The organism is Bradyrhizobium zhengyangense (genome assembly GCF_022012555.1).
GTDB classification, from domain to species: Bacteria; Pseudomonadota; Alphaproteobacteria; order Rhizobiales; family Xanthobacteraceae; genus Bradyrhizobium; species Bradyrhizobium zhengyangense.
On the sequence record NZ_JAKLTZ010000008.1, the window covers coordinates 1 to 112,701 of the forward strand.

Sequence of the window (112,701 nt, forward strand, 5' to 3'; positions counted from 1 at the left end):
CTCCAGCGTCGACAGCGCCTCGTTCACAATCGTCCGGATCGCTCGCAGCGGATGATCACGCCGGACCCGCGCCTCCAGGTCAACGTAGCTGAACAGCTCACCCGTTCGAATGTCCCCGCCGCGCACGTCCCATCTCCGAATCTTCTCTTCGGAGCCAATGAATCACGGTCGCCGGTCGGCGGCGAGCGCCTTTTTTCAACAGCCTGCTAGAGGCACCCGAAGGCGGGGCCGCAAAGGGCTTAAGTTTACCAACGGAGGACGACTGCAATATTTTCGCCGGCCTCCGTGCAAACGATACCAAGCCTGATGGAAGAGCTCAAGATCGAACCGGACCAACAGGATATTTCAGGGCTGCAGCAGGGAAAGCAGCCTTTGACGGTCCTGATCGCGGAGGCGCTGAGCTTCACGCAGCCGTTCCAGCTCCCTTTCGGCGCTCGAAGTATTCTGACCTTCCCGTTTCAAGTCGAGAACCAGCCGCTCCTGCTCTGCAAGCTGACGCTCTCCTGAAACCACGTCGCGCTCGACACGGCTCAACTCATCGTAGATCGAGGTTCTGTCCATCGAAGTGCTCCTCGGCCCTCGATCAACCCGATCGGGATTTCACCGTTCCTTCTCCCGTTGCCAAATTTTCCCGATGCTTGGGCGACGTCGGAAGACGATGAGAGAGTGTTTGGAACGCTGCTTCATGGTAATGATTGAACAGATGGGACGAACCCTCGCAGGAAGACGACGATGCGTTCGATTTTGGCCTTGAGCGTTCTGATCAGCCTGTGCGGAGTCGCGAACGCGACAAGCGCTCATCATGGGCACCACCGCCACGCGGTGATCCGTCCCCATCATCACATGTATCCGTCAGGCCGGGCTGACGGTTTTGCCTATGCGCCGCGACACTATTATCGCTCCACCAGCCCCTGTGACAGGCCAGAACCATATTACGGCGCCTGTCAGGGCTACGCGCCTGGCGAAAAGGAGCAATTTCTCGAAAGCGTGCTCAACCCCTACTAGTTGAGGCCGCAAGCGGGAGCCCGGTAGGGCCGCGTTCTCCGAGGAAGACCTGGTCTCTCAGGATCAGATCGAACTTTAATCGAATGCACCGCTGCGGATTCGGCGAGATGAAATCTCTTCGCGCCAAGCTGGCACATGTCCATTCTCGCGTGAGGGAGCCATGTACTACGTCGCTGGCCTATTGCTTGGGCTGTCGGGGCTGTTCTATTCGGCAGGCCACCACGAACTCGGCTCGTTCGGCGCCGATGTGTGCAGCTACGGCGGCATATTCTGCGACAGCCCGGGCGTCGTCTTCACGGGCGCGGCGCTCTCCGCCGCCTGGGGCATGTTCGTCAGCATCAAGTAGCGACACACGAGGTGCCCCTCTGATGCCGGGCCCGAACGTCCGCGGGTCACACCGCGAGCTCCTTGCGAACTGCGGCCGCTGAATTCCCCACCTTATCGACGGCCTGTTGCAGCTCCTGCCTGGAGACGCCGAGCGCGTGGCTCCAGTACTTGACCTCCCAGGCCTCGTCCATGTTGATCTTGCTGCGATCCGGCTGCTCACGCTTCGTCAGACGGTCCATTGCGACGTCCTCCTCAGAAAAGAAGAACCCCGCCACGCCCGCCCCGTTCCGAAGCAAAGCCGCGTGAATCTTGTACAGCACGCGCGATTCGGAAAATCGCATAGACCTCGGTCCACCGCATGGCGCCGCGAACGATGCGGCAGCCCGACTTGATAAATGTTAAGTGGCGCGCCCGGCCGCCCCTCGCCCTTCTTAACATTTGTTGCGTTTGCCCATTTCGCTAACGCATCGTCCACAATGTTGAGAGGCGGGAGCGGCTTCATTTAACCTTTGTTGTCAACAGCAAGCCGGGGTCTATGCTTTTTGGCCCTTACGCGCTCAGTCGCGTGGGGGGCCGACTGCCGTGACAAGCGAGATGATCTGGGCGCCGCTGTTTCAGCGCCTGAAAACGACGACCGGCGCGGACGACAGGGATTTGGAAGCTCTCGCGGCGCTGCCGTTCACGCTCCGCAATTTTCGCGAAAGCCAGACCGTGCTGCGCGACGGCGAACAGCCGACCGAATGCTGCCTGATCGCCGACGGCTTCTGCGTCCGCTCCAAGACGGTCGTGGACGGCAGGCGCCAGATCCTCTCGATCCACATTCCCGGCGACCTGCCAAACCTACAAAACCTCCACTTCCCCTCCGTGGACCACGACCTGATCGCGCTGTCAGATTGCACGCTGGCCTTCATCGCCCACAAGGCCCTGAACGACCTGATCGGTGAGCGATCCGGTGTCGGCGACATGTTCTGGCGTGACACGCTGGTCGACGCCGCCGTGTCGCGGGAATGGATCGTCAATGTCGGCCAGCGCTCCACCTACGTCAGGCTTGCACATCTGATCGTCGAGCTGCGCGAACGGCTGCGCCTGATCGGCCGCGTGATCGACAATACCTTCGAAATCCCGCTGACGCAGGAGCAGTTCGGCGAAGCCATGGGCGTGACGAGCGTTCACACCAACCGCATCCTGCGCGAATTGCGGATCGACGGCGTGCTGGAGCTGCAGCGCGGCACGGTGCGGATTCTCAACGAGCACAAGCTGCAGGAGCTCGCCCAGTTCGACGGCCGCTATCTGCAGATGTCGCCGTCGTCCTAGGGCACACTCAAAGCAACCAAACCAAACGCGCGGGGTTCAGGGGACAAACACCTCGGAGGTATCCATGCGCACGCTACGGATCGCGCGGCAGGACTCCTGTGTCTCCCGCATGCGCTCCGGCATGAAGCTCAGTAGCAGCGAACGCCGCCGTGCGCCGGAATCATTGCGGGTCGCACCGTGCGGCAGATCGGCGTCGAACACCAGGATGTCTCCCGCCTCGCCCGACGTGATCAGGGACGCGGCTTCATCCGGCTCGCCCTCGTCGAGGTGACGCGGAACGAGGCGCGTGGCGCCGTTGTCCGGCCCGTAAGCGTCCAGGAAAACCAACGCGGCAACGGCCCTGCTGCCCACTCCGTCACGGTGGAGGGGCTGGTGGCCGCCGCCCTGCAGCGGCTCACGGCCCTCGACCTGCGACAGAAAGAACGGACCTGCCAGCATCTGCGCGCCCGCCGCCAGCAGCGGCGCCAGTCGGCAGGTTCGCTGCACGATCGGATCGAGATCGACCAGCGCGTGGCGCCAGCCGGCGCCGCGCGGCACCGCCCATTGGTCGCCGGTCCCGACACCGGCATCGAACGCGGCACGCAGCGCTTCGCGCCAGGCTTCGGGCACGGCGCCGCGCAGCAGGAGATAGCCGTCGCGCGCCAGCGCCGCCGCTTGATCCGGCGCGAGCGGGGTGACCTTGGTGGGCGCCGGGCGATGGCTCATGACGCTGCGTACAATCTCAACGTGTTTTTCGCAAGAGCGGTGCGCGTCGGGCGGGAGTCACGCCATTGTCTTGAAGCGAAGCTAGATCGCCGCGAGAGCAAGTGCGCGGGTCCGCTGACGGGCCCGGGTTGCGATGCTCCGAACGCGACCGGCGCTTGGCCTGGCCGGCGCGATGCGTCGCATCGCTTGCCTTCCATGGAACTTTCCGCCTATGCCCGCGCTTAGCCCTTGAATTCGCAATTTCCGGAAGGTCTGCCTTGTCGAACCGATCCAAACTTCAAGCCTCCGGGCGCGGCAGCACCGTCGCTCCGGCAAAAGCGGAGCCGACGCTCCTGAAGCGACTCGGGCCAGGCTTGATCACGGGAGCGGCCGACGACGATCCGTCGGGCATCGCCACCTATTCCCAGGCCGGCGCGCAGTTCGGCTACGGGCTGCTCTGGACGGTATTCCTGACCACACCGTTCATGATCGCCATTCAGCTGGTCAGCGCGCAGATCGGCCGGGTCACCGGCAAAGGGCTGGCAGCCAATGTCAAGGAGCTCGCTCCGCGCTGGATTGTGATGGCGCTTGTGGGGCTGCTCGTTGCCGCGAACACCTTCAACATCGCCGCCGACATCGCCGCGATGGCGGAGGCGCTCTCGCTGGTCATCGGCGGGCTCAATCACGAACATGCACTGATCTTCGCAGCCGGCTCGACCTTGCTCCAGGTCTTCCTGCCCTATCGCCGCTACGCGCCAGTGCTGAAATTCCTGACATTGACGCTGTTTGCCTATGTCGCGACCGCCTTCACGGTGGAGATCCCATGGAGCACCGCGCTACTCGCCGCGGTGTGGCCGAAGGCGAATGTCAGCGCCGATTATTTCATGATGGTGGTCGCAGTGCTCGGCACCACCATCAGCCCCTATCTCTTTTTCTGGCAGGCCTCGCAGGAGGTCGAGGAAATGAACCTTGGCAGGCGCGACCGACCGCTCCGCGAGGAGACACGACGCGGCGGCGATCCCGAGCTCACGCGCATCCGGGTCGATACGACACTCGGCATGCTGCTGTCGAACGGCATCGCCTTCTTTATCATCCTGACCACGGCCTCGGTGCTGAACGCCAACGGCGTCACAAACATCAACTCGGCGACGCAAGCGGCCGAAGCGCTGCGGCCGCTCGCCGGCGACTTCACCTTCGCGCTGTTCGCGCTCGGCATCATCGGCACGGGCCTGTTGGCAATCCCGGTGCTGGCCGGTTCGGCGGCTTATGGCGTGGCGGAAATCTTCGGCTGGCGCGCGACGCTGGAGGCAAGGCCGGAGAAGGCGGTCGGCTTCTACACCATCATCGCGGCCGCAACCATCATCGGCTTCGGACTCGGCTTCACCGGGATCGACTCGATCCACATGCTGGTGTGGAGCGCCGTGCTCAACGGCATCGTCGCGGTCCCGATCATGGCGATGATGATGCTGATCGTCTCAAGCAGGGCCATCATGGGCCGCTTCAAGGCGAGACGCTGGCTGGTCGCACTGGGCTGGCTCGGCACCGCACTGATGGCGCTGGCCGTCCTCGCCCTGCTCGGCTCGTCCGCGATCGGCTGATCAGACCGGCGACAGCGCCGCCGAGACCTGCGAGGCGATGATGAAGGCCGCAATCACGGCCGGCACGCTGATGAACCGCAAGAACTGGTCGACTGAAAGCATCGTTGTCTCCCCAAAGACAATGCACCCTCGCTCGTGCGCGCTACTCCACCCCTTGCGCGACGTGCTGATCGGCTGTGAGCAACCGATCGGAAACGGCAGCCCCACTCATCGTGAGGAGCGCCAAAACCGAAATCATGGCTAGAAACTGCATGCGTCCTTGATCGGGTCCGATTGTGGCCAAAAAAGTCTGGGCTTGGCGCTTTTTCGGGACGATCCCAAGAAACATGATGCCCCCGGATTCTACGGGCTTTCTGCCGGCACGGCCAAACTCGATACCTGGCCAAGCGTTTGCAGACTTCACGGCACTCGGTCGTTAGCTTAACAATTGTGGCTGGACCGGAGCTTGCGACCGGGTCCACAAAAACCAATAACCCCCGGCCGGGCAAAGGGAGCGACATGGCAAAATCATCAACAGCAACAAGTCTCGAGATCCTTGCCTGCGATGCCGGCTGGAGAAACTATCACTTCGTCAAGGTGACGACGGAAGACGGCGTCGTCGGCTGGAGCGAGTTCGACGAGGGCTTTGGCTCACCCGGCGTCGGTGCTGCGATCCAGCGCCTGTCGGCGCGCGTGATCGGCCAGAACGTCTTCCAGCATGAGCGCATCCATGCCGAGTTGTTCGCCGCCACCCGACCTGCCGCCGGCGGCGTCGTGGCGCAGGCGCTCGGCGCGATCGAGAACGCGCTGCTCGATGCCAAGGCAAAATGCCTGGGCGTGCCCTGCTACGAGCTTCTCGGCGGAAAAATCCGCGACCGCGTCAGGGTCTATTGGTCCCATTGCGCGACATGGCGGATCAATCACCCCTCCTGGTACAAGCCGCCGATCGAAAATCTTGACGGCGTCAAGGCAATGGGGCGTGAGGTGCGCGAGAAGAAATTCACCGCGCTGAAGACCAACATCTTCTCCTATGATGACGGCAAACCCACGGGTTGGCGGCCTGGCTTCGGCTCGCCCTTTGCGCCCGAGATCAATGTCGACCGCAAGATCCTGCGCGACCTGCACATGCATCTCGAGGCAATCCGCGACGGCGCGGGCCCTGATGTCGACATCTTGCTCGACTGCAATTTCAACGCCAAGACCGAAGGCTATTTGAAAATCCTGCGCGAGATCGCCGACCTCGACATGTTCTGGATCGAGATCGACAGCTTCAATCCAGAGGCCCTCGGCTATATCCGCCGCCAGAGCCCGCATCCGATCTCATCTTGCGAGACGCTGCTCGGCTTGCGCGAATTCCTGCCCTATTTCCGCGAGCAGGCAATGGATGTCGCCATCATCGACACGCCATGGAACGGTGTGTGGCAGTCGATGAAGATCGCCTCAGCCGCCGAATCCTTCGAGGTCAACGTCGCGCCGCATAATTTCTACGGCCACCTCTGCTCGATGATGAACGCGCATTTCTGCGCGGCGGTGCCGAACCTGCGCATCATGGAGATCGACATCGATCGCCTCGCCTGGGATCGCGAGCTCTTCACGCATGAACCGGACATCCAGAACGGGCACCTGATCATTCCGGACAGGCCCGGCTGGGGCACCGAGCCGAACGAGGAGGCGCTTCGCGCGCATCCGCCAAAGACGACAGGCGGGCTCCTCAGCTACGGCCGCAAGAGCTGACGTTTATGGCTGCACCGGATTGATGGTCGGGGACGTCTTGGGCCCCGGCCGTTCCGGTTCGACCGGCGATTTCGGTTCGGTCGGAAGCACCTTGGCGCCGGCCGCGCGGGCGGCTTCGCCTGTGGTCGCATACATCGCGACATGAGCCGGCTGGGTCTTGGCGCGGCTCCACGGCCCGTGGTCGACGATCAGCATCGCAGCAATCGTCACAGTGGCGACGATCATCGCGATCACGCCGGGGTGCCGAAGCGCTATTGAGATCGAGTTTGCGAAGCGACCTGTTGCCATCGAAGAATCCGCACCTTTCCTCTCGTGGACCAACGCAAAGCTGGCCCGACGAGTTCCGCTTTCGAATAAGCAGTTCCGAGCCATCCGAGGGGAACTAACGGCGCCTCTGCTCAGCGCTTGACGTCGGGCCGCGCGTCGCCGACGAATTTGTCGCGGTTCGGCATTTTGATCGCTGCGAGCGACTTGGCATCGAGCGTGGCATCGTCTCGCACCAATCCGTTCAGGTTCAGGATGTAGGCCGACACTGCGTACACGTCTTCATTGCTGAGCGATTGCGGCGCGTTCTGCGGCATCGCGCGGCGAATGTAGTCAAACAGCGTCGGCGCATAAGGCCAGTAGCTCCCGACCGTGCGGATCGGCTTCGGTGTCCCGATCGTGCCTTGTCCGCCGACGAGTCGATCGCCGACACCGCCCTCGCCGCTGTCGCCATGGCATGACGCGCATTGTTGAGCAAAAACCTCGCGCCCATGACTGACCGAGCCGCTTCCTTTCGGCAGATTGCTGCCGTCGCGCCCGATATCAATATCCCAACCGGCGATCTCGTCGGCGGTCGCCGGCCGCCCGATGCCGTAGTTGCTCTGTGCGCACGCACCGTTTGCAGCGGCGCACAGGACGATCGCGAAAGCGACGCCGCAGATCTCACGCCAGCGCATTGGCCACCTCCCCGTCAGCGCTGACGCGCCAGGGCCAGATTGCATTGTTGTGGTAGAAATAATTCTCGCCGCGCACTGCGAGCAGCTCGGCGAGCGTCGGCTGCACATAGCCGGTCTCGTCAATCGCACGGCTCTGGATCACCGCAGGCTTGCCATCCCATTGCCAGGGCAAGCGGAAGCGCGTGAGCGCGCGCGTCAACACCGGCTCCTGCAATCGCGCATCCTGCCAGCTCTTGCCGTCATCGACCGACACCTCGACCCGCTTGATCTTTCCGTGGCCGCTCCAGGCGATGCCGGTGATTTCGTGGAAGCCGGGCGCGTCGAGGCGCTGACCGCCGGAGGGGCGGGTAATGATCGATTTCGCCTCCATGTAGAAAGAGAACTCGCGTGCGGTGCCATCAGGCAAAAGATCGGTGTATTTCGAGGTCTCTTCGCGCGAGTACGCGGGCTCCGCCGTCACGTGCAGACGCCGCAACCATTTCACATTCATATTGCCTTCGAAGCCCGGCAACAGCAGCCGCAACGGATAACCCTGCTGCGGGCGGAGCCGCTCGCCGTTCTGGCTATAGACGAGCATGGCATCCTCAAGGCACTTCTCGATGGGGATGCTGCGGGTCAGCGCGGCTGCGTCGGCGCCTTCAGCAATGATCCATTTGGCCTCCGGCTTCAGCCCGGCCTCCTGAAGCACCAGCTTCAGGCTCACGCCCGTCCATTCCCCACAGCTTAACAGACCCACCAGGTCCGATGCCGTCTTGCCGTAAGGCTTGGTGTAACCGGGATTTCCGGAGCATTCGAGAAAGTGGATGCGCGATTCCGAAGGAAAGCGCCTGAGATCGTCCATCGTGAAGATCAGAGGGCGCTCGACGAGGCCATGAAGCATCAAGCGGTGCTGCGCCGGATCGATAGTCGGCACACCGCCGTGGTGGCGCTCGTAGAACAGCCCGTTCGGCGTGATGATGCCGTCAAGTTCCTGCAACGGCGTGCGGCCGGACGCGGAGATGTATTGTTTGAGGTTCTTCGAGATGTTCTTGACGACGCCCTTCTCGAACGGCGACGGCGCACCATAGGGCTGGCTTCCCATGGGATCACCAGGGGCCTTCATCCAATCGGGGACGTTGGGCGGAAGGTTTTCCGTCTCCGCTGCAGCCGACGCACTGGTTCCCAGGACAACGCCTGCCACGACACCGCTACTTTGCAGGAAACGGCGGCGCGTGGTCCTATTGGGTTTGTCGCTTGTGTCGATCTTGTTGCTCATGGCGGACCCTCGGCTGAAGCTGAGCCCGCATAAGACCTTCCGCGAAGCGCATTTGCAATTCGCGCACGTTTCAAAAGCAGGCGATTTCGATCAGGACTGATCTAAATCCGCCGGCCGTGGCAGCAGTTCCGTTCCTTGCAATGCACAAACGGACCGTAGGTCACTCACCCGGCGCGATCGCATTGCTGGGCGTCGGCCGATCGGTGATCTGCTGGCCGAACAGGCTGCCGATCAGTTCGACCGCGGTGCGCGCGGTGCGCCCGCGCTCATCCAGGAACGGGTTGAGCTCGACGATGTCGACCGATCCCACCACCCCGGAATCATGCAGCAGCTCCATGATCAGATGCGCTTCACGATAGGTCGCACCTCCCGGCACCGTGGTCCCCACGCCAGGCGCCACACAGGGATCGAGAAAATCGACATCGAAGCTGACATGCAGCACGCCGTTATTCGCCTTGACGCGCTCGATTACGCGTCGGATCAGCACCGCCACGCCAAACTCGTCGATCTGGCGCATGTCGACGACCCTGATCCGGCGCGCGCGCATCAGCTCCTTTTCGAGCTTGTCGATGGAACGCGCGCCGAACAGATCGAGCCTGTCAGGATCAATCGAGGCGCGAGGATCATCGCCCAGGAGGCCGTCGAGGCCCGCCTCGCCGCAAAGGAAGGCGGCCGACATGCCGTGCATGTTGGCCGTAATCGTCGTCCCCGGCGTGTTGTAGTCGGCATGCGCGTCGAGCCAAAGCACGAACAGCTCGCGCCCGTGCTCCCGCCAATGGCGCGCCATGGCGTTGACCGATCCCATCGACAAGGTGTGATCACCTCCCAGGAAGATCGGCAACGCACCGGTTTGCGCGATTTCATAGCCGCGACGACTGAGGATACGCGTCCAGCGCTGGATTTCACGGTAATGATTGGCGTTTGCCGGCGGCCTGTCGACGAGATCCCTGATCTCGGCCACCGAGAGATCGCCGTAATCGACGACTTCGAAATCCAGGCTTTCAAGCAGTGTTGCAAGACCAGCGGTCCGCAGCGCCGCGGGGCCCATCAAGGTGCCGCGCTGCGAGGCGCCCATGTCGATGGGCGCGCCCAGCAACGCGATGCGCCGGGCTCGATCCGTGATGGCTCGATCGGTCACGGCAATCTCCTGAGGTCAGCAAGGCTGCACCAGCGTAACAGAGATTCGCACCCGTCGTTTCACGGGGGAGCCGGAACAAATTCCCGCGCGCGGCATTTTCACTGCAAGGCCGGTACCCGCCGTTCAAAACGGCGCCTGTCGCGGATAGCCAAAGGCCCTCGGGCCCGCTGTTCAAAACGAGCGCACGCGCGGATAGCCAAAGGTGCCGGCCTCAGTTCTTCCGTCAGGTCTGGAGGTCGCGAGCTTGAGCACGGACATACCGCAGCCCAATCCCCAGCCCGGCATGGCCGAGCGCGCCATCGATGCAGCCGCCGACATATCTCATACCATCGGCGAGGTCGCTGGAGGCTTGCGTACCGCCGTCGATCGCCTCACTTACGCAATCGACGAAGCGCGAAAGCCGGGCCGGCCGCTCTCGACAGTGGCGGCGATCACGCGCGAGGCCCCCCTCGCCAGCCTGTTCGTCGCGTTCCTCTTTGGCGTGGCGATCGCGCGCCGGCGCTGACGATCAGTTCAGGCGGCGCTGACGGCTTCGAGCTCGGCCGCCAAGAATGTCTTTTCAAACGCGTCGGCAGGCATCGGGCGACCGAAGAAATAGCCCTGCCCTTCTTCGCATCCCATGCTGACCAGGAAGTCGGCGGTGGCGCGGTTCTCGATTCCTTCGGCAACAACCGTCAGGCCGAGCTGCTTGCTGAGGCCGATGGTCGAGCCGACGATGGCGGCATCGTCGGAATCGGCGAGCAGATCGGTCACAAACGAGCGGTCGATCTTGAGCCCGTCGAGTGGAAATTTCTTCAAATAGCTCAGGCTGGCATAGCCCGTCCCGAAATCGTCGAACAGAATGCGCACGCCGAGTTGCTGGATGCGCTTGAATATGTCGAGCACCCGGACCTCGTCGTGCAGCAGGATGTCCTCGGTGACCTCTATCTCGAGCAGCGAAGGAGTAAGTCCTGTCGTCCTCAGCAGCCCCGCAACGGAATGCGCGAGGTCGCCGGAGTGGAGCTGCGATGGCGAGAGGTTGATTGCGACGCGGACCGCATTGCCTGACAATTCCCACGCACGCGCCTGCCGGCCGGCGGTCTCCATCACCCAGCTCGCGATCCGCTCGGACAGCGCCGAGGTGTTGACCACCGGCATGAACTCTCCGGGCGAGACGTAGCCGCGCACCGGGTGGCGCCAGCGGATCAGCGCTTCGGCTCCGACCAGGCTGCCGTCGATCAGGCGCACCTGGGGCTGATAGAACAGCTCGAACTCGCCCCGATCCGCGGCAAGCGCCAGCTCGCTCTCCAGCGTCAGCCGGCTTTCCAGCTCCTGCCGGATCGCGCTTTCGAAGATCACGTGACCTCCGCGCCGCGTCAGCTTCGCCTTGGTGAGCGCAAGATGGCCGTTGCCGAGGAGATCGTCCGCGTTCTGTCCACCGTCGGGGTAGACGGCGACACCCATGCTGATCCTGACGCGGTGCTGGCGCGCACCCGTTGCGAGCGGCGCATCGAACGCGCGCCCAATCCGCTCGGCGAACCCGGCAACAGGCTCGCCGATACCGGCGCAATCCAGCGCAATCGCAAACTCGTCACCGCTGAGCCTGGCGACAAGCGCCTTGCCGTGGACTTCGGTTCGCAGGCGCTCGGCAACCGCCCGCAGCACGAGGTCGCCAGCTGTGTGTCCGAGCATGTCGTTGATCTGCTGGAAGCCATCGAGCCCGAGCACGAGCAACGCGACCTCGGAGGATCGCCGCTCCGCAGCGGCAATCAGACCGACGAGGCCGGCGTGCAGCGTGTTTCGGTTGGCAAGTGCGGTCAGCGCATCGTATTCGGCGAGATATCTGACACGTTCGGCCTCGCGCTTACGCACCGAGATGTCGCGCAAGATCGCGCCATACTGGAAGCCGTCCGTTCCCTGCCAACCCGAAAAGCTCGCCTCGACCGGGAAGCTTTCGCCGTTCTTGCGTCGTCCTTCGAACTCGACGACCACGGCGCCGCCGGGAACCAGCAGCGCCTGCCGCGCGGCGTCTCGGATGGCGAAGGCCTTCGCGCCGGCTTCCGCCGGAAGCGCGCAAAGCGTTTCGAACGGGTGACCGATGATCTCGGTCGGCATATAGCCGAAGATTGCGCTTGCACCGGGATTCCAGACCGTGATCCGGTGATGCTCATCGGTGCAGACCAGACCGTCACCGAGCGACATCGCGATACGATGAAACCGGCTTTCGGCGATGCGTCCCAGAAGGCTGCGGAAGTCGATCTCATCCAGCGCGATGGCTGCCAGATAGGCGATGATCGCGATGTGGAAGAGCGAGGTGTCGATGATGAGCGGCCAACGCTGCTGCACCAGGACCGCAGTCAGTTCGATCCCGGCTCCGGCTGCAACCAGGATGGCGACGCGGGCACCCGGCGCAACACGGCGCCACGAATACATCATCAGCAGACAGATCACGGCAAGGCCGACAATCATGCCGACATCGGAGGTCCAGCGCAGCATACGGTTCTGAAGGACCGATTCTGCGGCCAACGCCTGGAGCACGGGCCCCGCAACGATGCGGCCATTCGGGACACTGAAGCGGTCGCCCAGTTCGAGTGCCGTGGCACCGACGATGACCTTCTTGTCCCGCAGCTTGTCGAGTGCCGCGGCGTCACCCCGCAGCACGTCGACATAAGAAACAACCGGAATAGATCCTGCCCGAATGCTGAAGTCGATCAGGAACGGCGAACGCCGATCGACGTTCTGCCCGGCCAAGACGACCGCCATCGACGGTATCTGCGCATCGCCGAGCTTCTCCCCGACCGGATAGCGGCGAACCAGCCCGTCGGATTCAACCGCGACGTTGACGACGGCCGGCCATGACTGATTGCTGAACCGCTTGAGGGGACGATTGATGTGAGCCGCGCCGCCATTTGGCGTGGGCTGCTTGAAGGACGGCAGGATCGTCGACCCGCCGACCTTCCGAAGCGCGGTGAAGAAAGCCTCGTCGGAGGCTGGATCCGATGGCGTGCTGAAATCGATGTCGAAAGCTATATCCTGCGCGCCGGCGGCCTCGAGCCTGTGCAGGAGGTCGGCGTGCAGGCTGCGCGGCCAGGGCCATACGCCAATCTGATCGATGGAGGGAGCATCGATCGCCACCACGACGATGCGGCCGGTGGCGGAACGCGACTGCCAGGCAAAGCGTAGGTCGGTGAGCGCGTTACGCAGCGCGCCGTGCCATCTCGTGGACAGCACGACCGCCAGCGCGATCACGACAAGAATATGCGGCCGATAGCGTTTCACCCGATCCTCCCGCGCACCCGCTCAGACAGGTGCGCCCCCATTCCGCTAGAATATCGCCCTATTTTTTGTGGCCATTCGCGTTGCCATTCCCATTGCCGTTTCCATTCCCATTATCATTGCCGTTGCTGCCGTTACCGCCGCCGTTTCCGTTGCCGTTACCGTTGTTGCCCTTACCGTTGCCGGTGGCAGCACTGTTGCTGGCGGCATTGTCACCGTTGCCTTTGCCAGGATTGCTGTTGCCGTTGTTGCCCGACGCCGCATCGTTGGTCGACCCGGCACTCGTCGCAACATTGGTTGTTGCACCTGACGACGTCGACGAGGCGCTGGCCGCGGATCCGCTGCCGCTGACCGTGACCGCCGTGACGCTCGTGCTATTGCCGTTCGTGGTCGTCGTGCTCGACTTGCCATCGCTCCACACCGTGTCTGTGCTGGCGTTCGCATTGCGCACCTGTGCTGGTGCGACGGCGCTATGGGCGAGCCCGTGCGTAACCTTGTGGAAGTTCAGCTTGACCTCGCCGAGCGAGCTCGAGATGCGCACGACGCCAGGCTTGGGCGCGTGACTTCCACTTGCCTGATGCGAACGGGTCAGCGCGCCGGCGACCTTGATCCCCTTCTCGATCTTGCCGAGCGCATGGATGGCATGGCCATTGGCCGCATTGCGGGGCGCGGACAAGCCCGACTTCGGCACCGGGATCCGGTCGATCGTCGAAGCGCGCGGCTTGCCTTGCTCGATCGGATTGAGCGCGCCGGAACCACTCAAGCTGAGACCGGGCTTGCCGTGTTCGAAGGCGGTGGCCACCTGGCCGGGCATCACCTGGGCGATCTGGCCGGTCTTGAAATCGGACACTTCAACCTGCCCGCGGAGCACGCCGACCTTGGTGCTGCCGGCGCCCACCGTGACGCTGAAATGCGTTCCCTTGACCACGGCGGCGAGATACGGCGTCTCGACCTCGAAATGCTTGACGTTGCGCTTCTCGACCTCGAGCAAGATCGAGCCCGCCTGCTGGATGATGGTGGTCGAAAGACCGTCCTTCTTCTCGGCCGGCACGCCGACCACCGAGTTGGGGGAGATCAGAATCGTCTCTTCGCCTCGGACGAGCAGGACGCGCCCGTTCCGGCCGGTGCGGATGGTATCGCCCGGCTTGAGTGTCTCTTCCTGGTTCAGCGAGACCTGCTGCGCGCCGTCCGTCGCAAGCCAAACCTCACCCGTTGACTTGCTGACCGACCAGACGCCGTCGTCAGCAGCGGAAGCACCGGACACCGTTGCCAGGACCAGCGCTGCCAGGATGGCGCACCGCATTCCAATTCGGATGAGCATGATGACCCTCAGCCTCAGTTGCTGCGAGCCTTCTGCGTATCCGAGATCACTCAAGATTAGCTTAGCGGGAACCCCGGAGTCGGGCGGCCGCATTAACGGATCATTGACCATAAAAAACTATGAAAAATCATGCGGCTACTGAATCCTTACCGGAACCAGGGGACATCTCCGTCAAACTACGGAGAGCGATCCGTGCGTGGCGCCGCCGGGCGGTATCTTGCTGCCGCATTGGTATTGTTAGGGCCGACATTTACGGGCATTCCCCAAGCATTCGCGCAGCAGGCGAACCAACCGGGGTTTAATCCGCTTCAGCCGGAGAAATACTTTGAAAACCAAACCAAGCAGGAATCCCTCGGCCGCCCGCCTGTGAAGCTGCCTTCGGTCGGCCAGCCCAATACTGGCGGGGATAGCAAGCCTCAATTCGTGCTGCGCGACGTCAACGTCACCGGCGCCCGCGCCATTCCCCACGATCGCATCGCCGCAGTCTACCAGTCCTATCTCGGCAAGCAGGTCTCACAGGCCGACCTCGCGACGATCGCCGGCGCGATCAGCGATCTCTACCGGGCCCAGGGTTACCATCTGAGCCGGGCGATCGTGCCAGCGCAGGACATCGCCGACGGGCGCGTCCGGATCCAGGTGATCGAAGGCTCGATCGTCGAGGCCGAGCTGAAGGGTGATGGTGCCGAACAGTTCGGCGTGAGGCCGATGCTTGGACCGATCCTGGCCGAGCAACCATCGCGCCTGGCAACGCTCGAACGCCAACTCTACCTCGTCAACGGCTGGCCGGGCGTGCGCATCGCCGACACCGCGCTGGAAGAGATCGGCGGCGCGACCGGCCGCTTCCGCATCACCGTCTATCTGAAGACCTGGCATGTCTTCACCTCGTTCGGCTTGGATAATCTTGGCTCGTCGTCGGTCGGTCCGTGGCAGACCTACGCGACAGGCGCGTTCAACTCCTACCTCACGCCCGGTGACACGCTCGCCGTCAACCTGTCGACGATTGCCAACGACCCGCGCGAACTCGGCTTCTCGCGGCTGTCCTATGACGCCCCGGTCGGCGTCGACGGCGTTCGGCTCGGTGGATCGGTGCTGTATAGCGCAGTCAGGCCTGGGGATGCGCGGCGCCTTGCCAGCGACATCACCACGACCGAGGCGTTCGAGCTGCGTGCCAGCATCATCCCGCTCCAATCCCAATCGTCCACGCTGACCCTGACTGCGGCGACGACGTTCAGCAATGTGTCGGAGCACGATCTCTACGGCCCCTGGTACAACGACCACATCAGAACCGCGAGCCTCACGGCCGACTACCGGCTGCAAGATGGCTTCGGCGGCACCAACTACGCGACGATGACGTTTCGCCAGGGCCTCGATGTCTTCGGGGCATCGCATGTCAACGACGATCTGTTGTCGCGCGACGGTGCGTCCTCGAATTTCTCGGTGCTGAACTTCTGGTTCACGCGCTACCAGACGCTCAACGACGCATGGTCGCTCAAGCTATCTGCGGCGAGCCAGACCGCGTCACGGCCGCTGTTCACCTCGCAGCAATTCTATCTCGGCGGCGCAGCCTTCGGCCGCGGCTACGGCGCGGCCGAGATCAGCGGCGACAACGGTCTTGCCGGCTCGCTCGAGCTGCGCTTCGACCAGAAGCTCAATTTCCCGTACTGGAGCGGCTACCAGCTCTACGCGTTTGGTGACGCCGGCGCCGTCTGGAACGACGGCTACCGGCTGAGCGACGGCCTGTCGCTGACATCGGCGGGTGCAGGCGTACGCTTCTTCCTGCCTCAGGATCTCCAGGCCGATTTCGGCGTGGCGGTGCCCTTGAGCTACCGCGCGCCGGACAATGAGCGGCGCAGCCCGCGCTTCCTGTTCACCCTGTCAAGTGCGTTCCGGCTCTGCCCCGAACGCGGCCGAAACGGCTGCCTTTAGCCGCGCGGCCCTTGCCTTGAGGCGGCCCTTTTGCGGCTGTCCTCAAAGACTTGCCTAAATTTAATCCCGCAATCTGGTCACGATCGCTCGATCCGGGCGTTTTCAATAGCCATGTTCAGCCAAAAGTGATTGAGACGGAACCCATGAAAAGGGTGTTTGCAATTCTGGCTTTTCTCTGCGTCCTCGCGGTGGGTCAGTACATTATCGTCAGTAAATTCGCGATCCGCCACGAGATGCTGTCCTTGTTTGACGCCTCGCGTCAGCGGCCGATCTCGGTCGAGATCGCGGTGCGGCGCGACTACGAGACCAAGGCCAATCTCGGTCTTTGGAAGCTTCCGGTTGCCATCATCAGCAATGGCAACACGGTCAAGGCCACCGAATATTCCTTCCTTGCCAACGTCCTTGCGGCGCGCGGCTATCTCGTCGCCAGCATCCAGCAGGACCTGCCGAGCGATCCGCCCCTGATGACCCGTGTCGGCCAGAAATATGTCGGCCGACGCGAGGTCTATATGCGCTGCGAGGCCAACATCCTCTTCGTGCTGAACACGTTGAAGGCGCGGCAGGAGAATGCCGACTACGACCACATCACGCTCGTCGGTCATTCCAACGGCGGCGACGTCTCCATGTATGTCGCGCAGCAGCATCCCGAACTGGTGTCGAAGGTGATTACGCTCGACAATCTCAGGGTGCCGTTCGTCCTCAACGACCATATGAAGATTCTGTCGTTCCGCTCCAAGGATCCGCATTTCCTGACCGACCCCGGCGTGCTGCCGACGCCGGAAGAGGCAAAGGCGCGCGGCATCGACATCATCCATACCGGTGCGCAACACACCGAGATGAGCGATCGAGGGCCCGACTCGGTCAAGGAGAAGATCCAGGCGACACTTGACCGCTTCCTGCGGGACAGCGCCAGCAGCGCGCTCGCGCCGGCCGATACCACCACCCCGATGATCATGAATCCCGGCGACTATTAGCCGGGACCCTTTGCGGCAGATCAACGCAGCTCCATGCCGGCCGGGATAAATGGCCATACAGCACCGGAGAGGCACGTGTTACACTATACCGAAAGGCTTGATGCGACGAGGCTTGACATGGAGAGCCTTGGCCTTCCCCCGGCGAGGGTGCCTGCACCCATGCGCCATTTCTATCGCTCGGCCCGCAAGCTGCTCCGCGCGATCATCGCACGTATCGACCTCTCGCAATTTCCGGGATCATGCTGCGGCTGACTAGACGGTCCGCAAGCGAATGTAGGCAGGTGATGAGATGCGCGCAGCTGCGAGACGAATTTGGCTTCTGCTAGCGACAGTCGCGGGTTTGGGTATATCGCCCGTTCTGGCGGCCGATGCCAATCATGGCGCCGATCTGGCCCGGCGCTGGTGCGCAAGCTGCCATCTCGTGACGAGCAGCCAGGCTCAGGCCAACGCCGATGTGCCCTCCTTCGCATCGGTTGCGCGGAAGCCCGATTTCAGCGCAGAGAAGCTCGCGTTCTTCCTGCTTGACCCGCATCCGAAGATGCCGAACTTTCCGTTGAGTCGCACTGAAGCCGCCGACATCGCGGCCTATATCGGATCGCTGCGCCATTAGCTGGCTGGTCGCTCCAAACCCTCAACAAACGCAAATCCCTGCCGGATGAACCGACAGGGATCAGCAGAAACCACGATGGGCCACCGGATGAGGTTCATCCGGTGGCCCATCATGGACCTGCATGGGAATTGAAATGCGCATCACACCGCTGCGCGAGATCAATTTATGAGCAGTCAATCCAGATCAGGACTTGCCCTTGCCCGGCTGCATGAAGTTGCCGGTCATCTGGCGCATGTGATCGCCGGCGTTCGTGAACTGGCTCCGCAGGAACTCGGACTGGATTCTCATCGCCTCCTGAACGTCGGTCGCGTGAACCAGCTTGCGGGCATGCTCGAATGCCGCCTTCATGTTCTGCTCGGTGAAGGCGAGCGCCTGCTTGGACACGTCCGCGCCTGCGCCAGGAACGGACGACATCGATTTGGTGGCGGCATCGAAAAACATGCCGAATGCCTTCTCCGCCTGGTCGATTGTCTTCTCCGCCAGGTCGCGCAGTTCAGCTGGAACTTCGAGCTTCGGTTCGATCATGGTCGTACTCCTCCCTCTTTTTCCTGACTGATTATCACATTTGTCGCACCGCCTTCCAGCGGCCATGCTTCGGCCGGGACCGCCATCTGGCGGTCTGTCGCCGGCCGGGAGGGCGGCCAGAGCGTATTGCCGGCGCTCGGCCAAGCTTAGGACAAGGGATGGTCGGGGAGTGTTTCGTCGGTGACGAGATCTTCGACAAGCTTGATGACTTCAAAGCGCTGGCGGGGGGCGAGCTTGAGAAAGGCGCGCAGCAGGCGGAGGCTCTCGACAGTGCCGGTCGCGGGTGCACCGAGTTTTAGATGCAGTTCAGCCGCGAAATTGAGGTTCTTCATCTCGCACCTATGACAGGATCGGCCCTTCGGGTCGAGCGTCGGGAAGCCCGATCGAGGACCGGTTGTCGTCACCGAACGCCACGGCGACGACGAACTCTAGGTCGGAGCACCCCAGCAACCTGGCGCGCTGAGCTGCAAATCTGAACAGACGCGGCCCGACCCGAGAAGTTGCAATTATGTCAAGGAACAACCCGTCCGGCAAGCCAAACCGTGACACTTAGCGATGCTTCGTCGGCATTCGTGCCACGGCAATTCCGGATAACAGGAATACGCGCCGCCGTCACCCACCTGCGTCAAGAAGCAGCATCAGTCACCACAAGGCCCCGATCGCTGTCAATTCGACCAACGTTTCGCGATGTTTCTGACATGCTCGGAAACTGGCAAAACGCGGATTAGCGCTTCTTCAGCGTATACACGTAATCGTTGAGCCCGATCTCGGCGGTTGTATCGTCCACGAAATGAACGTCGATCTCGCAGCCCGTCTCCAGAGTCCTGATACGGGACCCGGCGAAGCCGAGCGAAGCGGCAAGCGCCTTCGGATCGACTTTCTTGTCGGCGCTGCGCATCTCGTCGAATGCGCCCCGGAAAAGCATGTCAGGACCATAATCCGTCAACTTGTAGTGCGGTTTGGTACAGGCAAATGGACGCGGACCGGAGATTTCCCCGGTCTTGAGAGCCACTGTCTTACCCATCAGCCGCGCGCGCTCGGCATCGTCAGGCTTGCGGTGCGGATCGGCCCAAGGCGCAACCACGGCCGTCGTGAAGGTCCAGTTTCCGACAAAAAACGGATCGGCGGCCACGGCGGAGCCTACCGTGCCAAGCGATGCGAACAGACAAGCAATACGGGCGAATTTCATGCGGCAAGTCCCCCTTCACGGCTTGGACTCGTCGCCCTGCATTACGGTTCATCATGATCCGATATTTCTCGCTCCGTGAACCGTCGTTCAAGATCGTGCGACCAAGCGGTTGCGGAACGGCCACGCAGATTAAGGGCGCCATGGCTGACGAACGATTTTGATTCGGGCGCACTCAGGACCAAAGGACGACGGCATGCTTTCTCGCTGCGATCTCGTCAAGGGCGCCGCGGTTGCGCTTCTTACACTCTCGATTCAAGGCGCGTGGGCGCAGGAGACCAAAATGAACCTGTTCAAGATCGTCACCGTCAAGGACGAGATCATCATCGGGCTGTCGCCCGACGAGTTGCAGGCGCTCGGTGGCAGTGACGCAAGCGCGGTCGCGCACGCTCTGGCGCAGAAGGGCGATCTCACCGTCTGGCAGTACAACGTGCATCGCGGACAGAACGGTGAAATGCAGCAGGCGCCCACGGCAAAAATCGGACTTCTGGCCAACGCCTCGCTCCGCGTCGAGCCCTACACCACGCCCTACCAGATCATGCCGCATCCGTGACGCGAGATCGCGGATGGGCCGGCGACAAAGGCCGCCGGCCCATCCTTCAGCGGTGCCGCGCTGACACATCTGTCGCAAAGCCGTAGACCAGGGCCAGCCGGTCGAGGCATTCGCGAAAACGCCGGGCGAAATAGTCGTTCCAGCGCTGGGTGCGGACGGCACGTCGCTGCCCGATCTGGTCCATGGTCAGGCCGAGCACCAGCACGTCATGCACCAGCGCGGCGCCATCGGTGCCAAGCTCGCGTTCGACCCGGTTCAGCCGCAGCACAGCCTGGCGCTGACGCTCCGTCAGCAGCTCGCGAGAGCGCGTGCCGTCGACATATTCGCGGGTCGGATCCATGGCCTGCGGGCCCCGTTCTGCCCTCTCCCAGTCGTTCTGGTAGGCGCGCCCCCCTCGATATTGTGCCTCATCGATCTGGCGATGCGAGTGGAGCCGGCCGAGCGGATCATTGCGGACCGATCGCATGGCCATGATCTTCTCGTCGGAATCAAGCGCGAGGGGATTATCGACCTCTGCCTCCGTGACCTCGGCATTGAACGGCAGGACGCGCGAGCGCCGGTCGTGAAGTTCGGTCAATCTGTAGGACTTGTTACGTCTGGCACGAGCCACTCGGAAACTCCTTGAGAATTGACATGAAAAGGGACAGTCACGCGCGAGTCAGGCGGCGGAGACGAGCCTCAGTACGACGGCGGCAGCCGTACGGGCCGCACCGGGACCGCGAGTAAGGCGCGCATGCGGCGCGCAATAGCTTGAGCCGGGTTGACGTGGGTGGCCGCAGAAGCCGATCTCCTCCCCCTCCTTGTCGCCGCCATACGGGTAGCGGCAATCGGCTCGTTCAAGCTCGTCCAGCGTGACCAGGCGCGGCCGCACGCCGACGCAGCGCAGTTTGACCGGAGTGGCCGGCTTCAGGGCCGATGGCGGCGGCAGGTTCAGGCCCGGTGGCGTGACACGAGGCGGTGTGAGCGGAGCAGACCCGCCCGGCAAGGACGGCACGATCGACGGACTTATAATTCGTTCGGGCGTGCTGAGCCCGAGCCCGATCCGCTTGGCGCGACCGATCACTGCGTTGCGCGTGTAAGCCGTTCCAAACCTTGCGTTAATCTGTCTTCCGATCTCCGCATATGACAGTCCTTTGAAGAAATAGTCGCGAAGCGCGTCGGAATGCTCCGACGACCAATGGCCCGGTTCCATGCTGCTATCCTGTGATGCACTTCCGACCTCATGATCCGGAAGCGAAACACACTTTCCGTTATTCCGAAGGCCAAGTCAAGCCGTAATTCTGATATTCATAATTGCATGAATTCCGAATTTCGGACTACAAGGGGCAGAGCCATGGGCAATCGAGGGAATCACCATGTTGGACGTTGCGATGATCGAGCGGGGCCTGGAGAAGACGGGCAAGAGCAAGGGCGGCCTGGCCGCGGCGATGGGCGTCCGCCCGGGTGCGGTGTCGGAAATCCTCGGCGGCGAACGCCTGGTGAAAGCTTCGGAAATCATTCCGATCATGCAATATCTTGAGCTGAACCTCGCGCCGATCATGGGCCGCGTCGGTGCCGGCGCCGTGATCGAGCCCGACGTCGAGCAGGTCCCGCCGGAGGGGCTGGGCGACATCGCGCTGCCCTTCCCGATCATGGAAGAGACCGTCGCGTTCGAGATCGTCGGCGATTCGATGCTGCCCAAGTATGAAAGCGGCGACGTGATCGTGGTCTACAAGGACCAGCGTCATCCGCTGTCGAGCTTCTATGGCGAAGAGGCCGTGGTCCGGCTCAAGACCGGCGAGCGTTATCTGAAGACCATCGAACGGGGCAAATCTCCCTCCCTCGTCAACCTCGTCAGCTTCAACGCCAAGCCGATCGTCGGCGTCAAGCTCGACTGGGTCGGAGAAATCTGCCTCTCGATGCCCAAAGGCCAGCTCGAGCGGCTGCGCGCCAAGTCGGCCCGCCCGCGCAAGAAGAGCCGGTAAGCGGTCGATTTCCGATTTACGGAAATAGATCTTGACTTAATTCCGTTTTCCAGAAATACTCTGCTGCGCACCCGGCATTTAGGGGCGCGGCAGGATCGTTTGATGCAGTATTTCGTCGTGATGATCGATTACGGGCGACGCGGTCGCGAGGCAGTCGTCGATCCCGAGATCACCAGGCGCGGGATCATCTCCCGCGTCAGCTCCGGCGAATATCAGAACATTCTGTTCATCCACGAAATCGCGGAGAATTCCGTCGACGATGTGACCGAAGCCATTTTGGCCGAGGCCGCCCTCCCCGAAATCCCGCCTGAAGACGTTGACCTCCAGGCGATCCGTCATGATCACGCTCGCGACCTGCGCAAGCACGAGAAAGCGTGACGCCGGCTGAACCAGCCTGCGTCACAGCTCAATCCGAACTCACACCGTCAGGACGGTCGATCCCGTGGTCTTGCGCGCGGCAAGATCGGCATGCGCCTTGGCGGCGTCCTTCAGCGCATAGGTCTGGTGCACCTCGATCTTGACCGCATCGGACTTGACGACGTCGAACAGCTCGTTCGCCATGGCAACCAGGTTTTCGCGCTTGGCCGCGTAGGTGAACAATGTCGGCCGGGTCACATACAGCGAACCCTTCTGCGCGAGCAGACCAAGATTGAGCGGTTCGACCGCGCCGGAGGACGCACCGAACAGCGCGGCGACGCCAAGTGGCGCAAGGCAGTCCAGCGACTTCAGAAATGTGTCCTTGCCGACGGAATCGTAGACCACCGGCACCTTCTTGCCGCCGGTAATCTCGTCGACGCGCTTCACGAAATCCTCGCGCGTATAGATGATGACGTGGTCGCAGCCATGGGCCTTGGCGAGTTTCGCCTTCTGGTCGCTGCTGACGGTACCGATCACGGTCGCGCCAAGATGTTTCGCCCATTGACTCAGGATCAGGCCAACGCCGCCCGCTGCGGCATGCAGCAGAATGGTGTCGCCGGCCTTCACACGATAGGTCTGCCGGATCAAATATTGCGTGGTCAGCCCCTTCAGCATCATCGCGGCCGCGGTCTTGTCGTCGACGCCGTCAGGCAGCTTCAACAGCCGGTCGGCAGGGATCAGTCGCGCCTCGGAGTAGGCGCCAAGCGGTGATGCACCATAAGCGACGCGGTCACCGGGCTTCAGATCGGTGACGCCCTGTCCGACTTCCTCGACGACGCCGGCCCCTTCGCTGCCGAGCCCACTCGGCAATTGCACCGGATAGACGCCGGAGCGATTGTAGATGTCGACGAAGTTGAGGCCCACGGCGGTATGGCGGATGCGCGCCTCGCCCGGCCCGGGCTTGCCGACACTGACCTCCTCCCAAACCAGGACTTCCGGACCACCGGTCTTGTGAAAACGAATGGCGTGAGTCATGGGCGTTGCTCCCTTATCGTTGCGTTGACGGTCCGAAAAAAAGCGGATCGGCCGGAGAAATAGGCATTTGGTCCGCCCGTTACAGTATAGAAGCCGTAACAAGAATGTCACAGCGAACGACAAACCCTCGCTGTTCCGCCTCTGTTCGAAAGAGTTGATGAGGGTCTCCGAGCCACCGGCAGTAGCTTCTGCGCGGGGTTTGGTGGTCGCCTGCGAAGGAGAGCCGAGATGCCAGCTTATGTACAGCATCATCAGGAACTCGAAATCGCGCCTGTGATTTGCCCGACATGCATGGGGTTCCTGCCGATGTATGTGCGCGAGGTCGAGCCGCACTGGAGCCTTGCCAAGATCGACTTCGTGTATGAATGCGCCGATTGCGGCGCCGAGGTCAGACAGACCATCCGCAAGCCGGAGCTGCTGCGCCACTGATCGCACGATCAGTTGCCCTTAAGTATTTGCGCTGAACGGAAAAAGCTGATGTCAGCGCGGGTCTGGCCGTCCCAAACGAGGCTTGTTCTTTGCCGGGAACGCAGGCAGAACAAGCTTCAAGCAAGACATTTGGGAGCGCCATTTCGTGGCTGATCAGAAGGCCTCTTCCGCGATCGAGGCAGTGGAGAGCGGCCTCGCCGCGCAGGGCTATATCGCGAGCCGGCAGATCGCGACCGCCGTCTATTTGTCGCAGCAGATCGAGAAGCCGATCCTGGTCGAGGGCCCCGCGGGTGTCGGTAAGACCGAGCTCGCCAAGGCAATCGCTGCCTGGCGCGGCAAGAAGATGATCCGTCTGCAATGCTACGAAGGCCTCGACGAGGCCAAGGCGCTCTATGAGTGGAAATACGCCAAGCAGCTGCTCTACACCCAGATCCTCAAGGACAAGCTCGGCGAAGTCCTTGGCGGCGCGCAGACGCTGCATGCCGCCCTCGATCAGCTGCATGATTTCGGCGACGTGTTCTTCTCCAAGGAATTCGTCGAGCCGCGCCCCCTGCTCCAGGCGCTGGAGCAGCCGGGCGGCTGCGTGCTGCTGATCGACGAGATCGACAAATCAGACGCCGAATTCGAATCGCTGCTGCTGGAGATCCTCTCGGACTTCCAGGTCACGATCCCCGAGCTCGGCACAGTCTCGGCGATCACACCGCCGACCGTGATCCTCACCTCGAACAGCGAGCGCGATCTCGGCGACGCCTTGAAGCGCCGCTGCCTGCATCTGCACATCGGCTTCCCCGAGCAGCGGCTGGAGGAGCGTATCGTCGAGAGCCGCGTGCCCGGCATCTCCCAGACGCTGCGCCGGCAGATGGTTGGCTTCATCCACGAGATTCGCTCGCTCGACCTGAAGAAGCTGCCCTCGGTTAGCGAGACCATCGACTGGGCGCGCGTGCTGGTGCTGCTCCAGGCGAGCGAGCTCGACACCGAGATCGTCAAGGACACGCTCAACGTGCTCTTGAAATACGAGGCCGACATCGAGGCGGCTGCGCCGCAAGTGACCACCTTTATTGCCAAGGCGGCCCGGTCCAACGTCTTCGGTTGACGCCCGATGCGCGAGAATCTCCATCGTTTCTTTCGGGCGGCGCGGGGCGCCGGTGTCCACGTCTCGCCCGCCGAAAGCATCGATGCAATGCGCGCGGTCGCGCAGGTCGGCCTCACCGACCGCGCCATCCTCCGTGACGCGCTGCTGCTGACGCTCGCCAAATCGCAGGACGAGAAGCTCGCGCTCGGCGATTGCTTTGATCTCTTCTTCAGCCAGCCCGAGCCGCGGCAGGATCAACCCGAGGCCAACGACAATGACGAGGCCTCGCAAGGCTCGGATCAGTCGCCCTCGTCAGGCTCGAACAGCGAAGCGGGCGGAGGCCAACCTCAGGAAGGATTGGGCCCGCTCGCACAGATGCTGCTGTCGCAGGATCGTAGCGCGATCCAGGCCGCCATCGCCAGTGCTTCCGGCGCAGCGTCACTCTCCGATATCCGCTACTCTACCCAGCGCGGCATCTTCTCCAGCCGCATCCTCGACGCGATGGGGCTCCAACGCCTGCGCGACGATCTCGACGAGCTGACCGCGACGAACCCGGCACTCGCCGAACGCCTGCGCGCCGCGCTCGATGCCTTGCGCGAGGCTGTGCGTGATACCGTCTCGCAGGGGCTTGCGCTCTACGCCCGCGAAGAAGCTGAAAACCTCCGCAACGACATCCTGCGCAATGCACCTCTTGCCCGCATCGAGCGGCGGCAGGTCGCCGAGATGCGCGCCCTGATCCGCCAGATCGCGCGACGCCTGCGCGAGCGCTATTCGAAGCCGCGCAAGCGCCAGCGCCGCGGTCATCTCGACGTTCGCCGTACGCTTCGCCGCAACGCCGCCTGGGGCGGCGTGCCCTTTCTCACCGCATGGAAGCGCAAGCATCGCGACCGGCCGAAGATTGTCGCACTGTGCGACGTCTCCGGCTCCGTCGCACAGGTCTCCGATTTCTTCCTGCTCCTGATCCATTCACTGCATGAAGTCGTGGACGACGTCCGTTCCTTCGCATTCTCGTCGCATCTGATCGAGGTTAGCGACATCCTGGAGAAAAAATCGCCCGAAGAGGCGATGGCCGAGATCATGTCCAAGGTCGGCTTCGGCTCGTCCGACTACGGCTCATCGCTGGTCGATTTCGAAAAAGACTTCATGAGCGCGCTGACGCCGCAGACAACGGTAATCGTGCTCGGCGATGCCCGGAGCAACAATCTCCATCCGCGCGCGGACATCCTGCGCCGCGTCTCCGAACGCTCGAAGCGGCTGGTCTGGCTCAACCCCGAAGGTCGGCTCGCCTGGGGCTTTGGCGATTCCGAGATGCCGCGTTATGCGACTTTTTGCAGCGTGGTGCGGCAATGCGCCACCGCGCAGCAGCTCGAGCGCGCAGTCTCCGATATCGTTGCCACTTATCAGTAAGTCTCGTCACTAAGTCTTGGGCTCGCGGCGAACGTCAGTTTCGTGCAAGCTCTGCGTAGACGACATTGCACTCGCGAAAGTGATAGGCAATTTCGTCGAGCGCGCGCTGTTCCCATTCCTGGGCTTGCGCCAGCCAGAAAACCCGACGCTCGAAATCGAGCGCGGCGCGCTCACGGCACAGGGATTCCTGACTGCGAATTTCGACCAGCCTGTTCATGCACTCACACTCCTTGTCGTGTGAAGCCATTCCCCGCAAATCAGCCTAGCAGAGTCACGAACCCAGCGTCTCACCATTTCTGTGCATATCGCGACGCAGAATGAGACAGCAACGCTTCCCGTGCACTGCGGCCGTCGCAGCGCAGCATCAAATGAAGATCATCAATTAGTGATCGGCGATCGGGACGATAGTCGCGTCTAGTCGATCTTAACTATTGTGGCGCAACAGACTGCGGCAATTCGTGAAGAGAAGTTCTAAACAGCTCACCGAATTCCCGACTCATTGTCGTCGCATGGTCTTCATGCAGCGCCGCTAACAGAGGCGCGCGAACGTGACTATCGCTTGAGGCAACATGAGCAACGACGTCGACTTTGATCTTTCATCGGACCAGTGGGAAGCGCTGAAAGCGCTTCGCAACCCGGTGCCGAGCGGTCGCCTCGCGAAGGCTTATCTCCTCGAAGGCCTCGCCAGGCTTGGCCTCGTCGATGTCAATGACGGAGTGCCCGCAATGACACCAGCTGGACGCAAGGTGCTGGTGCGCGGATCATGCCGATTGCTGGATCTGGCGGCGTAGCACGCGCATCAAAAAATCTGGGCTGTCACGATTGCGTAAGCAATGAACACAACGCCAAGTCCCCACACCATCGCAGGAATCCGCGATCGCCGGCCGATCGTCACTTCCAGCGCGATATAGCTCAGAGTCCCCAGAGCCATACCGTTGATGAGGTTGTTGGTCAGCACGGTGACCAACAGCGTCAGAACGATCGGAATCGCATTGCCGAGATCGGTCATGTCGATCCGGGCGAGGCCCTGCATCATCAGCACACCAACGAGCACCAGCGCAGGCGCGGTTGCTTGCGATGGGATAATGACAAAGATCGGCCAGAAGAACAGCGCGAGGAAGAAGAACCCCGCGACGGTCAGCGACGTCAGACCGGTCCGGCCGCCGGCCTGCACCCCGGTGATCGATTCGATATAGGCCGTCACCACCGACGTGCCGAACAGTGGGCCGACGATGGACGCCGTCGCATCGGTCGCAAAGGCCGCGGTGGCATTCGGGATCGATCCGTCCGGCTTGCGCAAATTGGCGGCGCCCGTCACACCAATCAGCGTGCCCAGCGTCGAAAAGAACTCGGCGCACAGGAAATAGAACAGCAGCGGCAGTGCCACGACGAAATGGCTGAAGAGATAGCCGACGTCGAGCGCCATGAAAGTGCTGGTCGGCCAGCGTGGCCACGACATGATCGCCGATGGCATCGAGGTCACCATCTTGCCGTTGGCACCGGGAACGAAGAAGCCGATCACGGTCAACAGCACGATCGACAGGATCAACGCCGCCGGGACCCGCCTCACCACCAGCACCGGCGTGAGCAGGAGGCCGAACAGCGTCAGCAGCACTGGCGGACTGCGGAGCGATCCCATGGCGATATAGGTTGACGGTTTCTGGACGACGAATCCGGCCCCTCGCAGTGCAATAAAGACGATGAGGGTGCCGACAGCCGCCTGGATGCCGATCTTCAGCGCTTCCGGCACGTCCTTCGCGACCTTCTCGCGCAGCTTCGACAGGCTGAGGATCAGGAACAGCACGCCGGTGAAGGCGACCATGGCGAGCGCGCCCTGCCAGGGCATGCCCATCTGCTTGACGATGACATAGGTGAAGATGACATTCGAACCCATTGCGGGTGCAACCGCGAGCGGCAGGTTTGCCCACAACCCCATCATCACCGAGCCGAAGATCGCGGCCAACGCCGTGGCACTGACGAGATCGGCACGATCCATTCCGGCGTTGGACATGATCGCGGGATTCACGGCAATAATATAAGCCATCGCTGCGAACGTAGTCGCTCCGGCCATCATCTCGCGGCCGACACTCGTGCCACGCTCGGTGAGGCGAAAGGCCCGATCGAGCAGCCCGGTCGCTGCGCGCGGTTCCGGCTCTGCGGAAGCGGCTTGTGGCTTCGTCATCTCGTTCATCGCAGTCCTCCCCCTACCAGACCACCGGGTGCGCTTCGCCCGTCTGCACGTTGATAAAACCGAGCGGCGCCTGCTCGCACGGCGCCACCAGCACCCAGCTCCACGGCGCGCAGGTGAGCGTGGCAAACATGAGTCTCTCAGGAAATCCCGGATACCAGCGCGGCCGAAACGTCGGTTCGTACATCCAGTCGACCTTACGGCCTTCCGCGTAGAGCGCCTGCATCTCGGCATCAAGCGCTTGCGCCGAACGACAGCTCATCAGGCCGCCGACCTCGAAGCGCACGGTGGCAACGAGCTCGCCCGCGCGCACCAGCGCCCATCCGCCCTGAAGCTCGATCAGCGCGTTCACCGCCTTTGCCATCGCGGCGTCGGACGAACCGACCACCCAGATATTGTGCTTGTCGTGCGCCACCGAACAGGCGAGCGCCGTTTCCGGCGTGCGCGGTCCACAACCGCGCCAGAACATCTTTGCGACCCGTCCATCGCCGGAGAAGCGGTCGACGATGGCGAATTTGGTGATGGTTTCGCTCTCGTCGCGCTGCACGGCACCGTCACGCACGGGCAGATCAAGCGTGTAGAACTCAGGATGCCAATGGAAGGGGCGGATCACCGCCGCTTTCATCGTGGGACGTCCTGGCTCGGCCCGCAGCTCGAAATCCTCGGGCTTGATCGTGCGCTTGATGTTGACCGTTTTCGTGGCCCACTCCGGCCATTCGATCTTGGGCACCTGGCCGAGATAGCGCTTGCCCTCGGACACCTGCGCGCCATCGGCCCACACTTCGGCGATCTCGAGCTTGGTAACATCAGACAGCAGCACGGCGTCGCCGAAGCGCCCCGGGGCCAGGCTCCCGACGAATGGCGTGAGGCGCATGTGCCGCGCCGGATTGATGGTGAGGCACTGGATTGCGATCTCGGGCGGAAGGCCTGCTTCGATCGCGACCCGCGCATTGTGATCGCTGGCGCCGAGCTCGAGCGTATGGCTGGCACTGCGGTCATCCGTGGTGAACGCGATCTGCGACCAGTCCTGCAAACCCTTGGCAAGCAACCATTTCACGATCTCGTCCATGGCATAGACGCGCAGCTCGACAAAGAGACCGCGCGTAAGCTTGTCCCAGGTCTCTTCCGGCGTCTGCACTTCGTGATCGGATGCAAGCCCGGCTGCGGCAAAGGCGTTGATGGAGGGCAGATCCCGCAGGCCGGACGCGTGGCCTTCGACGACACCGCGCGCCGCGAACGTCGCCTCGATCATGCCCCACAGCCGCTTGTAGGACGGGTTGTCCGGGTTCCACACTGCGGGCCAGTCCATGACCTCATCGAGGCCGGTGACCATCAGGCTTTCGGCCATGAAGCGCGCCTGCTCGTCGCGGCCATACCAGCCGCCACCCCATTCATACGCGGTCGGCGGCACTGCCGAGCCCGGCTGCGGAAAGATCTTGAGCGGCGAGCCGCGACGACGCGCTTCGAACCAGAATTCGAGATTACGCGCACCATTGACGTTGGAGAATTCGTGGCTTGCCTCGCACGTCCAGGTATTGCCGTGCGGCAGCACCAGCGCCGCTTCCCATTCCGGCGTCAGGTGCGAGCTTTCGATATGCTTGTGCACCTCGCCAAAGCCGGGCACAGCCGCGAGATCCGGCCGGTGCACACGTTCGCGGACCTCGCCAGGATAGCTTCCGGCCGGCCCCACCCAGGCGATACGCCGGCCTTTGAAGACGATCTCCTGGTCCTCGCTCCAGGTGCGGCTGTGCACGTCCAGTAACTTGCCGACCCGCAAGGCGCGATCGGCAGGACGGCGACCGAGCGCCGTCAGCACCAGGTCCTGGCGAATGCGAACCTCGTCGGGCGCATTGATCAAGAGGTCGTCGGGTATCGCGTTCATGGCCTGCCTCACTTTATTCCGGTACTTTATTCCGGTACTTTCGCAGCCGCGGCCCGCTTCCGCTGCGGTTTCTCCATCTTGCCGGCGCGCGCAGCGGCGGCATCGCGCTGCCGAACATCCTTCAGGAGCGTCGTGAGCGCCCACTCGATCGCGTCAGCGATCTCGCCGCTTGTCATGCCAAAATCCTCGCGCATCGCATTCCAGGCCAGCACGTTGTTGAGGTAGGACGCGAGCGCCTCTGCCTGGCGGACCTCCTTTGCTGGAAGGTGCCGCACCAGCGGCGCCATTGCCTTGCGATGCTGATCGATCAGGTGCCGCCTGAAGCCGGCGCGCACACGGCGGCCCGCCCTGGTCATCGCGATGGCGCGCGCCAGATGCGGATGACGGTCGAACCGCTTGCACAGCTTGCGGAAAATCTCGGGCAGTTCGTCGGGCGAGGTGAAGGGGATGTAGCTGAAGACGTTGTCCTCGATCCATTCGCCGGCCGCCGCAAACAGCTCCGCGCGAGTCCTGAAGTGCCGATAGATGGTTCGTTCAGCCACCTTCGCACGCTTGGCCACCGCGGCCATCGAGATGTCGTCGGCCTCCTCATCCTCCAGGGTCTCGACAAACGCCGCAACGATGCGCTGCCGCGTCATCTCGGCATATTCGTCGCGAAGGCTTGCGCCATGTCTTTCTGCTGTACTCATGTCATAAGTCTGACACCAGCCGAATTGGACGGTCAAGCCGAGACTTGAGGCACGCCACGCTGCAACAATGGGCGCCAAGGCGTTCCGGGCTCGGCGGCCCCGCGAGCACGACCATCGCCCGCCGCCTGAAAAATGGACTTTTGCCCACCACCAAAATCGGATTTGCTCTGCCGAGAAACGATCGCGCGCAACGACGACGCGCCAGATGCGCAAGGGAGCTGGTCATGAACGGGCTTGGCGGACTGAACAAATCTCCCAACGGCGTGGTCATCGGGCTCGTGCAATTGCAGCTGCCGAACGTCGTGACCCGTGCCGATCTCGCCAGGCAGACCGAGCGTATCGTCTGGATGGTCGGCAAGGCCCGCCGCAACCTCTCCACCATGGACCTGGTGGTGTTCCCCGAATACTCGCTGCATGGCCTCTCGATGGACACCAATCCCGAGATCATGTGCCGCCTCGACGGGCCGGAGGTCGCGGCTTTCAAGCAGGCCTGCATCGACAACAGGATCTGGGGCTGCTTCTCCATCATGGAGTTCAATCCGCACGGCAATCCCTACAATTCCGGCCTGATCATCGACGACCACGGCGAGATCAAGCTGTATTACCGCAAGCTTCATCCCTGGATTCCAGTCGAACCGTGGGAGCCCGGCGACATCGGCATTCCCGTGATCGAAGGCCCGAACGGCGCGAAGATCGCGCTGATCATCTGCCATGACGGCATGTTTCCGGAGATGGCGCGGGAGTGCGCCTACAAGGGCGCCGAGATCATGATCCGCACCGCCGGCTATACCGCGCCGATCCGCGACGCCTGGCGCTTCACCAATCAGGCCAATTCGTTCCAGAACCTGATGGTCACCGCAAACGTCTGCATGTGCGGCTCGGACGGCTCTTTCGATTCCATGGGCGAAGGCATGATCGTCAATTTCGACGGCAGCGTGTTGGCGCACGGCACCACAGGTCGCGCCGACGAGATCATCACGGCCGAGGTGCGGCCCGATCTCGTGCGCGAGGCCCGCATCAATTGGGGCGTCGAGAACAACATCTATCAGCTCTGGCACCGCGGCTATGTCGCGGTGAAGGGCGGCGCGATGGACTGCCCCTACACCTTCATGCAGGACATGGTTGCAGGCACCTATCGGCTGCCCTGGGAAGACCAGGTCAAGGTCACCGACGGCACCTCGTGCGGCTTCCCGGCGCCGGTACGGATGTTCGGGAAGACGGCAAAAGCCGCGGAATAGACGGTTTCCCGGCCGAAACCGCGACATTCTGGCACGGTTGTTGCTCCTTTTGGCGTCCAAGTCGCGTCAAACTGGGGGAATCCACCATGTCGACCATCACCGCGGCACCCACCGCCGAGCCCAAGCCACTCTACACCTCCCTGTTCGTCCAGGTCCTGGCCGCACTGGTTCTGGGCATCGTCCTCGGCGTGGCCGCCCCGGACTTTGCGATCGGTCTGAAGATCGTCAGCGACGCCTTCCTGAAGCTGATCTCGATGATCGTGGCGCCGATCGTGTTCTGCGTCGTGGTACACGGCATTGCCGGTGCCGGCGATCTCAAGAAGGTTGGTCGGGTCGGTGTCAAGGCGCTGCTGTATTTCGAAGCGATGACGACGGTGGCGCTCGTGGTCGGGCTCATTTTGGCCTACGTCTTCGGTCCCGGCCATGGCATGAACATCGATCCCTCGACGCTCGATGCCAAGGCGCTCAGTAGCTATGCCGACAATGCGCACAAGCTACAGGGCGCGGGCGTCGGCGCCTTCCTGATGAACGTGATTCCGACCACCTCGTTCGACGCGCTGTCGCGCAATGACGTGCTCCAGGTGCTGTTCTTCGCCGTGCTGTTCGGCGTCGGGCTCGCGCTGGTCGGCGGCGAGAAGGGCGCGCTCGTCACCTCGGTAATCGACGCGGCCTCCACGGTGCTGTTCCGCGTCATGGGGCTAATCGTTCGCGTTGCACCGCTCGGTGTGCTTGGCGCGGTCGCCTATACGGTCGGAAAATATGGCGTCGGCTCGCTGAAGCAGCTGGTCTCGCTGGTGATGCTGTTCTACATCTCGGTCGGCATCTTCGTCCTTGGCGTGCTCGGCAGCGTGATGGCGCTCGCCGGCATCAACATCCTGAAATTCCTGTCCTACCTGCGCGAGGAACTGATGATCGTGCTAGCAACCGCGTCGTCCGACGCGGTGCTGCCGCAGATCATGAAGAAGCTCGAGCGCATGGGCGTAAAGGATTCCGTAGTCGGCCTCGTCATCCCGACCGGCTACTCCTTCAACCTCGACGCCTTCTCGATCTATCTCACACTCGCCGTCGTCTTCATCGCGCAGGCCACCAACACGCCGCTGTCCTTCGGCGATCTCCTGCTGGTGCTGGGCGTCTCCCTGATCACATCGAAGGGCGCGCACGGCGTCCCGGGCTCGGCGATCGTGATCCTGGCCGCGACGCTGAACGCGGTGCCGAGCATTCCGGCGATCGGCCTCGTGCTCGTGCTGTCGGTCGACTGGTTCATCGGCATGGCCCGCGCAGTCGGCAACCTCATCGGCAATTGCGTCGCGACCGTGGTCGTCGCCGCCTGGGAAGGCGATCTCGACCGTGCCAAGGCGGCCAAGGTGCTCGAAGGCGGCGAGCTGGTGGACGTGACGGCGGGCTGAGGCCGGCTCGTGCTAGCGCAGGTGCCCGCTGTCGTAATGCCTACGCTCGGCCGCCGTGAGCGGCGGCCGGGCGGCGCTTGCGGGCGTCACCGCAGCGACGACGGTCGCGCTTGACCTCTGCGATGTCAGCACCAGGACGTCGACACCGTCTGCAGTGACCTGCATCGCATAATCATGGCCGCTGAGGAGCCGGGCGACCACACGACGCAGCGGTCCATCGAAGACGCCCGTCATCTGGGCCTCGAGCGCGTCGACCGTGCGATAACGCAGATTGAACCGCTCTTGCAGCGCGGCCAACACGTCATGGAGCGAGGCGTCATGCACCTCGAGGTGAACCGCGTCCGGTCGCCCCTCGACCTTCACCTCGGCCGACGCAGTTCGGCTAAAGGCCAGAACGATGGAACACACGATCACGGGGACCAAAAGTAACTGAGACGTCGTCATATCAGCTCCGCCTCCGGAATCTCGCGCGCCAGGCGCTCACTGAGCGGCCCTAATCGTTCGGCATGGTGCCGCCATTTCCCGACCGAGGATGCGTAGATCGGACGGCGCACCTGAACGGCACTGGCGGTCGCCGATGGCGCCGGGCTTTCGTGAAAACGCATCACCCCATCTTCCCAGGAAAGCCCCAGAAACCGGATGATGTCCCGGCTCGCCGCAGCCTGGTCCCGAACGACGTCCTCGTAGTTGACCTCCATGAGCACATCAGGCGGCAGCACGTCGCGCCAGTGCCGCGTCAGACGGCGATAGGCGAGATAGTAATCCGCAAGCTGGGTTTGATCATAGGAGAACGCGAACTTGTTGCGGAAGTGCGCCTTGTAGATCGCCCAGCACGCATCCATCGGATGCCGCTGCACGAGGATGATCTTTGCCGAGGGGAGCGCCGCGTGAATGAGGCCACAATAAAGGTAGTTCTCGAGCGTCTTGTCGACGAAGCGAACGTTGTTCGGCACGCGGAGCGCCGTGGCCTGATCCAGGTAGCGCCTGCCGATACCTTCGAGGTCGCTTCCCCTTGGACGTTCCGCCATGGTGCGGCGCATCTCCGCAGCAAACGCGCTGGTCTCGCCTACGGAATGCATCGCGGAATGGCTGGCGATAATCCGTTCCACCAGCGTGGTACCGGTACGTGGCAGGCCGCTGACGAAGACAGGCGCCGCATCGGCGTAGCCGCGCGGCGCAGCATCAATCCAGCGTCGCGTGTGCGCCCGGATGATCGCATCGACCTCACCAATTTCAGCGGCGGGATCACGCGGGAGCGACCGCCGCTGCAAGTTATTGCCTGCCTCGACGTGTGCGAAAGCGCGGTCCCAGCGCTCCAGATCCTCGCACTCCTTGCCAAGCGCAAAGCGCAGCATGATTTCGCTCGGCGCCGACAAACGCCCTGCGGCAATCACGGCCTCCATCTCGTCGACATGGTTGCGGTCGCGGCTCTGGATTCGCAGGTCCGAACGAAGGTAGTGAGCCAATCCGTAGCGGCGATCGCACGCAATCGCCGCATTGCAATGCGCTTCGGCGTCTCCGAGTGCGCCGATCATCCGCTCGGCGGCGGCCAGGTTGAACAGATATTGCGGTACGCCGGGCTTCCGGGCGACAGCGCGGCGGAAAAGCTCCCTCGCCTGCTGTTGAAGCCCCAGCAAGCCAAACATGGCACCAACTGAATCAAGCGCGTCCGCCTCCTCGCCAGCATGCATGGCCGCAACGTCCGTCACTGCACTGGCCTGACGCGCCTCTCCCTTCATGAAGAGGCATTTCGCACGCAACACCAGCGTGATCGGATTGGTCGGAGCGAGAGCGACGGCGCGTTCCGCGCTGACCGTTGCCGCATCGAGACGATCACGCATCAGCGCAGTCTCGGTCAGGAGCGCCCAGGCGCGCCAATCCAACGAATTGCCCGCGAGCACCTTTGCACAGATCGTTTCGGTGGAGCTCAGATCGCCGCTTGCAAAGGCACGGCGCGCCGCCTCGATCGAAGCCGCGCTGGCGGCATGCTGTCCTGTGGCGTCCACGCGTATTGCTCCATGCGATTCAGACGAGATCGACCGGCGGCTGGGCAGCCGCCGGGTCATGCTGATGAAGGCTGCTCCGATCAGTCCTGGTCGTTGTCGTGATCGTCGTCGTGACGATCGGCGAAGTTGAAGTTGCCGAAGAGATCGCCGATCGAGGGCCGGTTGACGGGAACGTAGGGATTGTCGTCCGACGCAATCGGATTCGGCAAGGTGTCGCGCGTCTTGGGTCCGAGCGGCTTGAGATGCCAATTGCGTTCGATGAACTTGGTGATCGAGACGTGGTCACCATATTCATGCGACACATGGCCGCCGCGCGAGTATTTCGAAACGACGAGAAGCGGGATGCGCGTGCCGTCGCCGAAGAAGTCGACCGGCTGGATATAGCCGGAGTCGTAGTAACCGCCGCCCTCGTCCATGGTGATGACGATCGCGGTCGACTTCCAAAGCTCCTTGTTGGACTTCACCTGATCGACGATCTTCTTGGTGAAGGCCTCGAAGAGGTCGACACGGGACGAGGCTGGATGACCGTCGTTGAAGGTGCTCGGCTTGACGAACGACACGGCGGGCAGATTGCCATTGGCAATGGCGTCGTAGAGATCGAGCGTGTCCTTCATGTGCGCATCGCGCTGCTCCGCATGGGTCATGACCGAAGCGGAGAACAGGAAGGGGTTGCAGATGTTGCAATAGAGGTAGGCGACCGGGTCCAGCGCACCGAAATTGGTGCCCTCTCCAGGGGCCGTCTTGAAGTCGTTCCAGCGCTCGCCGAAATAGGCCCAGGAGACATTGGCCTGGGTCAGCGCATCGCCGATATGCCGCTGCTTGATAACAGGCGGCAGGGTGAACGGCCCGTTGTTGATCGGATCGGTGGCACCACTGCCGATAAAGGCGGGAACGTAGTTGTTCAGCAGATAAAAGGCGTTGGGCGCACAGCGCGGCGACACGTGGATGGCATTGAGGTAGGTGATGACAGGGCCCACGCCCGGCTGGCTGGGTTCCGAGCAGTTCGAATAGCTCCCGCCGCCATAGCCGTCGTTGAGATACCAGTTGTTGGTGCCCGGCGCCGGATTCGGGTTCTCGATCTCGTTGACATATTGCGGCGGGTTGGAGCCGGGTACGAGCACGTGGTCGGGCTTGGCAGGGTCGCCCTTGTCGTCGGCATAATAGAGCGCGTCGGCATAGCCGATCATCATGTGATTGGCGAAAGTGCCCCCCATCACGCTCTGATGGAAGTTGTCATTGAGCGTGTACTTGCGCGCAAGCTCGGTCAGATAGGGCGCATCGCCTTTGGCGACGTTATAAAAGCCGAGTGCGATGCCGCCTTCCTTCAGCGCATGCGGGGTCGGATTGCCATTGCTGCCCGAAGAGACGCTCTGTTCCACAAAGGTGAAGAGATCGGCCTGGCAGCCGCTCGGATTGTGATGGGTCGCCTTGGCAACGTCGCAGTCGAGCTGCTGCCACATCTGGTAGAAGCGGTGCACCGGGCTGCCGCCATAGGTCTTGTAGAGGCTGGTCGGGGCTTCGCCGCCCTGCGCCAGGGTCACGAGCGGATAGGGACCGTTCGGCAGATTGTCGGAGTCCAGGATGCGCGTGTCGGGCGAATTGCCCGGCAGGCCGGTCGCACCGGTCGTCAACAGCGGCAGGTCCTGCTGGCTCAAGCCGTAATCCCCTTGCTGCGCGATTTGGATCGTGGCGAGACATCCCGGACCATTGAGCGCTGCCTGATCGACGGAAGTGTAGCAGGATTGCGGCGCATAGGATGTGCCGGGCGTCTGCACCTTGTTGGTCGTGTGATTATACGGCGTCTTCGGGGTCGGATTGATCGAGTAAGTATTGTTGACGACGGTGGAGGACTGCGCGGCCCTGGCGTAATTCGGCCCGGGTTGACCGTCCCTGGTAATGATGCCCCTGGAGAGCAGATTGTCGACGCGTTCGCCCGGATGACGCGACTCATAGGTCGCAAAGATGTGGTCGAAGGTGCGGTTTTCGCCGAGAATGACGATCACATGCTTGATCGGGCTCTCGGTGCGGTCGCCGTTCTTGTTGCTGCCGTCGAGCATGTCCATCGCATAAACGTCATGTCCCATCAGTGACAGGATAGCGGCTGTCACCACCGTACGGTCACGCAGACGTCGTGTCGTCTTCGAAAGCATTGCACACCCCTCCGTTCGTTTCCTGAATGCAGAGAAATTGTCTCAACGCATGTCAGGTTAAGGGGCGCGCTTGTCAGACGTGCTGCTCGGCCGTGTCACTTCCGTTACGAGATTATGACGACGAGCAGAGACCTATCGTCGCAACCAGTGGGCGCTTCTGGATTGCCATCAATGGCTTGCTGACGATTTGGCCTGTCATTCCAACGCGGCCGGCCGCAGGAAGATCGCGGCTCAGTCGTTGCAGCGGAGCAAGGGCGTCCCGTAGGCCCGGCTCCAGACGGAGAGGAAGCGCGGGAACCAGGAATGCGCCACCGCGCCTTTATAGGCCCAGGTGCGATACTTCAATCCCTGCTCCGAGATCAGCTCCTGGTAACCCCCGTGGACCTCGGTCGCGGTGCGGATGTCCTTCAATATCCCTTGTGCGCAGGCGCGATAGGTATCGCTCCCCGAGAGCTCGTCAAAGTCCAGCATGCGATCGGCGAATTCGACGTTGAACGTCGGCCACGACGAGCGCCCCTGATAGGCCGGCGCCGCGATCTTGTGGATCATCTTGTTCCGCGGGTTATCCGCCGAGACCAGGAAGTGGAACGTGCTGGGGATGCGGAAGCGGGGCTCGGCCAGGATCAGATCCGTTGTGGCCGAGAACAACGCGCGCTCGCTCGCATCGTTCATGTCCCAGAAGCCGCGATGCACGCTGACGAAATCCAGCGCGACCATGGAGACCGGCGTACCCGCCGGGCCATCCAGCGAATGCCTGATGTAGCCGTCCTTGCCAAACAGGCGGAGCAGACCCTTCTTGTATTCTGCGAGGTCGCGCCCGAGTAGCCGCTTCAGCTCGACCTCGTCGACGATGCCGAGTTGCGCGGCCCACGCGAATGTCGTGTAGACGCAGGCATTGGTGACGAAACGCCGGCGCTCGGCGCGGGTGTCGGTTGCCGCCGAACGAGGTCCGCTGGCGTCGCAGAGCAAATATCTGACACTGTCAGCGTCGAACGGCTCGAGCTCGCTCGCGAGCTTCAGGATCGCGCGCTTTAAATCGGCGCCATATTCGGCCAGCAGCAGGCGACCCGCATGCGCGCATTGCGACATCGCCAGATGGGACGACGCCCGCACCTCGGCCGAGAGCATCTGCTGCAGACCAGCCAAAATGCCGAGCAACGTATCCGAGGGACGCGAGAAATAGTTCACACCGAGATATCGGCCGCGTCCCGCGGGGACGATGGTCGTGGTGACGACGTCGGCGCGAACAGCTTCCAGCAACAGACGCACGCTCTTTTCGAGCAAACGTGCCCGACGCACTGCGTCTTGCGCGTCCATGATGGTGTCGGGGTCGAGGACGTCGGGATAGAACCAGGCAAAGTCGCGCGGATAATAGGCGGAGGCGTGCGGAGCGCCTGTGACGAGGAACGCCTCGGCCACCGAAAAGGCGCTGTCCATCGAGTGCCGATAGAGGTCCTCGATCGCCGACAGCGAGTGATGCGACTTTCTCATGAACCGGTCGCCGAGAAAATTGACCGCCTGAAGGGCGTTGGCGATCAAGGTCGCAGCCGCACCCTGGTAAAACCGGTTCTCTTGATGGCTCGAAAAGGAGATGTCGCTGTTCATTTGTCCGAGTCGGCTGACGTCTGGTGAAGTTGCACCATTTTACACTTCTCTGATTCGTGTCTCTACCCGGTGACTTCCGGGCCTAGGCCACTCGCGGCCTGAAATGCTCGATCACCCGCAGCAAGACCCGCGCGCCCGCATCGGCGTCAGCCAGCTCGACATGCTCGTCGGGATGATGGCTGATGCCGCCGCGGCAGCGAACGAAAATCATGCCGACATCGGCAATGTCGATCATCGCCATGCCGTCATGCCCCGCCCCGCTCGGCAGCTCGAAGGCGACAAAACCTTCGGCTGCGATCGCCTGCGCGATCTGGTCCTTCAGCCAGGGCGCGCAGGGAACAGTGCGGTTCTCATGGGTGACGTCAAGCTGAAGCGCCAGATGCCTGCGCTTGGCGATCGCCTCGATCTGGCGGACGACGTCGGCGACCGCGCGCTTACGATGCATGTCGGTCGGCGCACGCATGTCGATGGTGAAGGATACTTCACCCGGAATGACATTGGTCGCGCCGGGCCTTGCCTGGATGTAGCCGACGGTGCCGACCAGCCCGCCCTCGTCGGTACGGCAGAACTGCTCGATCGCGCCGATGCATTCGGCAGCACCTGTAAGCGCGTCACGGCGCAGCGCCATCGGGACGGTGCCGGCGTGACCGGCCGTGCCGGTCAGCCGCGCCGCCAGCCGTGTCGCGCCCGCAATCGCGGTCACGACGCCGACAGGGAGATTCCGTGCTTCCAGCACCGGCCCCTGCTCGATATGCAATTCGAGATAGGCCAACAACTCGCGCCGGGCGCGCGCTGCCGCACCGATATGATCAGGGTCGAGGCCAAATTGGATGAGCGCATCACGCATCGACACACCGTCCCGGTCGCGCGTGTTCAAAGCGCTTGCGTCAAATGTGCCGGCCATGGCGCGACTGCCGAGCAGCGTCGAGGAGAAGCGCACGCCTTCCTCGTCGGCAAAGCCGACCACCTCGATCGCGAACGGCAGACGCTTGCCGCGGCGGTTGAGGTCGGTGACACAGGCGATCGCCGTGATCACGCCGAGCGGCCCATCCCATTTGCCGGCATCGCGCACCGTGTCGTAGTGCGAGCCAAGCATCAGGCAGGGCGCTCCCGGCCGCTCGCCTTCGTAACGGCCGCAGACGTTGCCGATCGCGTCGAGATGCGCGCTCATGCCGGCCTCACGCATCCAGCCGAGAATGACATCGGAGGCTGCGCGCAGCTCTTTGGTAAGAAAGACGCGGGTGAGCTTGTCGCCATCTTCCGAGATCGCCGCAAGCTCGTTGACCCGGCGCACGATCTCTTCGCCGAGCGCTGCATTCTGAACGGCGTTACCAGCACCCATCTCGGTCAAGCTTTCCATCCTGGAGACCGCGGAGCGGTCGCAGCCTCAATCGATACAAGTTCGGTGCCAGCGATTCAGACCAGCGCCGTCGCGGGGTCAGCGCGTGGTTAGCACGTCCATGGGCGGTCAGCCGAACGGCCTGCGGTCGTCCACGCACGCGCGAGAGCCGCTAAGACTTGCTTAACTCAATTGCATACAATCAGAAAATACTGCCTAAAAATTAGCCTGACGAACTCCTGACCAAAATTTGCACATTCCATATATCTAATATTTTTCAATTACTTGAATTCGCCTGCATGCCCCTTAGCCTCTGGCACGAAGCTTGCGACATCCTATCGTGGGCTCCGCCAAACCGGCGCAGCCGCGAGATTGAGGCGGTCAATCCGCCAAGGGGAGCAAGCAATGGATTTTGGCAGGATTTCACGACGTCATTTGTTGCAGGGCGGTGCCGCCCTCACCCTGGGCGCAGCGGCCGGCGCACGCCCGGCCTTCGCGGCCGAGACCACAATCGGCTTCATCTATGTCGGCTCGCGCGACGACTACGGCTACAACCAGGCCCACGCGCAGGGCGCGGCGGCGTTGAAGAAGATTCCGGGTCTCAAGGTCGTCGAGGAAGAGAAGGTGCCGGAGACCGACGCGGTCGAGAAGACGATCGAGTCCATGATCAATCTCGACGGCGCCACCCTGCTCTTCCCGACCTCGTTCGGTTACTACAATCCGCACATGATCAAGATGGCCACCAAGTACCCGAAGCTGCGCTTCGAGCACTGCGGCGGTCTCTGGACCGACAAGGATCCGAAGAACGCCGGCAGCTATTTCGGCTATATCGACGAAGCCCAGTATATCTCCGGAATCGTCGCGGGCCTGACGTCGAAGAGGGGCAAGCTCGGCTTCGTCGCGGCCAAGCCGATCCCCCAGGTGCTGCGCAACATCAACGCCTTCACGCTCGGTGCGAAGTCCGTCAATCCAAAGGCCACGACGCAAGTGATCTTCACCGGCGACTGGTCGATGCCGGTCAAGGAGGCTGAAGCCACCAACAGCCTGATCGACCAGGGTGTGGACGTGCTGACCTGCCACGTCGACGGCCCCAAGACCATGGTCGAGAACGCCGCACGGCGCGGCGCCTTCGTCTGTGGCTATCACACCAACCAGTCGGCGCTGGCGCCCAAGGCCTATCTCACCGGCGCCGAGTGGAACTGGGAAGCGCTCTATCCGAAGTTAGTCAAGATGATCGCCGCCGGCGAGAGCATCCCGAACTTCTATCGCGGCGGCCTGAAGGAAGAGATCGTCAAGGTCTCTGCCTATGGCGAGGCCGTCTCGCCGGAAGCGCGCAAGGCGGCAGACGAGGCCAAGGCCAAATTCCTGTCCGCGGACGGGTTTGCCATCTTCAAGGGCGGGCTGGTCGACAACAAGGGCAAGACCGTGATCGCGGCCGGCACCGATCGCGGCCAGAAGGATCCCGAGCTCGAAAAGATGGACTACCTCGTCGAAGGCGTGATCGGAGCGACTTCGTGACATCGGAAGCAGCGGATTCTGCCGAGGCGGTCGGGACAATTGCCCCGACCGCCGACCTCGGCTTTCTGCGACGCCACGGCGGCACGATCGAGTATATCCTGATCCCGTGCGCGGCGCTGGCCGGCGCGCTCGTGGTGTTCGGCATCTTCGTCATGCTGTTCGGCAAGAACCCGCTCGACCTCTATTTCTATATGTACTACGGCGCCTTCGGCACCTGGTTCTCCTGGCAGAACACGCTGACGCGTGCCGCGCCCCTCATCCTCACCGCGCTTTGCACGGCACTGCCGGCGCAACTCGGCATGGTCATCATCGGCGGCGAGGGCGCGCTGCTGATCGGCGCGTTGTCGGCGACGAGCGCCGCATTGTTGCTTCAGGGCATGCCGCCGCTCGTCGTGCAGATCGCCATGGTTGTTGCCGGCGTCATCGGCGGCGGTCTGTGGATCATGCTGGCGGGCGCCTTGCGGCAATATCGCGGCGTCAACGAAACGATCTCGAGCTTGCTGCTCGTCTACATCGCACTCGCGATCCTCAATCATCTCGTCGAAGGCATGATGCGGGATCCCGCTAGCCTCAACAAGCCATCGACGCGCGAGATCGGCGCCGTCAATATGATCGGCTCCATTCCCGGCACGGACGTGCATTGGGGCTTGGTCTTCGGCTTGATCGCCGCGGTTGCCGCCTACATCCTGATCTATCACACCGTCTTCGGCTTCGCCGCGCGCGTTGCCGGCGGCAACATCCGCGCTGCAAAAATCGTCGGCCTCGGCGTCAGCAAGCTGATCCTCACCATCTGCTTCCTCGCCGGCGGCGCCGCGGGTCTTGCCGGTATGGTCGAGGTCGCCGCTGTCCAGGGCCGCACCAATGCCAACCTCGCTGCAGGTTACGGCTTCACCGGCATCCTGGTTGCCTTCCTGGCGCGGCAGAATCCGCTCGCCATCATCCCTGTCGCAATCCTGCTCGGCGGCATCAGCGCCAGCGGCGGCCTGTTGCAGCGCCGCCTGGGATTGCCTGATGCATCGGTGTTGGTGCTCCAAGGCATCATCTTCGTCTTCGTGCTGGCCAGCGATGCGCTCTACGGCCGCATCGGATTCCTGAAAGGCAAATCCTGATGGCAGACGGATCAATCGGACTCTGGACCGTCCCGCTCGCCGTGCTCGGCGGCGCCATTCGCGTCTCGACGCCGTTCCTGTTCGTAAGCCTCGGTGAATGCATCACCGAGCGTTCGGGCCGCATCAATCTCGGCCTCGAGGGCACGCTGGTGATGGGCGCGATGAGCGCTTATGGCATCTCCTACCTCACGGGATCTCCTTGGCTGGGCGTGCTCGCCGCCGGTATCACGGGTGCTCTTCTCGGCGCTCTGCATGCGGGCATCTGCTCGCTGCCGCGCGTCAACGACGTCGCGGTCGGCATCGCCTTGATGCTATTCGGCACCGGCCTAGCCTTCTATCTCGGCAAGCCCCTGATCGAGCCGACCGCGCCGCGCCTGCCCGCGATCGATTTCGGCTGGTGGAGCGACATCCCGCAGGTGCGCGCCGCGCTACGGGTCAACGTCCTGTTCCTGATTGGCGTCGCGCTCGCACCAATACTCTACTGGGCCTTCCGCACCACGCGTTGGGGCCTCCTCATCCGCACCGCCGGCGAGAGTTCGGATGCGGCACGCGCGATGGGCCACTCGGTGCTGCTGATCCGCCTGCGCGCCACCATGGTCGGCGGCTTCCTCGCCGGCATCGGCGGCTCGTTTCTATCGTTGTTCTATCCCGGAAGCTGGAACGAGGGCCTCTCCTCGGGCCAGGGTATCACTGCGGTCGCGCTCGTGATCTTCGCGCGCTGGGATCCCCTGCTGTGCCTGTGGGCCTCGCTCGCCTTCGGCGGCGCTGCTGCGCTGGGACCGGCACTGCAGTCGGTCGGCGTTACCTCCGGCTATCACCTCTTCAACGCCGCGCCCTACATCCTGACGCTGGCGATCATGATCATCACCTGCTCGCCGAAACGCACCCTGACCGGAGCCCCGGCCGAATTGTCGATCACCCGCTAGAGAGCGAAATCATGCCCGAGCGCACCATCAAGTCCGAGCCCTATGCCTGGCCCTACAACGGCGATCTGCGTCCGCAAAACACCGCGCTCATCATTATCGACATGCAGACCGATTTCTGCGGCGTCGGCGGCTATGTCGACAAGATGGGCTATGACCTCTCGCTGACGCGGGCGCCGATCGAGCCGATCAAGAAGCTGCTCGCGGTGATGCGCAGCCAAGGCTTCCACATCATCCACACCCGCGAAGGCCATCGCCCCGATCTCTCCGACCTGCCAGCCAACAAGCGCTGGCGCTCGCGGCAGATCGGCGCCGGCATCGGCGATCCCGGCCCATGCGGCCGCATCCTGGTGCGCGGCGAGCCCGGCTGGGACATCATCGAAGAGCTGGCACCGCTGCCGGGCGAGCCGATCATCGACAAGCCCGGCAAGGGCTCGTTTTGCGCCACCGATCTGGAGCTGATCCTGCGCGTGCGCGGCATTGAAAACATCGTCCTGACTGGTATCACCACTGACGTCTGCGTCCACACCACCATGCGCGAGGCCAACGACCGCGGCTTCGAATGTGTGTTGCTGCACGATTGCTGCGGCGCGACCGACAAGAGCAACCACGATCACGCGCTGAAAATGATCAAGATGCAGGGCGGAGTGTTCGGCGCGGTCTCGACCTCGGACGCCTTCATCGGAGCGATCTCGTGATCATTGGTGAGCCGCCACCGCTCGTCGGCGCCTTCGGCGTCGACGCCATCGCGATGACCATGCGCTTCGGCGACTTTCTCGCGCTTGACAATGTCGAGCTGAAGGTACGGCCCGGCTCGTTCCATGCACTGCTTGGCGAGAATGGCGCGGGCAAATCGACCCTCGTCAAATGCATCATGGGCTACTATCACGCGACCGAGGGCGACATTCTCGTCGGCGGCCGCGAGCAGGCGATCGCCAATCCTAAGGACGCCCACGCGCTCGGCCTCGGCATGGTCTACCAGCACTTTACGCTGGTGCCCGCCATGACGGTTGCCGAAAACCTCGTGCTGGCCCGCGACGACGTGCCGGCCGTGGTGAATTGGCCGAAGGAGATGAAGGAGCTCGAGGCCTTCCTGGCGCGGATGCCCTTCAAGGTGCCTCTCTCAGCAAAGGTCTCCGACATCTCCGCCGGCGAGCGGCAGAAATGCGAGATCCTGAAGCAGCTCTATCTGAAGCGCCGCTTCCTGATCCTGGACGAACCGACCTCGGTGCTGACGCCGGCTGAAGCCGACGAGGTGCTCGGCATGCTGCGGGACATGGTCGTCAAGGGCGAGCTGACCATCCTGATGATCACGCATAAGTTCCGCGAGGTCATGGCCTTTGCCGACGAGGTTACGATCCTGCGCCGCGGCAAGCTCGCCGGCGCCGGCAAGGTGTCCGAGCTGACGCCGGACGCGATGGCGCGCACCATGATCGGCGCCGAGGAGCTAACCGTGCAGCCGCCGCGCACCGGAGAAACCGGCAAGGCGCGCCTGGAGCTGGAAAGGCTCCGCGCACTCGATGATGCCGGCGCCATGGCCGTGCATGACGTCTCCCTCACCGTGCGCGCCGGCGAGATTGTCGGCATTGCCGGCGTCTCCGGCAACGGCCAGCGTCAGCTGGTCGAGGTCCTGGCCGGTCAGCGCGAGGCCGAAGGCGGCGAAATCCGCGTCGCCGGCGATCCCTATCGCGCCAGCCGCGAGGAGATGCGGCGCCACAAGATGTCGCTCCTTCCGGAGGAGCCGCTGAAGAACGCCTGCGTCGGCGGCATGAGCGTCGCCGACAATATCGCCTTTCGCGAATTCGACCGCGCCCCCTTCGCCAGCGGCGGCTGGTGGCTCAACCGCGGCGCCTTTCGCGATGACGCGAAGAAGAAGATCGGACAATACAAGATCAAGACGCGCACGCCGGAGACGCCGATCTCGGCGCTGTCAGGCGGCAACGTCCAACGCGCCGTGCTCGCCCGCGAGCTAGCCGGCGATGTCGAGGTGCTGATCGCGGCCAATCCCTGCTTCGGGCTCGACTTCGCCGCCGTGGCGCAGATCCACGCCGAGATCATGGCCGCACGCAACCGCGGCGCGGCGGTGTTGCTGGTGAGCGAGGACCTCGATGAATTGCTCGAACTCTCAGACCGGCTGGTGGTAATGTTCCACGGCGAGTTCGTGTATGAAGCACGGACCAGCGAGGCCGATCTCACCGAGGTCGGCCGGCACATGGCGGGGCACTAGGCGCGGAGCATCGATGGACAGCGCAGACGAGCGCGACAAGCACTTTTTGCGTCTATCCTTCGCGGTCGCCCGCCTGTCCCTCACGCACGGCAACCATCCCTTCGGCTGCATCGTCGTCGACGCCGATGGCAAGGTGCTGATCGAAGCCGAGAACGGCTACATGCCGGACCACGACGGCACGGCGCATGCTGAACGCCTCGCAGCCACGCAAGCCTGCCGTACGCTCGGCGGCGAGGTGCTGGCGTCAGCGACACTCTATTCCTCCGCCGAACCCTGCGCGATGTGTTCGGGCGCGATCTACTGGGCCGGCATCGGCCGCGTCGTCTACGGCCTCAGCGAGCACCGTCTGCGTGGCATCACCGGCAACCACCCGGAGAACCCGACGCTCGACCTGCCCTGCCGCGACGTCTTTGCCAGCGGCCAGCGGCCGACCGAGGTGGTGGGGCCGTTGCTCGAAGACGAGGCCGAAGCGCTGCACGACGGCGCGTGGACGAAGTAGGCAAAAGAATCGAAAACAACCCCATGCACAGTAGAAGCGCGATTGCTCGCCGGCACGGGTGCCAATCGGCAATCCAATCGGCAAGTCATTGCAGCATCGAGCAAATCCGCAGCGAGCCGGCGAGGATCGTCATGGACGCGGCGCGGGTTCGTTTTCGCAACCAGCCGCGCTGTCAGGTCGGCAGCACTTCAGGTGGAGGAAATTTCGTTTTTTACGAATATCGTTTGACCCGTCGGGCAAAACAATGGCACTATGCCATGCTGGCCGTTTTCGGGGCGGCACGAGCTGGACGCCAAGGCAGTCCGATGATGACCGCGACTATCGAGAGCGGTGATGGAGGAGCGATGGGTTTCGCAAAAGCTCAGCCATCCTACCAAGTGACACCGAAATGATCGTGTCTCACTTCAGGGGTGCAGTCCATGGGTGTCACCGTAATTGCCGTAACCACAGTTCTGAGATTTTAGCATTTACCGTACTCAATTCGCCTAGTCCCGGCCTTCCCAAAATCCAGAGGGCGCGCGATCATCATACCCGTTTGGGCCAAATACTTTGCCACTATGTCTGCGAGGCCGTCCAAGCTGTGACGATCGATCGTGGCCCAATCGGCCTCGGGACGGAAACCGAGAAGAAAATCATACTCAGGGAAATCGGAATCGTCCGCCTCAGTGAAAACAACTCTCAAGCCCAGCACAGTCCCATAAACATACCGCCCACTTGGCGCATTTTCACTGTGTCGCGTCTCGCTCGTACTCACTTTCAAGAGCGCGAAGATCTGCTTCGAGAACGTCTCGAAATCCTGTTCACGCTCGCTACGAATAAAGAGATTTCCTAACATGCTTGCCCAACTTTATGGGCCAATAATGCCCCGGGGTGCAGTCCAGCACTGTCACGTAACTCTGGGAAATCCTACGAACTGGGTCGCTATTCAGCGTCACCGAAGGCAGCCAGCAACGCCGGTCCAACTTCTGCGACCGTCGGAGCACTCGATCGCTCCCTTTCCGGCAGAGGAGCGAAACCATCCCTCGGACCAAGGTTCCTGGTGGGAGTATAGACAACGCGGTTTGTTTCAAATTTGACAATAACATCTTTTGCAGATCGAACGAACGTATTCCACGATCTGACTCCCGCAGCCTTTAGAATAGGCTCAAATAGCTTGTTCCATTCCCCAGGCGCAGGATGTGGAATCCCTTCTTTTGAAAGCTGCAAGGCCTCTAGTGTAGCCTTCCCTAGGCCCGACACGTCGTTCGCCTCAAGATCGAAGATGGGCGCGGAAAGCACTCCCACTCCGTTTATGGTATCCGAGACTGGACAAATGATGACCTTGTTTTGCCTCAGATAAGCGGCAACTTTTCTCAATCGGGCCTCACGGGAATATAACTGGATTGACGGTGACGCCGCGCGTAGCCGCGGATTGAATGACTTGGCTTATGGCATTCTGCTGTGCCGCTGTTCCCGCCGATGGCATTGCCACAGTAAGTATCCTTGCGGTGATGGGGGAGCCAGCGAGTTGTGCCGCCCCCCAATTCACTGGGGTGAAGCTCGCGATCGAATTTACATATCCGTTCAGCGTGTTTGTAAGAGCCGCCGCATTCTGGTAAGTAGCTGCGCCCAGATCAATGCTTTTGATGCTAGTCGCGACACCGTTCATATAGCTGTCAATGACCGGGTAGTTCCCGGGAAGATTCTGGCCTAGAGCTTGCTCGATCGCCCTTCCGCGTGCGGCCGATCCCAACCCCCATACGCTCGCCGCCTCCGGAACACCCACATTTGTAGCCGCTGGAGCGCTGAACGGCGCGGATACCTCCGCCGCAATTGGCGCCAGCCCAGCGAAGGTCGGCCCAGCTGATCGAGCGAATTCCAGCGGGTTTCGCACAAGATCCTGGGCGTAGCCCGAGATGTCTTTCCCCGCTCGGAGGATTGTTAATTCGTAAAAGTCGCTGGCCGCACTCTTGACTGAGTCGGCCGCTAGGCCGCTTTGGTCACTAAGGTTTAGTGGGTCATTTCCGACATAGGCATAGTAGTTGATGCCGCCTTGGTGCCCTATTGGATCCGCCTGAAGGAATCGCCCCCACGTAGGCGAATAGTGCCGCGCGCGATAGTAGTATAGCCCGTTGGGAATTACGGTGACAGTGCACTAAATAGATCATTCGTCTTCCACGGCGGGCTTTGGCCCGCTTGGCCGGCTTGAGGACGCGTCCGGTCTGGCGTTCGATACGGGCGAGAAAGCGGCTATCTCCCAGTGGTCGTCCAACACTCTCCGCAGAACGCAGCGCGCCGAACAGATCGGCTTCCGGTTCGGTTGCCAACAGATCGGCGAAATCAGGAAAACGATCGCGGATCGGCCTAGCACGGTCAGGCCATCGTCGCGCCCGCGCAAATGCGCGCGCGTGCTCGACCAGCGCCAATCCTGGGCGCGCTGCACCAGACGCGCCCGTACCGGATTGAGCGACACGTAGCGCAGCGCGGCCGCAAGATGCTGCTCGTCCATGACGACGGCGCCGAACCGGCCTTGCCAGAAATGACCGGTGCGCTTGCGCCGCGCCTGGATGGTCCCAGCATAGCTGCGGTGAACGCGTGCGAGCGCATGGCGCAGCCCATCGGGATCGGACGGCACCAGGATGAGGTGCACGTGGTTGGGCATCAGGCACCAGGCCCACACCTCGACCCCGGCGGCCTTGCAATTCGCGGCGAGCAGGTCGCGATACAGCGCGTAGTCGCCGTCGTCGAAGAACGTGCGGGCGCGACCGTTGCCACGCTGGGTGACATGGTGGGGATGGCCGGGGATGACGACACGGGCGAGACGAGCCATGCCGCATCATGCCCTCGAAGGCGGGTGGCGTCAATTTAGTGCACTGTCACCGTAATTTCCGTAATTTCGTAATTTACCTCTCCGAGCTACGGCGGACAAGTCGCCTTGCTCACCCTACGGCAGCGGTTCTCTCCGCAAACACGAATGGCGCCGCGCATTCCTGCGCGGCGCCACTCGAACCTGAAACCTCAGGCGATCAGAACTTCACCGTCACGCCACCATAGACGGTGGACTCGGTGCAGCTGTTGGTGCTCTGGCCGGTCGCGGCGACCGTGCAGACGCCGGGCATGGCGTTGTGGTCGAGGCCGAACTTGTTCTGCCAGTAGCGATAGGCGACCCAGAGGTCGACGAAGTGCGAGTACTTGTCACCCCAGGCGGCCTTCGACGCGTCGAAGGTCAGGCGGATCGGCTCGCTGTTCAGCTCGGTCTTCGAAGCGGTCGAGAACCGGCCGATGCCTGAGAGCGCGGGAAGACCGTTCGAATCGCCCTTCGGGCCATACCAGCCGGCACGGCCGCTGATCGACCAGAACTGCATGTTCGGCGGCAGGAAGCCGAGGTCCATGTAGTAGTTGATTTCGACGGCCCAGGTCGCGCGATAGCTGACGTTTCCGTCCGAGTTACAGGTCACACCCGCGACACCAGCGCCGAACAGGCCGCACTGTGTGAAGGCGTTGTGATTCAGGAACTCCCAGTACACCAACGGCGCGACGTCGATGTAGCCCTTGTACGGAAGGTCGAAGGCGAACTGGAGACCGCCAACCACGTCACGCTTGGCGGGCGCGAGGAAGTTGTTTTCGGTGTTCGCGTCCATACCGACTTCGAACGAGATGTTGTGCAGCGGGCCCGCGGTGAAGGTCTTGGTGTTGAACAGCTCGTTCCAGCCGAAGGTCGAGCGGAACAGGCCATAGATCTCGGTCGCGCCGGCGCAATTGCTCGGGGTGCCGAAAATGTTCACGCCCGGGGCCGTACACGGAGAGGCAGGGTCGTTGTGACCCGACTTGAACATCGAGATCGTGAAGAAGTTGGTGCCGTAGGCCCAGAGGTCGAAGTGGGTGAACGAGTAGACCTGCTTGGCGGTGGTGCCGTTGATGCTGCCGTCCGGCCGGGTGCTCCACATGCCGGGATCGGTGCCCTTTGGCATCCAGGAGAACGACACGCGGTCATCGATCACCAGAAAGAACGGAAGGTCAGGCGCCTTCTTGGCCGCCTTGACCGGCAGATCTGCCGCGTGAGCCCAGCCACCGATGGCCAGCGTAGCAAGTGACAGCGCCGTTGCTGCAACTGCCTTGAAACGAAACGACATCCTGAATACCCCCAAGTTTGGACACGTAAAAATGAACGTCCCTTGGGTGCGACACTTGCGCCGAAGTCCCGGAGTGAGAAGCCTCAACTTTTTTCAAGGCATGCCGCATGTTTCGGCAACGAGCGACGATTCACCGCGGAAATCTGCGGGTTTTTGCGTGTCGTTGCCGCGCAGGATCGACGACGCAATGCCAAACATTCCCGGTTGATATCGTTTGCGTTTTATCCCGACCGCGCGATGCGAATCCCAATGCGGGCAATGGCTGTCGTGGAGAACCCGCATTGCATACGCAGGCTGGCGCGATTTTGCTCAACATCACATCAAGCCTGCCCAGCGGGTTCCGATTTGGTTTAAACCGTCACAAATTTGCAACAGGCCTCGCCTGCAGGCCGCGCCGCAACGGCCCCGGCCCCTCACCTGGAGGCAATCATGGTTCGACGAGCCCCCCGCGACTCGCGGCCCCCTCTCCTGCCGAAGCGTTAAGCAAGGGATGACGCTTTTTCACACCTTACGCGGCGGTTCAAACTAGCCCACTATTGAGGCACTGCATCCCATGCAAGCGCATCAACGAATGTTAGATCCGACGCCTAACGGCCTGCATTCCGGCGAGTCCCCGTTGCTCAAGACGGTCGGGCTGACCAAGCGCTATGGGGATTTCCTCGCCAACGATTCCATCGACATCGACGTCTGGCCGAAGGAAATCCACGCCCTGCTTGGCGAGAACGGCGCCGGCAAATCGACGCTGGTGAAGGCGATCTATGGGCTGATCCAGCCCTCTGCCGGCGAAATCCGCTGGCAGGGCGAACCAATCGTGCTGTCCGGTCCCTCCGAGGCGCGCAGCCGCGGCATCGGCATGGTGTTCCAGCACTTCTCGCTGTTCGACAACCTCACCGTCGCCGAAAACGTCGCCCTTGGCCTCGACGGCAAGGAATCGTTCAAGGACATGTCGGCGCGGCTGGAGCAGGTGTCCAGGACCTACGGACTGCCGCTCGATCCCGGACGGGAGGTCTGGCAACTCTCGGTCGGCGAGCGCCAGCGAATCGAGATCGTTCGCGCGCTGATGCAGAATCCAAGATTCCTGATCCTGGATGAGCCCACCGCGGTGCTGACGCCGCAGGAGGCGGACCAGCTCTTCGTCGTGCTGGAGCGGCTCAAGACCGAGGGCCGTGCCATCCTCTACATCAGCCACAAGCTCGAGGAGGTGAAGCGCCTCTGCGACACCGCCACTATTTTGCGCGGCGGCAAGAAGATCCAGACCTGCAATCCCAGGCAGGAGACCGCCGCCTCGCTCGCGCGCATGATGGTTGGCGGCGAGATCAGGGAAGTGAAGGCGGCGGCCGGGCGGCAGACGACGATACCGCGGCTCGTCGTCAACGATCTTTCGCTCGCGCCCGACGAGGCACATGGGGTGCGGCTCGAACACATCTCGTTCGAGCTCAAGGGCGGCGAAATCCTCGGCATCGCCGGCGTCGCCGGCAACGGTCAGGACGAACTGTTTGCGGCGCTGTCCGGCGAGCGGCGGTCGAAGGATCCCGGAACGATCGTGATCGAAGGCATCGCTGCCGGCCACCTCTCGATCACCAAGCGCCGCAAGCTCGGCGCCGCCTTCGTGCCCGAAGAGCGGCTCGGCCACGGCACCGCGCCGCGCATGAAGCTATCGGAGAACGCGCTGCTGACGGGACACGCCGCCAGCGGCATGGTCAATCACGGCTTCATCGACACCGCGGCCACGCTGAAGACGGTGGACAAGGCGACCGAGACCTTCGACGTGCGCAAGGCCAAGCGCGACCCGGAAGCGGCATCCCTCTCCGGGGGTAATCTGCAGAAATTCATCGTCGGCCGCGAGATCCTGCGTAACCCCGCCGTGCTGGTGGTGAGCCAGCCGACCTGGGGCGTCGATGCCGGAGCTGCCGCCGTCATCCGCCAGGCGTTGCTTGACCTTGCCACCGCAGGCGCCGCGGTGCTTGTCACCAGCCAGGATCTCGACGAACTCACCGAGATCGCCGACCGCATCGCCGTGATGTTCCATGGCCGGCTATCCGCTCCGCTGGCAGCAAGCGAAGCGACGCGCGAGAAGCTCGGCCTGTTGATGGGCGGCAGCAGCCTGGAGCCGAAGGAGGCCGCGCATGCAGTTGGTGCTTGAGAAGCGCACCGAGCGCTCCAACACGATCGCGCTGGTCTCGCCGCTGATCGCGATCGGTCTGACGATCGTGACCATGACCATCCTGTTCGCGATCCTCGGCAAGAATCCGTTTCTCGCGCTGCAGGCCTATTTCATCGCGCCATTGACCGACAGCTATTCGCTCCAGGAGATCGCGGTGAAGGCGACGCCGCTGGTGATGATCGCGATCGGGCTGTCGCTCTGCTACCTCGCCAATGCCTGGAACATCGGCGCTGAAGGACAATTCCTGATCGGCGCGGTCGCCGGAAGCTGGATCGCGGTGAAGACGCAAGGCACCGACGCCGGGGCCTGGGTGCTGCCGGCGATGCTGGTGCTCGCGGCGGTCGCAGGCGCGCTCTATGCGCTGATCCCGGCGATCTGCAAGGTGAAGTTCGGCGCCAGCGAGATCCTGACCAGCCTGATGTTGGTTTATGTCGCCGACCTCTTCCTCGACTACCTCGTGCGCGGACCCTGGCGCGATCCGCACGGCTTCAACTTCCCCACCACGGCGGAGTTCGATCCCGTGGCAACGGTGCCGCTGCTGATCGAAGGCGGCCGGCTGCATCTCGGCTCGATCATCGCCTTGCTCGTCGTCGCGGCGGCTGCGATCCTGCTCGGGCGCACCATCAAGGGCTTTGAGATCCGTGTCGTTGGCGCTGCTCCTCGCGCCGCGCGGTTTGGCGGTTTCAACGCCAACCAGCTGATCATCCTGACCTTCGCGGTGTCCGGCGCGCTCGCGGGCCTTGCCGGCATCATCGAGGTCGCAGGTCCCGTCGGACACCTTCAGCCCGGTATCTCGCCTGGCTACGGTTTCACCGCGATCATCGTTGCCTTCCTCGGCCGGCTGAACCCGCTTGGAATATTAATTGCAGCCCTTTTTCTCGCCCTGACCTTTATCGGCGGCGAGCAGGCGCAGATCGCAATGAAGATCCCGTTGGACGTCACCAAGGTGTTCCAGGGCATCCTGCTCTTTTACGTCCTCGCCTGCGATTCTCTCATTCTCTACCGCTTCAAGCTGGTTGTCCCGAGCCGACAGGTGACCCGTGGAGCTGGTTGAAGCCATCATCCTGTCGGTGCTCGCCGCCTCGACACCGCTGCTGATCGCGGCAACCGGCGAGCTCGTGACCGAGCGGTCCGGCGTGCTCAATCTCGGCGTGGAGGGCATGATGATCGTCGGCGCAGCCTGCGGCTTTGGCGGCGCCTGGCTCACCGGATCAATCTTCATCGGCGCGCTGTTCGGCATCATCGCGGGAGTGCTGATGTCGCTGATCTTCGCACTGATGGCACTCGGCCTCGCGGTCAACCAGGTCGCAACGGGTCTGGCGTTGACCATCCTCGGCGTCGGCCTGTCCGGCCTGATCGGCGCGGGTTTTGTCGGCGAGCGCCTCACGCCGGCTGCACATCTGCACATTCCCGGCCTCACCGACATTCCGCTGATCGGCCGCGTGCTGTTCGGCGAAGACGCATTCGTTTATTTCTCCATCGCTCTCATCATCGGCGTGTGGTGGTTCCTGTATCGCACGCGTGCGGGACTGATCCTGCGCGCCTGTGGCGACAATCACGTCTCCGCACATGCACTCGGCTATCCCGTGCTGCGCATCCGCACCCTCGCCGTGATGTTCGGGGGCGCCTGCGCAGGTCTTGCCGGCGCCTATCTGCCGCTCGCCTATACGCCGTTCTTCATTCCCGGCATGACCGCGGGCCGCGGCTGGATCGCGCTCGCGCTGGTCGTGTTCGCATCCTGGCGGCCGGGCCGGCTCGTGGTCGGCGCTTACCTGTTCGGCGCCGTGACGATCCTGCAACTGCATGCGCAAGGCTGGGGCGTCGGCATTCCCTCGCAATTTATGTCGGCGCTACCGTATCTCGCGACGGTCATCGTACTGGTTCTGCTCTCTCGCGCGCGCACCGGCGGCTCGACCGCGCCAGCCGCGCTCGGGACCGTGTTCGTGCCTGACCGCTAAAGCGCAATGAGATTGGGTTGAATCGTCATCGCGCTTTAGCTCTTTGTTTGAGCATGATCTTTTCGGAAAACCGCTTCACACTTTTCCGGATCATGCTCTAGAGTTTTGGTTTTCGTAGCGTGCGCGATGGGGCGCGCACGTCGCGGATCGTGGCTTTCCCCTGATGTTTGGAGATTGATGATGAGGAAATCACTTCTTGCGCTGGCTGCCGGGCTTCTGCTTGCCGGGAGCGTCAGTGCAGCCTCCGCCGCCGACAAGCTGAAGGTCGGCTTCATTTATTTGGGCCCGATCGGCGATCTCGGCTGGACCTATCAGCATGAGCTCGCCCGCCAGGCGCTGGTGAAGGAATTCGGCGACAAGATCGAGACCACCTATCTCGAAAACGTCCCCGAAGGTCCCGACGCCGAGCGCGCCATCGAGCAGCTGGTCCGCGCCGGCAACAAGCTGATCTTCACGACGTCGTTCGGCTACATGGATCCGACACTGAAGGTCGCCAAGAAATATCCGAACGTGCATTTCGAGCACGCGACCGGCTACAAGCGCGACAAGAACATGTCGACATATTCTTCGAAGTGGTATCAGGGCCGCTACATCCAAGGCCTGATCGCCGCCAAGATGTCGAAGTCAGGCGTGCTCGGCTATATCGGCTCATTCCCGATTCCCGAGGTCGTCTCCGGCATCAACGCGACGATGATCGCGGCGCAGAGCATCAACCCGAACATCAAGGTCAAGATCATCTGGGCCAACACCTGGTTCGACCCGGGCAAGGAAGCCGACGCCGCCAAGGCGCTGATCGACCAGGGCGCCGACGTGATCATGCAGCACACCGACTCGCCCGCCGCGATGCAGATCGCCAGCGAACGCGGCAAGCTCGCCTTCGGCCAGGACTCCGAGATGATCAAGTTCGGGCCCAAGACCCAGCTGACCTCGATCCTCGATACCTGGGGGCCCTACTACATCGCCCGCGTCAAGGCCGAGCTCGACGGCACCTGGAAGTCCGAGGACACCTGGGGCGGCCTCGACAGCCACATGTTCGCGATGGCGCCCTATACCAACATGCCTGACGACGTGAAGAAGATCGCCGAGGATGCCCAGGCGGCGATCACTGCCGGCAAGCTGCACCCGTTCAAATGCCCGGTCGTTGGGCAGGACGGCAAGGAGATCGAGTGCAAGGGCGGCGCCAATCTCGACGACGGCCAGATCCTCGGCATGAATTTCTACGTCAAGGGCATCGACGACAAGCTGCCGGGCAAGTAGCACGCTTCTTGCATTGCCTAAATCACCTGCTCCTCCCGGAGGAGGTTCGGAGGGGGTGGCCAGAAGCACCCGGCACTTGTGGCCGCCCCCTCTTTCTATCCTAAAGCGCGATGAGATTGGGCTGAATCGTCATCGCGCTTTAGCTCTTTGTTTGAGCATGATCTTTCCGGAAAACCGCTTCACGCTTTTCCGGATCATGCTCTATCCCGCCTGCATCGCCCGCGCTGCGGCGCTGTGCCGGCGGATGAGGTCCGGAACGTCCAGTCCCGGGATGGCACCGTCGATCACGGCCCAGTTCCCCGCCACCATCACCCTGTCAGCCCGATGCGCGCCGCACAGCACCAGCGCGGCCATGGGATCGCCATGGCCGGAGAAGCGCAGCTCATCGAGCCTGAACAGCGCGAGGTCGGCCGCCTTGCCGACCGCGATCTCGCCGAGTTCCGGACGGCCGACGCAGGCCGCCGAACCCTTTGTCGCCCAGCGTAGCGCATCCTTATGGCTGACCTTGGTCACGCCGTAGCGCGCCCGCTGCAACAGGAAGGCCGCGCGCACCTCCTGCATCAGATTGGACCCGTCATTCGATGCCGAGCCGTCGACGCCGAGACCGATGCCGACGCCCGCCTCTTCCATCTCGCAAACCGGACAGCAGCCCGACGCCAGCAGCTGGTTGCTGCACGCACAGTGGCTGATTGTGGTCTTGGCCTTGCCGAGCCGTTTCATCTCGTCGGCGTTGAAAAAGATGCCGTGCGCGAGCCAGGTCCGCCCGTTGAGCCAGCCGCATTGCTCGAGATAGTCGAGCGGACGGCAGCCATACATCTGCTGGCAGAATTTGTTCTCGTCCTCGGTCTCGGCGAGATGGGTGTGCAGACGCACGTCGAGCTTGTCGGCGAGATCGGCGGTGGCGCGCATCAAGGACGTCGTCACCGAGAACGGCGAGCATGGCGCCAGCGCAATCTGCACCATCGCATCCGCACCGCGCTGGTGATGCTTGGCGACGACGCGCGCGCTATCGGCGAGGATGGTGTCCTCGTCCTGGACGACGCTGTCGGGCGGCAGGCCGCCATCGCGCTGCGACAGGTTCATCGAGCCGCGCGTCAGCAGCACGCGGACGCCGAGCCGCCTTGCGACGCCGACCTCGATATCGACGGATTCTTCGAGCCCCCTGGGGAAGACGTAGTGATGGTCGGTCGTCGTCGTGCAGCCCGAGAGTAGCAGTTCCGACATCGCCACGGTGACGCCGAGCTCGAGCGCCTCGGGCGTCAGCTTCGCCCACACCGGATAGAGCGCCTGGAGCCAGGGAAACAGCTCGCGGTCCATCGCCGCTGGCAGCGCCCGCGTCAACGTCTGATAAAAATGATGATGGGTGTTGATGAGGCCAGGCAGCACGACATGCCCACTCGCATCGAACACGGCGACGTCTGCGGTCACGGGCGTCCCGCCGGCCGGAACGAGCTCGACGATGCGGCCATCCTTCACGACGATCCCGCGCCCGGCGCCGTCAGCGAGAATGGCGAGGGGATCCCTGATCCAGACCGGCTTTGCGTCGCTCATGACTCTGTTTCTCCCGACCCTCGTTAACAAAGCGCCTACAAGGCAGAGGCCATCCCGACAGCGTTATCGCTGCGACTTGTTGTTGCTACTTGGCGCTGGTCTTGCAAGACTTTCCCTCGACAAATCACTGCGGCGCAGGCGTTGTTGCGGCCATGGACTTGAATACCATCACAGCGGTGTCTCATCCGCAAACGCGCTCCGATCTGCCCGTTTGGACGCCAGGTGATGCTTGGCTCGCGGGCGGCACGTGGCTGTTCTCCGAACCGCAAGTTCACCTCACGCGGCTGATCGATCTCACCGATCTGAAATGGCCTGCGCTGACGATCACGCCTGGTCACCTCAGCATCGCCGCCACCTGCACCATCTCGCAACTCGATGCGTTCACCTCTCCGCCCGACTGGCTCGCTGCACCGCTGATCGGCCAATGCTGCCGCGCCTTCCTCGCCTCCTTCAAGATCTGGAAGACGGCGACGGTGGGCGGCAATCTCTGCATGTCGCTGCCGGCGGGACCGATGATCTCGCTGACCGCCGCACTCGACGGGGTCTGCACCATCTGGAAGGCCGGCGGCGGCGAGCAAAGGATTCCCGTCACCGACTTCGTCACCGGCAACCAGCGCAACCGCCTGTCGCCGGGCGACCTGCTGCGGCAGATCGATATCCCGATTGCGGCGCTGAAGCGTCGCTCCGCGTTTCGCCAGATCTCGCTCGCACCGGTCGGCCGCTCCGCGGCGCTTCTGATCGGAAGCCTCGACGGAATTGGCGCGCTGAAGCTGACCGTGACCGCATCGACCGTACGCCCGATCCAGATGTCGTTTCCCGGACCGATCGATGCGGGCACGCTTCGCACCGCGATCTCCGAGGAGATCCCCGACGATCTCTATCACACCGACATTCATGGCAAACCGCTCTGGCGCAAGCACATGACGCTGCGGGTCGCCGAGGAGATCCGCGCCGAACTGCTGGGTGCAATGTCGCCATGAGTTTCGAAGTCAACGGCACGACATTTACGCAAACGCCGCGCACCGGCCAGTGCCTGCGCACATTCCTGCGGGAGCTTGGCCAATTCGGGGTGAAAAAGGGCTGCGACGCCGGCGATTGCGGCGCCTGCACCGTGCTGCTCGACGGCGAACCCGTGCACAGCTGCCTGATCCCCGCGTTTCGCGCGAAGGGACGCACCGTCACCACGATCGAAGGGCTCGGCGGCGAGGACGGCGCGCATCCGATGCAGCAGGCCTTCCTCGACGCGCAGGGATTCCAGTGCGGCTTCTGCACCGCCGGCATGATCTTGACCTGCGCTTCGCTGAACCAGGCGCAGCGCACCGATCTCGGCGCAGCGCTGAAGGGCAACATCTGCCGCTGCACCGGCTACCGCGCGATCGAGGACGCAATCCACGGCAAGAGCAATGTCGAGGCGCGCGTCGAGGCCGGCGGCGCGTTCGGTCGCAGCCTGCCGGCGCCGGCGGGGCCGGACGTCGTGCGCGGCAAGGCGCGCTACACGTTCGACACGCACGTCGATGGCCTGCTGCACATCAAGCTGCTGCGCTCGCCGCATGCGCACGCGCGGATCGTTTCGATCGACAGATCGTCGGCGATGGCCGCTCCGGGCGTGCACGCAATCCTGACGCATGAGGATGCGCCGTCGGTGCTGACATCGACCGCGCGGCATGAGAAGGATTGGATGGATCCCGAGGATACCCGCATCCTCGACGACGTCGTTCGCTTCATCGGCCAGAGGGTCGCGGCGGTGGTGGCCGAGAGTGAAGGCGCGGCCGAGGAGGCCTGCCGCCGGCTGAAGGTCACGTACGAGATTCTGCCCGCGCTGATCGATCCGGAGCAGGCGATGATGCCGGGCGCGCCGCTCGTTCATCCCGACAGGACCAGCGCCAACCGCGTTGCCGACGCGCAGCGCAATCTGGTCGCGGAGATTCATGGCGAATTCGGCGATGTCGCCGCCGCGCTCGCCACATCCGCCGTCACTTATGAAGCCACCTTCCACAGCCATCGTGTGCAGCATGCGGCGCTGGAGACCCATGGCGGCCTCGCCTGGCTCGACGCGACAGGCGTGCTCAACGTCCGCACCTCGACGCAGGTCCCGTTCCTGACGCGGCGCGCGCTCTCGGACATCTTCCAGCTTCCCATGGACAAGGTCCGCGTGTTCTGCGAGCGGGTCGGCGGCGGCTTCGGCGGCAAGCAGGAGATGTTCGTCGAGGATATTCTGGCGCTGGCCGCGCTGAAGACCGGACGCCCCGTCAAGCTCGAGCTGACCCGCGAGGAGCAGTTCATCGCGACCTCGACGCGGCATCCGATGCGCGTCCACGTCAAGGCCGGCGCCGATGCCCAGGGCAAGCTCACCGCGCTGCAGCTCGACGTGCTCTCCAACACCGGTGCCTATGGCAATCACGGCCCCTCCGTGATGTTCCACGCGGTGAACGAGTCGATCGCCGTCTATAACTGCCCGAACAAGCGCGTCGACGGCTTCGTCGTTTACACCAATACGGTGCCAGCAGGCGCGTTTCGCGGCTATGGCTTGCCGCAGTCCGTGATCGCGGTGGAAGCCGCAATCGACGAACTGGCGAAGCAGCTCGACATCAGCCCCTACGAGATCCGTCGCCGCAATATCGTCAGGCCCGGCGATCCCATGCTGTCGCCGCCTGAATCCGAATATCACGACGTGCTCTACGGCTCCTACGGGCTCGACCAGTGCATCGATCTCGTCGAGCGCGCGATGCGGGCGGATCAGCCGCAAAGCGAGCTGTCGCCGGACTGGCTGACCGGCGACGGCATCGCGCTGACCATGATCGACACTGCGCCGCCCGCCGGCCACATCGCCGACGCCATGATCGCGCTCAACGACGATGGCGGCTTCGATCTCACCGTCGGTACCGCCGAGTTCGGCAATGGCACCAGCACCGTGCACCGGCAGATCGCCGCCACTGTGCTCGCGACCACCGTCGATAGAATTCGCCTGCGCCAGTCCGACACCGCCCATGGCGGGCACGACACCGGCGCCTATGGCAGCACCGGCACCTTCGTGGCCGGCAAGGCAACGCAGGCCGCCGCGATGCAGCTTGCAGCCGAGCTGAAGGCAGCCGCAGCCGGCGCGTGGCTTTGCGATGTCGCGACGTGCACGCTCGAGGGCGAGTTCGTCGTCAGCGGCGTGCGACGCATGTCCTTTACCGAGCTTGCCAGGCTGGCGCGCGAGGCGGGTCGTCCGCTCGTCGCGCACGGCAATTCCGAGGGAACGCCGCGCTCGGTCGGCTTCAACGTGCAGGGCTTTCGCGTCGCCGTGAACAAAGGCACCGGCGAGGTCAGGATTCTCCGGAGCGTGCAGGCGGCCGATGCCGGCGTCGTCGCCAATCCCATGCAATGCCGGGGGCAGGTCGAAGGCGGTGTCGCCCAGGCGCTCGGTGCTGCGCTCTACGAGGAGATGGTGATCGACGCCGAGGGCCGCGTCACCAATCCCAAATTCCGCGATTACCATCTGCCGTCCTTCGCGGACGTGCCGCGCACGGAAGTGTTGTTCGCCGAGACGTCCGACACGATCGGACCCCTGGGCGCGAAGTCGATGAGCGAGAGCCCCTACAATCCGGTCGCTGCGGCCCTCGGCAACGCCATCGCTGATGCCACCGGCATCCGCTTCACGGCGCCGCCGTTCAAGCCGGACCGGCTGTTCCCGGCGCTACACGACAAGTTTGGCGATTAACTGCCGCGATAGGTCGAATAGCTCCAGGGCGTGACCAGCAGCGGCACGTGGTAGTGGCCTTCCGGCTCGCTGATCGCGAAGCGCAGCGGGATCTCGTCGAGGAACGGCGGATCGGGAAGCTGCACATTGCGTTCGGCGTAATACCTTCCGACGTTGAAGCGGAGCTCGTAGCGGCCGATCGGCAGCGGGCGGCCGCCGATCAGCGGCTGGTCGGTGCGGCCGTCGGCGTTGGTAACACCGCGCGCGATGACGCGATTCTCGCCGAGCGCGGCTAACTCGACGAGTTCCACCGCGATTCCGGGGGCCGGCTTGCCCATGTGATTATCCAGCACATGGGTCGAGAGCCGGCCGTGCACTTTCAGTCTGTCATCGGCGACGACGAGCTGATCGAGCCGCAGGGCCGCGATACGGCCGATCTCCTCGATCGCGCGACGCGTCTCAGTCTTGGCAATGTTGCGCAGACGCGTCTCGAAGTCGTGCAGCACCGAATCCTTGGTGTGGCGCCGCACGCAGACGATATAGGGGAAGCCGAATTTTTCGCGGTAGGCGTTGTTGACGCGCTCGAACGCGGCGTATTCGGCCTCCGACAGCCGGTCGAGGCCGGCGCTGTTTTGTTCATTGGTCGATTCCGCCGTGAGGCCTGCCGCACGCTGGGCCTTGTTGGCGAGATCGGGATGCGCGCGGATCAGCGCCAGCTGCGCGTCGGGTGCGGCGCTTTGGATCGCCGTCATCAGCGCGGCGTGCAACTGATTGATGCCGGCAAACGGACGCCGCGCCGCGGCTTCTTGGGCAATCCACGGCGAGTATTCGACCACGTTTTCAAGTACCGCAACGAAATCGTCGAAGCTCGCGGTATTGAGATCAGACAAGGCGATCTGCGACATCGAGTCCCTACCCGATCTCGAAAGCGTTGTCGGCAAGACCCGCATGCTTGTCGTGCCAATGCTGCGCGATCTGAAGTCGCGTCGGCACCCAGACGCGATCGTGCTTGCCGATGTAATCGAGGAAGCGGATCAGGCCCGCGGCGCGGCCGGGCCGGCCGGCGAGGCGGCAGTGCAGCCCCACCGACATCATCTTCGGCGCGGTCTCACCTTCGGCATAGAGCACGTCGAAGGCGTCCTTCAGATAGGTGTAGAACTGCTCGCCTTCGGCAAACCCTTGCGGATTGATGAAGCGCATGTCGTTGGCATCTAACGTATAGGGAATGACGAGCTGCTTGCCGTTCGCGCCCTTGACCCAATAGGGCAGATCGTCGGCGTAGGAATCGCAGAGATAAAGGAAGCCGCCCTCCTCCATCAGCAGACGGTTGGTGTTGATCGAGGAGCGCCCGGTGTACCAGCCGAGCGGACGCGCGCCGGTGGCCTCGGTGTGGACGCGAATGGACTCGGCGATCTCGGCGCGCTCCTGCGCTTCCGTCATGTCCTTGTGCTCGATCCATTTCAGGCTGTGGCTCGCAATGTCCCAACCGGACTCCTTCATCGCCGCGACGATTTCCGGATTGCGCTTCAGCGCGGTGGCAACACCGAACACGGTGGTCGGCCAGTTGCGCTCATTGAACATGCGCCACAAGCGCCAGAAGCCGGCGCGCGAGCCATATTCGAACATGGATTCGATATTGGCGTGACGCTGGCCGGGCCAGGGCTGCGCGCCCAGCACGTCGGACAGGAACGCTTCCGACGCACGGTCGCCGTGCAGAATGTTGTTCTCGCCGCCCTCCTCGAAATTGACGACGAACTGCACCGCGACCCGCGCATGGCCGGGCCACTCTGGATGCGGCGGGTTGCGACCGTAACCGCGGAGATCGCGCGGGTAGCTGATATCAGTCACTTAGACTTCCTCGAAGCGGATCGGCAGTGCGCCCTTCCACAGCACGCTCTTGCCCAGCGTCGCCAGGTTCTCCAGGCCCGAAGTCACGGTGATGAAGTGATTGCCGGCGAGCTGGCCCATCTTGCTGGCGAAGTGCACGCCGCCATAGGCAAGCAGGATCTCGGTCTCGCTGATGCCGCCGGGATAGAGGATGATCTGGCCCGGCGCGGGATAGCTGGTGTGGTTCTCATAGCCGACGCCAAAGTCGAGATCGCCGAGCGGCATCCAGACGCCTTCGCCGCTCCAGCGTACATGGATGATGTGGCTCTCGAACGGCAGCGCCTTGCGGAACGCCGCGACAGTCTTGGGTGCGGCCTCCTCTTCGAAGCGGGCATCGAAGGTGAAATCGCCGGCGCGGATAACGAGTTTGCTCATCTCATCTCTCTGGATCGGGGGGTGAGGCCCCACGGGGAACTTGCACGCAAAGAGCATTCCAGCGGGCTTCGCGCAAGGGCGCTAGGACCCATTACCTGCGGTCGTAGGACCAGCCAAATATGCCGCTCCGCCGCACCTCCGGCTCGGGCTCCGCAGCGGCGGCTGCCGCCGGCGCCTCCTTCAGTTCCGCCTGGGGCGGTGGCGGAGGCGGTGCCGGCAGGTTCTCGCATTTCATGGAATAGACCAGCCTGCCGTCCGCGGTGCGTCCGATCGGAGCGCAGGGGTCAGGATGTGCCGCCGAGATTTTGGGAGCGGTTTTGACCTGCGCCACAGCCGGCGAGGCGATCAAAAGCAGGACCAGCAGATATTTCGACATCATTGTCGCGCCTGAAACCTTTGTTGCCCCCATTCAACCTGATGGCGCTGGTCAAGTCCATCCGGCCCCCGCCAGGAGGCTGCCGAATATTTAGCCGGGACCAAAAAATTTGCTCGCCCCATCGTGAACCCGACGACAGTGATATCAGGCTGGCGGCATCGCCATGTCAGCCGTGACGACGATGACATTTCTCACGACCGGGACGTCGTCACGGGAGATACAACCATGCAGAAGACTCTTGCCATTCTCGGCGCGACGCTGATCGCTGCCATCACCATCCAGACCGCGGCCGCGAACGACCATCACCACCTTCGCAAGGCACGACCTGCTCCCATCACCCAGTCGGCGCGCGACTCCAACGCGGCCATGTGGCCATCGCAGCCGACGGAACCTGACTGGTCGCGCTACGCCAATGGCGCAATGTCGGCGCCGGCGGGACGGTGATACGGAAGGCGTAGGGCGCGGCTCTTTCCTCATCGTCATTGCGAGTGCAGTGAAGCAATCCAGAGTCTTTCCGCTGAGGGATTCCGGATTGCTTCGCTGCGCTCGCAATGACGGAGTATGTGGCGACAGTATGGTTCTCCAAATGACCCTGTCATTCCCCGCGAAGGCGGGGATTCCAGTACGCCGCGGCTTCTCGGCTCAATCACATCCGCCTCTGGAATACTGGATCGCCCGGTCAAGCCGGACGACGACACTGAGTGTGTAGACGCAGATACACCGTCTCAGCCTCGCGGCACGTTTCGCCCGAGCTTTGCTTGAACTCGTCACCCTCTTTCCCAAGAGGGCGCAGGGAAGACCGGGTGCCGGCGGCACCCGCGGTCGGCTCGCGAAGCGTGACGACGTACGATCGCCCCTCAAGGTGAACCGGGATGGGCGACACAGCACCGGCCCGTCACCCGCCATCGTCAATACGGATCGTAGTAGCGCGGTCCACCGTAATAGCCGTAGCCGGGACCATAATAGCGCGGGCCGCCATAGTAATAGTTGTCGTAATATTCCTGGCGCCGGCTCTCGGCGATCGCGCCTCCGATCATACCAACCGCGGCGCCCATGAAGGCAAGGCCCGCAGCGCTCGGCCCACGCCGGTAATAGCGATGACGGCGCGCGGCGCTGAAATCGGTCGCGTTGGACGAGCCCTGCCCGGCCACAGCGGCAGTCGCGGCCTTGGCCGCTGCCGGCGACGCGGCAGCTGACGGCGAGACGGAAGCAACGACCAAAGCGAGACTGGCGAATGCGGCCAGTGCGGTGCTGCGGCCAACTCTCGATTTCACGGACCTGTCACTCATCCTCACGTCCTCCGCTCTCGCCAAAGAAAAGATATGGAAACACCACATAATGCGCAAAGCACCGAAATGGTTTCGTGATCGCGGCAATCTGCCACGCTTTGACTGGTCGCGCTACCTCTAGGCCCTGTAACTCCAATACTTCCGCAACGCATCGCCCGCGACCTGGAGATCAAAACGCTGGTCGGGCGCGAGTTGTTGCACGATCAGATTGAACATGTCGTTCAGGATCGAGCGCTTCTCGCCGAAATAAGAATGGCGCAGGCCGACCAGGCTGGTGTCGACCAGCGATGCATCGATCGTATCGACGCCGTCGACAACGGTCAGCGCGTCACCGGCCTCGCCCGCCCGGGGATAGCCGTGCACGAATTTGGAGGCCAGCAGCGCCACGTCGCGCGACGACGCATAGAGCGTGACGCGCGCAGCGCAGCCTTTGAACCTGGCCGCGAGCTGGACGAAACGGTCGCGGTCGATGTCGGGCGCGGCAAAGATGATCTGACCGAGCTTTGCGGCGCCGGCCGGCAGCTGCCACGACGTCACGCGCTCGAGCGTGTTGATCACCGCGCGGTTGCCCATGCTGTGAGCGATGACGTGGACCTTGCCGGCACCGATCTCGCCGAGCGCAAGCTGGAGAAATGTCTCGAAATGATCGCGCGACCAGTCGATCGTGCTCTCGTCCACCGTGTACTTCTTAGTGTCCGCCGCCGACGCCCAGCTATACAGCAGCGTCCTGCCGGCGAATTTCAGATCCACCGCAAGCTGCCCGGCGCGCCGCGCCGCGTCCTCGAAAGTGACGTTGTAGCCGTGCACGAAGATCAGGACGTCGTGCAAATCCGCGGCCGCAAGCGAGTCCTTCAGACTCGTAACGAACGTGTCCCTGCCAAGCGCTCCCACTGACTTGAGGATGACATGCTTTTCCGGATTGGCCGAGAATTCGAGGTGCCACCAGCTCGGGCTGGTGAGTTCGCCGAGGTCGCGGCCACGCGTGGGCACGCTGACCTCCGCGATTCCGAATGACGGCGTCCCGCGCGCACCGCCAAAATAGTGCGCCGGCGTGTCGTCGCCGCGGGCGCGGTCGGTGCCGTAGAACACGGGGATGGTGACGACGCCGGTCGCCTCATCCGTGCTCGGCCCGACAATGTCCGGGACGACCAGCGGCGTTACCCGGCCGCGGCGGGTCACAGTCTCCGTGGCAGCCATGGGCGCCGCCATGTCTTCCATCAAATGCTCGACGAGTTCCGTGGCCGGCGCCTCGGCGAGCAGCCGCACGAGCAGCAGGTCAAGCGACTGACGAAGCCTGGCCGGATCCTCGCCCTTGCCGGCGCGGCCGGCCAATTCCTGCAATTCGTCGGCGTAAGGGGGCCATTTGTCGCCCAGCAGATCCTTCAGCCGGGGCCCGAGTTCGAGCAAGGCAAGCAACAGGCGAAGCGTGTCCGACATCGCACGTCCCTCGTCGCTGGATGCGGCCAGGCGCCAGCCCCGCCGTCGATCCCTAGCCTAGAGGTTGTGAACGATCTGGCAAGTCCGCCCAGCGTGCCAGCGTCAACTTGCCCGGGGTGAAGACCTCAGGACAGCGCCCCCAGCACGCCGCGCGTGGCCTTGTCGATCTCCTCGACATAGCGGCGACGGGCGGTGGTCTCGGTCAGGAAGCCGACCACCTTGCGGCTGTCGGTGGAATCGACCACCGCCAGCATTTCGGCCTCGGCCTCGTCGAACACCGCCATGGCAGACTTCACGTTCATTTCCGGGATCAGCACGATCTCGGTCAGCCGCGCGAGCTCGATGATCTGGATATCATCGGCGATGGTGTCGAGGTCGCTGGAGAACAAGTCGGGCAGCAGGACCAGGCCGACATATTCGTCGGAATTGTTGACGATGACGACGCCCGGGCGCGACCCCAGCGGAAATTCGCTGCGGGTCGCGGCGATCGTCGTGCTCGACGGCACCTTGCCGACGTCGGAGCGCATCAGCCGCTCGACGGTGAGGTTGCGCAGCCAACCGACGTCATTGGCGCTACGGATGGTCTCGCCGCGCAGATGCAGGCGCCAGGTCGAGAAGGAATGGCCGAACATGAAGCGGACGCAGATCGAGGTGACGATGCAGCCGGCCAGCACCACGGCGGTGACGTCGACATTGCGGGTCATCTCGAGCACGAGGAACGACATGGTCAGCGGGCCGCCGACGATGGCCACGCCCAGCGTCGCCATGCCGGTCAGCATCGCCACCAGCGGATCGATCGCGAAGTTCGGGCTGATCAAGAGCAGCACCGCGGCGAAGAACTTACCGATCAGGCTGCCGACGAACAGCGAGGCGAAGAACAGACCGCCGCGGAAGCCCGAGGCCAGCGAGATCAGGCAGGCCGTCACCTTCAGCGCGATGATGATCGCGACCAGTCCGATCGTCATGTCGTGGAAGAGGTCGAGCACCATGGCGCCGTGGCCGGCCGCCAGCACCTGCGGCGTGACGAGGGCGAAGCTGCCGACGACGAGGCCGCCGATCACGGGGCGCAGCCAGACCGGCAGCCATTTGAACAGCCGCTCGAACATCGAGGACGAGCGCATCACGGCAATGCCAACGCCGCTGGTGACAAGCGCGAGCCCGATCAGCGCCAGATATTGCTCGACGCCGACGGCGCTGACCTTCGGTATTTCGATGGAGTACGGCGCGCCGCCGAGCCATTGCGCGGTGAGCGCGCCGGCGAGCGAGGCCGCCAAAATCGGCGCCGCGCTGCCGACGGAATAGACACCGACAATCAGCTCGCAGGCGTAGAACGCGCCGGTTATCGGCGCGCCGAAAGCGGCCGCGATCGCCGCCGCGGCGCCGCAGCCGACCATCAGGCGGAGATCGTTACGGCGGAGGTTGAAGAACTTGCCGAACAGCGAGGCGATCCCCGAGCCGATCTGGGTGTAGCCGGCCTCGAGGCCGACGGAGGCGCCGCAACCGTTCGAGATCAGCGTCTGGCTCGACACCACCACGCTGTCGCGCATCGACAGAATGCCGCCGCGCAGCGCATTGGCCTCGATCGGGTCGACTGCGCTCGAGATCTTCAGCCGTCGCCGCCACCATTCCATGATGCCGAGCACGAGGCCGCCGAGCGCCGGCGCGATCATTGCCGCCCAGGGGCTGATATAGGCGTTGGCAGAGAGGCGCACGTCGATCGGAATGCCAAAGATCACGACGTGGGCGATCTGCGCGATCACGGCCATCAGGGTCACGATCGCACCGGCCAGCGTGCCGATCACGAGCGCGAGCGGGATCAGGTAGAACTCGTTGCTGCGCAACAGTGCGCGCAGCCGAACCATCGTGCGGTTGGTGCCCTTGCCGTCGACGAAATATCTGATCCGCGCGAACACCGCTTGCGAGCCCTACCCTTCCGATAGGCCGTAGCCGGCCATGCGCTGACGGACCCGCTCGATCTCGGCGCTCGAGAGCAGCGGCGGTTTGCCGATCTGGAGACAGCCGTGATACTGCCGCGCCAGCGTCTCGACCTCGACGGCGAGCCACATCGCCTTGTCGAGCGTCTGGCCGAGCGCGATCATGCCGTGATGGTCCAGCAGACAGGCGAGCCGGCCCTCCAGCGCGCGCACCGCATGCGCGGACAGCTCCACTGTCCCGAAGGTGGCATAGGGCGCGCAGCGGATGCTGTCGCCGCCGGCCGCCGCGATCATGTAGTGCACCGGCGGGATCTCCATGCCCATGATCGCCAGGATGGTGCAATAGGTCGGATGGGCGTGCACGACGGCGTTGACGTCGGCGCGCGCCTTCAGGATGTCCAGATGGAAGCGCCACTCGCTGGACGGTTTCTGGCTTGGGGCATGCGAGCCGTCCATCGCCATGAAGACGATCTGGTCCGGCGTCATGGTGTCATAGGGCAGGCTGGTGGGCGTGATCAGGAGCCCGTCCCCATGCCGCACGCTGATATTGCCTGATGTGCCCTGGTTGATGCCGAGCGCATTCATGCGGCGGCAGGCGTCGATGATGGCCTGTCTCTTTGCGAGTTCGTCCGCTGTCATCGACTTCGATTTCATCTCGACCTTCTTGTCGATTTCTTCGATGGGCTCTTGTTAGACCCGAAGTACGTCAAAGCAATATGGCAGTGCAAGCGAAAGCGGACCTGTTCAGGCACTGGATTTCTGGCGCGCCCGCCCGGGACATGAATTTATCGTAAAATCAACAGATTAACAGTTTGTCGCAGGCCCAGAGACCTCAAGACAGGCTCGCCCGGACAGCCGCAATGCCGTTGATCACGAATTGCACCGAATAGGCCGCCAGCAGCATGCCGAGCACCCGCGAGAGCACGGCATTTCCGGTGCGCCCGAGCGTGCGCGCAATCAGGTGCGCCGAGACGAAGCAGAGCATGCAGAGCAGGCAGACCGCCAGCACGATCGCGATGATGATGGCGAGCCTTGCTCCATAGCCGGCACCGCCCGCCAGCAACAGCGTGGTCGCGATCGCTCCGGGACCGGCCATCATGGGGATTGCGAGCGGAAACACCGCGACATCGGAGGCGTGCTCGGCCGTCGCCTTGTCCGCCTCCCGCGCCTCGCGATGCGGCCGGTCGCCGAAGATCATCTGGTAGGACACGCCGAACAGCAGCAGCCCGCCCGCGATCTGGAAGGCGGGGATGCCGATCCCGAGCTGGCGCAGCAGCCAGTTTCCGACCAGCGCGATCACGACCAGGATCGAGGCCGCGATGAACGGCGCCCGCAGCGCCACCGTCCGCTTGCTCGTCTCGGGCATGCCGCCGGTCGCGGCCAGAAACGCCGGCGCGAGGCCGACGGGATCGACCACCAGCAGCAGCGTGACGAAGGCGGACAGGGCGAAGTCGAGCATGGGTCAGGCGCCTCAGGCGAGGATGGACAGCCAGCCATAGCGGCTCGCGCAGACCTTCGCGAGGAACATTTGCCCGTCCCGGCTCTTGATCGCGTGAGGATTGAGGAAGGACTTGCCTTTTTAAGAAGGACTTGCCTTCCCGTGTCGCCTCATGAGGAGGACCAATGGCGAAGAAAGCAAAGAAACGTGCACCCGCGAAAAAGACCGCGTCGCGCCGCCCGCGTCGGGCGCCTAAGATGCTGAGCGACCTTTTCCTGGAAACGCTGAAGGACATCTATTACGCGGAGAACAAGATCATCAAGACGCTGCCGAAGATGGCCAAGGCCGCGCATTCGAAGGACCTTGCGGCCGCCTTCAACAAGCACCTGCGGGAGACGCAGGGCCAGGTCAGACGGCTCGAGCAGATCTTCGGGATGCTGAACAAGCCCGCGCGCGGCAAGCCGTGCGAAGCGATCAACGGCATCACCGACGAGGGCGCCGAGATCATGAAGGACTTCAAGAACGCCCCTGCCCTCGATGCCGGGCTGCTCGCGGCGGCGCAGGCCGTCGAGCACTACGAAATCTCCCGTTACGGCACACTTCGCACCTGGGCCGAAGAGCTCGGCATGCCCGAGGCGGCAAGGCTGCTCCAGGATACGCTGGACGAGGAAGAGGCGACCGACCACACCCTGACCGAGCTCGCCACGTCGGTCATCAACCTCGAAGCCGAGGCCGAATACCGCGAAGCCGCCTGATCCAGACCACCCAATTGTTACCTCCGGCGCCGCGGAACATCTTTCGCGGCGTCGATGCGTCTGAGCGCAAGGGCCTGCTCCGCCAAGAGAGGCAGGCATGCCGCAAACGCGCGATGCTGGAATTTGCGGGAACCATCACCATATCCCGTTTTCCAACCGCAGCGCCTTCCCCGAGTTTTGCCATGCAACCCAAGAATCCCTTTGACTGGATGCTGTCCGAGGCCCTCGACCAGCTGACCCGCGCCGAACGGATGCGGCAGCAGTTCGGCCGTCAGGACACCTGCTGGGAGCCGCCGATCGACGTGCTTGAGACCGAGCATGAGCTTCTGATCCTGATCGCGCTTCCCGGCGTCAATCCGGACAATGTCGAGACCGTCATCCATGACGGCGTGCTGGTCATATCCGGCCAGCGCACGCTGCCGCCGGAGCTTCGCAACGCCCGCATCCACCGGCTCGAGCTGCCGCAGGGGCGTTTTGAGCGCCGCATTGCATTGCCCCTTGGCCGCTACGCCATCAGCCGCTTCGTGATGGACGGCTGCGTCGCGCTGCGCCTCGCCAAATCCTGAGGTCGATCATGGCCACCGAACAGATGAATACCGCACAGACCAATCCTGACGTGAATATCCCCGACGACGCACTGATCATCATCCCGGTGCGCGAGATGGTGCTGTTCCCCGGCGCCATCGCGCCGATCGCGATCGCACGCCCGAAATCCGTCGCCGCCGCGCAGCAGGCGCTGCGCGAGCAGCGGCCGGTCGGCATCGTGCTGCAGCGCAGCCCCGAGACCGACGAGCCCGGCCCTGATGATCTCTACAAGGTCGCGACCATCGCCAACATCGTGCGCTACATCACCGCACCCGACGGCACGCATCACATCGTCTGCCAGGGCGTGCAGCGCGCGCGTATCCTCGACTTCCTGCCGGGGACGCCGTTCCTGGCTGCGCGCTTCCAGCAGATCCCCGAGCCGACCACGACCTCAGCCGAGATCGAGGCACGGGCGCTGAACCTGCAGCGCCAGGCCATCGAGGCGATCGAGCTGCTGCCGCAGGCCCCGCCCGAGCTGGTCGCGATGTTCCAGAGCACCAGTGCGCCCGGCGCGCTGGCGGACCTGGCGACGTCGTTCATGGACATCAAGCCGTCCGACAAGCAGGAGGTGCTGGAGACCATCGACCTCTCCTTGCGCGTCGAGAAGGTGTCGAAGCACCTGGCCGAGCGGCTGGAGGTGCTGCGCATCTCCAACGAGATCGGCCAGAAGACCCGCGCCTCGTTCGACGAGCGGCAGCGCGAGGCGATCCTGCGCGAGCAGATGGCGACCATCCAGCGGCAACTGGGCGAAGGCGACGGCAAGTCTGCCGAGGTCGCCGAGCTGACGGCTGCGATCGCCAAGGCCAACATGCCGCCGGAGGCGGATGCGCACGCCAGGAAGGAGCTGCGCCGCTACGAGCGCATGCCCGAGGCTGCCGGTGAAGCCGGCATGGTCCGCACGTACCTCGACTGGCTGATCGAGCTGCCATGGGCGCTCCCCGCGGAGAAGCCGATCGACATCAAGGAGGCACGTCGCATCCTGGATGCGGATCACTTTGGCCTGGAGAAGATCAAGAGCCGGATCATCGAATATCTGGCGGTGCGCAAGCTGGCGCCGCAAGGCAAGGCCCCGATCCTGTGCTTCGTCGGCCCGCCCGGCGTCGGCAAGACCTCGCTCGGCCAGTCCATCGCGCGTGCGATGGATCGCCCCTTCGTGCGCGTCAGCCTGGGTGGCGTGCATGACGAGGCCGAGATCCGCGGCCACCGGCGCACCTATATCGGCGCGCTGCCCGGCAACATCATCCAGGGCATCAAGAAGGCGGGCGCCCGCAACTGCGTCATGATGCTGGACGAGATCGACAAGATGGGCCGTGGCGTCCAGGGCGATCCTTCCGCCGCGATGCTGGAGGTGCTCGACCCCGAGCAGAACGGGACGTTCCGGGACAATTACCTGGGCGTGCCCTTCGACCTGTCGCGCGTCGTCTTCATCGCGACCGCCAACATGCTGGACCAGATTCCGGGTCCGCTGCTGGACCGCATGGAGCTGATCAGCCTGGCCGGTTACACCGAGGATGAGAAGCTGGAGATCGCGCGGCGGTATCTGGTGCGGCGGCAGCTGGAGGCCAATGGCCTGACGGCCGAGCAGGCCGAGATCGAGCCGGATGCGCTGAAGCTAGTGGTCAAGGGTTACACCCGTGAGGCCGGCGTGCGTAACCTCGAGCGTGAGATCGGCAAGGTGTTCCGCCATGCCGCGGTGCAGGTCGCCGAAGGCACGACCACAAAGGTGGTGGTGACGGCGAAGGACATCGGCGACGTGCTGGGACAGCCGCGCTTCGAAGGCGAGATCGCGCAGCGCACCAGCATTCCGGGCGTGGCCACCGGCCTTGCCTGGACGCCTGTGGGCGGCGACATCCTGTTCATCGAGGCCTCGCGCGTGCCCGGCCGCGGCGGCATGATCCTAACCGGCCAGCTTGGCGAGGTCATGCGCGAGAGCGTGCAGGCCGCGCTGACGCTGGTGAAGAGCAAAGCGAACCAGCTCGGCATCGATCCCCAGGTGTTCGAGAAGAGCGACATCCACGTTCACGTTCCTGCGGGCGCAACCCCGAAGGACGGACCGAGCGCGGGCGTGGCGATGTTCACGGCGCTTACATCACTGCTCACCAATCGCACGGTGCGGAGCGACACCGCGATGACCGGCGAGATCTCGCTGCGCGGCCTGGTGCTGCCGGTCGGCGGCATCAAGGAGAAGGTGGTGGCTGCGGCCGCCGCCGGATTGAAGCGGGTGATGCTGCCGGCGCGCAACAAGCGGGACTATGACGACATCCCGAAGAGCGCGCGGGACAACCTCGAATTCATCTGGCTGGAGCGCGTCGACGAGGCCATCGCCGCGGCGCTCGAGCCGGTGGGAGTCGATGCGAAGGTCGAAGCGGCGGAGTGATGCGATGAAGAAACTGCTGGAAGACGCAAAGCGATCGCGAAAAACGCAAAAGCTGCGCCAGCTGCTCGGCCGTGCCATCGACCGGGTGCGCGATGCACTTGCAGGACCTGAGCCGCGGCTTCAGCCGATCCCGGTCCGGGTGAGGCGCCGCAAGGGCTGATCCCCTCCGATCGGCCCCTGCGGTCCATTCAAACCAAAAGGCCCCCTCTCATCGAGGGGGCCTTTGCGTTATCAGGCCACGGCGTCCTTGGCGGCCTTGACGGGGCGGGCGCGGACGATCTTCCGGGCCGGCTTGGCCTTGAACATCATCTCTTCGCCCGTGAACGGGTTGGTGCCCTTGCGCGCCTTGGTCGCGGGCTTCTTGATGACCACGAACTTGGCGAAGCCCGGCACCAGGAACAGGCCGTTCTTCTTGAGCTCCTTGTGGCCGACGTCGGTCAGCGTCTCCATGACGCTCTTGACGTCGCGCTTGGAAAGCTCGGTGGCGGTCGCAATCTTTTCGATCAACTGCGATTTGGACATTTGGGCTGGCATCGTGTCTCCTCTGATTCGTTGCCGGTTGCATATTAGACCAACCGGCGAAGGCCTATAGCCTTCTGCACAGTTTTGTCGCGGTTTTACGGGCTTTTTTGGCCCCCTGAGACAAAAAACCCTGCATTTTAGCGGCTTCCAGAACGGATGGCGCCTCGCGCAGCGGTTTTTGCCTTGTTTCAAAGGCCCGCAAGCAGCCTTGCTAAAGCTGATTCGATGCTTTCGACAAGCGACGACCGGCCTCTTTGTGCGAGGAGAAGCGCGATTCACCCTGAAAAATAAGGCTTGATCGTCGCCCTGCGACGTTTTTCCCTGCTTTTTACGGGCCGCGGCGCACTAGATGCGCTCGATGATGATGGCCGGAGCCATGCCACCGGCCGCGCACATCGTGACGAGACCGCGCTTGAGGTCGCGCCGTTCGAGCTCGTCGAGCACAGTGCCGATCAGGATCGAGCCCGTCGCCCCGATGGGATGACCGAGCGCGATCGAGCCGCCATTGACGTTGACCTTGGCGCGATCGAGCTTGAGATCCCTGATATATTTTTCGGCCACCACCGCAAAGGCCTCGTTGATCTCGAACAGGTCGATGTCGTCGATGGTGAGCCCCGCCTTCGCCAGCACCTTGCGGGTCGCCGGCACCGGTGCGTTCAGCATCAGGGTCGGCGAGTCCCCCATATTGGCCATGGCGACCACGCGGGCGCGGGCTTTGAGGCCATGCGCCTTGGCGTAAGAAGGTGACGCGAGCAGGATCGCTGCGGCGCCGTCGACGACGCCCGACGAATTGCCGGCGTGGTGCATGAAGTCGATGTCGAGGTCAGGGAATTTTTGCAGGATCAGGCCGCGATAGGTCGTACCCTTGTCGTCCAGCGCATAGTCGGCGATCGCCGGGAATGCCGGCTTCAGCGCCGCCAGCCCTTCCATCGTGGTCTGCGGCCGCGGATATTCTTCATGGTCGAGCGCGAGGCTGCCGTCCTCGCGATAAACCGGCACGAGGCTCTTCTTGAAATACCCGCCGGCAATCGCATGGGCGGCGCGCTTCTGGCTTTCAAGGCCAAGCGCGTCGACGTCCCGACGCGTGATGCCTTCCAGCGTCGCGATCGCATCCGCGCAGACGCCCTGATGCGACTGCGGATGTTTTGCACGAAGCCGCAGATTGCCGGAGTCCATCATCATCGGGCCGCCGCCGCGACGTCCCTCCATCGACATCATCTCGCAGCCGCCGGCGATGACGAGTTCTTCCGCGCCCGCCATGATAGAGGAGGCCGCCATGTTGACGCTGGTGATGCCGGAACCGCAGAAGCGATCCAGCGTCACGGCGCTGGCGCGCACGTCATAGCCGGCATCGAGCGCCGACATGCGGCCAAGATCGCCGCTCTGCGTCGCCACCTGCGCGCTGCAGCCCCAGACGATATCGTCGACATCGGCGGTGTTGATCCCGGTGCGATCGGCCAGCGCGCGCAGCACGGTGGCGCCGAGCTGCTGCGGATGAATGCCTGAGAGAGCCCCCTTGCCGGCCTTGCCGACGCCGCGCGGGGTGCGGCAGGCATCGATGATCAGCGCGTCGGTCATGGGCGTTGTCCTCTTGTTATGCGTGTTGAGGACGGTTTTGAATCAGGGGGAGAGGGGAGTCAATGAGCGGCTGTCTCAGCAAAAATGGGATCAGACGGACTCGCGGAGACTCCCCCTCACCCGGATTTTCCGCTGCGCGTAAAATCCGGCCTCTCCCCGCATGCGGGGAGAGGCAAAGAGTTCACGCCACCGCCGCGTTATTCGCGATCACGTTGCGATAACAGCTGGCGCAGAGCTTCGCCGTGCGCACCTGGGCGTCGAAATTGACGTGGTAGAGCCCGAAGCGCCTGTTGAGCCCGAAGACCCATTCGCAGTCGGGGCATCGACCACCCGTGAAATGCAAGGCATGGACCCAGTGTCCCAACAATCCGGCGGCCGCCCTGCCAAGACCGGACTCCTCAACTATGCGAATTCCAGCACATCGGCCACCGGACGGCGCGGCTTCTGTGGCCAGTTTCCGGGACGCTCCCCCCCTACGGACAACAGCATGACCGGCACTTCGTCCTCGTCCAGCGCGAACTCTCGGGCCACTGCTTCGGCATCGAAACCGATCATGGGCGTCGAACCGAGGCCCAGCGAGCGGGCCGCATAGATTATCGCCGCCGCCCCGAAGGTGGCGGTACGTACTGCCTCGTCGCGTTGGCGCTGCGGGTACTCCATGTACAGATCGCGTGCGGGGATTTCCCAATCCGGCACCATCTTTGCCGGCATGATGCCCGCCTGCACCAGTGGCGCGAGGCGCTTTGGTATTACGCTGGAATCGGCCAACTGGCCGCAGACGATGAAGGTGACGGCTGCTTCGGTGATCGCGGGCTGATGCCAGGCAATCGGATGCAACCGAGCCTTTGCTTCAGGCGTACGTACGGCGATGAAGCGCCAATTCTGCAAGTGGAAGGATGTCGGCGCGGTGGTGCCGATTCGCACCAGTTCGCGGATTTGGTCGTCGCTTAAGATGGCAGCAGGGTCGTAGTACTTGGCGGCGCTACGGCTCAGGATGCATTCGATGACGGTGTTGGTCATCGTGATTCCGTCGCTCATGGAGATTCCTATAAGTGAGAGCTAGGTTGAAGTGTAGAAGTGTTTCCGCTGGTGGCACTCGTGCCTTGCTCGCATCGGCGCTCACCTGCCGCCAGCTGGACGGTGCCGGCCGGCTGCGTGCATCAATGGGCATGCGTCGCTCAGGGACGAACGCGGATGATCGTCTTCCCCGTGCGTCGCTTGGTCGGGTTCAAGGTGGCGACGGCAGTGTCAAGGGTCGAGACGCTGCCGATGTTCGTCCGCAGTCGTCCGTCCCGCACCCGCTGAACGATCTCACTCAGTTGGGCCTGATCGGACTCGACGACGAAGTCGACCACGCGGCCGTCGACGGGCCGCGCCTCGGCCGGCCCGACGATGGACACCAGCGTTCCTCCGGTTCGAATAAGGTCAGCGGAGCGCTTCCCGATGTTGCCGCCGATGCCATCGAGCACCAGATCGACCTCGCCGACGTCCTCCAGCGCGTCGCTATCGAGGTCGACGAACTCCTTCGCGCCGAACTCGAGCACCGTCTGACGGTCGGCAGCACGTCCGGTGCCGATGACGTAGGCGCCGAACTCTCGTGCGAGCTGCGTCACCATCGAACCGACTGCGCCCGCCGCGCCGTGCACGAGTACGCTCTGCCCCGCCTGAAGGCGGCCGTGCTGGAACAGTCCCTGCCACGCGGTGAGGCCCGAAATTGGCAGACTCGCGCCCACCGTGAAGTCGACGTCGCCCGGAAGCGGCGCGAGGTTGCGTGCCTCCATGGCTACATACTCCGCCAGGGTGCCGTCGCGATACCAGTCGGCGAGGCCGAACACTCGCTGTCCCACCGACAGTCCCGTCGTGCCGTAGCCGAGAGCGGTGACCACTCCGGCCAGCTCGTGCCCAGGGATCGACGGCGTTCGATCACGGTCGAGGCGATCGGTCCAGGTCGAGGGCCACTCCAGCTCAGTCGGGACGAATCCCGACGCATGAACCTGAACGATGACGTCGTTTATCGCCGCCTGCGGCTCGGGTCGCTTCACCAGCTTCATTCCGGCGGTTCCCGCCGCCTGGTCCGTTACGACGATTGCCTTCATGATCAATTTCTCTTGGGTCGTTTGTCTCTCTGGGCTCGGGCGCGTGGACGCTCCGGCTATCGACAAAATGTCATCCATTGTGGAACTCCTGTCGGTGTCTACAATCTGCGCTGTCTGCTTGACCGGGGTTCCCACCAAGCCTGATGGATCGGGATGGCTCCGGTCGCGAGTGATGGCGGATAGATGCATTGCGCCTGATCAGAGAAACAGTCCCAAGATTGCCGATTTTGGCTGTACCATCGCGCGATGGCTGTCCTCCCGATCCAACTCGATCGTGCCAGAAGGACTCCGCTGGCTACCCAGATTTATTCGGCGATCCGAGACGGCATTGAAAACGGACGGCTCGCCCCGGGGGCGCGGTTGCCCTCTTGGCAGGATCTGGCCGCTCAACTCGGCGTCTCCCGCGGCACCGTGCGTGTGGCTTACGAGCGTCTCGTCGCGGAGCAATTCGTGATTGGTCTCGGGCCGGCAGGAACGCGTGTGGCCGAGCGGCAGTCCCGATCCTCAGTACCTGATTGGTCGCCGGAATCCCCGCTTCTGCCGGACCTCTTCTACGAATTCGGAAACGCGCCGCTGGCATTTCAGATGGGCGTGCCCGCTCAAGACGCTTTCCCGTTCAAGCTGTGGTCACGCATCCTGACTCGTGAGACCCGGCGGGTTGCAGCGGCGCCGGTGACGTATCCGGATCCGCGTGGCGATCCGGAGCTGCGAAAGGAGGTCGCGGCTTACTTGGGGCTGGCCCGCGGCCTTCAGTGCAATCCCTCTCAGGTGCTGATAACGGGTGGATTCTCCGGTGCACTCGGTCTGGCGATCCGAGGACTCCAGCTTGGAAGGATGGGAGCCTGGATCGAGGATCCAGGTTTTCCGCTCACTCGCACCGCACTCGGCCTAGCTGGCATGGCCGTGACAGCTATCCCGGTCGATGCGGAAGGACTGGACGTTGCAGCCGGTGTCCAGACCGCCGCTGGAGCGAAATTGGCAGTTGTGACGCCAGGCCAGCAGGCGCCGCTCGGCATGACGATGTCTCAGCCGCGGCGGTTTGCACTGATCGAGTGGGCTCGGCGCAACGACGCCTGGATCATCGAGGACGATTACCTGAGCGAACTGCAGCTGAAGGGACGGGCGGCTCCGGCTCTTGCATCTCTCGATCATGGAGGTCGGGTGCTGCACATAGGCAGTTTCAGCAAAACGATCAGCCCGGCGCTGCGCCTGGGTTTCATGGTCGTGCCGCCGGAACTGAGTCGCCGGTTCGCTGAGCTTGCTGCTTCCCTGGCGCCGGCGCCGGCCGCAGGCATGCAGCGTGCCGTGGCGGAATTCCTGCGGGACGGTCATTATCTTCGCCATCTGCGCCGCATGAAGCGGCTTTACGCCGCTCGAAGAGAGGCTCTGCTTCGTTGCCTGGGAGAAATGGCGCCAGACTCGATAAAGGTGCAGGCGACTGCCGGTCTTGCAGTAGTGATCTTGCTTCCCAAGTCCGCGTCAGACGTGGACATCGCTTCACGTGCGCTGGAGTGCGGGCTCGCGCCGCGTCCGATATCGGCGTGGTACATGCAACCGCCCCGGCAGCAGGGACTATTGCTCTGTGTGACAAACCTCAACGAACGGCGGCTGCCGGCGGACTGTCGTCGGCTGTTGGAATTGGCGCGATAGCAGTCGGACGAGCTAAGCCCCCGCCGCGTTCTTCGCGATGACGTTGCGGTAGAAGCTCGCGCTGAGTTTTGGTGTCCGCACCTGGGTGTCGAAATTGACGTGGTAGAGTCCGAAACGCTTGTTGAGGCCGAACACCCATTCGAAATTGTCGAGCAGGCTCCAGAGGAAATAACCGCGCACCGGCACGCCTTCCGCGGTGGCGCGCTGGAGCTGGGCAAGATAGTTGCGCAGATACATGATGCGGTCGGTGTCGTAGATCTTGCCGTCTTGCATCACCTGATCCTCACCGGATGTGCCGTTCTCGCTGATATAGATCGCATCGGTCTTCCAGATCTTTGCGGCGAGCTTCGGCACCCAATAGATCGTCTCGGGTCCGACGCGCAGCCAGTCCGAGTTCATGTGCGGAAAGGTTTTCGGGATCGGCAGCGGCATGAAGCCCGCGCCCTGGTCGGACGCGACAATGTAGTGCTGCGGCGCGTAGATGTTGAGGCCGAGGAAGTCGACCGGCGAGGAGATGACCTTCAATTCCGCGTCGGTGTATTTCGGCGCGTCGCGGCCTGCATATTTCAGAAACGCGTCGGTATAGCGGCCGGTCATGATGACGTTGAGATAGCCGGCGTTCAGCTCGCGCAGCGCGATCTCGGCGGCGCGGACGTTCTCGGGCGTGTCGATCGCGGGAATGCAGGCATCGATGTTCTCGGCAGGTCCGACGCGCGTGCCGCGGCGGCCATGGGCGCGCACCGCCTGCACCGCGAGCCCATGCGCGAGCGCGCTGTTATGCCTGACCTGGTTCACGTCGACCTGCGGCAGCGTCAGGCCGGGCGCGTCGATGCCGATGCCATAGCCAAAATAAACGAAGCGGCCACTCTCGTTCAGCGTAAACACGTTCTTGACGCGATCGGTGAGGTGCTCGGCGACATAGGCCGCGTAGTCGCCAAAGATCTTGCAGGTCTCGGTCGACCGCCAGCCGCCGAAGCGGTCCTGCAATGATTGCGGCAGGTCCCAGTGATAAAGCGTCAGCCACGGGTCGATGCCGTTCTTCAGGAGCTCGTCGATCAGGCGATCGTAGAAGTCGAGCCCCTTCGGGTTCGGCTTGCCATCGCCGTCAGGAAACACCCGCGGCCAGGCCACCGAGAACCGATAGGCCTTGCAGCCGAGCTCCTTGATGAGTGCGATGTCATCCTTGTAGCGGTGATAATGCTCAGCGGCGCGGTCGCCATTGGTGCCGTCCTCGATCTTTCCGGGGATGCGCACGAACTTGTCCCAGATCGAGGCCCCTCGCCCGTCCTCCTCGACCGCGCCCTCGACTTGATAGGACGAGGTCGCGGTGCCCCAGAGAAAGCCTGCCGGGAAGCCGCCGGCGCTGCGCGGTACCGCAGCCGGCTTGGCGTCGGCGATCTCAAGGGCACTTGCGATTCCGGCTGCGGATAGTCCCGCGACTTTCGCGAACTGGCGACGCGAGACCTTGTCCGACATTGATGCTGCCTCGAGATTGATGGTACGGCGGCACAATGACGGGGTGCGGTCCGTTTGAGAAGCGCCGGCACCGGAATTTGAGGATACGGCATCGCGCTGACCCAGGGCGCGAGATGTCGCGGCAAGCCATGCTGCGCTCAGCGCGAGCGTTTGGGCAGCTTTGGCAGTTTCGCGGGATTGAAGGCTGGGATCTCCCCGGTCCGTTCAGGCGCCGCCGCGGGCTGTTCCGTCAGAATGAGCGTTCCCTCGAGGACGACGCCCTGCGCCTGCCCCGCGGTCGCCGTGTAGGTCGCGATCTTGCCGGGGCACGTGCCTTCGATGTCCAGCGTGAGTTCATCATAGACGCCGAACACCGTGTCACGCCCTTCGGTGTGACGCTTCGTCGATACGGTCGCGGTGAAACGATCGCCATCGACCCGGCAGGAACCGTGATATGTCATCAGGCTGTCGCGGCCCCAGATCTGGCCGTCGGCGACATGGACGATGCCGGTGCCCTGGTCGAATGGCGTCTTGTACCACGCCGCGTAGGTGCCATCCTTCAGCATGGGAGCGGTCTCCCCCTGATCTTGCTAGGCTAATCATCCACATGATCAGGGCTAAAGCGCGGTTAATGATCCGGCCCGTACCAATCCGGTGGTCCGCCTCAGGGCATCAACTTCCTCAATCATGTTCAGGATGATGAACGCCGGGCGAGCGAGTTTTGGCGCGATTTCGCGCGAACGACGCCTCCTGTTGCACGCTCGACGTGCTTTTGCTACGGTTGAGGTACGCGCCTCATTTCACCTCATGGGCCGACGGGTGATCCCGCCCCTGCCGCAAAGATGCGGATTGGCGGCCGACCTTTGCGTCCCGTGAGGAGGGTGAGGCATGTGCCCAATTCGGGCTGAAGCAGAGTTGGCCTCCATCAAGGGCTGACCGCACAAGGGGAGGATGACATGCAGCGTCACTTGATCGCAGGCGTATCTGTCGCGTTCGCACTGGTTCTGGGCCTCGGCTCGGCCAATGCGGCCGACAAGAAGGTTCTGGCCTTCGTCGTCAACGGTGCGTCCGACTTCTGGAAGATCGCGGAAGCCGGCGTGAAGAAGGCCCAGGGCGAACTGCCCAACTACAATCTTCAGCTCAAATATCCAGAACAGGCCGCCGCTGCCGTCCAGCAGCGCATGATGGACGACCTCGTCGCCGCCGGTGCCGCCGGCATCATGGTCAGCGCGGTCGATCCGAAGAACCAGGTCGAGCACCTCAACAAGATCGCCTCGCAGACGCTGCTGTTCACCACCGACAGCGACGCGCCGAACTCGAAGCGCATCGCCTATATCGGCTCGTCGAACGTCGACCTCGGCAAGGACGCCGGCAAGCTGATGCTCAAGGCACTGCCGAACGGCGGCAAGTGCGTCGGCTTCGTCGGCCTGCCCGGCGCCGACAACGCCCGCGAACGCATCGAGGGCGTCAAGGAGACCATCAAGGGCTCGAAGGTCGAGCTGGTCGACGTTCGCGGCGACGAGATCGATCAGACCCGCGCCAAGCGCAACGTCGAGGACATTCTCGCTGCCATGCCCGACGTGAGCTGCCTGGTCGGCTTCTACTCCTACAACACGCCTCGCATCTATGAAGTGCTCAAGGAAGCCGGCAAGCTCGGCAAGATCCAGATCATCGGCTTCGACGAGGATCCGATCACGCTGGGCGGCGTCAAGGAAGGTGCGATCGCCGGCACCGTCGTGCAGCAGCCGTTCGAGTGGGGTTATCAGGGCATGAAGCTGATGGCGAAGTACATTGAGGGCGACAAGTCCGGCGTGCCCGCCAACGGCATCATCATCGTACCCGGCAAGGTCATCGACAAGAGCAACGTCGACGACTTCATGGGCTCGATGAAGGCAATGCTCAAAAAGTAGGAGACGTGCGGGCATTGCCCGCAGCCTTCAATGACTGAGCCGTTCCTCGAACTCGTCGACATCAGCAAGAGCTACCCCGGCGTGGTCGCACTCGACCACGTCGGCCTTGCCGTGTCGCCGGGCGAGGTGATCGCGCTGATCGGGGAGAACGGCGCCGGCAAGTCGACCTTGATGAAGGTGCTCGGCGGCGTGGTTGAGCCGAGCGGCGGCCGCATCCGCGTCGACGGTGTCGAGCGGAACGCGCTGACGGTGGCTGAGGCGATCACCGCAGGCATCGCCTTCGTCCATCAGGAGCTCAACCTCTTCGACAATCTCGACGTTGCCGGCAATGTGTTCATCGGCCGCGAGCCCGTGCATGGCGGGCCGCTGCGGCTGATCGACCGCAAGGCGCTCTACGCCAAGACGCAGCCGCTGCTGGACCGTTTGGGGGCCGATTTCGCGCCGGACGCGCCGCTCGCCGAGCTGTCGCTGGCCCAGCGTCAGCTCGTCGAGATCATGAAGGCGCTGTCGCTCGATGCGCGCCTTGTGATCATGGACGAGCCGACATCGAGCCTGACCCTTTCCGAGACCGACCGGCTGATGCGGGTCATCGCAGCCCTGAAGGCCCACGGCGTCAGCATCATCTTCATCACCCATCGCCTCAACGAGGTGATGCAATGCGCCGACCGCGCGGTGGTCTTGCGCGACGGCCGCATGGTCGGCGCGCTGACCCGCGCCGAGCTGTCGCCGGCGGCGATGATCCGGTTGATGATCGGGCGCGACCTCAAATCGCTCTACGTGCCGCCGGCCGCCCCACCTGGCGAGCCCGTGCTCGACATCGTCGAGGCGGTCACCGATACCTATCCGGAGCGCGCAGTGAGCCTGTCGGTTCGCCGCGGCGAGATTTTGGGGCTGGCCGGCCTCGTCGGCTCCGGCCGGACCGAGCTGGCGCGCGTCGTTTTTGGCGTCGATGCGCTCCGGGGCGGCGCGATCAAGCTGAACGGCGAAGCGATCCGCGTGACAAACCCGCGCGCGGCGATCGACCATGGCATCTACCTTATCCCGGAGGACCGCAAGGGCTGCGGGCTCCTGCTCGACGTGTCGATCGCCGAGAACATTTCGCTGCCGGACCTGGCGTCCTATCTGCGCTACTTCCTGGTCAACACGGCGCAGGAGACGAAGAATGCCCGGGTCCAGCGCGAGCAGCTCAAGATCCGTGCGCCGGACGTTGCAACCACGGTCGGCTCGCTGTCCGGCGGCAATCAGCAGAAGGTCGTGCTGGCCAAATGGCTGTCGATGCGGCCCAAGGTGCTGATCTTCGACGAGCCGACGCGCGGCGTCGACGTCGGCGCCAAGCAGGAAATCTATGAGATGCTGCGCCGGCTGACCGACGCCGGCGTCGCGATCCTGATGATTTCGAGCGACATGGAGGAGGTGATCGGGGTCAGCGACCGGATCGCCGTCATGCACGAGGGGGCGATCTCGGGTTTCCTTGATCGCAGCCAGTTCAGCGAGCACAACGTGCTTCAATTGGCCGTCGGCCACGCGGTTTGAGATGAGGGTGCCTTGAACAAGAAAGATCTGAGCCTGCTGGTCCTGATCCTCGTCGTCGGCGCGGTCGTGGCCTTCATCAATCCGCGTTTCCTCTACGTCGGCAATCTCTCCAACACGCTGAACCAGGTCGGGATGTTCGGCATCTTCTCGATCGCGGAAGCCTTCGTGATCATCATCGGCGGGATCGAGCTCTCGGTCGGATCGGTGATCGCCCTGCTCGGCGTTCTCTTCATCGACCTCATCGTCAATCACGACGTCAACTGGATGGTCGCCTTTGCCGCGATCATCGCGAGCGGCCTCGTGATCGGCCTCGTGCACGGCGCGCTGGTGACGCGGATGCATATCCAGCCGTTCGTGGTGACGCTGTGCGGACTTCTGATCTATCGCGGCGCGGCGCGCTATTACACCGAGGACGCGACGGCCGGCTTCGGCTTCGGCGCCAGCTTCCCGACGCTGGAATGGCTGACCGCGGGCCGAACCAATTTGCTGGGCTTTCCGGTCCCGCACAGCCTTGTGGCGCTGATTGTCGTCGCCGCCATTGCATGGGTGCTGCTGCACCGCTCGGTGTTCGGCCGTTATCTCTACGCCGTCGGCAAGAACGAGGAGGCCGCGCGCTATTCCGGCATCCGCTCCGAACGCGTGATGGTTTCGGCCTATGTCATCTGCGGCGGGCTGACCGCGTTCGCGGCGATCCTGTTCGCGATGTATACCCGCTCGATCTCGCCGGCCGTGCACGGCTCGTTCTACGAGCTCTATGCCATCGCCGCGGCCGTGCTCGGCGGCTGCTCGTTGCGCGGCGGCGAAGGCTCGATCGTCGGCGTCGTGCTCGGCACCGTGCTGCTGCAGGTGCTGCAGAACCTGGTCAATCTGCTGGGAATCCCGAGCTCGCTGAATTTCGCTGTGATGGGCGCAGTGATCCTGATCGGCGTGCTCGCCGACCAATATCTCGTCCAGCGCCGGCAACGCGTGAGCACGGCCAAGGGCCGGACGCAGGCAAGCCTCGCCGCCGCCCCCCTCGAAGGGTGAAGGTGAGGTGAGCGGCGCGCCGCTTACGCAGCGGCGTCGGTTTTGCTCACCTGAACCGGCGCCGGCAAGGCGTCAGAAGCCACACTCCGCATAGCCTTTCCGCGCCAGGCGGAAGTGCGAGCCGTCGCCGACGAAATCAACGTCCAGACATTGGTTGCCGCGACGAAACGCGCCCAATCCCTCGCAATGCAGATATTCGAGGTTGATGCGCCATCGCTTCTCCGACGGCAGATAGGTCGCGAAATCGTGTTGGGCGCGCGCAGGGCCCTTGCATATCCCGGCAATATATTGCCGGATATCGCTCGGAAGGACGCCGATGTGCTCTGAATTCAAGGGATCGTCATGACCAACGCCTCCCGATCGCGCGTCGGCTGGAGGCGCCGCAGAAACCGTCAAGCTCAATCCCAGCAGGAATGTTCTGATCCACATTGTCTCTGCCTCGTCGTGCTCGCGTAACGTCGCACTATAGCGCCGGAGAGCTTACGGGCAGCTGGCAACATCGTGCCTTGCGGCCGATCAAGGTTTGGACCGGGATGTCGGGGCCGGAGACCGCGGCTGCCGCCGGGTAGTGTCTCAGTTTGAAATTCATCGGAACATTCGGTCGGCGATTTCAACCAGAACGCGGACCGCGCCGGGAAGCAGAAAGAAGCCAACGATCCAGCCGACTATGGCAATGGGCCATGATGGGGTCGCGGGCAGCCGCGTTGCGGTCCAAAAGACCAGCGCCGATGCTATCGCCGAGCAGGCACCAATAACGACTGCCTCGCGATCTTTGAAGGCGGCTTGCGGAAGTCCGACCAGCAAACCGATTGCAAGTAGGCCGAATGACCAGCCGCCTCCGAAGAGAATTGCTCTTAGCAATCCCTTCATGTTGCCCTCCGTTGCGCCGGTAGCTCGCGGGAACCGTTTGTTCTCAACCATATGACCTAGTTGATACCCAACGGAAGCTGCGCCAATTGAAATATCTGCACGCGCGTTGATAAATCTCGTGAACGAATAAACAGTATCTCACCTAAGAGCGTCTTTGATGCCTCATCTTCAACGTACAGTTCGCAGTCGGGATGCGGGGCGTCGTCCATCTTAGACATTGCGAATTGTGCGCTTACTGAGAGACTACCTGCCGCCGGGCAGCCGTCCGGGTCGCCTGGTTGGCCACGGCCATGGATGCGGCGGAAGACTCTGCCTCAGAACGTCACCCGCGCCCCCGCATAGAAAGCCCTTGGCCTTGCCGGGCTCAGCGAGCGCGGATCGGTGAAGGGGTTGCCGCCGTTGGTGAAGTTCGGCAGCGCGCCGGTGTCGAAGAACTGTCCGTAGGTCGCGTAGCGATTGTCGAGGACGTTGTCGACCTTGCCGTAGAGCTGGACGTTCTTGGTGACCTGGTAGGACGTATGCAGGTTGAAGACCGTGTAGGACGGCAGCTTCGAAGATTGGTTGGACTCGTCGCCGACCAGGTATTGGCCGGAGACGAACAGCGCATTGCCGCCGACTTTCCACTCGTCAGTAACAGCGTAATCGACGCCGACCTTGACGCGGTGGCGCGGGATCGCGGGGATCTGGTCGCCGGGCAAGACCTGGATGTGGCCATCAGCATCGGCGAACGGGCTGTTCGAGCCAAGCGTCAATGGATCGAGGAAGCGGGCATCGATGAAGGTGTAGCTCGCCTGGAACTGAAGCGCCTGTGATTTGATGTTGACCTCGGCCTCCAGCCCCTGACGCCGCGTCCTGCCGACATTGGTGAAATAGCCAAAGCCGGTTCTATCAGGAACAGGGACGGCCAGGATGTCGTCATGGTTGGTGGCGCGGAAGCCACCGAGCTTCCAGCCGAGCGTGCCTATGTTCAGCTCCCTGGTGCCGCGCAGCCCCGCTTCCACGGTCTTGGACACAACCTGCTTCAACGGCGGATCGGAGACCAGAAACGCCGCGATGAGACAGGGATTGTTCGGATCGGCGCAGCCGAGCTCGAGCGGCGTCGGCACACGGTTGGCCTCGGAATAGCCGGCATAGGCGGTCAGCTCCGACGTGATCTTGTAGGTGCCGCCGATCACCGGATTGAACCGTGTGTAGGTATAGTCGCCGTTGAGCGCGGTACCGAGTTGATCCTCCAGCGAGATGCGCGCCACATTGAAGCGGCCTCCGCCTGTGATTGCGAAGGCATCCGTCACGTTGAACGTATCGGTCGCATAGAGGCCGTTATATTGATTGACCGTCCGCAGCGAGACGGGACCGGCAAGCCCGGTCGCGACCGTGCCTGATGGCCCGAGAAAGACGCCGCTGCCAGTCACGACGTAGTTCTCTGCGATCGAGCCGATCTCCGCCATGGCATCGTAGCGCGTGGTGCTGGCATCGTAGCTCGTGCCGATCACGAAGCGGTTCTCGTGCCCGAACAACTGATCGGTGTTGGTGGCCTGCCCGGAGACGCCAAAGCTGGTCGACCTGATCGAGCTCCGATCGATCTCGCCGAGGATCGTGCCCGGCGCAAAAGGATTGCCGAGCTGGACGCCGTTCGTGCCGTTCGCAGGAGTCGCACCGTCGCCGAAGCACAGCAGTGTCGCGTCCGCCGCACACTCGCCGACCTCGGTCGGATTGCCGTCGACGACCTTGTGCTCGTACCGGCGCACGTGAGCGGTGCCTTCGAGCGTCCAGGTCGGCGTCGCGTCGGCCTTGGCAGTCAGGTTGAGATAGCCGACGCGGTTGGAACTGGTCTGCGGTGTCGTGTAGGTCGCGCCCCAATAATTGTTCAGGAGCTCAGCCGGCACGGTGGCGCTGGCGCCGAAATCGTTCTTGGCAGCCCCGACGTTGAGGTGGAATTCGCTGTCCCCCGCCTTGTAGCCGACGTCACTGTAGAAGCGCCGCACATCCGATTGGGAGAAGTTGCGGAAACCGTCGTCGTGCAGGCCTTCGAGCGCGGCGTAGACGCCGTAGTTCTGGTCGACCTGCTTGCCCCATTGTGCCGAGCCCTGGATGCGGCCGAACGAGCCGCCCATGACATCAAGCTCCGTGCCTTGATAGGTGAAGCCATCCTTCATCTGCAGATTGATCGCGCCACCGAGCGCGTTGAGGCCAAAGGCGGGATTATTGGTCACCAGCGTCGCCGACCTGATCGCTGCGGTCGGGATCAGGTCCCAGTTGACGGCGTCCGAGAACGCTTCGTTGATGCGCACGCCGTTCTGGTACACGGCCAGTCCCTGCGGCGTGCCCGTCACGGGCGAGGCGATAAAGCCGCGAAACTCGACATTGGGCTGGAACGGGTTGCCGGTGACCTCGCTGATGCTGACGCCGGCGATGTTGTCGCGCAGAGCATCCGTGACGTTGAGCGAGCCGGTGCGCTTGATCTGGTTGGCGTCGACGGCGTTGATCGCCGACGGAACCTTGTCGACCTCGAGACCTCTGCCGGTGCCGGGCGCCGTCGGATAGACGTAGATCCTGCCACTACTCTTCGGCTTCCCGGCGTTCGCAGCCGTCTGCGCGACGGGGCGCGACGGCGCGCGACGCGCGATCGGCTGCGGCGCCACCACCTCGACCGCGGGCAAATTCTGGACGTTGGTCTCTTCGTCTTGCGCGGCGCGCCCGTCGGCCACGAAAACCAGGCTGGACAGCAGCCCGGTCGAGACCGAGGCCATCAGCAGATTTCGCACGTGTCCCAGCTTGCCCATTCCCTCGCCCCATCAGGCACCACCGGCTGTTTTCATGTTCGCCGTTTGGTCGAGACGAGTGTATTCGGCGGCAGCTCACGCACTAGCCACAAAAGGTCGGGCAATATCCGCACCCGTTTTCCCGACCAAATCGGGAATTTTTCCCGATCGGGAAATCTCCTGCTTGAAGCGGGCGCGATCAGGCCGCCGCGGTTGGAACCAGCGCCTCTACGGTCACACCGCTTTCGCCCGTGGCGACGTTGAGGGTGCCACCGAGCGCCAGAATGCGCTCGCGCATGCCGACGAGGCCGAAGCCGAGCTTCTGGCCAGGCTCCATGCCGCGCCCGTTGTCACTGACCCGCACACGCGCACAGAAGCGGCCATCGCGGCCCGGCTGCTCCGCCGGCTCGATCACGACATTGATTGCGGTCGCGCCGGCGTGGCGGAACGCGTTGGTGAGAGCCTCCTGTACGACGCGATAGATGGTGAGGTCGGCAGTCTCACCCGTGACGCCGAGTGCGGGCGAGATCGTGGTCTCGATGGTGACGTCGGGATGCGATTCCCGCCACAACCGCGATAGCGATTCCAACGCCTTGCCGAGACCTAGCTCGGCAAGTCCGACCGGCCGCAACCGCTCCAGCACGCGGCGCGTGAACTGCTGCAGCGCGTTGATCTGCTCCAGCAGCGCGCCGCCGTGTTTTCTCACGGCGTCCGCACTCGGCGCCCGTCCATCGGCGAGCTTCGCCAGCGCACTGGCATGCGCGCGCAGCGAGAACAGATAGGGCCCGAACTCGTCATGCAGCTCGCGCGCGATCTCCTTGCGCTCGACGTCCTGGAGCGACACCGCGCGCTCGGCAAGGCGACGCTTGTCCTCGACCGCCTCGCCCAGCGTCGCCGCAAGATGATTGAGCCTGGTGCAGATCGCCGCAAGCTCGGGCGCGCCACCGGGCGCAACGCGCGCATCGTAGTCGCCGTCCTCGATCTCCCCCATGGTCTGCGCCAGGGACTGGAGCGGCGCAAGCGCCCGGCCGACAACCGTCATCATCACCAGGAACAGCACCAGCGCGATCACCGAGCCGACCTCGAGCTGGGTAACGATCGCGTCCCAGATCTCGGCAATCTCGTCATTGGGATGCGAGGTGATCACCAGCGAGCCTGCCCTGCCATGAACGGAGACCGGCACACTGACGGCGGTCTGTTCGGGATGAACCAGGCTGACGAACCAGGCCGGCGGCCCCGGCGTATCGTCATCCGCATCGGGCCGCGGTGGGGTCAGCGGGTTACCACCGGCATCGCGGAGCGCGATGCTGACATGACGCAGACGGTTCAGATCATGCGCGATCTGGTTCAGCCTGGCGTCGGGATCCGGCGCCTCGTTGAGATCGGCAACGATCATCTCGATGAATTCACGCGCCAGCCGGATCACGCTCTGGTCCTCGGCCTGCACGCGCGGCCCCGCCTCCGCGACCTGGCGGGCGATGTTGACCGCGAGCCCAAGTGCCAGCAGCAGCGCCAGCAGAAGGTTGATGCGCCCGCGCAAGGAAAGATTTTGCCACATTGCTTTCGCCCGTGCCCCGCCATGGGTCGCCCGCGCCTGTCCGATAGCGTTGACAGGGGCGAAGCGCCCGATATCTAATCGGAAGCGTACAGCAATCCCGGCCGGGTTGCATGACCGGACATTTTTCCTCGTTCGGCATCATGCGGCGCGAAATCGCGAAACCAAAGAGTCCGGCGCTGTCACGGGGAACGCCTATGCGCATTCTGATCGTCGACGATCATCCCATTGTCGCCTCCGGCTGCCGCGCCGTGCTGGCCGACGAGGGCGAGATCGAGATCCTGGAGGCTGCTGACGCCGAAGACGGGGAGAGCATCTTCATCGTCGAGCGCCCCGACCTCTGCGTCATCGACATCAACCTGCCGACGGTCTCCGGTTTCGAGCTGGCGCGCCGCATCCTCGAGCGCGCGCCTGAAGCGCGCATCATCATGTTCAGCATGAACGACGACCCGGCTTTCGCCGCGCGCGCGATCGAATGCGGCGCCAAGGGCTATGTCTCCAAGACCGGCGACCCCGATGATCTCGTCGAGGCGATCCGCAGCGTCGGTGGCGGCGGCACCTATCTGCCGAGCGCGATTGCCCGCAGCATCGCCTTCGCAGGACCCACGCTGGCGCAGAGCCCGCTCTCGAAGCTGAACGCACGCGAGATGGAGATCTTGCGGCTGCTCAGCGCGGGAAAAAGCCTCTCCGAGATCGCCTGGCTGGTGCAATCGTCCTACAAGACCGTCGCCAACACCTCCTCGATCATGCGCCAGAAGCTGGGGGTGAAGACTTCGGTCGAGCTGGTGCGGCTGGCGATCGACAGCGGCGTGGCTTAAAGAGCGCCACAAATTTCGGTCACACAAGCATTGCATTCTCAATGTGGTGAGATGCCACGGAGCTATCAGGCATGACGATCCAGACTGCCTCGACCAACAGATCCTATGGCGGCGTGCAGGGCGTGTACCGCCATGCGAGCCAGACGACCGGAACCGACATGGTGTTCTCGGTCTATGTTCCCGCGCATGCCGAAGGCGCCAAGCTGCCCGTGGTCTGGTATCTCTCCGGCCTCACCTGCACCCACGCCAACGTCACCGAGAAAGGCGAATTCCGCAAAGCCTGCGCCGAGCTCGGGCTGATCTTCGTCGCTCCCGACACCTCGCCGCGCGGGCCCGACGTGCCTGGCGACGCCAACAACACCTATGATTTCGGCCTGGGAGCCGGCTTCTATGTCGACGCCACGCAAGAGCCGTTCGCGCGGAATTACCGGATGTGGAGCTATGTGACCGACGAGTTGCCGAAGGTCGTGGCGGGAAATTTTCCCGTCGATGCCAAGCGACAATCGATCATGGGCCATTCCATGGGCGGCCACGGCGCGCTGACGGTAGCGCTGCGCAACCCGCACCGCTACCGCGCCGCCAGCGCATTCGCCCCGATCGTGGCACCATCCCAGGTGCCGTGGGGTATCAAGGCGCTCACCGGATATCTCGGACCGAACAAGGATACCTGGCGCAGCCATGACACTGTGGCGCTGATCGAGGACGGCGCGAAATATTCCGGCTTCCTGGTCGATGTCGGCGAGGCCGATAATTTCCTGAAAGAACAACTCAGGCCCGAGCTGCTGGAGGCGGCCTGCACCAAGGCCAACATCCCGCTGACGCTGCGGCGCCAGCCGGGCTATGACCACAGCTATTATTTCATCTCGACCTTCATGAGCGATCATCTGCACTGGCATGCGGAGAGATTGAAGGGGTGAGATCTTTCTTCTCCCCTTGTGAGGAGGGGTATACCTCCACAACCGCAGTATCGTAGGGTGGGCAAAGCGAAGCGTGCCCATGATTTCTCTCGAATCATTGATTGAAGGTGGGCACGACGCAAGTGCGCCTTTGCCCACCCTACGATTCCAGACTCGCTGAGCGAATATCCACCTCACGGCCTGCCGTAGTTCGGCGCCAGCAGGCGGTTGCGGATCAGATAGCTCATCGTGCGCGTCCAGGATTCATCGGTATTGCCGCGCATGTCGGCGCTCGCCGCAGTGATCATGTTGCCGGTCTTCACGTCGCGCAGATAGATGTTGAGATTGATGATCAGGTTCGAGACCTTCTGCACCATGCCTGTGATCTCGACGTCCGCACCCAACTGTCCGGCAAGCTTGAGGTCGCAACCGCCGCAGGCCTGCAGATTGCTGTGACGGGCCGCATCCCTGACCGGCGCGATATCGAGCACCTGGAACTTGCCTGAATCGGCCAGTTCCTTGCGGAGCTGCTCACTGATACGATCGAGGCGCGCCTCTTCCGGCTTCGAGCCATAGAACTCGCCGGGCAGGCTGGTGTCGATCAGCTCGAAATCGAACACGGCAAGCTTCGGCGGGTCGGCCAGTGCGGCCGATCCCGTCAACAGCAATGCCGCGAAACACAGCAGCGCTCGCACGATCGTGATTCCAGCGCTTGCGCGCGTGAGGACGAAATGCGGGGTTGCAAGCCTTGCCAAATCGGTCATGCTTCCAGCAGAAACAATTCTCCACCGGCGGTCAAGCCGGGGAGGACGTGACGGAGGAAGCATGATCCGATGGTTGCTCGGCCCGATCGGCCTGTGTCTGGCAGCAGCGCAAGCGCTCGCGGCCGACCCTGTGACGATCGGCGTCGGCTATCTCGGCGTCGCCGGCACCAGATCGACACTGTCGCTGGTCGAGCAGCCCGCCGAGAATGACGGCCTCGCCGGCGCCAAGCTCGCGATCGAGGACAACAACACCACCGGCAAATTCCTGGGCCAGCGCTTCACGCTGGAGGAGCACCGCATCAAGGAGGGAGAGGATCCGGTCCAGGCTGCATCCGCGCTCGCTGAGCACAATGGTTTTATTGTCGCCGACCTGCCGGCCGATGCACTTCTGAAAGTGGCCGACGCCTTGCGCGACCGCGGCACGCTGCTGTTCAACGCCGGCGCCATCGACGAGCGACTGCGCGAGGCCGATTGCCGCGCCAACGTGATCCACACCGCGCCGACGCGCGCGATGCTGGCGGATGCGCTCGGCCAGTATCTGGTGTGGAAGAAATGGTCGCGCTGGCTTCTGGTGGTCGGCTCGCATGACGAGGACAAGCTCTATGCCGACGCGCTCCGCCGCGCCGCGACGCGGTTCGGCGCCAAGATCGTACAGGAGCGCACCTTCGAGGACACCGGCGGCGCACGCCGCACGGATTCCGGCGTCACGCTGATCCAGCGGCAGATGCCGGTGTTCACGCAACAGGCGCCCGCTTACGATGTGCTCGTCGCCGCTGATGAAAGCGAGGTGTTCGCGGCCTATCTGCCCTATCGCACATGGGATGCTCGCCCCGTCGCGGGCTCGGCCGGCCTCGTGCCGCGCAGCTGGGACGCCGCGCAGGACCAATGGGGCGCGACGCAGATGCAGAATCGCTTCATGAAGCTGAACGCGCGCCGCATGACCGCGCTTGACATGCAGGCCTGGACCGCAGTGCGCATGATTGGCGAGGCCACCTCGCGGACCAATTCCGGCGACGTCAAGAAAGTCACCGACTTCATCAAGGGGCCGAATTTCGAGGTCGCCGCCTTCAAAGGCACCCGACTCACCTTGCGCGACTGGAATCTTCAGCTGCGGCAGCCGATCCTGCTGGTCGACGGCCGCATGGTGGTGTCGGTGTCGCCGCAGGAAGGGTTTCTGCACCAGGTCTCCGAGCTCGACACGCTCGGCTATGATCGCCCGGAGAGCAAATGCAAGCTGAAATGAGGATTTGGATGCTGCGTGTGGGATTGCTGTCCGGACTGGTGCTGGCGGCAGCGCCCGCGCATGCTTTCATTGCCTATGTCTCGAACGAGAAGAGCAACACGGTGTCGGTGATCGACACCGACAGCTGGACCGTGACCAAGACCATCAAGGTCGGCCAGCGTCCGCGCGGCATCGAGTTCACCCGCGACGGCAAGTTCGTGATGGTCGCGGTCGGCGACGATGACACGATCCAGCTTATCGACGCCAAGACGCAAGGCGTGGTGGACACCCTGCCCTCCGGCCCCGACCCTGAACTGTTCACCCAGGATGCCGCCGGCAAGACGCTCTACGTCGCCAACGAGAACGACAACACGGTGACCGTGATCGACCTGGAGAAGCGCGCCCGCCTCGGCGACATCCAGGTCGGCGTCGAGCCCGAGGGCATGACCATCAGCCCTGACGGCAAGACCCTGATCAACACGTCCGAGACGACCAACATGGCGCATTTCATCGACACGTCATCGCGCCAGATCGTCGCCAACGTGCTGGTCGATCCGCGGCCGCGCTTTGCCGAGTTCAAGCACGACGCCTCCGAATTATGGGTGTCCTCCGAGATCGGCGGCACCGTTTCGATCGTCGATCCTAGAAAGCACGAGGTGATCGGCAAGGTCACATTCGACATTCCGGGCCTGCGGAAGGAGGCGATCCAGCCCGTTGGCATCGGCATGACCAAGGATGACAAGACCGCCTTTGTCGCGCTCGGGCCCGCCAACCGCATCGCGGTGGTCGACATCGCCACGCGCAAGGTGACGAAATATCTCCTGGTGGGACAGCGCGTCTGGCACATGGCGTTCACGCCGAATGAAAAATACCTGCTCACGACCAACGGCGTTTCCAACGACATCTCCGTCATCGACGTCGCCGCGCAGAAAGTGATCAAGACCATTCAGGTGGGCGAGCTGCCCTGGGGCATCACGATCGCGCCATGACCAGCCCTGCTCCCATCGCCGAACCACACAAGACGCCACGGCCCGATCCCGCCGCGGTGCCGGCGCTGTCGATCGATAGCGTCAGCCACGCCTACGGCCCGCGCCGGGCGCTGACCGACGTCTCCTTCAATGTGCAGCCGGCGAGCTTTACCGCCCTGCTCGGCCTCAACGGCGCCGGCAAGAGCACACTGTTCTCGCTGATCACGCGGCTGTTCGGCATCCAGACCGGGCGCGTCGGCATCTTTGGCCATGACGTCAGCAAGAGCCCCGGCGAGGCGCTGCGCCTGCTCGGCGTCGTGTTCCAGCCGCGCACGCTCGATCTCGACCTGTCGCTGACGCAGAACCTGCTCTATCACGCCGCTCTCCACGGCATCAGCCGGCGCGAGGCGGCCACCCGCAGCGCCGAGCTGCTCGGCCGCATTGGGCTCGAAGACCGCGCCGGCAGCAAGGTGCGCGATCTCTCCGGCGGCCAGATGCGGCGGCTCGAGATCGCACGCGCGCTGCTGCACCGGCCACGACTGCTGCTGCTGGACGAGCCGACCGTCGGCCTCGACGTCAAGGCGCGTGCCGACATCATCAGCCATGTCCGCCAGCTCGTGACCGAGCAGGGCATCGGCGTGCTCTGGGCCACACATCTGTTCGACGAGATCATGCCCAGCGACGATCTTGTGGTGCTGCACCAGGGCAAGGTGCTGGCGCGGGGCCCCATGAACCGCGTCATCACCGAGGCCGGTGCGCTAGACGTCAACACCGCCTTCATGCGCCTGACCGGCGCGCAAGTGATGCCCGGAGGCGGCGCATGAGCAGCATCACCACGCGCGATGTGCCACGCGGCTTCACGGCTGCCGAGTACATGACCTGCCTGACCGGCATCGTCTGGCGCGAGGGCCTGCGCTTCCTGCATCAGCGCGAGCGCTTCGTCTCGGCGCTGGTGCGGCCGCTGGTATGGCTGTTCATCTTTGCCGCCGGCTTCCGCCAAGTGCTCGGGATCTCCATCATCCCGCCTTACGAAACCTACATCCTCTACGAGGTCTTCATCGCGCCGGGGCTGATGGCGATGATCCAGCTCTTCAACGGCATGCAATCCTCGCTCTCGATGGTCTACGACCGCGAGATGGGCAATATGCGCACGCTGCTGGTGAGCCCGCTGCCGCGCGGCTTTCTCTTGTTCTGCAAGCTGCTGGCGGGCACCGCGGTGTCGCTGCTCCAGGTCTATGCGTTCCTGATCATCGCCTGGTTCTGGGACATCACGCCACCTCCGATCGGCTACCTCACCGTGCTGCCGGCGCTGATACTATCAGGGCTGATGCTGGGATCGCTCGGCATGCTGATCTCCTCCGGCATCAAGCAGCTGGAGAACTTTGCCGGCGTGATGAACTTCGTCATCTTCCCGATGTTCTTTGCGTCATCCGCACTTTACCCGCTCTGGCGGGTACAGGAGGGCAGTCCCTATCTCTATTATGTCTGCCAGGCCAATCCGTTCACCCATGCGGTCGAGCTAATCCGCTTCGCGCTGTATGGGCAGATCAACTGGATCTCGCTTGCCGTGGTGGGAGCTTGCACAATCGTCTTCATGATCGGCGCGATTTTCGCCTATGATCCGTCACGCGGGCTGGCACGGCGCGGGCCGGCGGGAGGCGAAGGATGAAGGTTCGGACAGCAGCCATGGCGGCCCTTGCGTTCGCGGTCTCCGCCACCGCCGCGCGCGCCGCCGATCCGCGCTATCCCAACTGGCCGTGTGCGCAGGCCAAGGTTCCGGAGATTTCACTGGCCGCCGTCTGGGCCGGTCCGGAGCTCGGCGACGCCGAGACCAAGTGGAAGGACGACAGCAAGATCAGCGCGCTGGTCTCGAAGCTTGCGGCGCGCAAGACGCCGCTGGACGAGGCCGAGAAGTCGGTGAAGGAATTCCTGGCCGGCTCCGCCGCCGACAAGAGTACCAACGCAAAGCTGCTGTTCGCAGGCCTGTTCGACACGCTGAACGCCCAGCGCTCCCAGGTCATGGGCGGTCTCGAACGCGTCAGCCGCAAGCAGCGCGAGGCCGCCGACAAGATCCGCGAGGAGACCATCCAGCTCCAGGCGCTCCAGGACGCCACGCCGCGCGACGACACCAAGGTCGATGCCATGAGCAACCAGCTGATCTGGGAGACCCGCATTTTCGAGGACCGCCGCAAGGTGGTGCGCTTCGTCTGCGAGGTTCCGACCACGATCGACCAGCGCCTGTTCGCGCTCGGCCGCGTCATTCAGCAGGAAATGGAATAGCGTCAGCCCTGCTGACGACTTTCATAAAAGTTCCCGCGATATCAACATGATCATTAATGTTTGCCGCGCTATCTGCCGGAACCAAATCGATCTAGGATGGCTTGTCCCGTGAATCCAAAACGCCGGGAGGCCGCGATGGGAACAGCAAAATTTATCTTCGCAAGCGCTGCAGCCATCACCATGCTTACATCCAACGCCTTTGCTGACGACATGACCGGAATGGTCACGAGCATCAACAGGCTCAACAACACGATCTCGATCCAGGAGACGCAGAAGGGCACGGTCGGCGGAAGTGCCGGCGGCGCCGGCGCGCTCCAGCAGTACAAGGCCAAGGACGCCGCGATGCTGGATGCCGTCCATGCCGGCGACAGGGTGACTTACACTGCGACCGATACGGATGGGGCGAGCACGCTGACGAAGTTGCAGAAGCAGTAGGATTCAGGTCGCCGCAGTCGGACTGATTGATGTAAGCGAGACTGCATCCACGCCGTCATTGCGAAGAGCCCTTGCGGCGAAGCAATCCAGATTGCCTTCGCAGGACAGATCCTGGATTGCTTCGCTGCGCTCGCAATGACCGGGAGAGCGCCGGGCCTATTGTTCAGGCCGCGGCTCCGGCTGCGCCTCCTCCGTCGGTAGCTTCGCGTGCTCCCAACCGTCTGTCCCTTCAGGATACCAGGCGACGTTGGAATAGCCGTAAGCCAGCGCGCGCTTGGCGGCGTTCCAGGACATCCAGCAATCGGCGAGGCAATAGATTACGAGCAGCGCGGCCTTGTCGCCGTGCGAGGCCTGCTTGAGCCCGCGCTGGAAATAATCATCCATCGCCGGCGGCAGCGCGCCATAGCCGGTGTCCGGCAGCCAGAGACTGCCCGGAATGTTTCTGCGCGGCGTATCGCGCCACACCGTGCCCGCGGGAAGGTTCTTCGGCTTCGGTGCGCGCGGAAGCACGTCGATGAAAGCACCGCCCTTCGCGCGCCAGATCGTCTCGGCGTCGGTCGTCGAGAGCACGCGCGCGCCTTCCAGGGTCTCCGGCACCGGCGCGCGGTAATTGTCGGTGCGATAGCCTTCCGGCTCGAACGGCTCTTGCTGCCGCGCCTGATCTTGCTGCGCCGATACCGGCACCGCCAGCAAGGCGGCGACCAGCGCAGCGGCAAGGGGCCATCTCATGGCGCCTTCTTGGCCGCCTCCACGCCGAGCGGCCGATCGTTCTCGTCGAGCAGGGGCACACCGAAGTCGATCAGGATCTTGTTGATCTCGCCCTGGTTCTCCTGGATCAATTTGTTGAGCTGCCGCTTCCAGTTCTGGTCGGCGGCACGCACGCCCATGCCGATGCGATAGACCAGTTTTGGGCCAGAGGTCTCCTTCACCAGCGGCGTCACGTGCAGCGAACCGGCCTTCTTGGCGTAGTACCCCGCCATTGGTCCCCACAGCACGCCGGCATCGATCTTCCCCGAGGTAAGATCGTCGATCATCGCCTGCGCCGAATTGTCATAGCGTGTGTCGATCATCAACGGATAGGGCTTGGCGTCGCTCATCAGCCCGGCGATCGCCATGTTGGTTGCCGGCGGCGTGCCGGCGATGATACCGACATGCTTGCCCTTCAGCTTTGGATCCTCGAGCGTGTCGATATCCTCGAGCCCGCTGCCGGCCTTGGCCACCAGCGCATAGGTGGTGCGGTAATAGGGATTGGTGCCTTGCACGATGTCGTCACCCTGGGGAAAACCCATGATAACGTCGCAGCGATGCGCGCCCAGCGTCATACGCACGAAGCCTGTCGCCTGCGGGAAGAACACGTAGTCGAGCTTCTTCTGCAGCTTGTCGGCGAACAGCTCGGCGAGCTTGTTCTCGATGCCTTCGCCCTTCTCGTTGGAGAACGGCATGTTGCGCGGATCGGCGCAGACCCGCAGCACCTTCGGGTCGACCAGCTCGAACGAGAGATCGCCACCATCACTCGTCTGCGCGCGGGCAACGTCGCCGATCGCACAAGACGCCGCCATCAGACATAGTGAAAACAACCAGCGACGATGTCGTCCGGCCTCCATCGCGCTTCCTCCTCATTTCCCTCGAATGCTATCCATGCAAGGCAGGACGCACCCTCTATTGTTTGCCAAACTTAGTGTTGGCTCGTTGTGTTGCAGTGCAATGAGGCAAATCCTGAACTGAGGCGGAAAAGTGTCGCAGCTCATCTCAAAGATCGCAGCCCTATCTCTGCTTGGACTCGCGACGCTAGCACGCGTCGGGGCGGCCGAATTGCCTGTGAGCGAAGTCGCGGCCGGAATCTTCGTGCACTCCGGGGCCATTGCCCTGATGACCCGCGAGAACGAGGGCGATATCGCCAATGTCGGCTTCATTGTCGGCGACGACGCGGTGGCCGTGATCGATACCGGCGGCAGCCTGCGTGAAGGCGAGGCGCTGTTGGCGGCGGTGCGGGCCCACACCAGGAAGCCGATCCGTTACGTCATCAACACCCACGGCCATCCCGACCATGTCTTCGGCAATGCCGCTTTTGTCGCAGAGGGAACCAGCTTCGTCGGACACAGCAAGCTCCCGCAAGCGCTGGCGACGCGTGGACCGTATTATCTCGATAATTTCCGCCGCATCATGGGTGGCGAACTGATAGATCCCGTGAAGATCGTGCCGCCGACCGTGCTGGTGAAGGACACGATGACGGTTGACCTCGGATCCAGACGGCTGACCTTGCGCGCATGGCCGGCCGCGCACAGCGACAACGATCTGACCGTGTATGACGAGACCACGAAGACGCTGTTCGCGGGCGACCTCGTCTTTCTCCGCCACATTCCGGTAATGGATGGCAGCATTCGCGGCTGGCTGGGCCTGCTGAAGGAGCTCGAGGCCGTCCCGGCGATCCACGTCGTCCCCGGTCACGGCCCTGTGAGCGACTGGCCTGCCGCTTTGGCCGATGAAAAGCGTTATCTCACGACGCTGCTGTCGGATGTCCGTGCCCTAAACAAGAAGGGCGAGCCGATCCGAACGGCGGCTGACACGGCCGCCGCGACCGAGCGGTCGCATTGGGAACTTTTCGACGATTACAACGCCCGCAACGCAACCGCAGCATTTTCTGAAATTGAATGGGAATAGCGGGCGCGCTACGTTGGGATCAGCTACGCTGACCCAGACTGCTTCGACCGTGCGAGACCACGACCATGATGGGATGCACACGCCGCCTGCCCCTGATCGCCGCGCTACTCGGCATCGCCTTTGCGTTGCCTGCGAGAGCCGAAGAGGCCTACGATCCCTGGCCGGGCCTGGTGCAGGATATCTTCAATAACCGTCCGATGAACGACGGCGCTGATGTCATCGCCATCGAGATGCCATATCGCGCCGAGGATGCGGCGATCGTGCCGGTGACTTTGCGCAGCAAGCTATCGCCCGCCGATAGCCGCCGCATCCGCTCGATCACGCTGGTGATCGATCGCAACCCGGCGCCGATGGCCGCGAAATTCGATCTCGGGCCGGATGCCAATGTCACCGAAATCTCTACGCGCGTGCGCGTCAACAATTACACCGATGTGCATGCGGTCGCCGAACTCAGCGACGGGCAGCTCTACGTCTCCAAGACCTATGTGAAGGCATCGGGCGGCTGTTCGGCGCCGGCAGGGAAGAATGCCGAAGAAGCCAACAACCGCCTCGGCCAGATGCGCTACCGGCAATTCGCACGCGAGGACGCGCCGGCGAGCCGCATCCGTGAAGCCCAGATCATGATCGGCCATCCCAACAATTCCGGCCTGCAGATGGATCAGGTAACGCAGCTCTATATTCCCGCCTTCTTCATCAATCAGCTGAAGCTGACGCAGGACGACAGCCCGGTGCTGTCGATGGAAGGCGGCATCTCGATCTCGGAAGATCCCAACCTGCGCTTCACCTATGTCTCCAATGGCGCCAAGCGTTTCCGCGCGGAGGCCAAGGACACCGACGGACACTTGTTCCGGAACGAGTGGGACGTGGAGAAGTCTGGGACGTAGACCCCTTGCTGTCATTCCGGGGCGGTCCGCAGGACCGAACCTGGAATCTCGAGATTCTCAGGTGCGCAATTGCGCACCATGGTTCGCGCTTCGCGCGCCCCGCAATGACGGTGCTAAGTCAAAAACACCTCACCTCAGCTTCAGCCTGCGCCCGTCTGAGATCATTCACGGCCGCATTCGCCTGCTCGGATGTCCGGAACTGGGTCCCGAGATTGCCGCGAACCTGGGACATGCTGAGCGCGGTTTCGGCGGTGACGTAGCGCTCGTAAGAGACGATCGAGGCGACCACGTCGATTGAGCAGGAGCATTGCTCGATCGCCTGCCGCGTCTCGCCATTGGCTTTCATGCAGCCATAAACATATTCCGCGCGCGCCGAGGTCGGATAGTCATTGGCCTCCTCAGCCCTGGCCGCGTACACGGTCGCGGCCAGCACAATCACAGCGGCGACAATCGGTCGTATCCGTCCCGCACAATCCATGAGCGTCCTCCGGCTGGTTGCGATGGAAGCTATGCTATGCGTATTGTCCTGAAAAGCACTCTGTCCGAGGAAATGGCTCACAAGGTGATGAGAGTTTTGGCACGAACAATAGTGCCGGCGATGATGCTGGCGCTGGGCATGCCGGCCCAAGCCGCCGACACCATCCGCCTTGCGGTGCAGAAGACCGGAACGTTCTCCTGGGAACTGGCGACGATTCGCGAGGCGGGGCTCGACAAGGAGGCCGATCTGTCGCTGGAGGTCACCGAGCTTGCGAGCCCCGAGGCTGGCAAGATCGCGATGCGTGCCGGCAACGCCGACATCATGCTGTCGGATTGGCTCTGGGTGTCGCGCGAGCGCACGCTCGGCGCCAAGCTGACCTTCTATCCCTATTCCAGCGCGCTCGGCGCAGTGATGGTGCCCGCATCCTCGCCGATCAAGACGCTCGCCGATCTGAAGGGCCGCAAGCTCGGCGTCGGCGGCGGCCCGATCGACAAAAGCTGGCTGCTACTGCAGGCGCGGATGAAGCAGGACGGCCTCGACCTCAAGTCGGATGCGACCATCGTCTATGGCGCGCCCCCCCTGATCGCCGCCAAGGCGCTCGACGGCGAGATGGATGCGAGCCTGAATTTCTGGAATTTCTGCGCCCAGCTCGAGGCCAAGGGCTTCAGGCGTCTCGCCGGTATCGAGGAGATCTTGCCGAAACTCGGCGCCAAGGGTGCGGTCTCCGCCGTCGGCTATGTCTTCGATGAGGGCTGGGCCGCGAACCATCGCGACGCCGTGGCGCGCTTCATCGCCATGACCCGCAAGGCCAAGCAGCTTCTGGTCACCTACGACGCGGCCTGGGACAAGATCGCTCCGCTCACCGGCGCGACCGATCCGGCCATGTTAAAGACCTATCGCGACCGCTATCGCGACGGCATTCCGCGCCGGAGCATCAATGACGAGGAAGCCGATGCGCGCGTGCTCTATCGCGTGCTGGCCGAGATCGGCAGCCGCGATCTGGTCGGGCCGGCGGCGGAGCTCGATCCCGGCACATTCTATCACGCCGTGCCCGGAGACTGAGGTGCTGCGCCTTCTGTCGATTGCCCTGTTGCTTGCGATCTGGTGGACAGCCGCGCTGTTCGTCGACGGTGCAAAACTGCCCTCCCCGCCTGTCGTACTCCACGTCATCATCGCGGAAGCGGCCTCAGGCGCGCTTTTCCTGCATCTCGGCGCCACGCTCGCGCGCGTCGCGCTCGCCTTCGTGCTGGCAATGTCGCTCGGCAGTGCCATCGGCTATCTGATGGGACGCGTGAAGCTTGCGGACCGGCTCGGTGATCCCTGGCTGATCCTGCTGCTCAATCTGCCGGCGCTGGTGGTGATCGTGCTGGCCTATATCTGGGCGGGGCTCACCGAGGCCGCGGCGATCGCGGCGATTGCCATCAACAAGCTGCCGACAGCGGTCGTCACCTTGCGCGAAGGCACGCGCGCACTCGACCGTTCGCTCGACGAGATGGCGACCGTCTTTGCGATGCCGCGTTGGCGCGCCTTCCGCCATGTCGTGTTGCCGCAGCTAGCACCCTACATCGCGGCCTCAGCCCGCTCCGGCCTGTCGCTGGTCTGGAAGATCGTGCTGGTCGCCGAGCTCCTGGGGCGGCCGAATGGCGTCGGTTTCGAGATCGGCGTAGCCTTCCAGCTGTTCGACACGCCGCGCCTGCTCGCCTACTCCCTGACCTTCGCCGCGGTCGTGCTCGTGATCGAGACGGCGCTGGTGCAGCCGTTCGAAGCCCGCGCAACACGGTGGCGGCCCCGTGCGGCTTGAGGTCGAGATCACGGGCAAGACCTACCGGAGCGCTGCGGGCGGAACGCACGAGGTGCTGTCGCCCCTGAAATTCGCGTTGCAGTCCGGCGAGGTCGGCGTGCTGATCGGCCCCTCCGGCTGCGGCAAGAGCACGATGCTGCGCATCATCCTCGGGCTCGATCGCGACTTCGACGGCCAAGTCGCGCGCCCACCGGAAGCGCGGATCGGCATGGTGTTCCAGGAGCCACGGCTATTGCCGTGGCGCTCGGTCGAGCAGAATGTGCGGCTTGCTGCGCCTGACGTCACCGATGGCAAGCTGTCGGAGCTGTTCAGGATTCTCGAGCTCGAGGCGCACCGCAGCCACTTCCCCGGCGAATTGTCGCTGGGCCTCGCACGCCGCGTCGCGCTCGCCCGTGCCTTCGCAGTCGAGCCCGATTTGCTGGTGCTCGACGAGCCCCTCGCCTCGCTCGACGATGCGCTCGCCGGCCGCCTGCGCGACGAGATCGCGACCTTGGTGGCAAGCCGTCCCGTGATGACGCTGCTGGTTACCCACAGCCTCGACGACGCCATCCGCCTCGGCGATCGCCTGTTCTTCCTGTCGCCCCGCCCTGCACGCATCGTGCAGGAGGTGCCGATCCCGATTCCGCGCGCAGAGCGCAGCGAGGTTGAGCTCGCCAGGATCAGGACGGAGCTTGCGGCCTTGCTGCTTGAATCGAAATGAGAACTCGTGGTCAATTGCGCTCAACGAGACTGTCCAGGGAGGTCACCATGCGCCGTCAGCTGATTGCCACAGGCATCCTGTTGGTTGCGATGCCAGGCGTGGCGCTCGCGCAGGCCAAGGGCAAGGGCATCCGTCTCTGGAATTTGACCAGCGAGACGATCTCCGGCTTTCAGCTCGCACCGTCAGGCAAGACCGACTGGGGCCCGAACCAGTGCCTGAACGACAAGGACAAGGAGGTCGACCACGACGAACGTCTGCGCATCACCGGCGTCGAACCCGGCCGCTACGACGCCAAGGTCAGCTATCCCAATTCACGGCAATGCGTCGTCCGCGACATCGAGATCAAGGCCGACGCGGTGTTCTCGATCGCCGACAAGGATTTAAAGGACTGCACGAAGTAGCGTGCGCATCACGCCTTGTCATGCGTATGCGGATATTCGCAGCGCCAGCGCACCGCCTGCCATTTCGGGTGATCACCGATCCATTGCGCGATATAGGGCGGCGCGGCCATGGAGCATTGCGCCGGCGAGCCGCCGAAGTTGAACACCAGATGCTGCTCCTCGCAGGTCGCAGGCGAGAGCAGCGCACACACAGTCACCACCAGGTCGATCGGGTTCATGCCGGGAATCCTTCAGGGATCGAAGAAAACTACCATAAAAACCTACGTCCTGGGCAGTCAGAAGTTTCAAACAGGCGCGAGCCATGCGGGGCAACGGTTATGGCTTCGTTCCCACACGCACCTCGGTTGCCGCAGTGACAGAGGTGCAGCCGGCGCCTTGCCGCCCGTTGATTTCGTCAATAAGCTGGTTCCCGACAACTGCTAACAGGCTGATGGCTCTTACGGAAACCTCCCGCCGCGGCGTCGCGGCCGCAGTCTGCGTGCTGGTGCTTTTGGCCAGCACCTGGGCTGTCACGGGTTACATCCGGCGAGCTGCTGCCGAGGCACCGCCGGACAAATCGAATTCTGCCCGCACCGCGCCTTCCGGCACCGCAGACAGCGACCAGCCCGTGGTCAAGCTGACGCCGAGCCAGCAAACACAGATCGGGCTCGAAACCGCGCTTCTGGAAGCCGCGCCACATCCGGAGCAATTCCGCGCCTATGGTGCCGTGCTCGATATCTCCCGCATTACGGAGCTCACAAACAACTACGCCAATGCGCAAGCTCAATTCCAGACAGCGCAGGCCAAGCTCGAAGTCGCCAAGAGCGCCTACGACCGCACCAAGAATCTCGTCGACTCCGCCGCCCTTCCGAAGAAAGAAGCCGAGACCGCGGAGGGAACGCTGCGGGTCGACAAGGCCGCACTGGCCGCGGCAGAATCGCAGCTCAGAACTCTCACCGCTACGGCACAGCAGGAATGGGGGCCAGTCGTCGGCCGGGGAATCGTCGAGCGCTCGCCTGCCGTTGTCAAACTAATCGAACGCGACCAGCTGCTGGTTCAGGTGACACTGCCGCCCGGCGTGACCGTCACCGGCACTCCGGGAACGGCTCTGGCGCAGGCACCGACGCGGAATGCCAATATCGATCTCCAGTACATCTCTCCGGCAACGCGCACCGACCCTCGTATTCAGGGATTGAGCTATTTCTTCTCCGTGCCGGGGGACAGCGGCCTACTGCCGGGCATGAACACCACTGTCTATGTGCCGTCAGGTAACACCTATGAGGGTGTGTTCATCGAGGACACCGCGATCGTGCGATGGCAGGGGCGATCGTGGGTTTACCTGCGCGTGAGCCCCGACAGCTTCCGACGGCACCCGATCAGCACGGATCAGCCGGTCTCAGACGACGACTATGTCGTCCGGGACATCCCATCCGGATCCGAAATCGTCATGCGCGGAGCACAAGTCCTGCTGTCCGAAGAGGCCAAGAGCGAGCTTCGGGGCGGCGATGACGACTGATGACACCGGCTCCGGCAGGTCAGGCCCACAAGCCGCTCTCGTCGCATTCGCCATCCGCTTCCGCGGCATCGTGCTGGCGCTTTCCTTTGCTCTGCTGGGCTACGGCTTGTTCGCAATCGGCGAAGCCAAATACGGGGTCTTTCCCGAATTCGCCCCGCCTCAGGTGACCATACAAACCGAAGCCCCTGGCCTCAGCCCGGAGCACGTCGAGATCCTGGTCACACAGCCGATCGAGACGTCGATCAATGGCCTGGCCGGCGTCGAGAGTCTGCGCTCGTCATCGATCCAGGGCCTCTCGGTCGTAACCGTCGTCTTCCAGCCGCGCAGCGATATCTACCGCGCGCGACAATTGGTGACGGAACGTCTCGCGGTCGTCGCCGCGCGACTGCCGCAAGGCGTTCAACCGCCGTCGATGACGCCATTGACCCCGCTGGCCGGCACGGTGCTGGTCATCGGCCTGACGTCCGACAAGCGATCGCTGATGGATCTGCGCACCATCGCGGACTGGACCGTGGCACGACGGCTGCTGGCCGTCCCGGGCGTGGCGCAAGTCTCGACTTACGGCAAGGACGTCAGGTCTTTGCAGGTTCAGGTCCGTCCAAATGATCTGATCCGCTTTCGAGTCGGCCTAAACGATGTGCTGGCCGCCGCGCGTAAGGCCACAGGCGTGCGCGGCGCCGGGTTCATCGACACCGCCAATCAGCGCATCACGCTGCAAACCCAGGGCCAGTCACTGACGCCCGACCAACTTGCCCGCACCGTTCTTCTGCACGAAGGCGGCGCCAGCGTGGTCCTCGGCGACGTCGCCACCGTCGTAACCGCTCCCGAACCGCCGATTGGCGCCGCCCTCATCGACGGCGCACCTGGCATCATGCTCATGGTCAGCCAGCAATATGGCGCGAATACACGAGAGATCACCACGCGCGCCGAAGCCGCGCTGCAAGAGCTGCGTCCCGGCCTCGAGGCCGACAACGTCAAGCTATATGCGGACATATTTCGTCCCGCCAGCTTCATCGACGCCGCAACGAAGAACGTGCTCAACGCCCTGATGATCGGCGGGACACTGGTGGTCATCGTTCTTTTTCTATTCCTGTTCGACTGGCGCACCTCGATCATCAGTTGCACTGCAATCCCCCTGTCGTTGATAGCGGCCGTACTCGCATTGCAATGGATGGGCGAGACTCTGAACACGATGACTCTCGGCGGCCTCGCGATTGCGATCGGCGAGGTCGTCGATGATGCCGTCATCGGCGTCGAAAACGTCGTGCGCCGGTTGCGCGAAAATCGCCGGGCGACGGTGCCGAGACCCGAGCCTCGCGTCGTGCTCGACGCCTTCCTCGAGGTGCGCACCGCGGTTGCTTATGCGACGTTTGCGGTACTGCTGGTCTTCTTTCCGGTTCTGGCCCTTTCCGGCATTGCCGGCCGCCTGTTCGCCCCCCTGGGTATCGCTTACATCCTCGCCGTGATCGCCTCGCTCGCGGTCGCCCTCACGGTGACGCCGGCGCTCTCCATGCTGCTCCTCGTCGGCAGAAGCGGCAGAGAGCGCCTGCATGAACCGCCTGCGGTGCGATGGTCGCGTCGCCATTACCAGGCCCTGCTACGTCATATCGGCCGCTTCCCGAAGCTCGTGATGGCGGCCGCCGCGGCTGTCACGATCGCCGGCGCAGCGATGTTGCCCTTCTTCGGCGGAACCTTCCTGCCGGATCTGCGCGAAGGCCATCTGATCTTGCACGTCTCCGCGATCCCCGGGACCTCGCTCGACGAATCCCTTCGCATCGGCAAACTGATGACGGACGCGCTGCAAAATATCCCGGGCATCCGCAGGGTAGCGCAGCACGCAGGGCGAGCCGAGGCTGGCATCGACACAGTTGGTCCGCACTCCAGCGAGTTCGAGGTCGATCTGGAGCCGGAGCTCTCGGGTCAGGAGCAATCCGAAGCCGAAGCACGTATCAGGGCCGCCTTGGCCGACTTCCCGGGAATTTCCTTCTCCAGCAAGACCTATCTGACGGAGCGCGTGGAAGAAACCGTCTCTGGCTTCAGCGCAGCTGTCGTCATCAACATCTATGGGCCGGATCTCGACTCACTCGACCGCGCCGCGCGCGACGTCGCGCGCGAACTCGACGAGGTCGGGGGTGCGGCCGACGTGCAGCGGCGAACTCCGCCGGGAATGCCGCAGGTCAATGTGACGCTTCGCCCGACCGATCTGCAACGTTGGGGGCTCGATGCGGTCGAGGTGCTCGAGCTGGTGCGCACGGCCTATCAGGGCGACATCGTCGGACAAGGATATGAAGGCAATGCTGTCTTCAATGTCATCGTGATTCTCGATGCACATGTCCGAGCGCGGCTCACCCAGATCGGAGACTTGCCGGTGCGTACGCCGAGCGGAGCTTACATTCTGCTCAAGCAGATCGCTGACGTTTACGAAACCTCCGGACGGTATCAGATCCAGCACCAGAATGCGCAGCGCGTTCAGACGGTCACGTCGAATGTCAACGGACGCGACCTCGAATCCTTCGTAGCGGCGGCGAAACGAAAACTGGCTCGCGAGGTCACGCTGCCCACCGGTGCCCGCCTCGAATTTGCCGGAGCCGCCGAGGCCCAGGCCCGGTCTCGGCGCGATCTCATCGTCAACTCCTTGCTGGCCGGAACGGGCATCATCATTCTCCTTGCGATGGTAACGGGCCATTGGCGCAATCTGTTGCTGGTCATGATCAACTTGCCATTTGCCTTCGTCGGCGGAGTGTTCGCTTTGGCGCTGACGGGTGGCCTGCTTTCGCTCGGATCGATGGTCGGCTTTGTCACGCTGTTCGGCATCACGCTGCGCAACTCCATCCTCATCATCTCTCACTACGAACATCTCGTCCTCGTCGATGGTCGCGTCTGGGACCTCGATACCGCGATCGAAGGTGCGTCCGACCGTCTCATTCCGATTCTGATGACGTCGCTTGTGACAGGCCTGGGATTGCTGCCACTCGCGATCGGCGCGGGAGAGCCCGGACGTGAAATCGAGGGACCCATGGCGATCGTCATCCTTGGAGGATTGATGACGTCGATGGCGCTTAGTCTGCTGGTCCTGCCGACCCTGGCGCTTCGATATGCGCGTTTCAAGAACCACCCCGATGGGGCGCAGAAGCACGACGATACGCAGCTTCAAACCCAGCCACACTGACCGACCGTCAGCGAAAGGCGGTGCGCGGAAAACACAGGCCGGACTTTAGCGGGAGAGGACCGAGCCCAAGCTCGATCAGATGTGGCTTTGTGTGAATGGCGAGTCGGAGCGAGCCACATGACGAGCTGCGACCACAATTCCAATACTACCACGGCTTCGAGGGCATCTGCCATCGAAGCCGTGGCAAGCCGTCAGTCTTACTTGCGCGCAGCGCAGGCGTACATGTTGATTTCCATGCCGACCGGCACTTCCACGATCTTCGGAGCTTTCCAGGCCATTCGGGGTCTCCCCAAGTATTGAGCGCGACATCGCGCCGGGCAAAACCTAGGGCTGCGTCAAGCACAGCGCAAGTCTGGAATCGGACCGCAAGCACAGCGAAGTATCGCGTAACACACGCAAATTTCGCTCTCGGGCAAAGCGCCTTCGCTCCCAGTCAAGCGCTGATGACCTCAGCGCAACAATCGCAGCAATGCGCGCCCTGCACGCGAATTCAGCTCCTTGGCGTCGAGCGTGCCGTCCTTGTCAGGATTTGCGGCGTTGAAGCGCTGCTCCACGACGGCGAGATATTCATCGAGCGTCAGCGTGCCGTCGTGATCGGGGTCCGCGGCGGCGAGTTCTTTCGCCGACAAGCGTCCGCGCAATTCGCGGACATCGAGCGTGCCATCATGGTCCGGATCGAGCTTGGCGAACAGCGCTGCTGCGGCCTTCTTCACCTCGGCCAGATCGAGCGTGCCGTCATTGTCGGTGTCGAACAACTTGACGGCGCTGCCGGAGGCAGACCAGGCCGGACCGGACACCACGGCAAACGTGAGCGCAAGCGCAACTGAGCGACGCGATATCATTTTGACCTCCCTGACCATGAGCCCGATTCGCCGGGTTCGCGACAACATAAGTCCGCAAGACGGCCATGGTTCAAGTCCGGAATTGCAGCTATGGCACTGCACAACCGGCGGAGCCAGACTGTCCACGCGGCTGCTCACTACAGGCCTTGCATCATGCCACGGAATTTTTTCAGCGTCTGCGCGCAAGTCGGAGTTGTTCGTCAGGTTTCCCTCAGGTGACCAGTGCCTGGCATCCAACATATCGGCAGCGCAGTTTCGACTTTCGTATTGACGGCTTTTGCTTTCCGACAGAGTGTTGCAATCGCAGCGTCAAAAGACGCGCATATTGGGAGGAACGGGATGAAACGCCTTGCGATGGCCGCGAGCCTCGTCATATCCGCATGCTCGGTTGCGAGCGCACAGACGACCGATCAACTGGTCAAGGGCGCAACCGATACGTCGAACGTTCTCAATTACGGGATGGGCTACAATCTTCAGCGCTTCTCGACGCTGAACCAGATCAACAAGGATACCGTCAAGAACCTCGTCCCGGTCTGGAATTACTCGCTCAACGACGATCGCAGCGAGGAATCGCAGCCGCTAGTGTATCAGGGCGTGATCTACGTGACCTCTCACAATGCGACCATGGCGGTCGACGCCAAGACCGGCAAGCAGATCTGGAAATCCAAGATCGAATATCCGGCGGAGACACCGCGCATCGTCTGCTGCGGCATCATCAACCGCGGCGGCGCGCTGTTCGACGGCAAGCTGTTCCGCACCACGTTAGACGCCAACGTGATTGCGATCGACATCAAGGACGGCAAGGAGCTGTGGCGGCAGAAGGCGGCCGACATCAAGGAAGGCTACTCGATGACGGTCGCGCCGCTGGTGGCTGACGGCGTCGTCATCACCGGCATCTCCGGCGCCGAATTCGGCACCCGTGGCTTCATCGACGGCTGGGATCCTGCAACGGGCAAACATCTCTGGCGCACCCACTCGATCCCCTCGCCGGACGAGCCCGGTGGCGACACCTGGAAGGGCGACACCTGGAAGCTCGGCGGCGGCTCGACCTGGATCACAGGGTCCTATGATCCCGAGCTGAACACGGTGTACTGGGGCATCGGCAATCCCGGCCCGTTCAACGCGGCCGTGCGTCCGGGCGACAATCTCTACACCTGCTCCGTGCTGGCGATGGATCCCAAGACCGGCAAGATCAAGTGGCACTACCAGTTCTCGCCGAACAATCCGTTCGACTATGACTCGGTGGCCGAGATGGTCCTCGCCGACATGAATGTCGAGGGCAAGCCGACCAAAGTGCTGATGGATGCGAACCGCAACGGCTTCTTTTATGTGCTCGACCGCACCAACGGAAAGGTGCTCGCCGCCAATCCTTACGTGAAGGTGAA

At 63.3% G+C, this 112,701-nt stretch carries 111 protein-coding genes and 2 pseudogenes (1 of these 113 only partly in view); 58 read left to right on the forward strand and 55 right to left on the reverse strand.

Annotated elements, in window-relative coordinates; all coding sequences use genetic code 11:
- Positions 1-126: pseudogene (locus tag L6639_RS43300) on the reverse strand (IS5/IS1182 family transposase); the annotation flags it as partial.
- 180 nt (positions 127-306) lie between these two features.
- Here L6639_RS43300 and L6639_RS26965 point away from each other — a divergent pair.
- The 3 genes from L6639_RS26965 to L6639_RS26975 all read left to right on the forward strand — a co-directional run bounded on the left by L6639_RS26965 (position 307) and on the right by L6639_RS26975 (position 1,351).
- Positions 307-507, forward strand: coding sequence for a hypothetical protein (locus L6639_RS26965; protein ID WP_237864666.1), 201 nt, complete (start codon positions 307-309; stop codon positions 505-507).
- Positions 508-732: 225 nt separating this feature from the next.
- Entirely contained in the window at positions 733-1,005 is a 273-nt protein-coding gene (locus L6639_RS26970) for a hypothetical protein (RefSeq protein WP_237864667.1), read from the forward strand.
- Between the two features lie 160 nt (positions 1,006-1,165).
- On the forward strand, positions 1,166-1,351 hold the full coding sequence (locus tag L6639_RS26975) for a hypothetical protein (protein ID WP_237864668.1): 186 nt from the start codon (positions 1,166-1,168) through the stop codon (positions 1,349-1,351).
- A 46-nt stretch (positions 1,352-1,397) separates the two neighbouring features.
- Here the strand turns inward: L6639_RS26975 and L6639_RS26980 are convergent, their stop codons facing one another.
- The gene (locus tag L6639_RS26980) at positions 1,398-1,571 is read right to left on the reverse strand and encodes a DUF3606 domain-containing protein (protein ID WP_237864669.1); all 174 of its coding nucleotides are present in this window, start codon (positions 1,569-1,571) and stop codon (positions 1,398-1,400) included.
- A 343-nt stretch (positions 1,572-1,914) separates the two neighbouring features.
- Here L6639_RS26980 and L6639_RS26985 point away from each other — a divergent pair, with 343 nt between their 5' ends.
- Positions 1,915-2,646 carry a Crp/Fnr family transcriptional regulator gene (locus tag L6639_RS26985; protein ID WP_237864670.1) on the forward strand — a complete coding sequence of 244 codons (732 nt, stop codon included), beginning with the start codon at positions 1,915-1,917 and terminating at the stop codon, positions 2,644-2,646.
- 36 nt (positions 2,647-2,682) lie between these two features.
- Here L6639_RS26985 and L6639_RS26990 read toward each other — a convergent pair whose 3' ends face one another.
- Positions 2,683-3,351 (reverse strand): phytanoyl-CoA dioxygenase family protein, encoded by a 669-nt coding sequence (locus L6639_RS26990; protein WP_237864671.1) that lies wholly within the window; start codon positions 3,349-3,351, stop codon positions 2,683-2,685.
- A 257-nt stretch (positions 3,352-3,608) separates the two neighbouring features.
- On the opposite strand from L6639_RS26990, the gene L6639_RS26995 reads away from it, so the two are divergent.
- Together L6639_RS26995 and L6639_RS27000 are read left to right on the forward strand one after the other, a co-directional pair.
- Positions 3,609-4,928, forward strand: a complete 1,320-nt coding sequence (locus L6639_RS26995) for an NRAMP family divalent metal transporter (RefSeq protein ID WP_377818920.1) — start codon at positions 3,609-3,611, stop codon at positions 4,926-4,928.
- Positions 4,929-5,426: 498 nt separating this feature from the next.
- Positions 5,427-6,641: a mandelate racemase/muconate lactonizing enzyme family protein gene (locus L6639_RS27000; RefSeq protein WP_237864672.1), complete on the forward strand. Its 1,215-nt coding sequence runs from the start codon at positions 5,427-5,429 to the stop codon at positions 6,639-6,641.
- Between the two features lie 3 nt (positions 6,642-6,644).
- On the opposite strand, the gene L6639_RS27005 is transcribed toward L6639_RS27000, so the two are convergent.
- The 4 genes from L6639_RS27005 to rocF all read right to left on the reverse strand — a co-directional run bounded on the left by L6639_RS27005 (position 6,645) and on the right by rocF (position 9,975).
- Complete coding sequence (locus tag L6639_RS27005; RefSeq protein ID WP_237864673.1) at positions 6,645-6,929, reverse strand: hypothetical protein; 285 nt, start codon at positions 6,927-6,929, stop codon at positions 6,645-6,647.
- Between the two features lie 110 nt (positions 6,930-7,039).
- Positions 7,040-7,582 (reverse strand): c-type cytochrome, encoded by a 543-nt coding sequence (locus tag L6639_RS27010; RefSeq protein WP_237864674.1) that lies wholly within the window; start codon positions 7,580-7,582, stop codon positions 7,040-7,042.
- Positions 7,569-8,837, reverse strand: coding sequence for a sulfite dehydrogenase (soxC, locus tag L6639_RS27015; RefSeq protein WP_237864675.1), 1,269 nt, complete (start codon positions 8,835-8,837; stop codon positions 7,569-7,571). The genes L6639_RS27010 and soxC overlap by 14 nt, the downstream gene beginning before the upstream one ends.
- Before the next feature lie 160 nt (positions 8,838-8,997).
- Positions 8,998-9,975 carry an arginase gene (rocF, locus tag L6639_RS27020; RefSeq protein ID WP_237864676.1) on the reverse strand — a complete coding sequence of 326 codons (978 nt, stop codon included), beginning with the start codon at positions 9,973-9,975 and terminating at the stop codon, positions 8,998-9,000.
- 244 nt (positions 9,976-10,219) lie between these two features.
- On the opposite strand from rocF, the gene L6639_RS27025 reads away from it, so the two are divergent.
- Positions 10,220-10,480: a hypothetical protein gene (locus tag L6639_RS27025; protein WP_237864677.1), complete on the forward strand. Its 261-nt coding sequence runs from the start codon at positions 10,220-10,222 to the stop codon at positions 10,478-10,480.
- Positions 10,481-10,488: 8 nt separating this feature from the next.
- Here the strand turns inward: L6639_RS27025 and L6639_RS27030 are convergent, their stop codons facing one another.
- Together L6639_RS27030 and L6639_RS27035 are read right to left on the reverse strand one after the other, a co-directional pair.
- Complete coding sequence (locus tag L6639_RS27030; protein WP_237864678.1) at positions 10,489-13,233, reverse strand: EAL domain-containing protein; 2,745 nt, start codon at positions 13,231-13,233, stop codon at positions 10,489-10,491.
- A 58-nt stretch (positions 13,234-13,291) separates the two neighbouring features.
- Positions 13,292-14,551 carry a FecR family protein gene (locus L6639_RS27035; protein WP_237864916.1) on the reverse strand — a complete coding sequence of 420 codons (1,260 nt, stop codon included), beginning with the start codon at positions 14,549-14,551 and terminating at the stop codon, positions 13,292-13,294.
- A 129-nt stretch (positions 14,552-14,680) separates the two neighbouring features.
- Between L6639_RS27035 and L6639_RS27040 the strand changes: the two genes are divergently transcribed.
- From L6639_RS27040 to L6639_RS27050, 3 genes are all read left to right on the forward strand, one after another.
- Positions 14,681-16,477, forward strand: coding sequence for a ShlB/FhaC/HecB family hemolysin secretion/activation protein (locus L6639_RS27040; RefSeq protein ID WP_237864679.1), 1,797 nt, complete (start codon positions 14,681-14,683; stop codon positions 16,475-16,477).
- A 143-nt stretch (positions 16,478-16,620) separates the two neighbouring features.
- Complete coding sequence (locus tag L6639_RS27045) at positions 16,621-17,451, forward strand: alpha/beta fold hydrolase (RefSeq protein WP_237864680.1); 831 nt, start codon at positions 16,621-16,623, stop codon at positions 17,449-17,451.
- A gap of 289 nt (positions 17,452-17,740) precedes the next feature.
- On the forward strand, positions 17,741-18,061 hold the full coding sequence (locus L6639_RS27050) for a c-type cytochrome (RefSeq protein ID WP_237864681.1): 321 nt from the start codon (positions 17,741-17,743) through the stop codon (positions 18,059-18,061).
- 183 nt (positions 18,062-18,244) lie between these two features.
- On the opposite strand, the gene L6639_RS27055 is transcribed toward L6639_RS27050, so the two are convergent.
- The 3 genes from L6639_RS27055 to L6639_RS27065 form a co-directional block, all read right to left on the reverse strand.
- Positions 18,245-18,586 carry a phasin gene (locus L6639_RS27055; RefSeq protein WP_212328811.1) on the reverse strand — a complete coding sequence of 114 codons (342 nt, stop codon included), beginning with the start codon at positions 18,584-18,586 and terminating at the stop codon, positions 18,245-18,247.
- Between the two features lie 146 nt (positions 18,587-18,732).
- Positions 18,733-18,918 (reverse strand): hypothetical protein, encoded by a 186-nt coding sequence (locus L6639_RS27060; protein ID WP_128950591.1) that lies wholly within the window; start codon positions 18,916-18,918, stop codon positions 18,733-18,735.
- Positions 18,919-19,310: 392 nt separating this feature from the next.
- Entirely contained in the window at positions 19,311-19,775 is a 465-nt protein-coding gene (locus L6639_RS27065; protein WP_237864682.1) for a hypothetical protein, read from the reverse strand.
- Between the two features lie 193 nt (positions 19,776-19,968).
- On the opposite strand from L6639_RS27065, the gene L6639_RS27070 reads away from it, so the two are divergent.
- The gene (locus tag L6639_RS27070; RefSeq protein ID WP_237864683.1) at positions 19,969-20,325 is read left to right on the forward strand and encodes a hypothetical protein; all 357 of its coding nucleotides are present in this window, start codon (positions 19,969-19,971) and stop codon (positions 20,323-20,325) included.
- A 46-nt stretch (positions 20,326-20,371) separates the two neighbouring features.
- Here L6639_RS27070 and L6639_RS27075 read toward each other — a convergent pair whose 3' ends face one another.
- Together L6639_RS27075 and L6639_RS27080 are read right to left on the reverse strand one after the other, a co-directional pair.
- The gene (locus tag L6639_RS27075; protein ID WP_237864684.1) at positions 20,372-20,935 is read right to left on the reverse strand and encodes a hypothetical protein; all 564 of its coding nucleotides are present in this window, start codon (positions 20,933-20,935) and stop codon (positions 20,372-20,374) included.
- Positions 20,936-20,983: 48 nt separating this feature from the next.
- Positions 20,984-21,517, reverse strand: coding sequence for a GcrA family cell cycle regulator (locus tag L6639_RS27080; RefSeq protein WP_237864685.1), 534 nt, complete (start codon positions 21,515-21,517; stop codon positions 20,984-20,986).
- 163 nt (positions 21,518-21,680) lie between these two features.
- Between L6639_RS27080 and L6639_RS27085 the strand changes: the two genes are divergently transcribed.
- Together L6639_RS27085 and L6639_RS27090 are read left to right on the forward strand one after the other, a co-directional pair.
- A complete protein-coding gene (locus tag L6639_RS27085) occupies positions 21,681-22,289 on the forward strand; it encodes a S24 family peptidase (RefSeq protein ID WP_237864686.1) in 609 nt (202 codons plus the stop codon).
- A gap of 102 nt (positions 22,290-22,391) precedes the next feature.
- Positions 22,392-22,667 (forward strand): hypothetical protein, encoded by a 276-nt coding sequence (locus tag L6639_RS27090; RefSeq protein WP_237864687.1) that lies wholly within the window; start codon positions 22,392-22,394, stop codon positions 22,665-22,667.
- Between the two features lie 39 nt (positions 22,668-22,706).
- Here L6639_RS27090 and L6639_RS27095 read toward each other — a convergent pair whose 3' ends face one another.
- On the reverse strand, positions 22,707-23,681 hold the full coding sequence (locus tag L6639_RS27095) for a quinone oxidoreductase family protein (protein ID WP_237864688.1): 975 nt from the start codon (positions 23,679-23,681) through the stop codon (positions 22,707-22,709).
- Between the two features lie 228 nt (positions 23,682-23,909).
- Between L6639_RS27095 and L6639_RS27100 the strand changes: the two genes are divergently transcribed.
- The 3 genes from L6639_RS27100 to L6639_RS27110 all read left to right on the forward strand — a co-directional run bounded on the left by L6639_RS27100 (position 23,910) and on the right by L6639_RS27110 (position 26,589).
- A complete protein-coding gene (locus L6639_RS27100) occupies positions 23,910-24,110 on the forward strand; it encodes a hypothetical protein (RefSeq protein WP_237864689.1) in 201 nt (66 codons plus the stop codon).
- 145 nt (positions 24,111-24,255) lie between these two features.
- Positions 24,256-25,203, forward strand: a complete 948-nt coding sequence (locus L6639_RS27105) for an AAA family ATPase (protein WP_237864690.1) — start codon at positions 24,256-24,258, stop codon at positions 25,201-25,203.
- Between the two features lie 6 nt (positions 25,204-25,209).
- Positions 25,210-26,589: a vWA domain-containing protein gene (locus tag L6639_RS27110; RefSeq protein ID WP_237864691.1), complete on the forward strand. Its 1,380-nt coding sequence runs from the start codon at positions 25,210-25,212 to the stop codon at positions 26,587-26,589.
- A 34-nt stretch (positions 26,590-26,623) separates the two neighbouring features.
- Here L6639_RS27110 and L6639_RS27115 read toward each other — a convergent pair whose 3' ends face one another.
- Complete coding sequence (locus L6639_RS27115) at positions 26,624-26,806, reverse strand: hypothetical protein (RefSeq protein WP_237864692.1); 183 nt, start codon at positions 26,804-26,806, stop codon at positions 26,624-26,626.
- 352 nt (positions 26,807-27,158) lie between these two features.
- Between L6639_RS27115 and L6639_RS27120 the strand changes: the two genes are divergently transcribed.
- A complete protein-coding gene (locus L6639_RS27120) occupies positions 27,159-27,380 on the forward strand; it encodes a hypothetical protein (protein WP_237864693.1) in 222 nt (73 codons plus the stop codon).
- 8 nt (positions 27,381-27,388) lie between these two features.
- Here the strand turns inward: L6639_RS27120 and L6639_RS27125 are convergent, their stop codons facing one another.
- Genes L6639_RS27125 through L6639_RS27135 form a run of 3 tightly spaced genes read right to left on the reverse strand, consistent with a single transcriptional unit; the run spans position 27,389 to position 31,348 of the window.
- Positions 27,389-28,780 carry an NCS2 family permease gene (locus tag L6639_RS27125; RefSeq protein ID WP_237864694.1) on the reverse strand — a complete coding sequence of 464 codons (1,392 nt, stop codon included), beginning with the start codon at positions 28,778-28,780 and terminating at the stop codon, positions 27,389-27,391.
- A 13-nt stretch (positions 28,781-28,793) separates the two neighbouring features.
- Complete coding sequence (locus L6639_RS27130) at positions 28,794-30,659, reverse strand: adenine deaminase (RefSeq protein ID WP_237864695.1); 1,866 nt, start codon at positions 30,657-30,659, stop codon at positions 28,794-28,796.
- Between the two features lie 26 nt (positions 30,660-30,685).
- Positions 30,686-31,348 carry a TetR/AcrR family transcriptional regulator gene (locus L6639_RS27135; RefSeq protein WP_237864696.1) on the reverse strand — a complete coding sequence of 221 codons (663 nt, stop codon included), beginning with the start codon at positions 31,346-31,348 and terminating at the stop codon, positions 30,686-30,688.
- A 224-nt stretch (positions 31,349-31,572) separates the two neighbouring features.
- Between L6639_RS27135 and L6639_RS27140 the strand changes: the two genes are divergently transcribed.
- Together L6639_RS27140 and L6639_RS27145 are read left to right on the forward strand one after the other, a co-directional pair.
- On the forward strand, positions 31,573-32,586 hold the full coding sequence (locus L6639_RS27140) for a formamidase (RefSeq protein ID WP_237864697.1): 1,014 nt from the start codon (positions 31,573-31,575) through the stop codon (positions 32,584-32,586).
- An 86-nt stretch (positions 32,587-32,672) separates the two neighbouring features.
- Positions 32,673-33,992, forward strand: coding sequence for a dicarboxylate/amino acid:cation symporter (locus L6639_RS27145; RefSeq protein WP_237864698.1), 1,320 nt, complete (start codon positions 32,673-32,675; stop codon positions 33,990-33,992).
- 12 nt (positions 33,993-34,004) lie between these two features.
- On the opposite strand, the gene L6639_RS27150 is transcribed toward L6639_RS27145, so the two are convergent.
- The 5 genes from L6639_RS27150 to L6639_RS27170 form a co-directional block, all read right to left on the reverse strand.
- Complete coding sequence (locus L6639_RS27150) at positions 34,005-34,436, reverse strand: hypothetical protein (RefSeq protein ID WP_237864699.1); 432 nt, start codon at positions 34,434-34,436, stop codon at positions 34,005-34,007.
- Positions 34,433-35,998: a tetratricopeptide repeat-containing sulfotransferase family protein gene (locus tag L6639_RS43305; RefSeq protein WP_237864700.1), complete on the reverse strand. Its 1,566-nt coding sequence runs from the start codon at positions 35,996-35,998 to the stop codon at positions 34,433-34,435. Before L6639_RS43305 ends, L6639_RS27150 begins: the two co-directional genes overlap by 4 nt.
- Positions 35,999-36,078: 80 nt before the next feature.
- Positions 36,079-38,148, reverse strand: coding sequence for an alkaline phosphatase family protein (locus L6639_RS27160; protein ID WP_237864701.1), 2,070 nt, complete (start codon positions 38,146-38,148; stop codon positions 36,079-36,081).
- Positions 38,149-38,379: 231 nt separating this feature from the next.
- Positions 38,380-39,753: a hypothetical protein gene (locus L6639_RS27165; protein WP_237864702.1), complete on the reverse strand. Its 1,374-nt coding sequence runs from the start codon at positions 39,751-39,753 to the stop codon at positions 38,380-38,382.
- Positions 39,754-39,835: 82 nt separating this feature from the next.
- Positions 39,836-41,095 (reverse strand): allantoate amidohydrolase, encoded by a 1,260-nt coding sequence (locus L6639_RS27170; protein ID WP_237864917.1) that lies wholly within the window; start codon positions 41,093-41,095, stop codon positions 39,836-39,838.
- 402 nt (positions 41,096-41,497) lie between these two features.
- Between L6639_RS27170 and L6639_RS27175 the strand changes: the two genes are divergently transcribed.
- The 7 genes from L6639_RS27175 to L6639_RS27205 all read left to right on the forward strand — a co-directional run bounded on the left by L6639_RS27175 (position 41,498) and on the right by L6639_RS27205 (position 47,760).
- Complete coding sequence (locus L6639_RS27175) at positions 41,498-42,610, forward strand: BMP family ABC transporter substrate-binding protein (RefSeq protein WP_237864703.1); 1,113 nt, start codon at positions 41,498-41,500, stop codon at positions 42,608-42,610.
- Complete coding sequence (locus L6639_RS27180) at positions 42,607-43,719, forward strand: ABC transporter permease (RefSeq protein ID WP_237864704.1); 1,113 nt, start codon at positions 42,607-42,609, stop codon at positions 43,717-43,719. The genes L6639_RS27175 and L6639_RS27180 overlap by 4 nt, the downstream gene beginning before the upstream one ends.
- Positions 43,719-44,645, forward strand: coding sequence for an ABC transporter permease (locus tag L6639_RS27185; protein ID WP_007612833.1), 927 nt, complete (start codon positions 43,719-43,721; stop codon positions 44,643-44,645). The genes L6639_RS27180 and L6639_RS27185 overlap by 1 nt, the downstream gene beginning before the upstream one ends.
- 11 nt (positions 44,646-44,656) lie before the next feature.
- Positions 44,657-45,340 carry a biuret amidohydrolase gene (biuH, locus tag L6639_RS27190; protein ID WP_237864705.1) on the forward strand — a complete coding sequence of 228 codons (684 nt, stop codon included), beginning with the start codon at positions 44,657-44,659 and terminating at the stop codon, positions 45,338-45,340.
- Positions 45,337-46,869, forward strand: a complete 1,533-nt coding sequence (locus L6639_RS27195) for an ABC transporter ATP-binding protein (protein WP_237864706.1) — start codon at positions 45,337-45,339, stop codon at positions 46,867-46,869. Before biuH ends, L6639_RS27195 begins: the two co-directional genes overlap by 4 nt.
- Before the next feature lie 13 nt (positions 46,870-46,882).
- Positions 46,883-47,368 carry a nucleoside deaminase gene (locus tag L6639_RS27200; protein ID WP_237864707.1) on the forward strand — a complete coding sequence of 162 codons (486 nt, stop codon included), beginning with the start codon at positions 46,883-46,885 and terminating at the stop codon, positions 47,366-47,368.
- A gap of 131 nt (positions 47,369-47,499) precedes the next feature.
- A complete protein-coding gene (locus L6639_RS27205) occupies positions 47,500-47,760 on the forward strand; it encodes a hypothetical protein (protein ID WP_237864708.1) in 261 nt (86 codons plus the stop codon).
- 971 nt (positions 47,761-48,731) lie between these two features.
- Here the strand turns inward: L6639_RS27205 and L6639_RS43310 are convergent.
- The 3 genes from L6639_RS43310 to L6639_RS27225 form a co-directional block, all read right to left on the reverse strand.
- Positions 48,732-49,487, reverse strand: a complete 756-nt coding sequence (locus L6639_RS43310; protein WP_338076560.1) for an RHS repeat-associated core domain-containing protein — start codon at positions 49,485-49,487, stop codon at positions 48,732-48,734.
- Positions 49,488-49,511: 24 nt separating this feature from the next.
- Entirely contained in the window at positions 49,512-50,177 is a 666-nt protein-coding gene (locus L6639_RS27220) for a transposase (protein WP_237864710.1), read from the reverse strand.
- Positions 50,178-50,373: 196 nt separating this feature from the next.
- Positions 50,374-51,480, reverse strand: coding sequence for a hypothetical protein (locus tag L6639_RS27225; RefSeq protein ID WP_237864711.1), 1,107 nt, complete (start codon positions 51,478-51,480; stop codon positions 50,374-50,376).
- A gap of 571 nt (positions 51,481-52,051) precedes the next feature.
- On the opposite strand from L6639_RS27225, the gene L6639_RS27230 reads away from it, so the two are divergent.
- The 4 genes from L6639_RS27230 (at position 52,052) to L6639_RS27245 (ending at position 56,859) form a co-directional block, all read left to right on the forward strand.
- A complete protein-coding gene (locus L6639_RS27230; RefSeq protein ID WP_237864712.1) occupies positions 52,052-53,623 on the forward strand; it encodes an ABC transporter ATP-binding protein in 1,572 nt (523 codons plus the stop codon).
- Complete coding sequence (locus L6639_RS27235; protein WP_237864713.1) at positions 53,607-54,698, forward strand: ABC transporter permease; 1,092 nt, start codon at positions 53,607-53,609, stop codon at positions 54,696-54,698. Before L6639_RS27230 ends, L6639_RS27235 begins: the two co-directional genes overlap by 17 nt.
- On the forward strand, positions 54,685-55,602 hold the full coding sequence (locus L6639_RS27240; RefSeq protein ID WP_237864714.1) for an ABC transporter permease: 918 nt from the start codon (positions 54,685-54,687) through the stop codon (positions 55,600-55,602). The genes L6639_RS27235 and L6639_RS27240 overlap by 14 nt, the downstream gene beginning before the upstream one ends.
- Before the next feature lie 180 nt (positions 55,603-55,782).
- Complete coding sequence (locus L6639_RS27245; RefSeq protein WP_237864715.1) at positions 55,783-56,859, forward strand: BMP family ABC transporter substrate-binding protein; 1,077 nt, start codon at positions 55,783-55,785, stop codon at positions 56,857-56,859.
- 201 nt (positions 56,860-57,060) lie between these two features.
- Here the strand turns inward: L6639_RS27245 and L6639_RS27250 are convergent, their stop codons facing one another.
- Positions 57,061-58,410, reverse strand: a complete 1,350-nt coding sequence (locus L6639_RS27250) for an 8-oxoguanine deaminase (RefSeq protein WP_237864716.1) — start codon at positions 58,408-58,410, stop codon at positions 57,061-57,063.
- A gap of 152 nt (positions 58,411-58,562) precedes the next feature.
- Between L6639_RS27250 and L6639_RS27255 the strand changes: the two genes are divergently transcribed.
- Entirely contained in the window at positions 58,563-59,390 is an 828-nt protein-coding gene (locus tag L6639_RS27255; protein WP_237864717.1) for an FAD binding domain-containing protein, read from the forward strand.
- A complete protein-coding gene (locus L6639_RS27260; RefSeq protein WP_237864718.1) occupies positions 59,387-62,113 on the forward strand; it encodes a molybdopterin-dependent oxidoreductase in 2,727 nt (908 codons plus the stop codon). The genes L6639_RS27255 and L6639_RS27260 overlap by 4 nt, the downstream gene beginning before the upstream one ends.
- Here L6639_RS27260 and uraD read toward each other — a convergent pair.
- The 4 genes from uraD to L6639_RS27280 all read right to left on the reverse strand — a co-directional run bounded on the left by uraD (position 62,110) and on the right by L6639_RS27280 (position 64,730).
- Complete coding sequence (uraD, locus tag L6639_RS27265) at positions 62,110-62,997, reverse strand: 2-oxo-4-hydroxy-4-carboxy-5-ureidoimidazoline decarboxylase (protein WP_237864719.1); 888 nt, start codon at positions 62,995-62,997, stop codon at positions 62,110-62,112. The two genes, L6639_RS27260 and uraD, sit on opposite strands and share 4 nt — an antisense overlap.
- A 7-nt stretch (positions 62,998-63,004) precedes the next feature.
- Positions 63,005-63,940: an allantoinase PuuE gene (puuE, locus tag L6639_RS27270; protein WP_237864720.1), complete on the reverse strand. Its 936-nt coding sequence runs from the start codon at positions 63,938-63,940 to the stop codon at positions 63,005-63,007.
- Positions 63,941-64,354 (reverse strand): DUF3830 family protein, encoded by a 414-nt coding sequence (locus L6639_RS27275; RefSeq protein ID WP_128950562.1) that lies wholly within the window; start codon positions 64,352-64,354, stop codon positions 63,941-63,943.
- A gap of 91 nt (positions 64,355-64,445) precedes the next feature.
- On the reverse strand, positions 64,446-64,730 hold the full coding sequence (locus tag L6639_RS27280; RefSeq protein WP_237864721.1) for a hypothetical protein: 285 nt from the start codon (positions 64,728-64,730) through the stop codon (positions 64,446-64,448).
- Positions 64,731-64,955: 225 nt separating this feature from the next.
- Here L6639_RS27280 and L6639_RS27285 point away from each other — a divergent pair, with 225 nt between their 5' ends.
- Positions 64,956-65,174 (forward strand): hypothetical protein, encoded by a 219-nt coding sequence (locus L6639_RS27285; protein ID WP_237864722.1) that lies wholly within the window; start codon positions 64,956-64,958, stop codon positions 65,172-65,174.
- Positions 65,175-65,638: 464 nt separating this feature from the next.
- Here L6639_RS27285 and L6639_RS27290 read toward each other — a convergent pair whose 3' ends face one another.
- The 5 genes from L6639_RS27290 to L6639_RS27310 form a co-directional block, all read right to left on the reverse strand.
- Positions 65,639-66,019, reverse strand: a complete 381-nt coding sequence (locus tag L6639_RS27290; RefSeq protein ID WP_237864723.1) for a hypothetical protein — start codon at positions 66,017-66,019, stop codon at positions 65,639-65,641.
- 117 nt (positions 66,020-66,136) lie between these two features.
- Positions 66,137-67,456, reverse strand: coding sequence for an alpha/beta hydrolase (locus tag L6639_RS27295; RefSeq protein WP_237864724.1), 1,320 nt, complete (start codon positions 67,454-67,456; stop codon positions 66,137-66,139).
- Between the two features lie 125 nt (positions 67,457-67,581).
- A complete protein-coding gene (locus tag L6639_RS27300; RefSeq protein WP_237864725.1) occupies positions 67,582-69,369 on the reverse strand; it encodes a chloride channel protein in 1,788 nt (595 codons plus the stop codon).
- 12 nt (positions 69,370-69,381) lie between these two features.
- The gene (locus tag L6639_RS27305; protein ID WP_237864918.1) at positions 69,382-70,029 is read right to left on the reverse strand and encodes an L-fuculose-phosphate aldolase; all 648 of its coding nucleotides are present in this window, start codon (positions 70,027-70,029) and stop codon (positions 69,382-69,384) included.
- A 193-nt stretch (positions 70,030-70,222) separates the two neighbouring features.
- Positions 70,223-70,849, reverse strand: a complete 627-nt coding sequence (locus L6639_RS27310; RefSeq protein ID WP_237864726.1) for a MarC family protein — start codon at positions 70,847-70,849, stop codon at positions 70,223-70,225.
- A 164-nt stretch (positions 70,850-71,013) separates the two neighbouring features.
- On the opposite strand from L6639_RS27310, the gene L6639_RS27315 reads away from it, so the two are divergent.
- The 4 genes from L6639_RS27315 to L6639_RS27330 all read left to right on the forward strand — a co-directional run bounded on the left by L6639_RS27315 (position 71,014) and on the right by L6639_RS27330 (position 74,705).
- Positions 71,014-71,583 (forward strand): YciE/YciF ferroxidase family protein, encoded by a 570-nt coding sequence (locus L6639_RS27315; RefSeq protein WP_237864727.1) that lies wholly within the window; start codon positions 71,014-71,016, stop codon positions 71,581-71,583.
- A gap of 182 nt (positions 71,584-71,765) precedes the next feature.
- Positions 71,766-72,149, forward strand: coding sequence for an Hsp20/alpha crystallin family protein (locus tag L6639_RS27320; RefSeq protein ID WP_237864728.1), 384 nt, complete (start codon positions 71,766-71,768; stop codon positions 72,147-72,149).
- A gap of 8 nt (positions 72,150-72,157) precedes the next feature.
- Entirely contained in the window at positions 72,158-74,545 is a 2,388-nt protein-coding gene (lon, locus tag L6639_RS27325; RefSeq protein ID WP_237864729.1) for an endopeptidase La, read from the forward strand.
- A gap of 4 nt (positions 74,546-74,549) precedes the next feature.
- Positions 74,550-74,705 carry a hypothetical protein gene (locus L6639_RS27330; protein WP_237864730.1) on the forward strand — a complete coding sequence of 52 codons (156 nt, stop codon included), beginning with the start codon at positions 74,550-74,552 and terminating at the stop codon, positions 74,703-74,705.
- A 71-nt stretch (positions 74,706-74,776) separates the two neighbouring features.
- Here L6639_RS27330 and L6639_RS27335 read toward each other — a convergent pair whose 3' ends face one another.
- The 5 genes and pseudogenes from L6639_RS27335 to L6639_RS27355 all read right to left on the reverse strand — a co-directional run bounded on the left by L6639_RS27335 (position 74,777) and on the right by L6639_RS27355 (position 78,741).
- Positions 74,777-75,079, reverse strand: a complete 303-nt coding sequence (locus L6639_RS27335) for an HU family DNA-binding protein (protein ID WP_008139488.1) — start codon at positions 75,077-75,079, stop codon at positions 74,777-74,779.
- A 333-nt stretch (positions 75,080-75,412) separates the two neighbouring features.
- Positions 75,413-76,645, reverse strand: coding sequence for an acetyl-CoA C-acetyltransferase (locus L6639_RS27340; RefSeq protein ID WP_237864731.1), 1,233 nt, complete (start codon positions 76,643-76,645; stop codon positions 75,413-75,415).
- Between the two features lie 181 nt (positions 76,646-76,826).
- Positions 76,827-76,955: pseudogene (locus L6639_RS27345) on the reverse strand (family 1 glycosylhydrolase); the annotation flags it as partial.
- A 92-nt stretch (positions 76,956-77,047) separates the two neighbouring features.
- Positions 77,048-77,683 (reverse strand): nitroreductase family protein, encoded by a 636-nt coding sequence (locus L6639_RS27350; RefSeq protein ID WP_237864732.1) that lies wholly within the window; start codon positions 77,681-77,683, stop codon positions 77,048-77,050.
- A 140-nt stretch (positions 77,684-77,823) separates the two neighbouring features.
- Positions 77,824-78,741, reverse strand: coding sequence for an NADP-dependent oxidoreductase (locus tag L6639_RS27355; RefSeq protein ID WP_237864733.1), 918 nt, complete (start codon positions 78,739-78,741; stop codon positions 77,824-77,826).
- 246 nt (positions 78,742-78,987) lie between these two features.
- Here L6639_RS27355 and pdxR point away from each other — a divergent pair, with 246 nt between their 5' ends.
- On the forward strand, positions 78,988-80,391 hold the full coding sequence (gene pdxR, locus L6639_RS27360; RefSeq protein WP_237864734.1) for a MocR-like pyridoxine biosynthesis transcription factor PdxR: 1,404 nt from the start codon (positions 78,988-78,990) through the stop codon (positions 80,389-80,391).
- A gap of 12 nt (positions 80,392-80,403) precedes the next feature.
- Here pdxR and L6639_RS27365 read toward each other — a convergent pair whose 3' ends face one another.
- Both L6639_RS27365 and L6639_RS27370 read right to left on the reverse strand, forming a co-directional pair.
- Complete coding sequence (locus tag L6639_RS27365; protein ID WP_237864735.1) at positions 80,404-81,867, reverse strand: GH1 family beta-glucosidase; 1,464 nt, start codon at positions 81,865-81,867, stop codon at positions 80,404-80,406.
- Between the two features lie 137 nt (positions 81,868-82,004).
- Positions 82,005-82,412 carry a hypothetical protein gene (locus L6639_RS27370; RefSeq protein WP_237864736.1) on the reverse strand — a complete coding sequence of 136 codons (408 nt, stop codon included), beginning with the start codon at positions 82,410-82,412 and terminating at the stop codon, positions 82,005-82,007.
- 390 nt (positions 82,413-82,802) lie between these two features.
- On the opposite strand from L6639_RS27370, the gene L6639_RS27375 reads away from it, so the two are divergent.
- From L6639_RS27375 to L6639_RS27385, 3 genes are read left to right on the forward strand one after another with little or no spacing between them, the layout of a single operon-like run.
- Positions 82,803-83,756 (forward strand): sugar-binding protein, encoded by a 954-nt coding sequence (locus tag L6639_RS27375; protein WP_237864737.1) that lies wholly within the window; start codon positions 82,803-82,805, stop codon positions 83,754-83,756.
- Positions 83,757-83,786: 30 nt separating this feature from the next.
- Positions 83,787-85,289: a sugar ABC transporter ATP-binding protein gene (locus L6639_RS27380; RefSeq protein ID WP_237864738.1), complete on the forward strand. Its 1,503-nt coding sequence runs from the start codon at positions 83,787-83,789 to the stop codon at positions 85,287-85,289.
- A 12-nt stretch (positions 85,290-85,301) separates the two neighbouring features.
- On the forward strand, positions 85,302-86,315 hold the full coding sequence (locus L6639_RS27385; RefSeq protein ID WP_237864739.1) for an ABC transporter permease: 1,014 nt from the start codon (positions 85,302-85,304) through the stop codon (positions 86,313-86,315).
- A gap of 72 nt (positions 86,316-86,387) precedes the next feature.
- Here the strand turns inward: L6639_RS27385 and L6639_RS27390 are convergent, their stop codons facing one another.
- The 4 genes from L6639_RS27390 to L6639_RS27405 all read right to left on the reverse strand — a co-directional run bounded on the left by L6639_RS27390 (position 86,388) and on the right by L6639_RS27405 (position 91,505).
- Positions 86,388-86,648, reverse strand: a complete 261-nt coding sequence (locus L6639_RS27390; protein ID WP_237864740.1) for a hypothetical protein — start codon at positions 86,646-86,648, stop codon at positions 86,388-86,390.
- 252 nt (positions 86,649-86,900) lie between these two features.
- Positions 86,901-87,185, reverse strand: coding sequence for a hypothetical protein (locus L6639_RS27395; protein ID WP_237864741.1), 285 nt, complete (start codon positions 87,183-87,185; stop codon positions 86,901-86,903).
- Between the two features lie 314 nt (positions 87,186-87,499).
- On the reverse strand, positions 87,500-89,968 hold the full coding sequence (locus tag L6639_RS27400) for a TonB-dependent receptor (protein WP_237864742.1): 2,469 nt from the start codon (positions 89,966-89,968) through the stop codon (positions 87,500-87,502).
- 178 nt (positions 89,969-90,146) lie between these two features.
- Entirely contained in the window at positions 90,147-91,505 is a 1,359-nt protein-coding gene (locus tag L6639_RS27405) for a histidine kinase (RefSeq protein WP_237864743.1), read from the reverse strand.
- A 194-nt stretch (positions 91,506-91,699) separates the two neighbouring features.
- Between L6639_RS27405 and L6639_RS27410 the strand changes: the two genes are divergently transcribed.
- Positions 91,700-92,320: a response regulator gene (locus tag L6639_RS27410; RefSeq protein WP_237864744.1), complete on the forward strand. Its 621-nt coding sequence runs from the start codon at positions 91,700-91,702 to the stop codon at positions 92,318-92,320.
- Positions 92,321-92,391: 71 nt separating this feature from the next.
- On the forward strand, positions 92,392-93,237 hold the full coding sequence (gene fghA / locus L6639_RS27415) for an S-formylglutathione hydrolase (RefSeq protein WP_237864745.1): 846 nt from the start codon (positions 92,392-92,394) through the stop codon (positions 93,235-93,237).
- A 173-nt stretch (positions 93,238-93,410) separates the two neighbouring features.
- On the opposite strand, the gene L6639_RS27420 is transcribed toward fghA, so the two are convergent.
- A complete protein-coding gene (locus tag L6639_RS27420) occupies positions 93,411-93,980 on the reverse strand; it encodes a DUF3280 domain-containing protein (protein ID WP_237864746.1) in 570 nt (189 codons plus the stop codon).
- A 61-nt stretch (positions 93,981-94,041) separates the two neighbouring features.
- Between L6639_RS27420 and L6639_RS27425 the strand changes: the two genes are divergently transcribed.
- The 6 genes from L6639_RS27425 (at position 94,042) to L6639_RS27450 (ending at position 98,885) form a co-directional block, all read left to right on the forward strand.
- The gene (locus tag L6639_RS27425) at positions 94,042-95,223 is read left to right on the forward strand and encodes an ABC transporter substrate-binding protein (protein ID WP_237864747.1); all 1,182 of its coding nucleotides are present in this window, start codon (positions 94,042-94,044) and stop codon (positions 95,221-95,223) included.
- On the forward strand, positions 95,208-96,191 hold the full coding sequence (locus L6639_RS27430) for a YVTN family beta-propeller repeat protein (protein ID WP_237864748.1): 984 nt from the start codon (positions 95,208-95,210) through the stop codon (positions 96,189-96,191). The genes L6639_RS27425 and L6639_RS27430 overlap by 16 nt, the downstream gene beginning before the upstream one ends.
- The gene (locus L6639_RS27435) at positions 96,188-96,994 is read left to right on the forward strand and encodes an ABC transporter ATP-binding protein (RefSeq protein WP_237864749.1); all 807 of its coding nucleotides are present in this window, start codon (positions 96,188-96,190) and stop codon (positions 96,992-96,994) included. The genes L6639_RS27430 and L6639_RS27435 overlap by 4 nt, the downstream gene beginning before the upstream one ends.
- Positions 96,991-97,839: an ABC transporter permease gene (locus L6639_RS27440; protein WP_237864750.1), complete on the forward strand. Its 849-nt coding sequence runs from the start codon at positions 96,991-96,993 to the stop codon at positions 97,837-97,839. The genes L6639_RS27435 and L6639_RS27440 overlap by 4 nt, the downstream gene beginning before the upstream one ends.
- The gene (locus L6639_RS27445) at positions 97,836-98,450 is read left to right on the forward strand and encodes a hypothetical protein (RefSeq protein ID WP_237864751.1); all 615 of its coding nucleotides are present in this window, start codon (positions 97,836-97,838) and stop codon (positions 98,448-98,450) included. The genes L6639_RS27440 and L6639_RS27445 overlap by 4 nt, the downstream gene beginning before the upstream one ends.
- Positions 98,451-98,585: 135 nt before the next feature.
- Positions 98,586-98,885, forward strand: coding sequence for a copper-binding protein (locus L6639_RS27450; protein WP_237864752.1), 300 nt, complete (start codon positions 98,586-98,588; stop codon positions 98,883-98,885).
- 156 nt (positions 98,886-99,041) lie between these two features.
- Here the strand turns inward: L6639_RS27450 and L6639_RS27455 are convergent, their stop codons facing one another.
- Both L6639_RS27455 and L6639_RS27460 read right to left on the reverse strand, forming a co-directional pair.
- Entirely contained in the window at positions 99,042-99,614 is a 573-nt protein-coding gene (locus L6639_RS27455) for a PQQ-dependent catabolism-associated CXXCW motif protein (protein WP_237864753.1), read from the reverse strand.
- Positions 99,611-100,444: a substrate-binding domain-containing protein gene (locus tag L6639_RS27460; RefSeq protein WP_237864920.1), complete on the reverse strand. Its 834-nt coding sequence runs from the start codon at positions 100,442-100,444 to the stop codon at positions 99,611-99,613. Before L6639_RS27460 ends, L6639_RS27455 begins: the two co-directional genes overlap by 4 nt.
- A gap of 310 nt (positions 100,445-100,754) precedes the next feature.
- On the opposite strand from L6639_RS27460, the gene L6639_RS27465 reads away from it, so the two are divergent.
- Complete coding sequence (locus L6639_RS27465; protein WP_377803191.1) at positions 100,755-101,546, forward strand: quinoprotein relay system zinc metallohydrolase 2; 792 nt, start codon at positions 100,755-100,757, stop codon at positions 101,544-101,546.
- 65 nt (positions 101,547-101,611) lie between these two features.
- A complete protein-coding gene (locus L6639_RS27470) occupies positions 101,612-102,430 on the forward strand; it encodes a quinoprotein dehydrogenase-associated SoxYZ-like carrier (RefSeq protein ID WP_237864755.1) in 819 nt (272 codons plus the stop codon).
- A 118-nt stretch (positions 102,431-102,548) separates the two neighbouring features.
- Here the strand turns inward: L6639_RS27470 and L6639_RS27475 are convergent, their stop codons facing one another.
- The gene (locus L6639_RS27475; RefSeq protein WP_237864756.1) at positions 102,549-102,908 is read right to left on the reverse strand and encodes a hypothetical protein; all 360 of its coding nucleotides are present in this window, start codon (positions 102,906-102,908) and stop codon (positions 102,549-102,551) included.
- Positions 102,909-102,995: 87 nt separating this feature from the next.
- On the opposite strand from L6639_RS27475, the gene L6639_RS27480 reads away from it, so the two are divergent.
- From L6639_RS27480 to L6639_RS27495, 4 genes are read left to right on the forward strand one after another with little or no spacing between them, the layout of a single operon-like run.
- Positions 102,996-103,970, forward strand: a complete 975-nt coding sequence (locus L6639_RS27480) for an ABC transporter substrate-binding protein (protein ID WP_237864921.1) — start codon at positions 102,996-102,998, stop codon at positions 103,968-103,970.
- Position 103,971: 1 nt separating this feature from the next.
- Complete coding sequence (locus L6639_RS27485) at positions 103,972-104,709, forward strand: ABC transporter permease (RefSeq protein WP_237864757.1); 738 nt, start codon at positions 103,972-103,974, stop codon at positions 104,707-104,709.
- Entirely contained in the window at positions 104,699-105,409 is a 711-nt protein-coding gene (locus tag L6639_RS27490; RefSeq protein ID WP_237864758.1) for an ABC transporter ATP-binding protein, read from the forward strand. The genes L6639_RS27485 and L6639_RS27490 overlap by 11 nt, the downstream gene beginning before the upstream one ends.
- Positions 105,410-105,456: 47 nt before the next feature.
- Positions 105,457-105,810, forward strand: a complete 354-nt coding sequence (locus L6639_RS27495; protein WP_237864759.1) for a hypothetical protein — start codon at positions 105,457-105,459, stop codon at positions 105,808-105,810.
- Positions 105,811-105,818: 8 nt separating this feature from the next.
- Here L6639_RS27495 and L6639_RS27500 read toward each other — a convergent pair whose 3' ends face one another.
- Positions 105,819-106,028: a hypothetical protein gene (locus tag L6639_RS27500; protein WP_128950524.1), complete on the reverse strand. Its 210-nt coding sequence runs from the start codon at positions 106,026-106,028 to the stop codon at positions 105,819-105,821.
- A 212-nt stretch (positions 106,029-106,240) separates the two neighbouring features.
- Between L6639_RS27500 and L6639_RS27505 the strand changes: the two genes are divergently transcribed.
- Both L6639_RS27505 and L6639_RS27510 read left to right on the forward strand, forming a co-directional pair.
- Positions 106,241-107,305 (forward strand): efflux RND transporter periplasmic adaptor subunit, encoded by a 1,065-nt coding sequence (locus L6639_RS27505; protein ID WP_237864760.1) that lies wholly within the window; start codon positions 106,241-106,243, stop codon positions 107,303-107,305.
- The gene (locus L6639_RS27510) at positions 107,295-110,474 is read left to right on the forward strand and encodes an efflux RND transporter permease subunit (protein ID WP_237864761.1); all 3,180 of its coding nucleotides are present in this window, start codon (positions 107,295-107,297) and stop codon (positions 110,472-110,474) included. The genes L6639_RS27505 and L6639_RS27510 overlap by 11 nt, the downstream gene beginning before the upstream one ends.
- 197 nt (positions 110,475-110,671) lie before the next feature.
- Here the strand turns inward: L6639_RS27510 and pqqA are convergent, their stop codons facing one another.
- On the reverse strand, positions 110,672-110,752 hold the full coding sequence (pqqA, locus tag L6639_RS27515; protein WP_012029362.1) for a pyrroloquinoline quinone precursor peptide PqqA: 81 nt from the start codon (positions 110,750-110,752) through the stop codon (positions 110,672-110,674).
- A 171-nt stretch (positions 110,753-110,923) separates the two neighbouring features.
- Positions 110,924-111,316, reverse strand: a complete 393-nt coding sequence (locus L6639_RS27520; protein ID WP_237864762.1) for an EF-hand domain-containing protein — start codon at positions 111,314-111,316, stop codon at positions 110,924-110,926.
- A gap of 339 nt (positions 111,317-111,655) precedes the next feature.
- Between L6639_RS27520 and L6639_RS27525 the strand changes: the two genes are divergently transcribed.
- Positions 111,656-112,701: the 5' portion of a methanol/ethanol family PQQ-dependent dehydrogenase gene (locus L6639_RS27525; protein WP_237864763.1), read on the forward strand. 619 nt of this gene lie beyond the right edge of the window; only the first 1,046 of its 1,665 coding nucleotides appear in the window; it begins with the start codon at positions 111,656-111,658; the stop codon falls past the right edge of the window.

Coding starts and splice junctions, on each gene's coding strand:
- L6639_RS27200 (WP_237864707.1), top strand. CDS start 46,883: ATGGACAGCGCAGACGAGCGCGACAAGCACTTTTTGCGTCTATCCTTC.
- L6639_RS27140 (WP_237864697.1), top strand. CDS start 31,573: ATGAACGGGCTTGGCGGACTGAACAAATCTCCCAACGGCGTGGTCATC.
- L6639_RS26970 (WP_237864667.1), top strand. CDS start 733: ATGCGTTCGATTTTGGCCTTGAGCGTTCTGATCAGCCTGTGCGGAGTC.
- L6639_RS27035 (WP_237864916.1), bottom strand. CDS start 14,551: ATGCTCATCCGAATTGGAATGCGGTGCGCCATCCTGGCAGCGCTGGTC.
- L6639_RS27310 (WP_237864726.1), bottom strand. CDS start 70,849: ATGCTCGACTTCGCCCTGTCCGCCTTCGTCACGCTGCTGCTGGTGGTC.
- L6639_RS27250 (WP_237864716.1), bottom strand. CDS start 58,410: ATGAGCGACGCAAAGCCGGTCTGGATCAGGGATCCCCTCGCCATTCTC.
- L6639_RS27355 (WP_237864733.1), bottom strand. CDS start 78,741: ATGAAGGCAATCGTCGTAACGGACCAGGCGGCGGGAACCGCCGGAATG.
- soxC (WP_237864675.1), bottom strand. CDS start 8,837: ATGAGCAACAAGATCGACACAAGCGACAAACCCAATAGGACCACGCGC.
- L6639_RS27170 (WP_237864917.1), bottom strand. CDS start 41,095: ATGGGTGCTGGTAACGCCGTTCAGAATGCAGCGCTCGGCGAAGAGATC.
- L6639_RS27380 (WP_237864738.1), top strand. CDS start 83,787: ATGACTGAGCCGTTCCTCGAACTCGTCGACATCAGCAAGAGCTACCCC.
- L6639_RS27050 (WP_237864681.1), top strand. CDS start 17,741: ATGCGCGCAGCTGCGAGACGAATTTGGCTTCTGCTAGCGACAGTCGCG.
- uraD (WP_237864719.1), bottom strand. CDS start 62,997: ATGTCGCAGATCGCCTTGTCTGATCTCAATACCGCGAGCTTCGACGAT.
- pdxR (WP_237864734.1), top strand. CDS start 78,988: ATGGCTGTCCTCCCGATCCAACTCGATCGTGCCAGAAGGACTCCGCTG.
- L6639_RS27090 (WP_237864687.1), top strand. CDS start 22,392: ATGCAGTATTTCGTCGTGATGATCGATTACGGGCGACGCGGTCGCGAG.
- L6639_RS27510 (WP_237864761.1), top strand. CDS start 107,295: ATGACGACTGATGACACCGGCTCCGGCAGGTCAGGCCCACAAGCCGCT.
- L6639_RS27475 (WP_237864756.1), bottom strand. CDS start 102,908: ATGGATTGTGCGGGACGGATACGACCGATTGTCGCCGCTGTGATTGTG.
- lon (WP_237864729.1), top strand. CDS start 72,158: ATGGCCACCGAACAGATGAATACCGCACAGACCAATCCTGACGTGAAT.
- L6639_RS27115 (WP_237864692.1), bottom strand. CDS start 26,806: ATGAACAGGCTGGTCGAAATTCGCAGTCAGGAATCCCTGTGCCGTGAG.
- L6639_RS27285 (WP_237864722.1), top strand. CDS start 64,956: ATGCAGAAGACTCTTGCCATTCTCGGCGCGACGCTGATCGCTGCCATC.
- L6639_RS27435 (WP_237864749.1), top strand. CDS start 96,188: ATGACCAGCCCTGCTCCCATCGCCGAACCACACAAGACGCCACGGCCC.
- L6639_RS27505 (WP_237864760.1), top strand. CDS start 106,241: ATGGCTCTTACGGAAACCTCCCGCCGCGGCGTCGCGGCCGCAGTCTGC.
- L6639_RS27335 (WP_008139488.1), bottom strand. CDS start 75,079: ATGCCAGCCCAAATGTCCAAATCGCAGTTGATCGAAAAGATTGCGACC.
- L6639_RS27405 (WP_237864743.1), bottom strand. CDS start 91,505: ATGTGGCAAAATCTTTCCTTGCGCGGGCGCATCAACCTTCTGCTGGCG.
- L6639_RS27130 (WP_237864695.1), bottom strand. CDS start 30,659: ATGAACGCGATACCCGACGACCTCTTGATCAATGCGCCCGACGAGGTT.
- L6639_RS27235 (WP_237864713.1), top strand. CDS start 53,607: ATGCAGTTGGTGCTTGAGAAGCGCACCGAGCGCTCCAACACGATCGCG.
- L6639_RS27410 (WP_237864744.1), top strand. CDS start 91,700: ATGCGCATTCTGATCGTCGACGATCATCCCATTGTCGCCTCCGGCTGC.
- L6639_RS27055 (WP_212328811.1), bottom strand. CDS start 18,586: ATGATCGAACCGAAGCTCGAAGTTCCAGCTGAACTGCGCGACCTGGCG.
- L6639_RS27365 (WP_237864735.1), bottom strand. CDS start 81,867: ATGTCGGACAAGGTCTCGCGTCGCCAGTTCGCGAAAGTCGCGGGACTA.
- L6639_RS27120 (WP_237864693.1), top strand. CDS start 27,159: ATGAGCAACGACGTCGACTTTGATCTTTCATCGGACCAGTGGGAAGCG.
- L6639_RS27125 (WP_237864694.1), bottom strand. CDS start 28,780: ATGAACGAGATGACGAAGCCACAAGCCGCTTCCGCAGAGCCGGAACCG.
- L6639_RS27065 (WP_237864682.1), bottom strand. CDS start 19,775: ATGAAATTCGCCCGTATTGCTTGTCTGTTCGCATCGCTTGGCACGGTA.
- L6639_RS27500 (WP_128950524.1), bottom strand. CDS start 106,028: ATGAACCCGATCGACCTGGTGGTGACTGTGTGTGCGCTGCTCTCGCCT.
- L6639_RS27060 (WP_128950591.1), bottom strand. CDS start 18,918: ATGAAGAACCTCAATTTCGCGGCTGAACTGCATCTAAAACTCGGTGCA.
- pqqA (WP_012029362.1), bottom strand. CDS start 110,752: ATGGCCTGGAAAGCTCCGAAGATCGTGGAAGTGCCGGTCGGCATGGAA.
- L6639_RS27395 (WP_237864741.1), bottom strand. CDS start 87,185: ATGAAGGGATTGCTAAGAGCAATTCTCTTCGGAGGCGGCTGGTCATTC.
- L6639_RS27175 (WP_237864703.1), top strand. CDS start 41,498: ATGGATTTTGGCAGGATTTCACGACGTCATTTGTTGCAGGGCGGTGCC.
- L6639_RS27400 (WP_237864742.1), bottom strand. CDS start 89,968: ATGGGCAAGCTGGGACACGTGCGAAATCTGCTGATGGCCTCGGTCTCG.
- L6639_RS27305 (WP_237864918.1), bottom strand. CDS start 70,029: ATGACAGCGGACGAACTCGCAAAGAGACAGGCCATCATCGACGCCTGC.
- L6639_RS27295 (WP_237864724.1), bottom strand. CDS start 67,456: ATGTCGGACACGCTTCGCCTGTTGCTTGCCTTGCTCGAACTCGGGCCC.
- L6639_RS27440 (WP_237864750.1), top strand. CDS start 96,991: ATGAGCAGCATCACCACGCGCGATGTGCCACGCGGCTTCACGGCTGCC.
- L6639_RS27000 (WP_237864672.1), top strand. CDS start 5,427: ATGGCAAAATCATCAACAGCAACAAGTCTCGAGATCCTTGCCTGCGAT.
- L6639_RS27460 (WP_237864920.1), bottom strand. CDS start 100,444: ATGGCGGCGTCTTGTGCGATCGGCGACGTTGCCCGCGCGCAGACGAGT.
- L6639_RS27425 (WP_237864747.1), top strand. CDS start 94,042: ATGATCCGATGGTTGCTCGGCCCGATCGGCCTGTGTCTGGCAGCAGCG.
- L6639_RS27260 (WP_237864718.1), top strand. CDS start 59,387: ATGAGTTTCGAAGTCAACGGCACGACATTTACGCAAACGCCGCGCACC.
- L6639_RS27010 (WP_237864674.1), bottom strand. CDS start 7,582: ATGCGCTGGCGTGAGATCTGCGGCGTCGCTTTCGCGATCGTCCTGTGC.
- L6639_RS27375 (WP_237864737.1), top strand. CDS start 82,803: ATGCAGCGTCACTTGATCGCAGGCGTATCTGTCGCGTTCGCACTGGTT.
- L6639_RS27045 (WP_237864680.1), top strand. CDS start 16,621: ATGAAAAGGGTGTTTGCAATTCTGGCTTTTCTCTGCGTCCTCGCGGTG.
- L6639_RS27275 (WP_128950562.1), bottom strand. CDS start 64,354: ATGAGCAAACTCGTTATCCGCGCCGGCGATTTCACCTTCGATGCCCGC.
- L6639_RS27315 (WP_237864727.1), top strand. CDS start 71,014: ATGGCGAAGAAAGCAAAGAAACGTGCACCCGCGAAAAAGACCGCGTCG.
- L6639_RS27455 (WP_237864753.1), bottom strand. CDS start 99,614: ATGAGATGGCCCCTTGCCGCTGCGCTGGTCGCCGCCTTGCTGGCGGTG.
- L6639_RS27230 (WP_237864712.1), top strand. CDS start 52,052: ATGTTAGATCCGACGCCTAACGGCCTGCATTCCGGCGAGTCCCCGTTG.
- L6639_RS27350 (WP_237864732.1), bottom strand. CDS start 77,683: ATGAGCGACGGAATCACGATGACCAACACCGTCATCGAATGCATCCTG.
- L6639_RS27450 (WP_237864752.1), top strand. CDS start 98,586: ATGGGAACAGCAAAATTTATCTTCGCAAGCGCTGCAGCCATCACCATG.
- L6639_RS27100 (WP_237864689.1), top strand. CDS start 23,910: ATGCCAGCTTATGTACAGCATCATCAGGAACTCGAAATCGCGCCTGTG.
- L6639_RS27245 (WP_237864715.1), top strand. CDS start 55,783: ATGAGGAAATCACTTCTTGCGCTGGCTGCCGGGCTTCTGCTTGCCGGG.
- L6639_RS27495 (WP_237864759.1), top strand. CDS start 105,457: ATGCGCCGTCAGCTGATTGCCACAGGCATCCTGTTGGTTGCGATGCCA.
- L6639_RS27480 (WP_237864921.1), top strand. CDS start 102,996: ATGAGAGTTTTGGCACGAACAATAGTGCCGGCGATGATGCTGGCGCTG.
- L6639_RS27160 (WP_237864701.1), bottom strand. CDS start 38,148: ATGCTTTCGAAGACGACACGACGTCTGCGTGACCGTACGGTGGTGACA.
- fghA (WP_237864745.1), top strand. CDS start 92,392: ATGACGATCCAGACTGCCTCGACCAACAGATCCTATGGCGGCGTGCAG.
- L6639_RS27280 (WP_237864721.1), bottom strand. CDS start 64,730: ATGTCGAAATATCTGCTGGTCCTGCTTTTGATCGCCTCGCCGGCTGTG.
- L6639_RS27220 (WP_237864710.1), bottom strand. CDS start 50,177: ATGGCTCGTCTCGCCCGTGTCGTCATCCCCGGCCATCCCCACCATGTC.
- L6639_RS27430 (WP_237864748.1), top strand. CDS start 95,208: ATGCAAGCTGAAATGAGGATTTGGATGCTGCGTGTGGGATTGCTGTCC.
- L6639_RS27370 (WP_237864736.1), bottom strand. CDS start 82,412: ATGCTGAAGGATGGCACCTACGCGGCGTGGTACAAGACGCCATTCGAC.
- L6639_RS26990 (WP_237864671.1), bottom strand. CDS start 3,351: ATGAGCCATCGCCCGGCGCCCACCAAGGTCACCCCGCTCGCGCCGGAT.
- L6639_RS27320 (WP_237864728.1), top strand. CDS start 71,766: ATGCAACCCAAGAATCCCTTTGACTGGATGCTGTCCGAGGCCCTCGAC.
- L6639_RS27420 (WP_237864746.1), bottom strand. CDS start 93,980: ATGACCGATTTGGCAAGGCTTGCAACCCCGCATTTCGTCCTCACGCGC.
- L6639_RS27465 (WP_377803191.1), top strand. CDS start 100,755: ATGACCCGCGAGAACGAGGGCGATATCGCCAATGTCGGCTTCATTGTC.
- L6639_RS27080 (WP_237864685.1), bottom strand. CDS start 21,517: ATGGAACCGGGCCATTGGTCGTCGGAGCATTCCGACGCGCTTCGCGAC.
- L6639_RS27330 (WP_237864730.1), top strand. CDS start 74,550: ATGAAGAAACTGCTGGAAGACGCAAAGCGATCGCGAAAAACGCAAAAG.
- L6639_RS27340 (WP_237864731.1), bottom strand. CDS start 76,645: ATGACCGACGCGCTGATCATCGATGCCTGCCGCACCCCGCGCGGCGTC.
- L6639_RS27085 (WP_237864686.1), top strand. CDS start 21,681: ATGTTGGACGTTGCGATGATCGAGCGGGGCCTGGAGAAGACGGGCAAG.
- L6639_RS27445 (WP_237864751.1), top strand. CDS start 97,836: ATGAAGGTTCGGACAGCAGCCATGGCGGCCCTTGCGTTCGCGGTCTCC.
- L6639_RS27165 (WP_237864702.1), bottom strand. CDS start 39,753: ATGAACAGCGACATCTCCTTTTCGAGCCATCAAGAGAACCGGTTTTAC.
- L6639_RS26975 (WP_237864668.1), top strand. CDS start 1,166: ATGTACTACGTCGCTGGCCTATTGCTTGGGCTGTCGGGGCTGTTCTAT.
- L6639_RS27205 (WP_237864708.1), top strand. CDS start 47,500: ATGGACGCGGCGCGGGTTCGTTTTCGCAACCAGCCGCGCTGTCAGGTC.
- L6639_RS27185 (WP_007612833.1), top strand. CDS start 43,719: ATGGCAGACGGATCAATCGGACTCTGGACCGTCCCGCTCGCCGTGCTC.
- L6639_RS27070 (WP_237864683.1), top strand. CDS start 19,969: ATGCTTTCTCGCTGCGATCTCGTCAAGGGCGCCGCGGTTGCGCTTCTT.
- biuH (WP_237864705.1), top strand. CDS start 44,657: ATGCCCGAGCGCACCATCAAGTCCGAGCCCTATGCCTGGCCCTACAAC.
- L6639_RS27040 (WP_237864679.1), top strand. CDS start 14,681: ATGCGGCTACTGAATCCTTACCGGAACCAGGGGACATCTCCGTCAAAC.
- L6639_RS27150 (WP_237864699.1), bottom strand. CDS start 34,436: ATGACGACGTCTCAGTTACTTTTGGTCCCCGTGATCGTGTGTTCCATC.
- L6639_RS27255 (WP_237864717.1), top strand. CDS start 58,563: ATGGACTTGAATACCATCACAGCGGTGTCTCATCCGCAAACGCGCTCC.
- L6639_RS27470 (WP_237864755.1), top strand. CDS start 101,612: ATGATGGGATGCACACGCCGCCTGCCCCTGATCGCCGCGCTACTCGGC.
- L6639_RS27225 (WP_237864711.1), bottom strand. CDS start 51,480: ATGTCGTTTCGTTTCAAGGCAGTTGCAGCAACGGCGCTGTCACTTGCT.
- L6639_RS27520 (WP_237864762.1), bottom strand. CDS start 111,316: ATGATATCGCGTCGCTCAGTTGCGCTTGCGCTCACGTTTGCCGTGGTG.
- L6639_RS27095 (WP_237864688.1), bottom strand. CDS start 23,681: ATGACTCACGCCATTCGTTTTCACAAGACCGGTGGTCCGGAAGTCCTG.
- L6639_RS27110 (WP_237864691.1), top strand. CDS start 25,210: ATGCGCGAGAATCTCCATCGTTTCTTTCGGGCGGCGCGGGGCGCCGGT.
- L6639_RS27145 (WP_237864698.1), top strand. CDS start 32,673: ATGTCGACCATCACCGCGGCACCCACCGCCGAGCCCAAGCCACTCTAC.
- L6639_RS27005 (WP_237864673.1), bottom strand. CDS start 6,929: ATGGCAACAGGTCGCTTCGCAAACTCGATCTCAATAGCGCTTCGGCAC.
- L6639_RS26965 (WP_237864666.1), top strand. CDS start 307: ATGGAAGAGCTCAAGATCGAACCGGACCAACAGGATATTTCAGGGCTG.
- L6639_RS26980 (WP_237864669.1), bottom strand. CDS start 1,571: ATGGACCGTCTGACGAAGCGTGAGCAGCCGGATCGCAGCAAGATCAAC.
- L6639_RS27135 (WP_237864696.1), bottom strand. CDS start 31,348: ATGAGTACAGCAGAAAGACATGGCGCAAGCCTTCGCGACGAATATGCC.
- L6639_RS27290 (WP_237864723.1), bottom strand. CDS start 66,019: ATGAGTGACAGGTCCGTGAAATCGAGAGTTGGCCGCAGCACCGCACTG.